This window comes from Kribbella sp. NPDC023972, assembly GCF_040639075.1.
Taxonomy (GTDB): domain Bacteria; phylum Actinomycetota; class Actinomycetes; order Propionibacteriales; family Kribbellaceae; genus Kribbella.
Map to the genome: position 1 here is coordinate 112,114 of NZ_JBEZZH010000013.1, position 84,357 is coordinate 196,470.

Annotated in this window: 73 protein-coding genes (1 of these 73 only partly in view); 28 read left to right on the top strand and 45 right to left on the bottom strand. The window is 68.9% G+C overall.

All coding sequences use genetic code 11. The features are described 5' to 3' along the window. A protein-coding gene (locus AB0F43_RS34880) for a hypothetical protein (RefSeq protein WP_360486988.1) crosses the window boundary here: on the top strand, positions 1 to 142 show its final stretch. 272 nt of this gene lie to the left of the window's left edge; 142 of the gene's 414 nt are visible here — the last part of the coding sequence; its start codon lies beyond the left edge, outside the window; its stop codon occupies positions 140 to 142. Positions 143 to 191: 49 nt separating this feature from the next. Here the strand turns inward: AB0F43_RS34880 and AB0F43_RS34885 are convergent, their stop codons facing one another. Further along, positions 192 to 1,298, bottom strand: a complete 1,107-nt coding sequence (locus AB0F43_RS34885; protein ID WP_360486991.1) for an Rv2578c family radical SAM protein — start codon at positions 1,296 to 1,298, stop codon at positions 192 to 194. Between the two features lie 100 nt (positions 1,299 to 1,398). Between AB0F43_RS34885 and AB0F43_RS34890 the strand changes: the two genes are divergently transcribed. Then, positions 1,399 to 2,238 (top strand): NmrA family NAD(P)-binding protein, encoded by an 840-nt coding sequence (locus tag AB0F43_RS34890; protein WP_360486994.1) that lies wholly within the window; start codon positions 1,399 to 1,401, stop codon positions 2,236 to 2,238. Between the two features lie 20 nt (positions 2,239 to 2,258). After that, entirely contained in the window at positions 2,259 to 3,035 is a 777-nt protein-coding gene (locus AB0F43_RS34895) for a TetR/AcrR family transcriptional regulator (RefSeq protein WP_360486997.1), read from the top strand. Between the two features lie 18 nt (positions 3,036 to 3,053). On the opposite strand, the gene AB0F43_RS34900 is transcribed toward AB0F43_RS34895, so the two are convergent. Continuing rightward, entirely contained in the window at positions 3,054 to 4,016 is a 963-nt protein-coding gene (locus AB0F43_RS34900; RefSeq protein ID WP_360487000.1) for an endonuclease/exonuclease/phosphatase family protein, read from the bottom strand. A 114-nt stretch (positions 4,017 to 4,130) separates the two neighbouring features. Between AB0F43_RS34900 and AB0F43_RS34905 the strand changes: the two genes are divergently transcribed. Beyond that, complete coding sequence (locus AB0F43_RS34905; RefSeq protein ID WP_360487003.1) at positions 4,131 to 5,891, top strand: HSP90 family protein; 1,761 nt, start codon at positions 4,131 to 4,133, stop codon at positions 5,889 to 5,891. A gap of 39 nt (positions 5,892 to 5,930) precedes the next feature. Here AB0F43_RS34905 and AB0F43_RS34910 read toward each other — a convergent pair whose 3' ends face one another. After that, positions 5,931 to 7,112, bottom strand: coding sequence for a transposase (locus AB0F43_RS34910; protein ID WP_360487006.1), 1,182 nt, complete (start codon positions 7,110 to 7,112; stop codon positions 5,931 to 5,933). A gap of 98 nt (positions 7,113 to 7,210) precedes the next feature. Here AB0F43_RS34910 and AB0F43_RS34915 point away from each other — a divergent pair, with 98 nt between their 5' ends. After that, positions 7,211 to 9,928, top strand: coding sequence for a hypothetical protein (locus AB0F43_RS34915; protein WP_360487009.1), 2,718 nt, complete (start codon positions 7,211 to 7,213; stop codon positions 9,926 to 9,928). On the opposite strand, the gene guaA is transcribed toward AB0F43_RS34915, so the two are convergent. From guaA to AB0F43_RS34945, 6 genes are read right to left on the bottom strand one after another with little or no spacing between them, the layout of a single operon-like run. After that, on the bottom strand, positions 9,929 to 11,479 hold the full coding sequence (gene guaA, locus AB0F43_RS34920) for a glutamine-hydrolyzing GMP synthase (RefSeq protein WP_360487199.1): 1,551 nt from the start codon (positions 11,477 to 11,479) through the stop codon (positions 9,929 to 9,931). 21 nt (positions 11,480 to 11,500) lie between these two features. Next, positions 11,501 to 11,686: a hypothetical protein gene (locus AB0F43_RS34925; protein WP_360487012.1), complete on the bottom strand. Its 186-nt coding sequence runs from the start codon at positions 11,684 to 11,686 to the stop codon at positions 11,501 to 11,503. A gap of 35 nt (positions 11,687 to 11,721) precedes the next feature. Further along, positions 11,722 to 12,786: a hypothetical protein gene (locus AB0F43_RS34930; protein WP_360487015.1), complete on the bottom strand. Its 1,065-nt coding sequence runs from the start codon at positions 12,784 to 12,786 to the stop codon at positions 11,722 to 11,724. After that, positions 12,783 to 13,439: a dethiobiotin synthase gene (bioD, locus tag AB0F43_RS34935; RefSeq protein WP_360487019.1), complete on the bottom strand. Its 657-nt coding sequence runs from the start codon at positions 13,437 to 13,439 to the stop codon at positions 12,783 to 12,785. Before bioD ends, AB0F43_RS34930 begins: the two co-directional genes overlap by 4 nt. Continuing rightward, positions 13,436 to 14,557, bottom strand: coding sequence for an 8-amino-7-oxononanoate synthase (locus AB0F43_RS34940; protein ID WP_360487021.1), 1,122 nt, complete (start codon positions 14,555 to 14,557; stop codon positions 13,436 to 13,438). The genes bioD and AB0F43_RS34940 overlap by 4 nt, the downstream gene beginning before the upstream one ends. Further along, a complete protein-coding gene (locus tag AB0F43_RS34945; protein WP_360487024.1) occupies positions 14,557 to 15,870 on the bottom strand; it encodes an adenosylmethionine--8-amino-7-oxononanoate transaminase in 1,314 nt (437 codons plus the stop codon). Before AB0F43_RS34945 ends, AB0F43_RS34940 begins: the two co-directional genes overlap by 1 nt. 192 nt (positions 15,871 to 16,062) lie before the next feature. Here AB0F43_RS34945 and AB0F43_RS34950 point away from each other — a divergent pair, with 192 nt between their 5' ends. Beyond that, positions 16,063 to 17,499 (top strand): S8 family serine peptidase, encoded by a 1,437-nt coding sequence (locus AB0F43_RS34950; RefSeq protein WP_360487027.1) that lies wholly within the window; start codon positions 16,063 to 16,065, stop codon positions 17,497 to 17,499. Here the strand turns inward: AB0F43_RS34950 and AB0F43_RS34955 are convergent. From AB0F43_RS34955 to AB0F43_RS34970, 4 genes are all read right to left on the bottom strand, one after another. Continuing rightward, positions 17,496 to 17,681 (bottom strand): hypothetical protein, encoded by a 186-nt coding sequence (locus tag AB0F43_RS34955; RefSeq protein ID WP_360487030.1) that lies wholly within the window; start codon positions 17,679 to 17,681, stop codon positions 17,496 to 17,498. The two genes, AB0F43_RS34950 and AB0F43_RS34955, sit on opposite strands and share 4 nt — an antisense overlap. Beyond that, positions 17,678 to 18,673, bottom strand: coding sequence for a biotin synthase BioB (bioB, locus tag AB0F43_RS34960; protein ID WP_360487033.1), 996 nt, complete (start codon positions 18,671 to 18,673; stop codon positions 17,678 to 17,680). Before bioB ends, AB0F43_RS34955 begins: the two co-directional genes overlap by 4 nt. Positions 18,674 to 19,364: 691 nt before the next feature. After that, positions 19,365 to 21,074, bottom strand: a complete 1,710-nt coding sequence (locus AB0F43_RS34965; protein ID WP_360487036.1) for a GMC family oxidoreductase — start codon at positions 21,072 to 21,074, stop codon at positions 19,365 to 19,367. Positions 21,075 to 21,150: 76 nt separating this feature from the next. After that, the gene (locus AB0F43_RS34970; RefSeq protein WP_360487039.1) at positions 21,151 to 22,743 is read right to left on the bottom strand and encodes a succinic semialdehyde dehydrogenase; all 1,593 of its coding nucleotides are present in this window, start codon (positions 22,741 to 22,743) and stop codon (positions 21,151 to 21,153) included. 125 nt (positions 22,744 to 22,868) lie between these two features. On the opposite strand from AB0F43_RS34970, the gene AB0F43_RS34975 reads away from it, so the two are divergent. Both AB0F43_RS34975 and AB0F43_RS34980 read left to right on the top strand, forming a co-directional pair. Further along, positions 22,869 to 24,320 carry a hypothetical protein gene (locus AB0F43_RS34975; RefSeq protein WP_360487041.1) on the top strand — a complete coding sequence of 484 codons (1,452 nt, stop codon included), beginning with the start codon at positions 22,869 to 22,871 and terminating at the stop codon, positions 24,318 to 24,320. Positions 24,321 to 24,367: 47 nt separating this feature from the next. Continuing rightward, positions 24,368 to 25,276, top strand: a complete 909-nt coding sequence (locus AB0F43_RS34980; protein ID WP_360487044.1) for a TIGR03086 family metal-binding protein — start codon at positions 24,368 to 24,370, stop codon at positions 25,274 to 25,276. On the opposite strand, the gene AB0F43_RS34985 is transcribed toward AB0F43_RS34980, so the two are convergent. The 9 genes from AB0F43_RS34985 to groES all read right to left on the bottom strand — a co-directional run bounded on the left by AB0F43_RS34985 (position 25,273) and on the right by groES (position 33,967). After that, the gene (locus AB0F43_RS34985; protein ID WP_360487047.1) at positions 25,273 to 25,674 is read right to left on the bottom strand and encodes a hypothetical protein; all 402 of its coding nucleotides are present in this window, start codon (positions 25,672 to 25,674) and stop codon (positions 25,273 to 25,275) included. The two genes, AB0F43_RS34980 and AB0F43_RS34985, sit on opposite strands and share 4 nt — an antisense overlap. A gap of 56 nt (positions 25,675 to 25,730) precedes the next feature. Then, on the bottom strand, positions 25,731 to 26,468 hold the full coding sequence (locus tag AB0F43_RS34990; RefSeq protein WP_360487050.1) for an acyl-CoA thioester hydrolase/BAAT C-terminal domain-containing protein: 738 nt from the start codon (positions 26,466 to 26,468) through the stop codon (positions 25,731 to 25,733). A gap of 10 nt (positions 26,469 to 26,478) precedes the next feature. Then, positions 26,479 to 27,585 carry a GuaB3 family IMP dehydrogenase-related protein gene (locus tag AB0F43_RS34995; protein ID WP_360487053.1) on the bottom strand — a complete coding sequence of 369 codons (1,107 nt, stop codon included), beginning with the start codon at positions 27,583 to 27,585 and terminating at the stop codon, positions 26,479 to 26,481. Positions 27,586 to 27,697: 112 nt separating this feature from the next. Next, positions 27,698 to 29,212: an IMP dehydrogenase gene (guaB, locus tag AB0F43_RS35000; protein WP_360487056.1), complete on the bottom strand. Its 1,515-nt coding sequence runs from the start codon at positions 29,210 to 29,212 to the stop codon at positions 27,698 to 27,700. 147 nt (positions 29,213 to 29,359) lie between these two features. After that, positions 29,360 to 30,745 carry a hypothetical protein gene (locus AB0F43_RS35005; protein WP_360487059.1) on the bottom strand — a complete coding sequence of 462 codons (1,386 nt, stop codon included), beginning with the start codon at positions 30,743 to 30,745 and terminating at the stop codon, positions 29,360 to 29,362. After that, the gene (shbA, locus tag AB0F43_RS35010; protein ID WP_360487062.1) at positions 30,738 to 31,358 is read right to left on the bottom strand and encodes an RNA polymerase sigma factor ShbA; all 621 of its coding nucleotides are present in this window, start codon (positions 31,356 to 31,358) and stop codon (positions 30,738 to 30,740) included. Before shbA ends, AB0F43_RS35005 begins: the two co-directional genes overlap by 8 nt. A gap of 149 nt (positions 31,359 to 31,507) precedes the next feature. Beyond that, complete coding sequence (locus tag AB0F43_RS35015) at positions 31,508 to 31,642, bottom strand: hypothetical protein (RefSeq protein ID WP_360487064.1); 135 nt, start codon at positions 31,640 to 31,642, stop codon at positions 31,508 to 31,510. An 86-nt stretch (positions 31,643 to 31,728) separates the two neighbouring features. Further along, positions 31,729 to 33,348, bottom strand: coding sequence for a chaperonin GroEL (gene groL / locus AB0F43_RS35020; RefSeq protein ID WP_360487067.1), 1,620 nt, complete (start codon positions 33,346 to 33,348; stop codon positions 31,729 to 31,731). Between the two features lie 322 nt (positions 33,349 to 33,670). Continuing rightward, entirely contained in the window at positions 33,671 to 33,967 is a 297-nt protein-coding gene (groES, locus tag AB0F43_RS35025; protein ID WP_130384566.1) for a co-chaperone GroES, read from the bottom strand. A 334-nt stretch (positions 33,968 to 34,301) separates the two neighbouring features. On the opposite strand from groES, the gene AB0F43_RS35030 reads away from it, so the two are divergent. Both AB0F43_RS35030 and AB0F43_RS35035 read left to right on the top strand, forming a co-directional pair. Then, positions 34,302 to 34,895, top strand: a complete 594-nt coding sequence (locus AB0F43_RS35030) for a peptidoglycan-binding domain-containing protein (protein ID WP_360487070.1) — start codon at positions 34,302 to 34,304, stop codon at positions 34,893 to 34,895. 9 nt (positions 34,896 to 34,904) lie between these two features. Next, positions 34,905 to 36,059, top strand: coding sequence for a methyltransferase domain-containing protein (locus tag AB0F43_RS35035; RefSeq protein ID WP_360487073.1), 1,155 nt, complete (start codon positions 34,905 to 34,907; stop codon positions 36,057 to 36,059). A gap of 321 nt (positions 36,060 to 36,380) precedes the next feature. Here AB0F43_RS35035 and AB0F43_RS35040 read toward each other — a convergent pair whose 3' ends face one another. Beyond that, a complete protein-coding gene (locus AB0F43_RS35040; protein WP_360487076.1) occupies positions 36,381 to 36,833 on the bottom strand; it encodes a GNAT family N-acetyltransferase in 453 nt (150 codons plus the stop codon). Between the two features lie 313 nt (positions 36,834 to 37,146). Here AB0F43_RS35040 and AB0F43_RS35045 point away from each other — a divergent pair, with 313 nt between their 5' ends. The 3 genes from AB0F43_RS35045 to AB0F43_RS35055 all read left to right on the top strand — a co-directional run bounded on the left by AB0F43_RS35045 (position 37,147) and on the right by AB0F43_RS35055 (position 40,129). Beyond that, positions 37,147 to 37,530, top strand: coding sequence for a hypothetical protein (locus tag AB0F43_RS35045; RefSeq protein ID WP_360487079.1), 384 nt, complete (start codon positions 37,147 to 37,149; stop codon positions 37,528 to 37,530). Beyond that, on the top strand, positions 37,527 to 38,888 hold the full coding sequence (locus tag AB0F43_RS35050) for a glycosyltransferase family 2 protein (RefSeq protein WP_360487082.1): 1,362 nt from the start codon (positions 37,527 to 37,529) through the stop codon (positions 38,886 to 38,888). The genes AB0F43_RS35045 and AB0F43_RS35050 overlap by 4 nt, the downstream gene beginning before the upstream one ends. A gap of 248 nt (positions 38,889 to 39,136) precedes the next feature. Continuing rightward, positions 39,137 to 40,129: a peptidoglycan-binding domain-containing protein gene (locus tag AB0F43_RS35055; protein WP_360487084.1), complete on the top strand. Its 993-nt coding sequence runs from the start codon at positions 39,137 to 39,139 to the stop codon at positions 40,127 to 40,129. A gap of 166 nt (positions 40,130 to 40,295) precedes the next feature. Here the strand turns inward: AB0F43_RS35055 and AB0F43_RS35060 are convergent, their stop codons facing one another. The 4 genes from AB0F43_RS35060 to AB0F43_RS35075 all read right to left on the bottom strand — a co-directional run bounded on the left by AB0F43_RS35060 (position 40,296) and on the right by AB0F43_RS35075 (position 44,438). Further along, positions 40,296 to 41,033, bottom strand: coding sequence for a FliA/WhiG family RNA polymerase sigma factor (locus AB0F43_RS35060; protein ID WP_360487087.1), 738 nt, complete (start codon positions 41,031 to 41,033; stop codon positions 40,296 to 40,298). Between the two features lie 118 nt (positions 41,034 to 41,151). Next, on the bottom strand, positions 41,152 to 43,263 hold the full coding sequence (locus AB0F43_RS35065; RefSeq protein ID WP_360487090.1) for a peptidoglycan DD-metalloendopeptidase family protein: 2,112 nt from the start codon (positions 43,261 to 43,263) through the stop codon (positions 41,152 to 41,154). A gap of 103 nt (positions 43,264 to 43,366) precedes the next feature. Continuing rightward, a complete protein-coding gene (locus tag AB0F43_RS35070) occupies positions 43,367 to 43,765 on the bottom strand; it encodes a hypothetical protein (protein ID WP_360487093.1) in 399 nt (132 codons plus the stop codon). Between the two features lie 229 nt (positions 43,766 to 43,994). After that, positions 43,995 to 44,438, bottom strand: a complete 444-nt coding sequence (locus AB0F43_RS35075; protein WP_360487096.1) for a prepilin-type N-terminal cleavage/methylation domain-containing protein — start codon at positions 44,436 to 44,438, stop codon at positions 43,995 to 43,997. Between the two features lie 252 nt (positions 44,439 to 44,690). Between AB0F43_RS35075 and AB0F43_RS35080 the strand changes: the two genes are divergently transcribed. The 5 genes from AB0F43_RS35080 to AB0F43_RS35100 all read left to right on the top strand — a co-directional run bounded on the left by AB0F43_RS35080 (position 44,691) and on the right by AB0F43_RS35100 (position 49,603). Beyond that, positions 44,691 to 45,188, top strand: a complete 498-nt coding sequence (locus tag AB0F43_RS35080) for a GspH/FimT family pseudopilin (protein ID WP_360487099.1) — start codon at positions 44,691 to 44,693, stop codon at positions 45,186 to 45,188. Continuing rightward, on the top strand, positions 45,172 to 46,911 hold the full coding sequence (locus tag AB0F43_RS35085) for a prepilin-type N-terminal cleavage/methylation domain-containing protein (protein WP_360487102.1): 1,740 nt from the start codon (positions 45,172 to 45,174) through the stop codon (positions 46,909 to 46,911). The genes AB0F43_RS35080 and AB0F43_RS35085 overlap by 17 nt, the downstream gene beginning before the upstream one ends. Positions 46,912 to 46,964: 53 nt before the next feature. Next, positions 46,965 to 47,564, top strand: coding sequence for a hypothetical protein (locus tag AB0F43_RS35090; RefSeq protein ID WP_360487105.1), 600 nt, complete (start codon positions 46,965 to 46,967; stop codon positions 47,562 to 47,564). After that, positions 47,564 to 48,991 carry a pilus assembly PilX N-terminal domain-containing protein gene (locus tag AB0F43_RS35095; protein WP_360487108.1) on the top strand — a complete coding sequence of 476 codons (1,428 nt, stop codon included), beginning with the start codon at positions 47,564 to 47,566 and terminating at the stop codon, positions 48,989 to 48,991. Before AB0F43_RS35090 ends, AB0F43_RS35095 begins: the two co-directional genes overlap by 1 nt. A gap of 210 nt (positions 48,992 to 49,201) precedes the next feature. After that, positions 49,202 to 49,603 (top strand): VOC family protein, encoded by a 402-nt coding sequence (locus tag AB0F43_RS35100; RefSeq protein ID WP_360487111.1) that lies wholly within the window; start codon positions 49,202 to 49,204, stop codon positions 49,601 to 49,603. 320 nt (positions 49,604 to 49,923) lie between these two features. Here AB0F43_RS35100 and AB0F43_RS35105 read toward each other — a convergent pair whose 3' ends face one another. From AB0F43_RS35105 to AB0F43_RS35130, 6 genes are all read right to left on the bottom strand, one after another. Then, a complete protein-coding gene (locus tag AB0F43_RS35105) occupies positions 49,924 to 51,144 on the bottom strand; it encodes a SpoIID/LytB domain-containing protein (protein WP_360487113.1) in 1,221 nt (406 codons plus the stop codon). Between the two features lie 225 nt (positions 51,145 to 51,369). After that, positions 51,370 to 52,587, bottom strand: a complete 1,218-nt coding sequence (locus tag AB0F43_RS35110) for a type II secretion system F family protein (RefSeq protein WP_360487115.1) — start codon at positions 52,585 to 52,587, stop codon at positions 51,370 to 51,372. 20 nt (positions 52,588 to 52,607) lie between these two features. Next, positions 52,608 to 53,879, bottom strand: a complete 1,272-nt coding sequence (locus AB0F43_RS35115; protein ID WP_360487118.1) for a type IV pilus twitching motility protein PilT — start codon at positions 53,877 to 53,879, stop codon at positions 52,608 to 52,610. A gap of 90 nt (positions 53,880 to 53,969) precedes the next feature. Next, a complete protein-coding gene (locus tag AB0F43_RS35120) occupies positions 53,970 to 55,676 on the bottom strand; it encodes an ATPase, T2SS/T4P/T4SS family (protein ID WP_360487121.1) in 1,707 nt (568 codons plus the stop codon). 115 nt (positions 55,677 to 55,791) lie between these two features. After that, positions 55,792 to 56,313 (bottom strand): hypothetical protein, encoded by a 522-nt coding sequence (locus AB0F43_RS35125; RefSeq protein WP_360487124.1) that lies wholly within the window; start codon positions 56,311 to 56,313, stop codon positions 55,792 to 55,794. A 10-nt stretch (positions 56,314 to 56,323) separates the two neighbouring features. Beyond that, positions 56,324 to 57,430, bottom strand: a complete 1,107-nt coding sequence (locus AB0F43_RS35130) for a type IV pilus twitching motility protein PilT (protein WP_360487127.1) — start codon at positions 57,428 to 57,430, stop codon at positions 56,324 to 56,326. 212 nt (positions 57,431 to 57,642) lie between these two features. Here AB0F43_RS35130 and pilM point away from each other — a divergent pair, with 212 nt between their 5' ends. From pilM to AB0F43_RS35165, 7 genes are all read left to right on the top strand, one after another. Then, the gene (gene pilM, locus AB0F43_RS35135) at positions 57,643 to 58,725 is read left to right on the top strand and encodes a type IV pilus assembly protein PilM (protein ID WP_360487130.1); all 1,083 of its coding nucleotides are present in this window, start codon (positions 57,643 to 57,645) and stop codon (positions 58,723 to 58,725) included. After that, positions 58,722 to 59,441, top strand: coding sequence for a hypothetical protein (locus AB0F43_RS35140; protein ID WP_360487133.1), 720 nt, complete (start codon positions 58,722 to 58,724; stop codon positions 59,439 to 59,441). Before pilM ends, AB0F43_RS35140 begins: the two co-directional genes overlap by 4 nt. Positions 59,442 to 59,446: 5 nt before the next feature. Beyond that, on the top strand, positions 59,447 to 60,064 hold the full coding sequence (locus AB0F43_RS35145) for a hypothetical protein (RefSeq protein WP_360487136.1): 618 nt from the start codon (positions 59,447 to 59,449) through the stop codon (positions 60,062 to 60,064). A 4-nt stretch (positions 60,065 to 60,068) separates the two neighbouring features. Continuing rightward, the gene (locus tag AB0F43_RS35150; RefSeq protein WP_360487139.1) at positions 60,069 to 60,866 is read left to right on the top strand and encodes a prepilin peptidase; all 798 of its coding nucleotides are present in this window, start codon (positions 60,069 to 60,071) and stop codon (positions 60,864 to 60,866) included. A 175-nt stretch (positions 60,867 to 61,041) separates the two neighbouring features. Beyond that, a complete protein-coding gene (locus tag AB0F43_RS35155) occupies positions 61,042 to 63,372 on the top strand; it encodes an ATP-binding protein (RefSeq protein ID WP_360487142.1) in 2,331 nt (776 codons plus the stop codon). After that, complete coding sequence (locus tag AB0F43_RS35160) at positions 63,369 to 63,821, top strand: response regulator (RefSeq protein ID WP_360487145.1); 453 nt, start codon at positions 63,369 to 63,371, stop codon at positions 63,819 to 63,821. The genes AB0F43_RS35155 and AB0F43_RS35160 overlap by 4 nt, the downstream gene beginning before the upstream one ends. Beyond that, positions 63,814 to 65,178, top strand: coding sequence for a bifunctional diguanylate cyclase/phosphodiesterase (locus AB0F43_RS35165; protein WP_360487148.1), 1,365 nt, complete (start codon positions 63,814 to 63,816; stop codon positions 65,176 to 65,178). Before AB0F43_RS35160 ends, AB0F43_RS35165 begins: the two co-directional genes overlap by 8 nt. Before the next feature lie 143 nt (positions 65,179 to 65,321). Here the strand turns inward: AB0F43_RS35165 and tsaD are convergent, their stop codons facing one another. Next, positions 65,322 to 66,374: a tRNA (adenosine(37)-N6)-threonylcarbamoyltransferase complex transferase subunit TsaD gene (gene tsaD, locus AB0F43_RS35170; protein ID WP_360487151.1), complete on the bottom strand. Its 1,053-nt coding sequence runs from the start codon at positions 66,372 to 66,374 to the stop codon at positions 65,322 to 65,324. Further along, positions 66,371 to 66,820, bottom strand: coding sequence for a GNAT family N-acetyltransferase (locus AB0F43_RS35175; protein WP_360487154.1), 450 nt, complete (start codon positions 66,818 to 66,820; stop codon positions 66,371 to 66,373). Before AB0F43_RS35175 ends, tsaD begins: the two co-directional genes overlap by 4 nt. A gap of 78 nt (positions 66,821 to 66,898) precedes the next feature. On the opposite strand from AB0F43_RS35175, the gene AB0F43_RS35180 reads away from it, so the two are divergent. Then, entirely contained in the window at positions 66,899 to 68,095 is a 1,197-nt protein-coding gene (locus AB0F43_RS35180) for a transposase (protein ID WP_360487157.1), read from the top strand. Between the two features lie 37 nt (positions 68,096 to 68,132). Here AB0F43_RS35180 and tsaB read toward each other — a convergent pair whose 3' ends face one another. The 6 genes from tsaB to AB0F43_RS35210 all read right to left on the bottom strand — a co-directional run bounded on the left by tsaB (position 68,133) and on the right by AB0F43_RS35210 (position 74,054). Then, entirely contained in the window at positions 68,133 to 68,801 is a 669-nt protein-coding gene (gene tsaB, locus AB0F43_RS35185; protein WP_360487160.1) for a tRNA (adenosine(37)-N6)-threonylcarbamoyltransferase complex dimerization subunit type 1 TsaB, read from the bottom strand. After that, positions 68,801 to 69,745: a tRNA (adenosine(37)-N6)-threonylcarbamoyltransferase complex ATPase subunit type 1 TsaE gene (gene tsaE / locus AB0F43_RS35190; protein ID WP_360487163.1), complete on the bottom strand. Its 945-nt coding sequence runs from the start codon at positions 69,743 to 69,745 to the stop codon at positions 68,801 to 68,803. Before tsaE ends, tsaB begins: the two co-directional genes overlap by 1 nt. A 58-nt stretch (positions 69,746 to 69,803) precedes the next feature. Next, positions 69,804 to 70,925: an alpha/beta hydrolase gene (locus tag AB0F43_RS35195; protein WP_360487166.1), complete on the bottom strand. Its 1,122-nt coding sequence runs from the start codon at positions 70,923 to 70,925 to the stop codon at positions 69,804 to 69,806. 3 nt (positions 70,926 to 70,928) lie between these two features. Beyond that, positions 70,929 to 72,086, bottom strand: a complete 1,158-nt coding sequence (gene alr / locus AB0F43_RS35200; protein WP_360487169.1) for an alanine racemase — start codon at positions 72,084 to 72,086, stop codon at positions 70,929 to 70,931. A gap of 15 nt (positions 72,087 to 72,101) precedes the next feature. Next, on the bottom strand, positions 72,102 to 72,743 hold the full coding sequence (locus tag AB0F43_RS35205) for an HAD family phosphatase (protein ID WP_360487172.1): 642 nt from the start codon (positions 72,741 to 72,743) through the stop codon (positions 72,102 to 72,104). A 78-nt stretch (positions 72,744 to 72,821) separates the two neighbouring features. Next, positions 72,822 to 74,054, bottom strand: a complete 1,233-nt coding sequence (locus AB0F43_RS35210) for a hypothetical protein (protein WP_360487175.1) — start codon at positions 74,052 to 74,054, stop codon at positions 72,822 to 72,824. A gap of 362 nt (positions 74,055 to 74,416) precedes the next feature. Here AB0F43_RS35210 and AB0F43_RS35215 point away from each other — a divergent pair, with 362 nt between their 5' ends. After that, on the top strand, positions 74,417 to 75,181 hold the full coding sequence (locus AB0F43_RS35215) for an META domain-containing protein (RefSeq protein ID WP_360487178.1): 765 nt from the start codon (positions 74,417 to 74,419) through the stop codon (positions 75,179 to 75,181). A 35-nt stretch (positions 75,182 to 75,216) separates the two neighbouring features. On the opposite strand, the gene AB0F43_RS35220 is transcribed toward AB0F43_RS35215, so the two are convergent. The 4 genes from AB0F43_RS35220 to AB0F43_RS35235 form a co-directional block, all read right to left on the bottom strand. Beyond that, complete coding sequence (locus tag AB0F43_RS35220; protein ID WP_360487181.1) at positions 75,217 to 78,150, bottom strand: PIG-L family deacetylase; 2,934 nt, start codon at positions 78,148 to 78,150, stop codon at positions 75,217 to 75,219. Positions 78,151 to 78,232: 82 nt separating this feature from the next. Further along, a complete protein-coding gene (locus AB0F43_RS35225) occupies positions 78,233 to 79,630 on the bottom strand; it encodes an NAD(P)H-hydrate dehydratase (protein ID WP_360487184.1) in 1,398 nt (465 codons plus the stop codon). Next, positions 79,630 to 79,980 (bottom strand): holo-ACP synthase, encoded by a 351-nt coding sequence (locus AB0F43_RS35230; protein WP_360487187.1) that lies wholly within the window; start codon positions 79,978 to 79,980, stop codon positions 79,630 to 79,632. The genes AB0F43_RS35225 and AB0F43_RS35230 overlap by 1 nt, the downstream gene beginning before the upstream one ends. Positions 79,981 to 80,107: 127 nt before the next feature. Beyond that, positions 80,108 to 81,100, bottom strand: a complete 993-nt coding sequence (locus AB0F43_RS35235) for a LacI family DNA-binding transcriptional regulator (RefSeq protein WP_360487190.1) — start codon at positions 81,098 to 81,100, stop codon at positions 80,108 to 80,110. Positions 81,101 to 81,210: 110 nt separating this feature from the next. Between AB0F43_RS35235 and AB0F43_RS35240 the strand changes: the two genes are divergently transcribed. Continuing rightward, the gene (locus AB0F43_RS35240) at positions 81,211 to 83,499 is read left to right on the top strand and encodes a glycoside hydrolase family 3 N-terminal domain-containing protein (protein WP_360487193.1); all 2,289 of its coding nucleotides are present in this window, start codon (positions 81,211 to 81,213) and stop codon (positions 83,497 to 83,499) included. The last annotated feature ends 858 nt before the right edge of the window (positions 83,500 to 84,357 follow it).

The following is an 84,357-nucleotide window of genomic DNA, read 5'->3' on the forward strand; positions in this document are numbered from 1 at the left end:
GGCGGTCGATGCGGCCCCTTGGCTGCTCGGGGAGGCCGATCCCCAGAAGGCGACCTCGCCCGACAAGTTGTACAAGACGCTCAAACCCTTCAAAGAGAAGGTGGCCGAAGACATCAAGCAGAGCGACGACGAGGGCACCTAGCCAGACTCTGCAGTGCCGTCTTCGCGGCGTTCAGGCGCCCCACACCAGCTCAGAAGAGGGTCTGTTGGTTGAGGTCGGGGGTTGCGGGTGGGAGCGGGGCCGGGTGGCGGGTGCCTCGGGGGTGGCGGACTGGGTTGCGGTGGCGGGGGGTGCGGACGCGGGCGGGGGTGGAGTTTGAGCCGGCGATGGGGTCGGAGCGGTGGTGAGAGCCTCGGCCGAAGCCGTGTTTGTCGAGGAGGGGGCGGACCTTGGCTTCGAAGGCGGTTTGGTAGCTGGGGGCGGCGTAGACGCCGTGCGCGTAGAGGGATTGATAGCGGGAGACCAGGTCCGGGCGGGTCTGGGCCAGCCAACTCATGAACCACTCTTTGACGCCAGGCCTCAAGTGCAGCACGAGGGTGGTGACTCCGGTGGCGCCGGCGGCGGCCAGTTCGCCGAGGAGGTGGTCGAGCTGCTCGACCGAGTCGGTGAGCCACGGCAGGACTGGGGCGACCATGACGCCGCACGGGAGACCTGCTTCGCGGATGGAACGGATCAGGTCGAGGCGGCCGCGGACCGAGGGGACACCGGGCTCGACCAGGGTGCGGAGCTCCTCGTCCGCCAGGGCAAGGGAGACGCCGAGGCCGACCGGGACCTCGGCGGCGGCCGCGACCAGCAGGTCCAGGTCGCGGCGTAGCAGGGTGCCTTTGGTCAGCACGGACAACGGCGTCCCCGAGCCCGCCAGCGCTTCGATGATTCCCGGCATCAGCCGGTAGCGCCCTTCGGCCCGCTGGTACGGATCGGTATTGGTGCCCAAGGCAACCTGTTCCCCAGTCCAGGACGGCCTGGCCAGCTCGCGCCGGAGGACCTCCACCACGTTCGTCTTCACCACGATCTGCTGGTCGAAGTCGGCCCCCTGGTCGAGCTCGAGGTAGCGGTGCGTCGGACGGGCGAAGCAGTACCGGCAGGCGTGGGTGCAGCCGCGGTACGGGTTGATCGTCCAGTTGAACGGCAGCGACGTCCCGGGCACCGAGTTGAGCGCGGAGCGGGCCAGCACCTCATGGAAGGTGATGCCGCGGAACTCCGGCGTGGTCACCGACCGGACCAGGCCCGCGATCGACCCGAGCCCCGGCAACGTCCCCGGGGTCTCCGCGTCGACCTGCTGACCAGCCCATCTCATGCACCACAGTCGAACACATGTTCGCCAGATCTTCAAGTCCGCTCATGTGCACCCGAGTCGATTCCCGTATACCCTACGGAAATAACCGAAGGGAGATCCCATGACAATCCTGGTGACCGGCGCGACCGGCAGCGTCGGACGACTGCTCGTGGACGAGCTGGTGGCAGCGAAAGCACCGGTCCGGGCACTCACCAACAACCCGAAGAAGGCCGCGCTCCCCGCCGGCGTCGAGGTCGCGAAGGGCTATCTCGGCAAACCCGAGACGCTCCCCGCCGCGCTGCGCGACATCGACACGGTCTACCTCGCTCCGCTTCCGGCGTACGTCGACGACTTCGTCACCTGCGCACAGGAGGCCGGCGTACGGCGGGTCGTCGTACTGTCCGGTGAACCCGCCGAGTACGAGGCGCAAGGTGATCCGGCCGAGTGGCACTACTACAAGGTCGAGCGGGCGATCGAGCAAGCCGGGTTCGCGTGGACGCACCTGCGGCCGGGTCAGTTCATGAACAACACTCTCGACTGGGCGCCCTCGATCAGGGCCGAGAGCATCGTCCGCGCGCCCCACCCCGCGGGTGTCCAGACCCCGATCGACCTGGCCGACATCGCGGCCGTGGCGAAGGTCGTCCTGCTCGACGAAGAGGAGAGGTTCACCGGCCAGAAGCTCACCATGAGCGGCCCAGAAGGGCTGACCGCTCCACAGCAGGTCGAGTACATCGCCCAGGCCATCGGACGTGAGCTCAAGTTCGAGGAGCAGTCACCCGAGCAGTACATGTCCGTCTGGACGCCGTTCCTTGGCGCCGAGACCGCACAGTGGCTGCTCGACGGCTTCCGGATGATGGCCGAGCACCCGATGACCCCCGAGCCGACAGTGCCGGCTCTCACCGGCCGCCCGGCCACGACCTACCGCGACTGGGCCATAGCCAACGCCGACGCCTTCCGGTGACGCATGGCACGCTGTGCACTGTGACAGTGCGGCACAGCGGCGGAGGTCAACCGGAGCGCACCCTCGCTCTGCTCTGGCGAAACACCCGACAGCAGGTACGACGCAGCGCCGGCAGACGGCCCTCACTGGATGTAGACGACGTCGTACGCACCGGCATCCAGTTGGCCGACGAGCGTGGACTCGACGCAGCCTCCATGGGTGGGGTAGCCAAGGCACTCGGTGTAGGCACTATGACGCTCTACACCTACGTGCCATCAAAGGAGGAACTGCTCGACCTCATGGTCGACGAGGTGCTGGCGGAGCGGCAGCTGCCCGGCCCTGGCGAGCCCAGGCCGGCGGACTGGCGAGAGCAGGTCGAGCTGTACTCCGAACAGACCCGGGCGATGTTCCAGCGCCACCCATGGCTCGCCCGGGTCTCCACCGTCCGCCCACCCGTCGGCCCCGGCATGCTGGCCGGCCGCGAGTACCTGCTGGCCACTCTCCTCCCCCTCAACCTCAGCCCGCGCGACACGAACACGGCCGCTCTCGCCATCACGACGTACGTCGACTCCGCCGCCGGACTGGAGGCCGAGAACCTGCTGGTCGAACGCGCGACCGGGCAGAGCAACGAGGCGTGGTGGTACGAGCGCAACGACCTCTGGGAAACGTACTTCGACGTCGAAAGACATCCCGCGATGACGGCGATCTGGCACGCGAACGGGTATCAGGACAGCGTGGCCGAGGCCGCCGCCGACACGTACCGCTACGGCCTCGACCGCCTCCTGGACGGGATCCAGGCCCAGGCGGAAACCCTGTAAATCAAAGGGATCCAGCCGCTACAGATCAAGGGAGATCCAGGCCGGGTCGTGATCGGTACCGTCCCGCTCGAGCTTCCGCCGCCGGCCGATGAACGCCTCGCGCAGTCGCGGCGCCAACGCCGGTGACAGCCAGATCTGGTCGATCAGGTCGAACGTCCGCAGCTGCCCGGCCTCCTTGAACGTCGACGTCCAGGCCGGGGTCGCCGGCAGGTCGACAGTCGTCGTCACCGTGCCGATCTCCGTCGGCGTGAGCAGCGCGTTGACCAGACCGGCCTTCTGGTACGCCGTCAGCGCGGGCGAGTCCGGGGTGTCGTTCATGTCCCCGCACAGCAGGAACCGCTGCCGCGTGCTCGTCCGCTGGGCGATGATCCGCATGATCGTGTCCGCCTGCCGCGTCCGCAACAGTTGCGCGGCCTCGAACGCCGCCACCGGATCCTCGACGGTGAAGTCGACGAACTTCGACTTCAGATGCGTCCCGAACACGGTCAGCACCTTGCGGCCGCGCGCGTCCAGGATCTCCGCCTCGACCAGGTCGCGGGAGAAGATCGGCCGGTCCGGAACCTCGGGGTGGAACGTCCGCTGGTAGCTGGTCACGCCACCGAGCGGCCGCCGCGACAGGATGCCGATGTCGATGAACCGGGTCGAGTCGTTGCCGTCGATCACCATCACGTGCTCGTACCCGCCGCTCAGGTGCTCGCGGTTGAACTCACGCAGGACGTCGGCGTTCTCCACCTCCTGCACCACCCACACGTCGACGTCCGCCGCGAGCAGCCGCTCGGCGACGCGGTTGGTGTCCTCAGGCTTCTTGGCCACCAGCAGCTTGCCCCGGCTGTCCAGCTGCAGCCGGCGGCGGTGCTCGTCGTCGAAGGTGTACGTCGCCGGAACCGAACTCGTCCCGCGTGCGAGCACGTCCACCGCACCCGCGAAGTTCCACCGGTCGAACAGGTTGTTCAGATTGAAGGTCCCCACTGTCAGCGTCATGTCCCCACCCCTCCCTAGTGACGAAAGTACGCCGTTCACCACCGCCCGTCACCAACCCGAAGCGAACAGTTGCCAACTTCGGAGTGCGGACCTGGAATGCCGTAGGTTGCCCAGGTGAGTGAGAACTTTCAGGTCGATCTGCAGGGGATCGTCGATCTGCTGAGCAACCATCTCTACAGCAGCCCGCGGGTGTACCTGCGCGAGCTGCTGCAGAACGCCGTCGACGCGATCACCGCCCGGCAGGCCAAGGATCCCCAGGCGCCGCGGCGGATCGACGTACGGACGGCGGACGACGTCCTGAGCATCAGCGACACCGGGATCGGGCTCGGGCCGGACGAGGTCCGGGAGCTGCTGGCGACGATCGGGCGCAGCTCGAAGCGGGACGAGATCGGGTTCGCCCGGACCGAGTTCCTCGGCCAGTTCGGCATCGGCCTGCTGTCCGCCTTCATGGTCGCCGACGAGATCGAGGTCGTCACCCAGCCCGCCGGCGGTCCGGCGACCCGCTGGATCGGTACGGCGGACGGCCGCTACCTGATCGCGGAGACCGCGGACCGGTCCGAGGTCGGTACGACAGTCACGCTCAAGGCCCGGCGTGGTGCGGAGCAGTGGTACAAGCAGGCCACGGTGGTCGAACTGATCCGGCTGTTCGGAGCGCTGCTGCCGATCGAGATCCGGGTCGACGGCGAGCAGGTCACGGACGGCAAGGCGCCCTGGGAGGGAGCGGGACTGGCCGACCTGGTCGGCTACGCGCAGGACAAGCTCGGGTTCACGCCGTTCGACGTGATCCACCTGAACAACCCGGCCGCCGGGCTCACCGGTGTCGCGTTCGTGTTGCCGTTCGCGGCCAACCCCGCCGAGCGCGCGACGCACCGCGTCTACCTGAAGCGGATGCTGCTCGCGGAGAACGTCGAAGGCCTGCTGCCCGACTGGGCGTTCTTCGTCCGCGCGGTCATCGACACCTCCGAGCTGCGGCCGACCGCGAGCCGCGAGGCGCTCTTCGACGACGGCAACCTCGAGGCCACCCGGGACGCGCTCGGTGCGCAGCTGCGCGGCTGGCTGGTCCGGCTCGGCAGTACGGACCCGGCCAAGCTCGACAAGTTCCTCGGCATCCATCAACTCGGGGTGAAGGCCCTGGCGTTGCACGACGACGAGATGCTCCGGCTGGTCCACCGCTGGCTACGTTTCGAGACGAACCACGGCCGGATGACGACCGCCGAGCTGCAGGAGCGCACCGGCGAGATCCGGTACGTCGCCACCATCGAGGAGTTCCGCCAGCTGGCGGCGGTCGCCGCCGCACAGCAGATCACGGTGGTGAACGGCGGCTACACCTACGACAGTGAGCTGCTCGAACGGCTGCCGGACGTGGTGCCGGGCCTCGTCACCACCCGGTTCGACCCGACCGAGCTGAGCACCAGCTTCGACAGTCTTGACCCGGACACCGAGTTGCAGCTCCGCCCGTTCGTCCAGCTGGCGCAGGACGCACTGGACCCGGTCGGCTGCGAGGTAGTGGTCCGTGCCTTCGAGCCGGCCAGCCTGCCGGCGCTCTACCTGGTCGACCGGTCCGCCCAGTTCGCCAGTGAGCTCAGAGCCACCAAGGACCGCGCCGACGCGCTCTGGTCGGAGGTGCTCGGTGCACTCGACACCCACGACGACAGCCGCCCACAGCTCGTGCTCAACCACCGCAGTCCGCTGGTACGACGGATGGCGTCGCTGAACGACCGTGAGCTCGCACAGCTCGCGGTAGAAGGCCTGTACGGGCACGCATTGATGCTCGGCTACCACCCGATCAGCCCGGCCGACTCCGCGCTGGTGAACCGCTCTTTCCTCGGTCTGCTTGACCAAGCCGTGCCGACCCAGGAGGACCCGACCCGTTGACGTCCTCCCCGGCCTTGAAGGACGGGGATTTCCACTCATCTACGCGGAGGTAGCGAGTTGAGGTTCACGCTTCAACGCCGACGGAATTGCATCGGCTCCACGCGCTGTCACGGCACGTCCTGCCGCGATGTTGATAGCTGCGTTCACGTCGGCGTTCGCGGTGTAGCCGCAGGGCAGGCACAAGAAGACGGCTTGGCTCTCGCGCGCCTTCTTGTCCACGATCCCGCAGCACGAACACGTCTGCGATGTGTAGGCCGCCGGGACCTTCTCGACCCGGCCGGCAGCCTTGTGCTCCAGTCGCTCGACCAATCGTCCCCAGCCGTTCGCAAGGATCCCGCGATTCAGGCCTGCCTTCTGGCGCACGTTCCTCCCCGGCGCGGCGACCGTCCCCCTGGCGGAGCGAGTCATGTTCGGGATCTTCAGATCCTCGACCCGGATCACGTCGAAGCGACGCGCCAGGTCGGTGGAGGTCTGCTCGACCCAGTTCTTCCGCCGGTCCACTTCCCGCGCCTTCAGCTTGGCGATCGCCGTCTTGGTCTTGACGCGCCGGTTCGAGCCGCGTTGAGCCCGGGCGAGACGGCGCTGCAACCGGAGGAGACGGATCTTCTCACCTGGAGTGAGTCCAGGGCAGGACAAGAGTTCCCCGGTCGACAGCGCAGCCGACACAGTCACGCCACGGTCCACGCCGACAACCTCCCCGGTACCTGGTGCCGGGATCGGGTCCGGGACCACCGCGAAAGCGATATGCCACCTACCGACGGAATCGCGCGTCACCCGATACGACTGGGCCTCCGGCAACTGGCGGGACAGCCGGAACTTGATCCAGCCGACCTTCGGGACGAGAATCCGGCCCCACTTCCGCGACAGCTTCTCCGTTCGGGACGCCTGCGGGCCGACGACCCGGAAGCCTTCGTGCTGACCGGCCTTGCGCCACGTCGGGCGTCGGTGAGTGCCGGCGAAGAACCGAGCCACGGCCTGATCGAAATCCCGCAACGCCTGCTGCTGCACCATCTGCGACCCAGCGCGCAACCAATCGTTGTCGGCGCGGGCTTCGGTGAGTTGGCGTGCCTGCTCTACGAACCGGGGAGCGTAGGAACGGCGACCGGGCCGCCACATCGACCACTGCTCGAGCGCAAGGTTCCACACGAACCTGGCGTGCGCACACTGCTCCAGCAACGCCGCATCCTGAGCAGGTGTCGGAGCGAGGCGGTATCGGGACACACACAGAACCCAACCAGTCCACACCGACACTTCCCGAAGGGAGGGAGATGGCGTTCCTCCCCCGCCGTCAAAGACGGGGCTTCCACGCCATCACTCCGATGAACCAGGACCTGATCGACCGGCTCCAGCGCGCGGAGAGCACGCCGTACGGGAAAGCACGCTCGGCTCTGCTGGAGGACGTCGTACGGCGGGCTGACGCCGAGGGTGCGGACGACCTGGCGTTCTACAGTCGTCTGGCGCTGGTGACGGCGTACGTGATGGGTGGTGAGCCGCGGAAGTCGCTGGTGCCGTTCGCACGGTGTGTGGCCGATTGGGACGCGGACCCGGGCAAGTACCAGGAGTACTCGCACCTGTTCCACTGGTGCTTCAAGTACGCCCCGAGCACGTTGACCAAGTTCCCCGAGGTCCCACTGGACCGGGCGTACGCCGTGCTGGACGACATGGAACGGCGGTGGCGCGTCAGCGGCCACAGCATGCACGCCGTCCATCAGCACCGGTGGCTGGTCGCGCACCACATCGGCGACGTGGAGACGGCGGCCGAGCAGTTCCGGCTGTGGTCGACCGCGCCACGCGACGACCTGTCCGACTGTGTCGGCTGTGACCCCACGTCGAAGGTCCACCACCTGACCAGCGTCGGGCGTACGGCGGACGCCGTCGCGCTGGCCATGAACGTACTGGACGGGCAGCTGACCTGCGCCGAGCAACCGCAGCAGATGCTGACCGCGTTGCTGCCGGCGTACGTTGCCGAGCGCATGTATTCCGAGGCGGTGGACGCGCACCGGAAGGGGTACCGGATCCTGCGCGGCCGGGTCGGTGAGCTGAGTGAGCACGCGGACCACGTCGCGTTCCTGGCCCGCACCGGCAACGAGCTGAAGGCCGTGGAGCTGATCGAGCGGCACCTGCCCGAGTTCGACGACCCGCCGTCGCCGTACGCGGAGATGACGTTCGCCGCGGCGGCCGCGCACGCGCTCGGCCGGGTGGACGGATTGATGATCCGGCTGCCGAAGACCGAGGCGATGCCGGCTGCGGTGCTGAGTGAGCAGTTGGCCGGGCGTGCGCTGGAGTTGGCTGCGCAGTTCGATGCGCGAAACGGGACGACACATCGCAGTGCGACGATCCAGGCGATGCTGACGGCCGAGCCGTGGGTGGAGTACCTGCCGCTGTCGGAGACCGCGCGGCGGGCGCAGCTGCGCAAGCAAGAAGCCCGCCCGCAGCCTACGGACGCGCTAGAGGGTGCAGGAAGCGCGGGAGACGGACCGACTGCGGGAGACGCGGCAGGCGGGGACGCGGCTGCTGGCCGGCAGCCGTCTGGGCGTGAGTGGCTGGATCGGGCGGAGGAGGCGTGGCAGCAGGCGCGGCCGGACGAGGCGACCGCTGCTTGGGAGGCCTTCGAGCGGGAGGTGCCGGCGGACGAGTGGACGGCGGTGGACCGGGCGCGGGTACTGGATGGTCGTGGGCTGGTGGCGCACGACCAGCCGGACGTGGCACTCGAGGCTTGGCGCGAGGCACTCGCGTTGTACGCCGAGGCGGGCGAGGAGGTCCGCGTACTGCGCGACCGCGGACGCATCGGCCGGCTGCTGTGTGAGAACGGCCAGATCGACGAGGGCCTGGCGACCGGTGAGGAACCGCTGCGCTGGTTGCTGGCCAACGACGAGCCACAGCGCCGTGGCCATTGGCAGTACTCGCTGGCGACCATGTACGCCCAGGCCGACCGGCCGGAGGACGCCGTACGGGAGCTGGCTGCGCTCCGCCAGCGCACTGACATCGAGGAGGATCTCCGCGCGGGTGCTGCGATCCTGGAGTGCAACCTGCTCGCCCAGCTCGGCCGGTTCGAGGAGGCAGAGGCGGCGGCGACGGTCGGCCTTGGTACGTCGGCCGAGCTGCCCCGCTCGTTCGCGTACAAGCAGCGCGGCCGGCTTCGGCTGGAGCTGGAGCGTCCCGCTGAGGCAGCCGAGGATCTGACCGAAGCGGTCGCACTGGCGGCGGGGATGCCTGGTCTGGAGGTACACGTCGCGCTGACTCAGCTGGAGCTGGCTCGCGCGTACCTGCTGACCGGACGACCGCTGGAAGCGGCCGAGACGGGTGAGGAGGCGCTGCCGGTGCTGGGCAGCATCGATGAGCTCGGCGATGCGCTTGCCGACACCCGCGGCGTACTGATCGATGCCTACAAGGCTCTAGGCGAGCTGGAGTCCGCGCTGACGAAGGTGCGCGAGCTGCTCGCGTCCGCCCCGCCGGAAGCACATCCCGCCTGGCTCGGCATGGTCCGGCAGGACGAAGGCCTGTTGCTGAGCCAGCTCAACCGCGACGAGGAGGCGGTCGACGTCCTCCTGGCAGCTGCCTCTTGCTACGAGACAGCGGAGCAGCCGGTCGAGCAGGTGCAGGCCCTCCGGCTGGCAGCGCAGTCGGCCCGGCACGCGGGCAACTTCCCGCACGCCCAGGAGCTGGTCGGGCGCACTCGCCCAGTGCTCGACACACTGCCGTCCGCCGACCAGCGGGTGCTGTTCCAGACCGCCGGTGTCCATTGGGACCTGGCCGTGATCGCGCTCCAGCAAGGCGAGACGGACACCGCCGTACAGCAGGCAGTCCAGGCCGCCGAGCACTACGAACGAGGCGGCTTCGAGGACCAGCGCACCAACGCCCGCCTCCTGGTCGCCGAGTACGGCACCACCGACACGCAACTGGTCGAGGAGATCTTCACCGGCCTCCCCACCGGCCACGACCTCTGGTACCGCGCCGGCTGGCTCCTCACCGACCGCCTCCGCAAACAAGGCCGCGACCAGGAGGCCACGACCTTGGAAGCCCGACTCAGCGAGTAGTCATTCCCACTCGATGGTGCCTGGGGGTTTGCTGGTGATGTCCAGGGTTACGCGGTTGATCTCGTCGACCTCGTTGGTGATGCGGGTGGAGATGCGTTCGAGGACGTCGTACGGGAGGCGGGCCCAGTCGGCGGTCATGGCGTCCTCGCTGGTGACCGGGCGCAGGACGACGGGGTGGCCGTAGGTGCGGCCGTCGCCCTGGACGCCGACCGAGCGGACGTCGGCGAGCAGGACCACCGGGAACTGCCAGATGTCGCGGTCCAGGCCGGCCGCGGTCAGCTCGGTGCGGGCGATCAGGTCGGCGGCGCGCAGGATGTCCAGGCGCTCCTTGGTGACCTCGCCGATGATCCGGATGCTCAGGCCGGGGCCCGGGAACGGGTGCCGGTAGACCATGGCCTCGGGCAGGCCGACGGCCAGGCCGAGCTCGCGGACCTCGTCCTTGAACAGCGTCCGCAGCGGCTCGATCAGGCTGAACTGCAGGTCGTCGGGCAGGCCGCCGACATTGTGGTGCGACTTGATGTTCGCCGCGCCGGCCCCGCCGCCGGACTCGACCACGTCCGGGTACAGCGTGCCCTGCACCAGGAACTCGATGTGCCGCTCGGCGTCCACCTTGCGCGCGGTCGCCTCGAAGGTGCGGATGAACTCGCGGCCGACGATCTTCCGCTTCTGCTCCGGGTCCGTCACCCCGGCCAGGGCGCCGAGGAACTGCTCCTCCGCGTCGACCACCTCGAGCCGGATCCCGGTCGCGGCCACGAAGTCCTTCTCGATCTGGTCCGACTCACCGGCGCGCTGCAGGCCGTGGTCGACGTACACACAGGTCAACTGGTCGCCGATCGCCTTGTGCACCAGGGCTGCCGCGACCGCGGAGTCGACGCCGCCGGACAGCGCGCACAACACCTGCTTGTCACCGACCTGCTGCCGGATCAGCTCGACCTGCTCCTCCACGACGTTCGTGGTGGTCCAGTCGCCCTTGCAGCCGGCGATGTCGTACAGGAAGTGCTCGAGCACGGCCTGCCCGGCCTGCGAGTGCAGCACCTCGGGGTGCCACTGCACACCGGCCAGCCGGCGCTCCAGATCCTCGAACGCCGCGACCGGGGCGCCCTCGGAGGCGGCCAGTACGGCGAAGCCGGCCGGCGGGGCGTGGACCGCGTCACCGTGCGACATCCACACGTTCAGGTCCTCGGGGATCCCGGCCAGCAGCGTGCCCGCCGAGCCCACCGTCACCGGTGTCCGGCCGAACTCGCGCAGCCCGGTCCGCCGGACCTCGCCGCCGAGCGTCTGCGCCATCGCCTGGAACCCGTAGCAGATCCCGAACGCCGGCACCCCGGCCTCGAACAGCCCGGACTCGACCCGCGGCGCGCCCTCGGCGTACACCGACTGCGGCCCGCCGGACAGGATGATCGCCTTCGGGTTGCGGGCCAGCATCTCCCCGACCGGCATCGAGTGCGGCACGATCTCGGAGTACACCTTCGCTTCGCGGACCCGGCGCGCGATCAGCTGGGCGTACTGCGCCCCGAAGTCGACGACCAGAACCAGCTCATGCTGCGGAATTTCCTGGGTCACCCGCAAAGCCTATCGGTGCAGGTCAGCCGGGTTGTAATCCGAGGTCCGCAGCGGCTCGTTGGTGATGTGCAGGCCGGGGAAGCGGCGGCGCATGGCGGCTTCGTGGCGGTCGGCGGAGGCCGGGTCGCCGATGTAGTCCGCGAGCAGGTGCCGGCCGAACCACAGCCGCACCCGGCGGCGAGGTGGGAAGCTCACCCGGCGGACGCTATCGCCCGCAGTCGTCGAGGGTGTTACTCCGCGTTACGGCCCGATGAAGTCACCAGCAGCCGCTTCGGCGCCCGGAAGGACAGCAAATCGATCATCGGGGGCTCCTCGGCCAGTCGTACGCCGCTCAGCAGGCCGGCCGCGCACTCGAGAGCAACCCGGGCCTCCAGCCGGGCCAGGCCGGCGCCGAGACAGCGGTGGATGCCGATGCCGAAGGCGAGATCCGCGGGCCCGCCGTGTCCGGTGAGCCCGAGGAGGACCGGGGCATCGGCAGGCAACTCGACCTCACCGACCGGCACGGGCCGCGCGGTGACACGACGCCAGGTCGGTACTGAAGACGCCTCCCGCAGCACGTCCTCCACCACCTGGGCTGAATCAACCGTCTTCCCCAGCGAGCGGTGGAAGGCGGTGGAGATGAGTTGGGTGGTGGTCTCCTGGCCGGCGATCAGCAGGAAGTAACCGACCGCACACACTTCCTCGTCGGTGAGGCCGAGATTGACCAGTACGCCGAACAGGTCGTCACCCGGGTCCTGCCGCGCGCCCGTCGTACGCGAGCGAAGCCAGTCATAGAACTCCGCCGCACTGTGCGCGAGCTCCAGCTGCCGGTCCTCATCCGGCCAGCCCCAGAACAGCTCCAGCGACTCCCGGCTCCACGCCTTCAGCGCGGGTACGTCGACCTCCTGCAACCCGAGCAGGTCGAGTACGACGAGCGCCGGTGGCTCAGCGGCGACGACCTCGACCAGATCCACCGGACCGTGCCGGAGCAACCGCTCGGCCTCGGCTACCCGCGAAGCGGTCAACGACCGGGCAAGCGGCTCGATCGCGGCGACCCGAGCCGGGCTGAAGAACCTGGCGACCGCGGCACGAATCGGCCGATGCGACTCCCCCGCGTTGTTCGCCAGGGTCGGCGGCAACGCGAACCCCACCGCCGACAACACCCGCAACGCCTTCACCGACAACGGCGTGTGCGCCAGTACGGCGTTGTCCGGCCGGAACGTCTCTGGATCCAGCAACACCTCACGGGCCAGCGCGGGGTCGTCGACAACCCAGTACCTGAGCTTCTCGTCGTACCGAGCTGGACAACCGGTCACAGGAACCAACCAGGTGCATCCCTGGCGAAGGTCTCGAGCTGACCGGCTCCGGCCGGGATGCGCGCGATCACGGGTACGCCGGACGTGACCGGCAGATCCTCGAGGTTGCACTGCTCGGCCAGATCGGGCTCCGCCGGCCACGAGCCGATGATCAAGCCCTCGACGGGGAGCTGTCGGCTGCGCAAAGCCTCGATGGTGAGGCCGGTGTGGTTGAGCGTGCCGAGGCCGGAGCGGGTGACCGCGACGAAGGCGCACGGGGTCGTGAGGTGCGCGGCGAGATCGGCGAGGCCGCGACCGTCCTCGTCCAAACCGACCAGCAGGCCGCCGGCACCTTCGACCAGGACGGTGTCCCGAGTCGTCGCCAGGTCGTCGATGAACTTGGCCTGCGCCTCGACCGTCGGCAGCGGAACGCCTTCGCGACGGGCCGCCGTGGTCGGTGCCAGCGGATCGCGGAGCCGGATGCCTTCGTGGAGGTCGGTGATGCCGGTGAGGCGCTGGACTTCGGCCAGGTCACCCGGTTCGTCAGGAGTCACGCCGGTCTGCGCAGGCTTGACGACGGCGACCGAGCCCGCCGCTGCCGCGCGTACGGCGAGCGCCGCGGTCGCGATCGTCTTGCCCACGCCGGTATCGGTGCCGGTGACGATGATGATCATGAGACCTGGCCGATCGCGTCGACGACGACACCGCAGGCGCGGTCCAGGTCATCAGCCGTCAGGCCCGCGTTCGCGGTCAACCGCAACCTGCTGATCCCGTCGGGCACCGAAGGTGGACGGAAGCTGCCGACCCGGACGCCTTGGTCCGAGCAGAGCTCGGCGGCTCGCACCGTCTCACGAGGGCCGGGCATCGGAACGGAGACGACAGGCCCCGACGACGGCGGTACGCCACAAGCCGAGGCGAGCTGTGCTGCCGCCGCGTGGACGGCGAGCGGACGGTCAGGCTCATCCTTCAGCACCTGAAGGGCGGCGAGCGCCGCGGCACAAGCCGCCGGATTGAGCCCGGTGTCGTAGATGAACGAGCGCGCACGATTGACCAGATGCTCACGCAACAACGCGGGCCCCAGTACGACGCCACCCTGGCTGGCCATTGCCTTCGACAACGTCATCGTGACGATCACGTGATCGAGTCCGGCGAGCCCGGCCGCCGCAACCGAACCCCGGCCACCACCGGTGACACCAAGCCCATGAGCCTCGTCCACCAGCAGAACGGCGTCCGCGGCGACAGCAGCCGCCGACAACTCCTGCAGCGGAGCCTCGTCACTCAACACGCTGAAGACCGACTCGGTCAGCACCACCGCATGAGGTTCGTTGCGCTCAGCAAGCACCTTCGAGACCGCTTCGACGTCGTTGTGCGGGACGACTTCCACCCGTGACCGCGACAACCGGCAGGCATCGACCAGCGACGCGTGCACGTGATCGTCCGACACCATCAGCGTCCCCGGCCCGCCCAGCGCCGTCACCACACCGAGGTTGGCCAGGTAGCCCGACGAGAACACCAGCGCCGACTCCTGCCCGACGTACGCCGCCAGCGACGACTCCAGCTCGTCGTGCAGAGCCGTCGTACCGGTGACCAAGCGGGACGCGGTCGACCCGGTCCCCCAGACACGCAACGCCTCAGCCGCGGCCTCGATCAACCGCGGATCGGACGCCAGACCGAGATAGTCGTTGCCGGCCAGGTCGATCGGCCGCTCATCCGCCGCCCGTGCCCGGAGCCGCCGGGTGAGTCCACGCGACTCCAGCGCCGCGGCCTTCGGGGCGAGCCACTCCTCGAGCATCAGCCGACCTCCTGCACAGCACCCGTGATCGCCGTGCAGATGGTCGCGATCTCCTCGTCGGTGCAGACGTACGGCGGCATCGTGTAGACGAGATCGCGGAACGGACGGACCCACACACCTCGCCGCAGCACGGCGTCCGTCATCCGCTGCATGTCCACCGGACCATCCAGTTGTACGACGCCGACCGCGCCGATCACGCGGACGTCCTTGACCCCCGGCATCGAGGCGGCGGGCTCCAAGCCGGCCGACAGACCTGCGGAGATCCGCGCGACCCGGCCGGCCCAGTCCTGGGACAGCAGCAGATCGATCGACGCCAGCGCGACCGCGCAGGCGAGCGGGTTCGCCATGAAGGTCGGGCCGTGCATCAGCGCGCCCCCCGGACCGTTCGACACGGTGTGCGCGACGTCCGTCGTACACAAGGTGGCTGCCATGGAGAGGTAGCCGCCGGTCAGGGCCTTGCCGACACAGAGGATGTCGGGCTCGATCCCCGCGTGCTCGGAGGCGAACAGCGTCCCGGTCCGGCCGAAACCGGTGGCGATCTCGTCCAGGATCAGCAGGAAGCCGTGGCGGTCGGCGAGGTCACGCAGTACGCGCAGGCAGGCCGGGCTGTACGGGTACATCCCGCCCGCACCCTGCAGGATCGGCTCGACGATGATCCCGGCGAGCTCGCCGGCCCGCTCCTCGGCGAGCGCCGAGACGGCCGCGGCCCAGGCCCGGAACTCCGGGTCGACGTCCGGGCGATCGAAACCGGCCGGCGGCTGCGGGCCGAACACCTGTTGCTTCAAGGCGCCGGTGAACAGCGAGTGCATCCCGTTGACGGGGTCGCACACACTCATCGGCGCGAACGTGTCGCCGTGGTAGCCGCCACGGACGGTCAGCATCCGGGTCCGCCCACTGTTGCCTCGGGCAACTTGATACTGGAGCGCGAGCTTGATCGCGACCTCGACCGAGACCGATCCGGAGTCACAGAAGAAGACGTGTTCCAGCCGCGAGGGAGTGATCTCGACCAGCCGGTCGGCGAGCCGGATGGCGGGCTCGTGGGTCAGCCCGCCGAACATCACGTGGCTGAAGTCGTCCACCTGGCTCTTCACGGCCTGGTCCAGCACCGGGTTGCGGTAGCCGTGGATCATGCACCACCAGGACGCCATCGCGTCGATCGCCTCGACCGTACCGCCGGCCCCGTCGTCGAGCCGGAGCCGGACGCCGTCGGCGCCGCGCACCAGGCGGACCGGAGACGGGTCGGTCAGCGACGAGTACGGATGCCACAGACGCTCCGCATCCCGCTGTAACCACTCACCGACCACCGCTGCCACCTTCCGTCCTCTGAGGATCCACACGGTAATCGCTGATCGAGAGGTATGACCGTGCGGGGTGGCCGCGATGTGGGCCACCTCTCCTCAGCCCTTCTCAATCCGTGTCCACCCCCTTACATTGAGCATGCATTTGTTACCGGCCCGTATCCCACGCCCCGCCCGGCGCGCCGTGGCCCTGTGAGGAGAACACACATGCGCAGCTCCAGACCCCTGATCGTCACCGCGGCAGCCTTCCTGCTGACAGCGGCAGTCAGTACGCCGGTCCACGCCGAGCAGACCACCTCGGCACCGATCCAGCCGTTCCTGAGCCGCCACCTCGACAAGCCGCTGCTCCAGCGGACCACGGTCCTCGTCCACGGCACCGACCTCGCGGCCGCGCGGACCGCGGTCAAGTCCAGTGGCCTGCGGCAACTGACGACGTACGACAAGATCGGCGTGGTGGTTGCCGAGGGCACCAAGTCGCAGATCCTCGCCGCCGGCACGAAGCCGGGGGTCACGTATCTCGAGGGCAACCAGCCGATCACGCTGCTGACCTCCACCTCGCACACAGCCACCCGCGGCGCGGAGGCCGGGGCCACCCGGACCGGCGCGGACGGTCAGCCGCTGGACGGGCGTGGCGTCAGTGTCGCGGTGATCGACAGCGGCGTGGACCCGACCCACCCGTTCTTCACGAACGCCAACGGCAGCTCGGCCGTCGTGAAGAACCTGAAGATCGTCTGCGACCCGCTGCTCGAGACGCTCTGCCTGCCGGTCGACGCGGGCTCGCTCGACACCGACCTGCTGTCGGGGGGCGGTCACGGTACACATGTCAACGGGATCGTCGCGGGACGCAATGTCACCCTCGCCGACGGGACCAGGTTGCAGGGTGCGGCCCCGGGCGCATCACTGGTCTCCATCTCGACCGGCGCCGTCCTGCTCATCGTCGGCGCCGACGCAGCGCTCAACTGGGTGCTCGAGAATCATGCCGCACCTTGTGGCGCGGGTGTCCCGGCCAGCACCTGCCCGCCGATCACGGTCACCAACAACTCGTACGGCCCGTCCGGCGGTGGGGCGTTCGACCCGAACTCAGCGACGGTCAAACTGCAGCGCGCGCTCGCGGCCGAAGGTGTCGTCACGGTCTGGGCCGCGGGCAACGACGGCGGCGACGGCAGCGCATCGCTGACCAACCCGCCCGGCCAGGACCCGACCGGCGGCATCCTGTCCGTTGCCTCGTACAACGACCTCGGCACCGGCACCCGGGACGGGCAGGTCTCCGACTTCTCCTCGCGGGGGAAGAACGGCACGGTCTCCACCTACCCGGACATCTCCGCGCCAGGCGAGGACATCACCTCGTCCTGCCGGATCTACCTGCCGATCTGCACCACCGGTCTGGCTCCGCTGGACGGCGGCAACTACAACACGATCAGCGGCACGTCGATGGCCGCGCCACATATCGCGGGGATCGTCGCCCAGTTGTTCCAGGCGAACCCCTCCGCGACCCCTGCCCAGATCGAGAGCGCGCTCATCTCGACGGCACACCAGTACGCCGATGGAGCCGCCTACCAACCGGATCCGCGTGGCGGAAGTACGTCGTACGACAAGGGACACGGCCTGGTCGACGTGGTGGCCGCGTCCGACGCCGTACGTTAGCTGGACAGTTCTCCGTGCGCTGAGCAGCGGGCCGACCAGCCCATCGGGTGGACCTGGACGATCATCCGGCGCCGGCACTCGGTGCAGTAGCGGGGCGGCTCCAGCGCAAGGGCCCGGCGGCAGTCCTCGTGACTGCCGTCGGCCAGCTCCCGGCCACAGCGGCCGCAGTACAGCTCGCTCACAAGGTCTTCTGCAGTTCCTTGACCGGCATCTTGAGCTCGGCCAGCAGATCGAGGTCGGCGGTCGCGGGACGGCCCAGGGTGGTCAGGTAGTTGCCGACGATGACGGCGTTGATACCGCCGAGCAGGCCGTCGCGGGTGCCCAGGTCGCCCAGGGTCAGCTCGCGGCCGCCGGCGTACCGGAGGACCGTCCGCGGCATCGCCAGCCGGAACGCGGCGATGGTCCGCAGCGCGTCCTTGCCGTCCATCACCTCCATGTCGCCGAACGGCGTACCCGGTCGCGGGTTCAGGAAGTTGAGCGGCACTTCGTGCGGATCCAGCTCGGCCAGCTGCGCGGCCAGCTCGGCCCGCTGCTCGAGGGTCTCCCCCATCCCGACCAGGCCACCGCAGCACAGCTCCATGCCGGACTCCTTGACCATCAGGCAGGTGTCCCAGCGCTCCTCGAAGGAGTGCGTGGTGACGACGTCGCCGAAGTACGAGCGGGCCGACTCGAGGTTGTGGTTGTAGCGGTGCACGCCCATCGCCTTGAGCTCGTCCACCTGCTCCTGGGTGAGCATGCCGAGCGAGCAGGCGATGTTGATGTCGACCTCGGCGTTGATGGCCTCGATCCCGGCCTTCACCTGGGACATCAGCCGCTGGTCCGGGCCACGGACGGCGGCGACGATGCAGAACTCGGTCGCACCGGTCTTCGCGGTCTCCTTGGCCGCCTCGACCAGCTCGGGGACGTTCAGCCAGACCGAGCGGACCGGCGAGGTGAACTGACCGGACTGGGAGCAGAAGTGACAGTCCTCCGGGCAGCCACCGGTCTTGAGCGAGATGATCCCCTCGACCTCGACCTCCTCACCACACCACTTCACCCGGACGTCGTGCGCGAGGGCGAGCAGATCGGCCAGTTGGTCGTCGGGCGATTGCAGCACCTCGATCAGCTGCTCCTGGGTCAGGCCGACGCCCTGCTCCAGAACCTGTTCCCGGGCCACCTCGAGGATGTCGCTCATCGTTCTCCTGCCTCATCTGACGGTCGGCCCACAGTAAGTCAGGCGACGGCGATGTCTCTGCGAGGGGCGTCACGTGGAACACCCCGGCCCCGGGTGACTCAGCACTCTCCGCAGCCTCGGGGAAACTTTCTGGATTTTTCCGGAGAAACCTCGTAACCCCCTGTGAGAGGGCTCGTTGATGTGTGCAGAGGCGGTTACCGCAAGGAGACCGCCACCCGTTACGAGGAGCGACGCTGTGTTAATCAGAATCGATACAGCGTCGGACATTACGATCAGCACGCAGAGTGGTCACAACCACTCCGGGCAGGTCGAAACTTCTCGAATCGGATGTACAGTGGGGTACTGAGAGCTCGGGTCGCCAGCCGTGGTTGGTGACCCGATCCCAAAGCGCCGGGCGCCTCACCCCGGCTTGAGTGGGTCCCTCGGGAAACGATTTGGGCGGAAACGTTCCCGAGGGACCTGCTCCCTTTTCTGGCCTCTTTCCAGGCGTTCCAGCCGCTTCAAAAGCGCAGAACCACCTCGGCTCCGTTCAGGAGTTGAGGTTTTTTCAATTTCCCACCAGGTTCCGTGTGCTCAGAAGCCTTGAACACGTTCCGGGGGCCTTCAACAGGTAATGCCCTGTCCAGGGCCCCCAGATCCTGAGTCAATGCCCCGGGAGCATTACGCCGGGAGGTTGAATATCGTGATTGCGTTACGGCCTGGTCACAGGCTGCTTCTGGGTGATCTCGACAATCGGCAGTCGCAGGGCGCCGGGCGCATCGGCCGGTACGACGGGACGCCGCGGCTTGATCGGTGGCACCCGCTGGTACGCCGATCCGAGTGGCGGCCGGACGTCGTCCTCACCCTTGTTCGGCCAGAACGACAGCGCCCGCTCGGCCTGGGCGGTGATCGTCAGCGACGGGTTGACGCCGAGGTTCGCCGAGATCGTCGAGCCGTCCAGGATGTGCAGGCCGTCGTACCCGTAGACCCGGTGGTACGGGTCCACCACGCCGGTCTCGGCCGAGTCGCCGATCGCGCAACCGCCGATGAAGTGAGCCGTCATCGGCACGTTGAACGGCTCGCCGATGGTGCCGCCCGGCGTACCGTTCATCAGCTTCGCCATCCGCCGGACCACCTGGTTGGCGACCGGGATCCAGGACGGGTTCGGCGTCCCGTGACCCTGTTTCGAGGTCAGCCGCCAGCGGCCGAACCGGTCCCGCCTGCCGAAGGTCGTGATCGAGTTGTCCTCGGTCTGCATCACCAGCGCGATCACGGTCCGCTCGGACCAGTGCTTCAGGTCGTACAGCCGGCGGATGTTCTTCCGCTGCAGGCCGAGCTCGCGCAACCAGGTCCGCCACCGCGGCCGGTCGCCGTCGCCGTCGGTGAGTACGGTCTGCAGCAACGACATCGCGTTGCTGCCCTTGCCGTACCGGACCGGCTCGATGTGGGTGATGTCGTCGGGGTGGAACGACGAGGTGATCGCGACACCGCGGCTGTAGTCGACGTCCCGGTCCCTGGCGATTGCCCCGAGCAATGATTCCGAGTTGGTCCGGGTCAGCACGCCGAGCCGGTCGGACAGCCGGGGAAGCTTGCCCTCGTCCCGGAGCCGGTGCAGCAGTTTCGCGGTCCCCAGGGCCGATGCGGCGAAGACCACCTGCTGCGCGGTGAACCGGCGCGTGCTCTTGCGATTCGAGGTGCGTTGGGTGTCCACGGCGTACCCGCCGTTCGGCAGCGGCTCGACCGACGTCACCGTGGTCATCGGGTACACCTCGGCGCCGGCCTTCTCGGCCAGGTAGAGGTAGTTCTTGGTCAGCGTGTTCTTCGCGTTGTGCCGGCAGCCGGTCATGCACTCGCCGCAGTCGATACAGCCGGTACGACGTGGCCCGGCGCCACCGAAGTACGGGTCGTCGACCTCGACACCCGGCTCACCGAAGAAGACGCCCACCGGGGTCGGGTGGAACGTGTCGCCGACACCCATGTCCTCGGCCACCTGCTTCATCACCCGGTCGGCCGGGGTGAAGTGCGGGTACGTGGTGACGCCGAGCATCCGCTTGGCCTGGTCGTAGTACGGCGCGAGCTCGGCCTTCCAGTCGGTGATGTGCGCCCACTGGCGGTCGGTGTAGAAGGCCGGCAGCGGCTCGTAGAGGGTGTTCGCGTAGACCAGGCTGCCGCCGCCGACACCGGCTCCGGACAGGATGATCACGTCCCGCAGCGCGCTGATCCGCTGGATGCCGTACCAGCCGAGCCTCGGCGCGAACAGGAACCGGCTCTTGTCCCACGAGTTCTTCGCGAACCCGGCATCCTCGAACCGGGCCCCCGCCTCCAGGACGGCGACCTTGTACCCCTTCTCGGTCAACCGCAGCGCGCTGACACTACCCCCGAACCCTGACCCGATGATCAGAACGTCGTAGTCGAAACTCATGCACGTCCTCGCTTCGCTCCGGGCGCGCATGAGGCACAAACCGCACTGTGTTGAATGATGACTTCGCTTCGCTCAGTCATGGGCGCCCTAGCTTCTTGAGGACCCGGAGTGCTCCGGTGATCAGTTCGGCGTACGCCTCGTCGGAGATGCCGTGCGAGGCCGCGATCGGCAGGACTCGCTGGGTGGCGATCGCCTGCGGGTCGACGAACCGGCGGATGCCCTCGACACCCTGGCGGCGGCCGAGGCCGGAGGCCCGCATCCCGCCCATCGGGGTGTCGATCGAGCCGAACGTCGCCCCGTACGCCTCGTTCACGTTGACCGTGCCGGCCACCAGCTGGGCCGCGATCGCCCGGCCGCGCCGCCCGTCCCGGGTGTAGACGCTCGCGTTCAGCCCGTACTCCCCCTCGTTCGCGCGCTGGATCGCCTCCGACTCGTCCGAGAACCGGTAGATCGAGACCACCGGCCCGAACGTCTCGTTGTCGAAGCACTCCATCTCCGGCGTCACCCCGGACAGCACGGTCGGCTCGTAGAACAGCGGGCCGATGTCCGGCCGCGCCTTGCCACCGGCCAGTACGACGGCGCCCTTCGACCGGGCGTCCTCGACGTGCCGGGTCACGGTCTCCAGCTGGGCCTTCGAGATCAGCGATCCCATGTCGACGTCCCAGCCGGTCCCGGCGGACAGCCGGAGCTTCTTCACCCGGTCGAGGAACGCCGTGACGAACGCGTCGTACACCTGGTCGGCGACGTACAGCCGTTCCATCGACACGCACAACTGGCCGGCGCTGGAGAAGCACGCCCGGACGGCGCCTTCCGCGGCGCGCTGGATGTCCGCGTCCCGCAGGATCAGCATCGGGTTCTTGCCGCCGAGCTCGAGGCTGCAGCCGATCAGCCGCTCGCCGGCCTGCTTCGCGACCAGCCGGCCGGTCTTGGTCGAGCCGGTGAAGCAGATGTAGTCGGTGTTCTGGATGATCGCGCCGCCGACGGTCGGGCCGTCGCCGTTCACCGGCTGCCACACCTCGCGCGGCAGGCCGGCGTCGTACAGCAGCTCGATCGCCCGCAGCGCGCTCAGCGGGGTCTGGCTGTCCGGCTTGTGTACGACGGCGTTGCCCGCGAGCACGGCCGGGAGCCCGTCGGAGACCGCCATGCTGAGCGGGTAGTTCCAGGGGGAGATGATGCCGACGACACCCTTCGGCACGAACCGCTGCTCGGCCCGGGTGAGGATCGGGAACATGCCCAGCTTGCGCTGCGGCTGGAGCAGCTCAGCGGCCTTGCGCCCGTAGTACCGGGCGGTGAGAGCGACGTGCGCGACCTCTTCGAACGCCTGCTTACGCGCTTTGCCGGACTCGAGGATCACCAGGTCCACGAGCTCGTGCCGGTGGTCCAGGATCAGGTCGTGGTACCGAAGCAGGATCGCCGCACGCTCGGTCAGCGGAACCCGCTTCCAGGTCGGCTGGGTCCTCCGTGCCGAGCGGACGGCCGCGACCACGTCGTCCGGGTTGGACGCGGGCAGCGTCGCGATCGGCTGGCCGGTACAGGGCGCGTAGGTGGTCTTGGCCCCGGCCGACGCCCGCAGCAGGCCCGACAACCGGCGAACGACCGACTGATCGGTCGCGTACGACGCGGTCGGGTCGAGCTCGGGGTCCGCAGGAATCGACGTCTGCTCACTCATTTCTCCAGGCTACCTGCCGGTAATAGCCATGTCAGTACTGGAAATAGCCCGTGTCAGGCCTCCGTGTTCCAGCCGGTGGACCACTAAGCTGATCGGCTGAACCAGCGAAGGGGTGGAACGTCGAGATGGTGGACAGCGGGGGGCTTTGGACGCCTCCTGGGGACGAGCTCGCTGAGGCGCTGCAGACAGCTCAGGTGCTGATCGAGGAGGGCCGGGCCGACGAGGCCGGGCCGTACCAGCAACGTGTCATCGAGCTGGCCCGGGAGCGCGCCGAAGGGCACCCGAATCACTACGAGGCCAAGCACCTGATGGCCGCGACGCAGTACGAGCTGGCCGGCTCGCTGAACGCGTCGGGACGGCACGAGGAAGCGCTTGCTGCTCTGCACGAGGCCCAGCTCGGCTACACCGAGCTGAGCGACGCCGGTGTCCTCGACGCCACTTCGTTCCTGGCCGACGTCCGGGCCCGGCGGGCGATGACCCAGGCCCATCGCGGTCACGGCGCGACCGCCGTACTGGAGATGGACGGCGCGGTGATCGCGTACGGCCAGCTCGTCGGCGGCGAGGACGGGCTGAAGCACCAGCCGGACTTCGCCCGGGTGCTGGCGATGAACGCGCTCATCCTGCGCCGGTACGGCGACCCCGCGCTGGCCGTGGCGTCGGCGGACGCGGCGACCCAGCTGTTCCTGCAACTGGCGGACCAGATCAACGAGAGCCCGCAGTCGCTGTCGTACGCGCGATACCTGTGTACGGCGACCGCCGTATCAGCCGACGTGCATGCTGCCGAAGGCCGGCTCGACCTCGCCCTGGAGGCGGACGAGATCGGGCTGACGACCGCCGACACCCTTGCGGACTCGGAGTCGGCGACCGACCTGCGCACGTTGGTCGCGGCGCTGACCCGCAAGGGCAAGCACCTCGGCATCGTCGGCCGGATCATGGAAGGCGAGACCTGTCTGCAGACCGCGTTCGCCACCGACGCGGAGACGGCCGCGCGAGTCACCGAGGAGCTGGATCGCGGACTGCCGCTGACGCTGGTCGCGGCGCTGGAGAACGCGGAGATCAAGCTCGGGCCGTTCGAGCAGTACCACCGGCTGCTGGCGCTGAGCGAGCCCGCGCCCGGGATGACGCTGGCCACGGTGTCGGGCCGGACCGACCCTGAGTCCGCCGCCGTCCGCGCGACCGAGCTGGCCGAGCTGGTCCGGCCGCTGTTGCTGCAGGATGTGGACACCGCGCTGACGCTCGGCCTGGAGGCGCATTACCTGTTCGCGATCTCGTCCGAGCGGGAGTCGCAGCGGATGCGCTACCAGACGAGCACGTACGCGCCGATCTGGGCCCAGCTGCTGCTCGACATCTCCGAGGCGTACTACCAGGCCGGGCGCACCGACCTCGCGCTGGACCTGGGCGGCTGGTGTGCGGAGGTCGCGACCGCGCTGATCCCGTTCACCGACGACGACGCGGTGATGAAGGACCTGGCCGGCTCCTGCTACCGGCACCACGGCGACCTGCTCGCCGCCACCGGCGACATGTTGGCCTCCCAGCATGCCCACGAGGCCGCGCAGCAGCTCCAGCTGGGGCGTTGACGATCTCCTCGCGCGGGCGGACGCTGGCGCTGAGAGGGGGAATCGTCATGCATGTGGTGGAACTGCACAATCGGACGGTCGACAACTTCGCCAGGTTGGTCAGCCAGGTCGGGCCCGATCAGTGGACGGCTCCGACGCCGTGCACGGACTGGAACGTGCGTGAGCTGGTGAATCACGTCGTCGGCGAGGAACGCTGGACCGTACCGCTGATGGAGGGCAAGACGATCGCGGACGTCGGCGACTCCCTCGACGGCGACCTGCTCGGCGACGATCCGGTGGTCGCCGCCACCGCGGCCGCCCGGAGCGCTCAGGCCGCGGCGGACCAGCCGATCGACAAGGTCCATCTCTCCTACGGCGACGAGGACACGTCCGAGTACCTGCGGCAACTGGCCGCCGACCATCTCGTGCACGGTTGGGACCTGGCCGCGGCGATCGGCGCCGAGCCTCAACTCGATCCCGAACTGGTGGACGAGATCGCGACCTGGTTCGCGCAGCGGGAGGAGATGTACCGCGCCGGCGGCGCGATCGACGACCGGCTCGAGGGCTTCACCGACCCCGCGGACGCGCTGCTCGGCGCCTTCGGCCGCGACCCGCGCTGGTCCACGGCGGATTCCGTCGTCGCCCGCTTCGGTACGGCGTTCAACCGGCAGGACCTCGAGTCCGTGATGGCACTCGTCACCGAGGACTGTGTCTTCGAGTCCACGTCACCCGCGCCGGACGGTGAGCGCTTCGAGGGCGCGGCCGCCGTCCGCGCGGAGTGGGAGAAGCTCTTCGCGAACACCGACGATGCGCGGTTCGAGACCGAGGAGTCCTTCGTGCGGGGTGACCGGGGTGTGGTCCGCTGGACCTACTCCTGGCGGGAGCCGTCCGGGCAGCGCGGCCATGTCCGCGGCGTCGACGTACTGCGGCTACGCGACGGCAAGATCGCCGAGAAGCTGTCCTACGTGAAGGGCTAGGAATCCTGCAGGTCAGGCTTTAGAGCGCCGACGAACAGGCCGGCTTCGACTTCGGTCATGCCGGTCTCGGACACCACCAGGGCAGTCGCCTGGTGCAGCTCACCCTGCGCTTTGAGGGCGCGGGTGCGCTCGGCGAGGTTGGTGCCGGGCCGGCGGACGACTGGTGTGCCGGTGACCGGTGGGACGTACCGGCCGAGCCGGATGTCGTCGACGAGTCCTTTGGCGTGCTTGAGGTCCAGGCCGGTCCGCTCGCGGATCAGCTTGACCGCGCGCACCGCCTTCTTGGTGGTGATCAGGAAACGCACCTGATCGATGTCGTCGGAGGAGAGTCTGGCCCGCGCGGCGGCGAGGGCAACGTTGTCGGCGTCCTGGTCGCTCCGTCGGCTGAACAATCCCATGGCGCCATCCTCCCAGAACCATTCAACCCGCGAGGACCCGACGCACGTCGCCCCGCTCAGCCGCGGAGCACCCGGCGTACGTCGGCCCAGGCCAGCTCGCCGAGCTCTCGATCGGCCGCTTCGGTGCCGCCGCGGGCCATCCGCTGGCCGCCGGTCTTGGGCTGTTCACCGGGGAAGATCAGCCGATGACCGGCCCGCGCCGCGATCACCGTGCGGGTGGGCAACTCCGCACGCGCCAGGGCGATCCGCTCCGCGAACTCCACCGACGGCCAGACGCGGTCATCGCCGCCGGCTATGAGCAAGACCTCGCCGCGGATCCGCTCCACCGGGATCCGCGCGGCCTCGGCCTCGGCGCCGTACCTCTTCAGGCTCTGCCGATACCATCCGGCGAAGCTCGGCGGATCGTCGTCCGGCTTCCACTCCGGGTCGAAGGGCACGAACGGCAGCGGTTCGCCCTGCCAGGTCCAGGCCGACGTCTGCCGGCCGCCCTCGTTCCAGGCCCACACGTAGGCGCTCGGTGCCAACGCGACCACCGCGTCGACCCGGTCGTCCAGGGCACCGAGCAGCAGCGCCGCCTCGGCACCGCGCGACATCCCCATCACCGCGACCCGGTCGTTGCGCTCGGCCAGCTCGTCCAGCGGGAACGACTCCAGCGGGATCTCGCTGATCCGGCCGTCGAACCAGCGCGGCGCGAGTACGTCGTACCCCTGGGCCTCGAGGATCCGCGCCCGATCCAGGTCCGGCGTACCGCTCGATCCGTGCAGAAGCAGGACGCCGCGACGGAGTCGCGGCATCAGTACCGCCTCACCCGACGACGACCTCGACCCGCTGGAACTCCTTGAGCTCCGTGTAACCGGTGGTGGCCATGGCGCGCTTGAGGGCGCCGACCAGGTTCATCGTGCCGTCCGGCACCCAGGACGGGCCGAACAGGATCTGCTCCAGCGTCCCGGTGACGCCGACCTCGACCCGCTCACCACGAGGCAGGTCGGCGTGCCACGCCTCGGCACCCCAGTGGTATCCGCCGCCCGGCGCGTCGCTCGCCCGGGCCAGCGGCGAACCGACCATCACCGCGTCCGCACCGCAGGCGATCGCCTTCGCCACGTCACCGGACCGCCCGACCGAGCCGTCGGCGATCACGTGGACGTACCGGCCGCCGGACTCGTCCATGTAGTCCCGCCGCGCCGCGGCCACGTCGGCCACCGCGGACGCCATCGGCACCGCGACACCGAGCACCTTGCGGGTCGTGTGCGCAGCACCGCCACCGAACCCGACCAGTACGCCGGCCGCACCGGTCCGCATCAGGTGCAGCGCGGCCTGGTGCGTCGCGCACCCACCGACGATCACCGGTACGTCGAGGTCGTAGATGAACTGCTTGAGGTTGAGCGGCTCGGCCTGACCCGACACGTGCTCCGCCGAGACCGTCGTACCGCGGATGACGAACAGGTCGACGCCCGCGTCCACCACGTGCTTGGCGAACTGCTTGGTCCGCTGCGGCGAGAGCGCGCCGGCCACGGTGACGCCGGAGTCGCGGATCTCCTGCACCCGCTGCGAGATCAGCTCGGGCTTGATCGGCGCGGAGTAGATCTCCTGCAGCCGGTGCGTCGCCTGCTCCTTGCTGATCGAGGTGATCTCCTCCAGCAGGCTGGTGGGATCCTCGTACCGGGTCCACAGGCCCTCGAGGTTGAGTACGCCGAGACCGCCGGCCTTGCCGATCGCGATCGCGGTCGCGGGCGACATCACCGAGTCCATCGGCGCGGCCAGGATCGGCAACTCGAACCGGTACGCGTCGATCTGCCAGGCGACCGAGACCTCCTCGGGATCCCGCGTCCGCCGCGACGGCACGATCGCGATGTCATCAAACGCGAACGCCTGCCGCCCCCGCTTCGCCCGCCCGACCTCAATCTCGTTCATGCCGACAATCTACCGATCTCCCCCGCCTCCCCCGACATCGAGTCCAACCGGCGGCATGCCTGTCCCGACGGGCAACACCCCCGCGGGATGCGCGGGGGTGTTGGGGTTGGCGTCAGCGGCCCGAGTAGTTCGGGGCCTCTACTGTCATTTGGATGTCGTGGGGGTGGGATTCCTGGAGGCCGGCTGAGGTGATGCGGACGAAGCGGCCCTTTTCCTGGAGGTCGGGGACGGTGCGGGCGCCGCAGTACCACATGGACTGGCGGAGGCCGCCGATCAACTGGTGGGCGACCGCGGAGAGCGGGCCGCGGTACGGGACCTGGCCCTCGACGCCCTCGGCGATCAGCTTCTCGTCGCTGCCGACGTCGCTCTGGAAGTAGCGATCCTTGGAGTACGACTTGCGCAGCCCGCCGGCCGACGACATCGCGCCGAGTGAACCCATCCCGCGATACGCCTTGAACTGCTTGCCGTTGATGAACACCAGGTCGCCCGGCGACTCCTCGCACCCGGCCAGCAGCGAGCCCAGCATCACCGTGTCCGCGCCGGCGACGAGCGCCTTCGCGATGTCACCGGAGTACTGCAGGCCGCCGTCACCGATCACCGGTACGCCGGCCGGCTTGCAGGCCAGGGACGCCTCGTAGATCGCGGTGACCTGCGGTACGCCGACGCCGGAGACGACGCGCGTCGTACAGATGGACCCCGGCCCGACGCCGACCTTGATACCGTCCGCGCCGGCCTCCACCAGCGCCTGGGCGCCTGCGCGAGTGCCCACGTTGCCGCCGACGATGTCCACGCCGCGGGTGGCCGGGTCGGCCTTGAGCTTGCGGATGATCTCGATCTGGGCCCTCGAGTGACCATGGGCGGTGTCCACGACCAGTACGTCGACACCCGCCTCGACCACTGTCATCGCGCGCTTGTACGCCTCGCCGAAGAAGCCGATCGCGGCGCCGACCATGAGCCGGCCGGTGGCGTCCTTGGTGGACAGCGGGAACTTGTCGCGCTTGACGAAGTCCTTCAGCGTGATCAGGCCGGTCAGCTTGCCCGCGTCGTCGACCAGCGGCAGCTTCTCCACCTTGTGCCGGCTGAGCAGCGCCATCGCGTCGTCGGCGGAGATGCCCTGCTTGCCGGTGATCAGCGGCTGCTTGGTCATCACCTCGCGAACCGGCCGGGACAGGTCGCTCTCGAACCGCATGTCCCGGTTCGTCACGATGCCGACCAGGACGCCGGCGTTGTCGACCACCGGTACGCCGGAGATCCGGTACTGCCCGCAGAGGGCGTCGGCCTCGCCGATGCTCGCGTCCGGGCCGATGGTGATCGGCTGCGCGATCATGCCGGACTCGGAGCGCTTGACCAGGTCGACCTGCTGGGCCTGATCCTCGATCGAGAGGTTGCGGTGCAGGACGCCGAGGCCGCCTTGCCGGGCCATGGCGATCGCCATCCGGGCCTCGGTGACGGTGTCCATCGCGCTGGACAGCAGCGGGATGTTGACCTCGACGTTCCGGCTCACCCGGGACCGGGTGCTGACCTCGGAGGGGATGACGTCGGACTCGTTGGGTTGCAGCAGTACGTCGTCGAACGTGAGACCGAGGGCGGCGAACTTGTCGGGAACTCCAGCGGGTGTGATGTCCATGGGTAAAACAAGCACCTTTACGAGGCGAGAACGGGACACCATCCTATGCCGCCCGCACGCCCGGCCCCGAACCGCCCGTCCACAACCGGCTGGTGCGGGCACCACGACGTACCCGCACGGAAGCAACCGGGCGGGTACGTGGGGTGATCAGCGCGTGGGCGTGTTGACCACGTTCAGGATCGTCAGGACGTCCGGTGACTCGGTGGAGCCGTGGGCGCGGCTGATCGCCGCGTGCTTGCCCTCGGCGTAGTGGCCGGTGGAGTGCTTCCCCTTGGCGTAGGTCTTCTTGACCGAGCCGGTGGACACCTTGCCGTTGGAGTGCTTCGCCTCCGACGTCACACCGCTGCCGAAGACCTCGTTCGCCCCGGGCACATCGACCGGCGAACCGGTCGGCGTCAGCAGCGCACCCGGCAGGACCACCTCGGTCAGCCCGTCCAGGGCCGAGCCGTTGCTCTCCGGCTGCTGCTCAGCGTCGGCCGGCGGCGTGGTGTCGACCACCGGCGGCTTGGTGTCAGCCGGCTGGTCCGTGGCGGCGTCGTCGCCGGACTCACCCGTGTTCGACCCCTGGTCCGGCCCGGTGTCGCCACTCGGCACGGTGGTCGGCGTGGTCGTCGGTGTCGTCCCCGGGTCAGTGTCCCCGGCCTCACTGTTGCCGGTCTGACCGTTGCTCGGCTGCGTCGTCGGCGTCGTACTCGGGTCGGTGGCCGGCGTGTTGGCCGGGTCGGACGAAGGCGTCGTCGTCGGGTCGCTGGACGGAGCAGTCGTCGGGTCGGTCGTCGGAACCGTGGTCGGATCCGTGGTCGGATCCGTGGTCGGGTCCGTCGTCGGCTCGTCGGCCGGCTTCTCCTCGTCCGTCTTCGGGTCGTCGGTCTTGTTGTCGCTGGCCTGCTCCGGCGCCTTGGTCACCTCAGGCTGCTTCGGATCGACCTTCGTCAGGGTCGGGTTCTCCTCGGGCAGGACCCGCTGCAGGACCTCTGGCAGCGCCTGCTGCACAGTGGACGCGGGCGGCATCGGATCCACCTTGCCGGCCGTCTTCTGCTCAGCGGCCTTGCGCTCTTCGGCCTTCTTCTGGAAGTCCTTGGCGACCTTGACGATCTTCGTCCTGTCGACCACCGGCATACCGTCGAGCTGTTCGGTCGGGAAGCTGGTCTGCGGGCGGACCGCGTCGACCATCTTCTCGATGACCTTCTCGTACGGCGACAGCGGATCGCCGGTCACGGCCGCGGCCACGCCGGAGACCGACAGCGCGGCCACCGCGGCGACACCGAGCGCCAGACCACGCGTCGCCATCTTGCGGGCGAACGGGTCCATCCCCGGGTTGAGCGCGGCGCAGCGCGCCAGGAAGCTCTCCGGGTCGTCGATCGTCTCCACCGGGAGCTCGTCCTCGACCTCCACCGCGAGCCGTAGCTCGGCCAGCAGCATCACGGCCGGGTCGTGCTCGCCCGCGGCGCGCGCGGACTCCCCACCAGCGGCCAGCAAGTCGAGCAGTGCGTCATCAGCGTCGATCGCGTCGAGGTCGAAACGGTCAGCCATGATGCCCCTCCCCTGCTCCTCTTTCCAGCTGTGCCTCATGCCCCACAAACCCCCTGAGCGTGTTCAACGCTCGATGTTGTGCGACCCTCACCGCCCCCGGTGTCATCCCCAGTGCCCGGCCGGTCTCCTCGGCTGACATCCCCGCTACCACCCGGAGCCGCAGGATCTCCCGCAACTTCTCCGGCAACTTGTCCAGCAGACCCATGATGTGCTGGACCTCCGAGTGCCGGACCGCGTGCTCCTCCGGCGTCGGTGACTCGTCCGCGCCGTCCGGCAGGTCCGGCGTCGAGACGTCGGCCACCGCGAACGCACGCTGGGCATCGGCGACCTTGCGGGCCGCGATGCCATAGACGAAGGCCTCGAATGGCCTTCCCTCATCACGGTAGCGGCCCAGCGCGCCGAACACCGCGACACAGACTTCCTGTGCGACGTCGTCGACCATGTCGGCGCCGCCGGGATACGTCCAGAGCCGGGACCGCACGTAGCGGTGGGCCACGGCGCGCACCCTTGTCAACAGGTCGTTGAGAGCTGTCCGGTCGCCTTCGCCCGCAAGCGCGGCAAGATCCCTGAGCTCGACCCGGTCGTGGGTGTGCGGTACTCGGACCTCCGTCACCCCTCGCCCCCTCGTGTTGGACCGGTCAGCCTGACAGATGCTACGGCGCTCATCTTTTCTTGCCTAGTGGCAATTCGTGATCACAGCAGGTTTTTCATCACGATCTGTCACTACCCGCCCGTACGAGTCCCGCACCCCCGATCTTGCGGTCAGCTCGGCGGCTCGAAGTGCAGTACGGCGGAAGCCTGGCCGCCACCCCAGTCGATCGGGGAACGACCGGTCTCCCGCCAGCCGGCCCGCCGGTACAGCCCGATCGCGGCATGACAGTTGTCCGCAACCTCCAAGCTGACGTGGCCGTGGGCAGGCAGAAAGAAACCGCCCGGCTGGTCCCAGAGGACCAGCCGGGCGGCGCTTGTGCCTGACCTGAGGATCAGTGGCCGTGGCCGTGGCCGTGACCGGCTGCGGCGGGCTCCTCGTCCTCGGGCTTGTCGACCACCAGGGTCTCGGTGGTCAGCAGCAGCGCGGCGATCGAACCGGCGTTGGCCAGCGCGGACCGGGTCACCTTGACCGGGTCCAGCACGCCCTGCGCCAGCAGGTCGCCGTACTCGCCGGTGGCGGCGTTGAAGCCGCTGCCGACCTCCAGCTCCGCGACCTTGGCGGTCACGACGTAGCCCTCGTAGCCACCGTTCTCGGCGATCCAGCGCAGCGGCTCGACGATCGCCTTGCGGACGATCCGGACACCGGCCAGCTCGTCACCCTCGAGGCCCAGGCCGTTGTCCAGCACGGCGGCCGCGTGCACCAGGGCGGAGCCGCCACCGGCGACGATGCCCTCCTCGATCGCGGCCCGGGTCGCGGACACCGCGTCCTCGATCCGGTGCTTCTTCTCCTTCAGCTCGACCTCGGTGGCCGCGCCGACCTTGATCACGCAGACGCCGCCGGCCAGCTTGGCCAGCCGCTCCTGCAGCTTCTCGCGGTCCCAGTCGGAGTCGGTGCGCTCGATCTCGGCCTTGATCTGGTTGACCCGGGCCTCGATGTCGTCGGCCTTGCCGGCGCCCTCGACGACCGTGGTGTTGTCCTTGGTGACCACGATCCGGCGAGCGGTACCGAGCACCTCCAGACCGACCTGGTCGAGCTTGAGGCCGACCTCGGGGGCGACGACCTGCGCGCCGGTCAGCGCGGCCAGGTCCTCCAGCATCGCCTTGCGGCGGTCACCGAAGCCCGGCGCCTTGACGGCGACGGAGGTGAAGTTGCCGCGGATCTTGTTCACCACCAGGGTGGACAGCGCCTCGGCCTCGACGTCCTCGGCGATGATCAGCAGCGTCTTGCCGGACTGCACGACCTTCTCCAGCAGCGGCAGCAGGTCCGCGATCGCGGAGATCTTGCCCTGGTGGATCAGGATGTACGGGTCCTCCAGCACCGCCTCGCCGGCCTCGGCGTCGGTGATGAAGTACGGCGAGATGAAGCCCTTGTCGAACTGCATGCCCTCGGTGAACTCGAGCTCGGTCCCGAAGGTGTTCGACTCCTCGACGGTGATCACACCGTCCTTGCCGACCTTGTCGAACGCGTCCGCGATCAGGTTGCCGATCTCGGCGTCCCGGGCGGAGATGGTGGCGACGTGGGCCATGTCGCCCTTGTCGTCCACCGGCCGGGCGGTCTCGACCAGCTTGACCGACACGGCCTCGACGGCCGCCTCGATACCCTTCTTCAGGCCCATCGGGTTGACCCCGGCCGCGACGGCCCGCAGGCCCTCGTGCACCAGCGCCTGCGCCAGCACCGTCGCGGTGGTGGTGCCGTCACCGGCGATGTCGTTGGTCTTGGTGGCGACCTCCTTGGTCAGCTGCGCACCAAGGTTCTCGAACGGGTCGTCCAACTCGACCTCACGGGCGACGGTGACACCGTCGTTGGTGATGGTCGGAGCGCCCCACTTCTTGTCCAGGACGACGTAGCGGCCCTTCGGCCCCAGCGTCACCTTCACCGTGTTCGCGAGCTTGTCGACGCCGCGCTCCAGCGCGCGCCGCGCGTTCTCGTCGAACTCGAGGATCTTCGGCATGGAAAAACCAGTCCCTCTCTGAATGTTTCTTCGTTGCAGTCAGCCGGTTCGGGTCCACCGCCTGTCCCTGGCCGTACCACCGGCGCGAGTACTTTCCCTGGCCGCGCGGGGGGATCCCCACAGCGGCCGGTCAGGCACTCACCGGCCCCAGCCGGCGCGCACGCCGTCCGGGTGTCGGGTGGCACTCTCGCCACCCACTCCCGGCCGGCCCGAACACCTGCCGGACCCGGTCGCTCCGGATCATCCCGGGTGCCGGATCGACTCCGCCCCGGCGCCGGTGGGCGGCACCGGGGCGGTGTCAGTCAGGAACAGCGGGGGATCGTCACTTGCTGACGACTGCGAGGATGTCGCGGGCGCCCAGGATCAGGTAGTCCTGGCCGTCGTACTTGACCTCGGTGCCGCCGTACTTGGAGTAGATGACCTTGTCACCGACGGCGACGTCCAGCGGGACGCGGTTGCCGTTGTCGTCGATCCGGCCCGGACCGACGGCGAGGATCTCGCCCTCCTGCGGCTTCTCCTTGGCGGTGTCCGGGATCACCAGGCCGGACTTCGTGGTCTGCTCGGCTTCGAGCGGCGCGACGAGGACGCGGTCCTCGAGCGGCTTGATCGTGACCGACACTTGCTGACCTCCACGGTCGATTCGCTTGTCTGTGCTTCAGGGTGGTCGCGCTCCCCTGCCGTCGCGGGGGTCAGAGGGCCGGACCGCTGGCACCCTCCACCGGAGAGTGCCAACACCGAATCTAGGCCGCGATTAGCACTCGGTCAACTCGAGTGCCAAGGTTTCGCCCGCCGGCCTCGACGACCGCCACGGCGGCGACCGGCTCAGGCCGGGCGCAGGGTGACCAGGCAAGCGCGGATTGTGGTCAAACACTGGGCCTATCCGGGGCCGACATGGGACCGTTCTGGATGTACGGCGTCCCGGCCGCCCGGGACCGGGTGCCCGAGGAGAGACCATGGCCTTCAGCTTTCCCTCTTTGCCCACACTGTCCGGCCGCACCGTCGCGGTCCTGGCCGCAGCCGGCGCGCTCGCGGTAGGAGCGATCGCCGCAGGTGCCGCCAAGGACGAGCCCGCCACCACTCCGACTGCGGACGCACCAGCCGTTGCGCCTCCGCCGCAGGCCGCAACCGCGGACATCGTCAGCGCGAGGACTGCCACTGGGGCCGCGGCTCTACCGCAGTGTCGGTCGGCCATGCTCGTGCCGGTCAACCGGACCTGGGGCATCCCGATGCCGTCCGTGTACGGCAGCGCCACCACCTACTGCAACCTGATGTACGGCGACGACCCGCACCGCGGCTCCACGGTCTACGGCGACCCGGACACCGCCATCCGCGTCCTCCAGCGGAACCTCAACTTCTGCTACGGCACCAAGCTCGCAATCGACGGCGTCTACGGCAGCAACACCCGCGCGGTCGTCAGGATGGTCCAGCGCAGGCACAAGCTCGTGGCGGACGGCGTCTACGGCCCGAAGACCCGCTCAGCCATGAACTGGCGGCTCTACTCGATGGCCACCCGAAGCTGGAGCAAGGGCTGCTCCAGTCCCCTCTAAAGTGGCGGGGTGACAGTCACCGGCTTGCTGGACGGCCCTGGCGCGGACCTTCTCGCCAATGCCTGCGCGAACTACCAGCCGGGCCAGGAACTCCAGTTGGTCGAGAAGCTTCGCCGCCAGTACGACGCCGCACTCGTGACCGCTGCGGTCACCCAGGCGTCACTGCGCCACCGGGCCGTCGCCAAGTTCGGTCCGGACGCGGCCCGGATGTACTTCACGCCGGACGGCTTGGAGCAGGCGACCCGAAGTACTGTCGGCTCGCACCGCGCGCAGCGGATCGCAGCAACGCTGCCAGGCGGCAGTGTGGTCGATCTGGGTTGCGGCATCGGCGGCGACCTCATCAGCGCCGCACGCGCCGGCCTGCGGGTGACGGGTGTCGAACGCGACCCAGCCACCGCTGACGCGGCCCGGGCCAACCTGGCTGCACTCGACCTGCCGGGTGAGGTCGTCGTCGGCGACGCCGAGTCCTTCGACCTCACACCGTACGACGTCGTATTCGCGGATCCGGCGCGGCGGGCGGATGGTCGGCGCGTGTTCGACCACAACGCTTACTCGCCGCCGTGGTCCTTCGTCACCGACCTCTTGAACCGGACTGCCTGTGTGAAGGTCGCGCCGGGCATCCCGCACGACGCCGTACCGGATGGCGTGGAGGCTGAGTGGGTCAGCGACGCGGGCGAGGTGAAGGAGGCCGCTCTGTGGTCTGGACGCCTGTCCTCCGGCACCGTGCGGCGGGCGACGCTGCTGCCTAGTGGTGTGACCGTGACCGAGGCACCAGAAGCTGAGACCGGGCCGGTGGAGCAGTACATCTACGAGCCGGATGGTGCCGTGGTGCGGGCTGGTCTGGTGACCGCAGTAGCTGTCGCGGTCGACGGTTGGTTGCTGGATCCGCGGATCGCGTACGTCACCGCACCGAAGCTGGTGCCGACTCCACTCGCCTCGGCGTACGAGGTGGTCGAGGAACTGCAGTACAAGGAGAAGGCGCTGCGCTCCTGGGTGCGCAGTCAGCACATCGGCGCGCTGGAGATCAAGAAGCGCGGCGTCGATCTCGACCCTGCCCAACTGCGCAGGAAGCTCTCCCCCAAGGGCTCAGCGAGCGCCACGCTGATCATCACGCGGATCGGCCGGGACGCGGTCGCCTACTCCTGCCGTCGAGTCTCCGCCTGAGCCGAACCACCGGATGGAGTTGCGTTCTGAGCACAGTCGAACATATGATCGATCTTGCGTGCGGGTCCTCGGGAGACTTGCCGGTGGGCGAGGTGCTGCGTCCGCTGCCGCACTCTCCCGGGGGCCCGCCACTAAGCCGACGTACGGACTGAGGAGGCTGTACGTCGACTGACCGTCACGCGGCCGCAGTCACCCGTTCACCTGGCTGGGGCAGTGTGCCGTGCAGAACCGGTTTGCCGCTGGCCGTTGCACCTGGGGATCGAGCGGCGCACCAACCCCCAGGTCTCTGCCCGCTGCCGCGCCCTTCCCCGCGCCGCAGCCTCAGCGACCGCCGTACAGCTCGGCGGCGTCCCTGCGGATGACCATCGTGGTGCTCGTGGGGTCGGCGATTTCGGCGAAGCCGTAGCTGCGGTAGAGCTCCTGCGCGTCCTTGGTCGACAGCATGAAGCGCCGCACGCCCTTCAACTCCGGGTGCTCCAGCAGCGTGGAGACGACGAACTTCCCCAGCCCGTGGCCACGCCGCTCGGGCACCACGAACACGTCCGCGATCCAGGCGAACGTCGCCCGGTCCGTCACCGCCCGCGCGAACGCGACCATCGAGCCGTCCGCGGCGTACACACCCAGGTTGAGACTGCCCTCGATCGACCGCGCCACGACCTCCCGCGGGATCCCCGGCGCCCAGTACGACGTACTCAGGAAGCCGTGCACCAGGTCGACATCGACCCGGTCCACGGAGTCATCGGCCTCGTAGCCGTCAGGTCCGGTCCACCTCACTTGTTCAGCACCTCCGTGATCGGCATCGACGAATCAGCCGGCAACCCCAGCCGGCGACGGCACGAGACCGTACCCCACGCCTCCCACCCGAGGCACACCCCGTCCAACGGACCAGCGGGCAGATCGTCCGCCGTCGCCGACCATCGACGACGGTGCGTTCGACCGAGTCAGTCGCCTCGCCCGGGTCACGGACGAGGCCGAAGCCGAGCGTTCTCGGCACTCCTCGACATCCTGCGACGCCGCCCTCAAGTTCTGCCCCCGAATGGCCGAAGGAAGAGATGTCTTGATGGCATACCTCTCTGGGGCGGTTCTCATGGGTGCACGATCCCCGCGCCGGCGGCCTGCGGCTGGCTGGCTGCGGTGGCCGGTCGGCTTGGTCGTCTGGTCGGTGTTCGGCTTTGCCTGGTGGTTGGTCATTCACCGCCATGGCCAGGTCGGCCCCTCAGTCCTCGTCGGCCTGGGGGCGACGGCAGTCCTGGTGCTGCTGATCACACTGCTGTGGGTACGACGGAACCGCCGGATCTTCCGGGCCAAGGGCCCACGCCGCCAGGTCGCGGTGACATCCGGACCGGCCCTGACCGACCGGCTCGGCCGCCAACTGGTGATCGAACCGTCGATCGGACCGGCCCGCGAGGTGGTTCTGCGGGTGACCAAGGACGGACGAAAGACCTATGAGCCCGCCGGTGTGGACCTGTGAGGCACGCCATCGAGTTTGCCGGCGACGCCTTCGCGTTCACGCTGCTGCTGGCGTTCGTCGCCATCTACCCGCTGTTGACGGCGGCGGTCTGGAGCGTCACGTCGCTCATCTACGCCGCACGGCGTGAACGCCGTGGCAACGACAGCTTCTATGCCATCGGGAACGAGGATCTCCCGAGAATCACCCTGCTCGTCCCCGCGTACCGCGAGGCGGCCTCCCTGGACGGGACGCTGTCGGCCCTGCACGACCTCGACTACCCCGACTACGAGGTGCTCGTCATCGACGACGGATCGCCGGACTCGACCGCGGAGATCGCGCGCCGGCACGTCCGCCGCGACATCCGCTTCCGGCTCCTGCGCAAGGAGGTCAACGAGGGCAAGGCGATGGCGATGAACGACGCCATCCCGCTCGCGACCGGCGAGATCGTGGTGGTGGTGGACGCCGACGCACGGCTGCACAGGCCGGCGCTGCGCTACATCGCCGCGCACTTCGTCCGGCTGCCCCGGGTTGCCGCGGTGACGGGCAACCCTAGGGTCGCCAACTGCACGACGCTGCTCGCGGGGCTGCAGACGCTCGAGTTCACCTCCATCATCTCCGTGCTCCGACGGGCCCAGGTCGTCTGGGGCCGGATGCTCACCGTGTCGGGTGTGATCAGCGCCTTCCGCAAGTCCGCTCTCACCGACATCGGGATGTTCGACCCCGCCATGGTGACCGAGGACATCGACGTGACTTGGCGGCTGCAGCGCCGCTTCTACGACGTGCGCTACGAACCGCGGGCACTCGTCGACATGACGGTTCCCACCACGCTCAGGGGCCTGTGGCGCCAGCGCCGTCGCTGGGCGACCGGGCTCACCCAGGTGCTGCGCTACCACCGCGGACTCCTCGGCAGCTGGCAGTCACGCCGCCAGTGGCCGATTTTGATCGAGGCGGCCCTGTCGATCGTCTGGGCGCACGCCTTCGTCTTCCTGCTCGCGTTCTGGATGCTGTCCGTGATCGCAGGGGTCCCGCCGGTCGGCGCGGACCCGTTCCCCAACGGTTGGGGCATGCTCATCGCGACGGCCTGCCTGGTCCAGCTCGGAGTTGGCGTCTCGCTGGATCGGCGCTACGACCGGTCGGTGACCCGATCGCTGCTGATCGCACCGCTCTACCCGCTCCTCTATTGGTTGCTGATGGCAGTGGTCACCGTTCGCAGCACCATCCCCGCCCTGTTCGCCCGGCGAACGAACGCGGTCGCGCGCTGGTCCACGCCACGCGAGAACGACGCAACCGCCGATCCCGCGGCTCACACACTTCCAGATCCCCATCCGACCGTTACGAGGATCGCTGCCGATTCCGCGGCCATGAAGCAGTCCGACTGAGGAGAGGCAATGCCGCCACGACGTTGTCACGACACCTGATCTTCCGCCGACGCGCGCGCCGGGGACTGCAGGCAGCAGCCACCAGGCCCCTCGCCGCGCTCTCCGGCGTGCTCTTCCTTGCCCTGGCCGGCCCGCCGCTCGCCCCTGCGGACGCCGTGCCGAGCACATCATCCGGCTCACGCGCCACCGGCGCCGTTCCCACCGGGGCACAACTGGCCGACCGCCTTCGACCCTGAGAGACCACAACCATGTCTGCTGACCCCCGGAAATCACGGCTGCGCCGCCTCGGCTCCGCCGGCGTCCTCCTCGCGGCCTTCGCCGCCACCATCGTCACCGCACCCGCCCCCGCGGCGGCTGCGCCGGCGCCGTCCACCCCAAGACGTCTGCCGGCCGCCATCGAGCCGCTGGCCTCTTACGTCCCGGTCACGTCGTGCGACCCCAGGGCCAAACCGGGAACCACCGCCCTCGGTCGGAAGCTGGTCGCCACCTACCCAGGGACCAGCTACGGCATCGACCGCACCTGCGGCACGAGCCCGACCAGCGAGCACAACGAGGGCCGCGCCATCGACTGGATGGTGTCCGTCCGTAATCCGACCCGGCGGGCGCAGGCCGTCGCGACGTTGAACTGGCTGTTCGCCAAGGACGGGTTCGGCCGGCCGTACGCAAACGCCCGTCGCCTCGGCGTCATGTACATCATCTGGAACAACAAGATGTGGCGTGCGTACAACCCGAGCGCCGGGTGGACCGAGTACAAGGGCTGCAGCACGCGTCCGGCAACGTCGGCCGACACCACCTGCCACCGCGACCACATCCACATCTCGCTCTCGTGGGAGGGTGCGATGGCTCGTACCTCCTTCTGGACCAAGCAAGTGGCCGCGCGCGACTACGGACCCTGCCGCTCACGCGACCTCAACTGGGCGGCGCCGTACGCGGCACCGAACCGGACTCGTTGTACGACGTACGCGCGGGTGGTCGCGCCGGCCGGCGCGTCGACACTGCTGCGGAGCCTGACCGCCTATTCGGGCCAGGTACTGCGCACCGGCTCCAGCGGCGGCGCAGTCAAGGCCGTTCAGCAGGCCGTGCGCACCACCGTGGATGGCCGCTACGGCGCGGGCACCGCCCGGGCGGTCGCCACTTGGCAGCGTGCTCACGGCCTGACCGCTAGCGGTGTCGTCCGCGCCGACTCCTGGCGCGCCCTGCTACGGGCGTACAAGCCGACAACCACCACCGTCAGGCGGTGAACTCGCTGACGCCGGACAAGACCGTCATACTGCGCTACGGTTCTCGCGGTCCGGCCGTGGTCGATTCCCGGACCTGGAACGTGCTCGGCGTCTGATACCCACGGATCGAGGAAAGGCCTGGACCAGCTGGTCCAGGCCTTTCGCCCTGTCCGGGTGACGAGCCGACTCAGATCACCGCCATCGCTTCCAGCTTGGCCCGGAGCGCGAGCGTGGCGCGGGTGTGCAGCTGACTGACCCTCGACTCGGTGACCTGCAGCACCGACCCGATCTCGGCCAGCGTGAGACCCTCGTAGTAGTACAGGGCGACGATGATCCTGTCCCGCTCGGCCAGACCCCGCACGCATCTCATCAGGGCCGCCCGGGTCTCGTCGTCCTCCAGCGCATCGGTCGCCGTCGGCGCCAGCTGGTCGAGCACGCCAAGCTCGTCCACGGTGGCGAGGCTGGTGAACGTGACCCGCGCGTAGATCTGCCGCAGCTCGCGCAGCGGGATCCCCAGCTCGTCCGCGATCTCACTGTCGCTCGCGGACCGGCCGAGCCGGCTCTCGAGTGCGACCTGCGCGCGCTCGACGTCGCGAAGCTTGTCCCGCACCGACCGCGGCACCCAGTCCACTGCCCGTAGCCCGTCGATGATCGCGCCACGGATGCGCGGTACGGCGTACGTCTGGAACTTCAGTCCGCGTTCGGGCTCGAACTTCTCGATCGCGTCCATCAGCCCGATGACGCCCTCGGACACCAGATCCGCCTGGTCAACGCTCTCCGGCAGGCCCGACCGGATCCGGCCGGCGACGTACTTGACCAGCGGTGCGTACTGCAGGATCAGCCGGTCCCGCACCTCGGGAGCACCCTTCGCCTTGTACTCCAGCCAGATCTCGTCGAGATCGGTCTCGGATGATCGCCTGCCCATCGCGTTCACCCCCCATGGTCGAGAACGATACTCCTCTACCATGGCGTGCTCCGGTGGCGACTTCCAGTCGTCAGAGCGTTGCGGGTGGCAACAGACCGCGAAATGAGGCCGTCAGAGCTCAGGAAAAACGGCCGAACTCGAAGTGCCACGGCTCGGGGCGGCTGCCTCCCCGACGCGCCCACGCCGGGTGCTGCCAGCCGAAGCGCGGCGCGTTCGCGGCCATCCACTGGTGCTCGGCCGTCCCGAACTTCTCCACGCCGGCGGCCAGGTCGACAGCCAGTCCCCAACCATGGTTCGAGGTTCCCGGTACCGCGGCCAGGTTCGGCTTCACAGCGAACAGTGCCTGCTGCTCGGCCAGCGAGCGGTAGGAGTCGGAGACGGACAGCGGCCGGCCGAACCGCGCACTGAACGCCGAGTTCAGGAAGCGGAACGCGACAGCCGCGTCGCAGCGGAGGTGCAGCTCGCCGCCGGGCACCGGCGCACACAGGGCGGTGGCCGGGATCAACCCGTTGCGGTAGCCGCCCCAGCGGGCCTGCGATGTTGACGGAACCAGCAACGGCAGCGGATCCACCGGCTCGCCGTCGACGCGGATCTCGAAGTGCAGATGTGGACCGGTGCTGTTCCCCTCGTTGCCCACCGCACCGATGACCGTGCCGGCGTCCACCCACTGACCCGGTACGACGGTGGCCGCGGACAGATGTGCGTACCAGGACTGGAGCCCGTTGCCGTGGTTGATCCGAACCAGGTTGCCCGCCCACGCCGGGTGCTCCACCGTGACCACGCCACCGAGGGCGGCGCGGACCGGCGTACCGAGCTTGACGGCGAAGTCCTGACCGGTGTGCCGGCCGTTGCTCCAGAGGTTGCCGACAGCACCGAACTCCGCGGAGAGCTGGTACGAGCCCTTGGCAACGGGCATCGTCCAGGCCGAGGCGGAGGTGCTCAGGGTGCCGGCCAGGTCCACCGTCGTGTCGGTGGTGCCGGTGATGCCGCCCTGAGGCGTCACCGGTATCTTGACCTCACCGCAGCCGATCTTGGTGTAGTTGGGCAACGGTTTGGGGGCCGGTGTCCGCTCGGCCGGCTTCGGCAGGGTGACCCGGCGAATGCCGTACACGGACGCTTGCGGCAACCTTTCCACCACCACGGCACCGGTGTTGGGCCGCACCGCGATCCACAGCCCGCCGCCGAGGTTGACGCCGGAACGATGGGTGCCGTAGTAGCGGTCGCCGATGTACACCAGGTCGCCGACCTGGAGGTGCTTGCGTTGGACTTTCGCCAGCGTCTCCCACTGACTGACCGACCCGCGGGGCAGGCTGTACAACGACCGCCAGACGTCGCGAGTGAAGCCACCACAGGCGTACGCGTCGGGGCCTGAGGCGTCGGCTGCATCCGGCCGGCCGACGCGGGAGAAGGCCTTCGACACGGCGCGGATCGTCTCCGCCGGCAGCACGACCAGCGGGTCGTCCCCGATGCGCGACACCTGGGCGACACCCGGGATCGGATCCCCTGCCTTGTCGAGCACGGGCCGCAGCGGCGCGGGCAGCGCATCGGGGTCGGACAGCCGGCTCGCGGTGGGCGGGATGATCCGCGCGTCGCCGAGCGCGGTCAGGTACGTGCGCCAGTTCTCCAGTGCGGCCCGGTTGCGCAGGTCCTGCACCCGGATGGGCACCTCGTACGACGAATGGAAGGTGGCCAGGCGCAACGATTTCTCCGCCTGGCTCTGGGCCCGGATGCGAATGTCCAGCTCTGCCGCCTGCGAGGCTGTGTAGGTCCAGGCGGTCTTGGCGCGTGCCGAGGCCAGGTCAGCTGCCTGGCTGGCCTTCTTGGCTTCCTCGGCGGCCTTCATCGCCGCGTCCTGAGCCTTCGCGGCCGCGACCGCATCGTCCAGCTCGGGGTCACCTCGAAGCATGACGTCCAGCAACAGGCCTGCGCCGGGAATCGGGGAGCGCCCGGACAGCTCGCTGTGCAGCCCGTCGGCGTACCGCACGGCCTTGTCGGCCGCCGCGGCGGCACGGGCGTCCTCCGCAAGCAGCTTGGCGGCGTGAGCCCGCGCCTGCTGATAGGCGGCGGAGGTCTCGAGCACCCGATGCCTCAGCTCCACGGCGCGCTGCTGGAGCAGGTCGACGGTGGCCGCGACAGGCTCGATCGACGGCGTGATGGGTAGCTGGGCGGTGCCGGGCCTGTCGGGAGCGTTGGCGCCCGCGGTCGGCGCAGCGGTAGCGACGGCGAGCATACTGCCGAGCACCGCGGCTGTGCCGCGGAGCGCGGTAGCAGTCGACCTGTGGCTCCGGTCGCGACCCTTCATCGGTGGCATCGGGCGGATCTCTCTGTAGGCTTCAGGAATACCGCGACGGCTCGACCGTCACGGTGACGGAGATGTCGGTCTTGTCGCGCAGGAATGGGAGCTGGTCGAAGATGAGCGTCGGCGCTGTGCGCTCCATGGTGAGCGTCACCTGCCCGTCGCGGTGGACGGTGAAGTCCTTCTTGGCGACAGTTGCGCCGAGTCTGCGCGCGGTCACGTCAGCCTCTTCGTAGGCGGTCAGTGCGGTCTGCTGGGTGAGGGGTTGCCCGCGGACGGCGTCGGCGGCCGCACGGGCCACGACCTTCGCGTCGTCCTCGGTCGCCAGACGCGCGTACCCGACGACCCCGGTGTCGATGACACCGAGCAGGGGAACGGCCGTGATCACCACGAGGACGAATGCCCTGGTGGCGCCCCGCAGGGAGATGATCCGCATGTCGGCCGCCTTGGAAACCACATCACCTGGTGACGTGGGTCGAGTGATGTCCGCCTAGGTATCGGAACCGCGCGCCCTGTAGTTGAGGGCTCTGTCGCAAGGACGTCAGGGGCGGTACGCGAGTCGCGTACCGCCCCGGACCGTCGGACGGGCTGTGCAGAGCCGTACCCGTCACCCTGCTCCTCAGACCCCGACCGCATCGCGACTGGGGCCCCAGCACAATCGGTGCTCAGCAGGCGCCTGGGCCACCCGGGGTGAGCCCGCCGGTGGTCGAGTTGTATACGAAGAACTTGCCTACTGAGCCGTCAGCCGTGCCTTTGGGGTTGGAACCGCAGATCTTGTACCCGGTGGTGCCGATCACTGCATAGGTCAGAATGTTCCCCTCGGACACCATGACCTTCTCGGTTCCGACGTCGATGGAAGGGCTGGTGGTTCCCCCGATGTCAGCGGCCACCGGATACTTCTGGCTGTCCGTGTAGAAGGTCTCCACCTGGGTGGCGTAGTTCTTGACGTCGGACTTGATCGACGCGTCCACGCCTTTCTTCCGCTGGTTCAGGAAGATCGGGATGGCGATCGCGGCGAGGATGCCGATGATGATGATGACGACCAGGAGCTCGATGAGCGTGAAGCCATGGTCCTTCTTGTTCATCGCCTTCGTGAGACGAGCCAGCATGGGTGTTCTCCTACGGTTGAGAAACAGTGATGGTGCGCTGTTTTCCCTTCGACGTAGGAGAGGCTTTCAGCGCGTTGACGTCTTCATCTTCGGTATCGCCCCACCCCCGCTTTAGGCCCGATGGCTCGGGTACTTCCGGGAGCTGGCTCACACCTCGCCACCCGCGACTCAAGTCGGACCCCCGGCGTACCGACTCTTCAGCCGACGGACACGACAGCGCATACGCCGGGACACCCGAGAAGCAGGACTGCCATGCCACCACGCTCCCGCGACGCGGGCTTCACCATGATCGAGGTCATGGTGACGATCGTGCTGCTCAGCATCATGATGACGATCGCGGTGGGCAGCTATTGGCGTTGGGCGCGCGCGAACGAGCAGTCCGGTACCGCCCGCACCCTGCAGACAGTGCTGCGCCATAGCCAACAGCGCGCCGTCACCGAGGGCCGCTCCGTCTGCGTCGAGTTCAACACCGCGGCGAACACCTACACCGTCTATCGCGCGAGCACGCCAACCCTGCCCGCTTGCAGCGACCCGGCCAAAGTCAGCGTCCGCGGCCCGGTCAAGACTGCCGGCAAGTCGGTTCGCCTCGCGACAGCCACCTTCGTCTCCCCGGCCGGTGCGGTGGCCAAGGTGAGCTTCACCCCGCACGGCTCGGCGTGGGCCGGCGAAGTGACGGTGAGCCGCGACGGCAGCAGCAAGGTCTACACACTGACCGTGGAAGGACTGACCGGCCGTGTCTCAATTGCGTGAACCGTCCTCCAAGAGCGCCCCGGCAAGCGGGGACAACGGTTTCACATTGGTCGAGATCATCGTCGCGCTGGGTGTGATGCTGACCGTGATGGTCGCGGTTCTGCCGCAACTCGTCGTCGGGCTGAAGTCTGCCGGCACCGCCAAACTGGTCACCCAGGCCAAAGGGGTCGCCCAGGGCGAACTGGAGCGGATGCGCGGCATGCCGTACAACGTCGGTCCGTCTGCCGGCCCGTACGTCGACGTGCTCGACATCTACTACCCCGATCTCACTCCTCCCGCGGCGACACCCGCCTGTGGCACGAGCGACGCGGTCAACCGGCCGCAGGCCAGCTGGACCGGCTACGTCCCGCCGGGCGGCACCCGGTGCTCGTACGAGCCCCAGAACGGCGCCCTCTACCGCAGCGTGCGTCCCGCGGTGAGCGCGCCAGGGCTCGGCCCGTTCGTCGTCGTCACCGCCACTCAGTTCCTTTCCGCTGCCGTGCCGCCGGTTGCGGCGACACCACCGGCCGGGTACAACACCCTGCACGACGCCACGGACGTTCCGCCGGAAGCCCAGATCGGGGTAACTATCACAGTCCTGCGGTCCGAGCATGGAACGCTGCGCCCGATCACGACCTACACCCAGATCCACCGCCGCGATTCCAACGTGGAGCGCCTGCACGTGGAGGCCAACCTGAAGGCGGTCGAGGTGAGGTCGGTCACCGCGGATGGCGGGCCGCTGGCCTTCGCTGCAGGGCAGTTGAACCTGGTCGGCAGCCTGTCGAACGCCGTGACCGTGAGCGCGAACCTGACCGCGACCTCGGCGAGCCGGTCCTCCGGTGTCCAACAGTCGGGCGCCACCGCCGCTGTGGTGGCACCACCATCGGCAACTCTCGCGACGGCCAACGGTGCTGCGGGGTCACTGGGTGGAGGGTGTACTTACGCGTGCTGGGGTAACACGATGCTCGGCCCGATCGCGGTGACGGCAAAGGACGGATACCCGACTGCCGGCAGCCGAATCGCGCCGCTGCAAACGATGGTCACGGGCCCGACCAACTCCGGTTTCTCAGTCGGCAACAGTGAGCAGAGCGAGTACTTGTCCAAACTCGAACTGCTCCCCAATGCGCAGCCGGTCAGCGTCGACACCACCACCCAAAGACCGAGCGGCCTGAGCCCGACCACCTGCGCCGCCGGTTCCGGCGGCACGCAAGACTCGTACGTCACCGCCAGCGGCTATCTGCAGACCCAGGCCGCTTCCGTCGAGTCCTGCGCGGTCGCACGAACTTCCACGATCGCCTTGTTCCCGACGAACTCCGCGCCCAAAGGTGTGGTCCGCATCGAGCTCCAGAACGCATCAGCCAACTGCCGCCTCGACAGCAAGGTGGCGAGCTCGAGCTTCGGCTACGCGGCCACAGTGCAGTACTGGAACGACACCATCGGGCGGTACGAATCGGTCCCCATCATCAAGGGCGCGCTGGATCCGCTGGCGCTCGTACCCCTGAGCACGCAGGTCGGCGGAGGTCGTAGCTTAGGTGACTACATCGAGAGCTGGTCCTCGCTCACTGCCGCGCAGGTCACGAGTGTCAAGACCGCCGGTGAAGTGAGCGTCACGCTGCCCTCCGTCGTGTCCATCACAACCAAGCCGGTTCGCACAGACACCACCGCCCCGGACGGGGTCGACCCCTCGTCCGCCCTCTCGCTAAGCATCGGGGCAACAAGCTGCAGTGCGAAGGACTCCCGGTGAACTCCACCGATCCTGTGCGCGGCGACTCGGGCGTGTCCCTGGTCGAGGTTCTCGTGGCGATCGGGCTCTTCGGGCTCTTGAGCAGCCTCCTGCTCGGCTTCGCGCTCGGGACGAGCCGGGTCACCCAGGACACCAAGCAGTTCGCGAATGTGAGCGAAGACGCCCGCCTGGTGATGGAGCGGCTCTCCCGGGAGCTGCGACAGGCCAACGAGGTCACCGCCGTAGAGCTGACGACGCCGAGCTCGACCGACGCCAAAGAGATAACCATCTGGATCGACTTCGATGGCAAAGGCGACAAGGACGAAGATGCCGCCGACCCAGAGGTCCTGACCTACCGGTGGGAGCCGTCGGAAAAGAAACTGACGCTGACCGCCAACCAAGGCGGTGGCGACGTCACCCGACCGCTGCTGTCCTCTATCGTCTCCGAGTTCCACATCGACCTGTACAGCAGCTCGTGGTCGTACGACACCAACGGAGATGGCCGGACAAGCTGGAGGGAGCTCGATTCAGCACCGGTCGGCAACGGAAACGGACTGCCCGACAAGGAGCTCGCTCGTATCGATGTCGTGGCGATCTCCTTGACCGTTCTCGACGGCCCGCACAAGCAGGTCTACACAACGCAGGTGGACCTGCGGAATCGGAACTTGAACTGATGGAGAACACTGTGCGCAGGCAGGCTCGCCGGACCGACGAAGGCTCGGCCCTGATCATCACCCTGATGGTGCTGGCGGTCGTCATGGCGCTGTCGGCAACGGTCGCGGCTGTCACCATCGACAACCTGGGCTCATCGGTGAAGGCTCAGCAAGCAGGTTCCGCCCTGAATGCCGCCGATGCCGGCGTCGCCCACGCGATGACTAATCTGCGTACGTCTGGGCTTGGCGGGCTCAACAAGTGCCCCGCCGGGGCCACCGCCGGCATCTGCACTGACGACCCGTGGGGCAACAAGAACGCACCTCGCACCGCAACCATTCCCGGCATCGCCGGTCAGACATACCAGGTGTGGATCGAGCCGATCGCCAAGTATCCGGGGAGCAATCCAGGCGTCTACCGGATCCACTCGACCGGGATGGCGAATGGTTCCGCCGCCCGCGCGGTCGATGTCGACATCCAGGTCACCAAGGCGAGCGTCCCGCTGGGTGTCGTCGCCAGTAAGGTCTCCGGTGGCGGAGACTTCTCGCTGACCAGGGAGAGCTTGTTCTCCACCGGCTGCGTCTACAACCGGAGCAAGATCAAGACGGTCCCAGGCGACATCGATGCGGTGTATGGGATCCCCACCGGAGTGCACTCCTCACAGATCATCAGCGATGCACAAGGGAGTAGCGAGTTCTGCCCGGGCGTGTCCAAGCCGATTCACACCGCGGCCGAACCGTGCGGCCCGATCGTGAAAGGGATCGTTCTCTACCCTGGCGACCAGGACAAGCTCGGCGGCAGCCTGATCGGCACCCCCTGCGAATCCACACAGACGAACCACAAGGCGTACTACGAACCCTTGGACATCGACGGGGACAACCTCAAGGACGTCGACGGCTCGTTCGTGAAGAGCCAGGCAGTCCTTCAGGCGCTGTACGGCTTCAAGAAGCCACCGCTGAGCCAGGTCGAGCTCGAGAGCCTACGGGCGACCGCCGTGGCGCAGGGGAACCTGTTCACCAAAGCAAGCGAGCTGACACCCGGGAGAAGCCCGAAGCAGCGCCAAGCGGTGATGTACTTCGACCTCACCACGACCGACCCCGGCGGCACAGTCGTCCTCAATGACATCGTCGGTTTCGGGCGACCCCTGAGCCCAAGCCTGTCGGCGGACGACCCAAATTGCACCGACAAGTCACTCATCATCGTCATCGACGGTGGCAATGCCCGCATGAACGCGGGCCTGTCGCTCGTCGCGTCGGTCTTCCTCACGGCCGCCGATCCCCACGGCCAGCTGACCGCCAATGGAGGGGCAAGCCTCATCGGCACGGTCTACGCCGAGACCCTCAACCTGTCGGGTACCTCCAACTTTGCCATGGACGAGTGCTTCGTGAGCAACCTTTCCACGGGGCTGATGAGCCTGACGCAGACGTCGTACCGCGAACTGGACCGCTGATCGCCTGCAACCACCCGACCCGGGCGAGGGCCCTGCGAGCACAACGCTCGCAGGGCCCTCTATCCATTCCAGCGAGCTGCAGATCACCCAGACCGCCTACCGCGAGCTCGACCGCTGACCCTGCAGGGCGCTGTCTTGTCGGCGCCTATGGGCCGGCGTACCGTCCGAATCGGGGGAAATCATTTCGAGCGGTGAACAGGGGTGGTGACGGTGGCGGGGAATCTTCAAGGTGTCGGGCACATCGCATTGACGGTTACGGACGTCAAGCGGAGTACGGACTTCTATCAACGGCTCTTCGACACGGAGATTCTCTTCGCCGGTGAGGACACTGTCGGCCCGATCACGATCTGCGCATCACCGGCCATCATGTTCGGATTCCGCACCCACGGGTCCACCGGCACCGAAGACCGGTTCGACCCGGCCCGAGTGGGTCTCGACCACGTCGGGTTCCACGTCGAGGACCGCGACCAGCTGGAGTCGTGGCGGGCACGCCTGGACGATCAGGGCGTGACGAACTCCGGGATCGTCGAGGACCCGTACGGGCTGCATCTCAGCTTCAAGGATCCCGACAATATCGCGCTGGAGTTCTTCTGCACGCCGTCTCACGCCTGAGCTGGCCGGCCGGGCACCGGAGCCGGGCAAGCCGACGGGCTGGAGTCGCCGGGGTCCGGGTGGCGGATAGGGCTGATGTTCGCTTGGTGAAATGGGCGGGCCGCTGGCGGTCCGTGCGCGGCGATTCGGGCTGGACGCTGGCGGGTCATGTCACCGCTGATCGGTTACAACGCGCCAGCGATGAGATAACCCGTCAGCGGCCCTGGCGGGTGCGAGTCTCCCCCGTCCGAATCGGGGAATGACCCGCACCAGCCAGCGGCCGAAGGGTCCGCGCAGGACGCGCCGCCGATCGGACGTCAGCGCTTGATCATCGCCGAGTTCTAGAAGCTGTACCAGTTCGACTTCAGGCCGAGCTTCCTGCGCACCTGGTCGCCGGTGTAGGTTTTCGAGCCGGTTGAGCCGATCACGGTCAGGCTCAGCACCCGGCCGCCCCATTGGCCCAGTCCGGTCCGTTTGGTGACCACGATGGACTTCAGGGTGCCGACGCCCAGTGCCCGCTCGGCGGCCGCCCGGCTGATCGTCTTCGTCCAGGTGTGGTTCCCGTTCCGGTTGCCGGAGTAGCCGTCGTACGGGTCGGCTTTGGCGATCTGGTACGCAACCGGCCCGGCCGCCGTGTAACCACCGTTCGACGAAGAGTACTCGGCAAGGATCGGCTTGCCCCGGTACGTGCGGATCTTGCCGGCGGTGACTGCCACTGCGGTGTTGGTGGACGGCACCTCAGCGGAATAGCCGCCGTACACCTGACAGCTGGTCGTGTCGCACAGGTCGTAGTCACGCCTGGTTGCGGCGCTCCGCTTGGCGACGCTGTAGGTGCGCGCGGCAACGGCCTGCGCCTGCAGCGCCGCCGGTCGCCAGGACGCGATCGCTTCACGCGGCACCACGCCACGGACGTAGTCGTCCAGGCGCACCACGTTGATCGTGTCAAGGGAGGCGCCGGTACGGTCCGCCGAGCGCAACGCGCCCCGGTACAGCCTGGGGCTGCCATTCGGCATGATCAGCGCCTTCGGGGCCGAACCCTCGAACTGCGCCATGCCCTTGAAGACGCCGCGTCCGCTGAACGCGATCCAGCGCTTCGACGGTGCGTGGAAGTACATCAGCCGGGTGCGGTGCTCGCCGTACGGTTCGATCGACCACTGGGTGACCGACGCCGAGACCGGCAGTGTCCAAACGGCTTTGTCGCCGAGGTCGCGGACGCTCAGCCCGCTCGAGGGCTTCACCCTGAGGTTCGACGTGGTATCCCCGCTGATCCACACCCGCATGGACCCTGAGACAGCGGTCGTCGTCGTGCCTGGGTAGTAGAAGTTCAAGATCGACGTTGCGGTCCGGCCGGCCAGCGCGGCGCCCTGTGCGCCGTACTGCGACATGCCGCGGCCGTGGCCGAAGCCATGGCCGAAGACCTTCAGGTCACCGGTCGGCGGGACCCGGTAGGACTGGGCCGCCGATGCCGGAGGTGCCATGATCGTTGCCAGGCTGGCGGACGACAGTGACACCGCGGCTGCGGCGGCGATGAGCAGGCGGACTCTTCCCCGTTGTGTTTTCATTCCCCGTACTTCGTTCGTAGATGGCGGAGGAACCCGCCAGGACCCGGTGTTCCGGTCGGGCTCGACGGTGGCGGCTATCCGAGTTCAGGCTTCCCTTCCCGACCCGGCAGCTTGCCGTTCCATTGCTCACTTCTCGGCGGCTCGACCGGCCCACTTGAGAACCCGAAGGGCCAGAGAAACGGGGTGCTGCCCACCCCCGTAGCGGGCAGCACCCCAGCCTGGGTGTCAGCCGATCAGGTCGAAGACCTTGAAGATCGGCATGTACAGGGCGATGATCATCGACCCGACCACAGCGCCGAGGAACGCGATCATCAGCGGCTCGATCAGCGCGGTCAGAGCCTCGGTCGTCGCCTCGACCTCCTGGTCGTAGAACTCGGCGATCTTGCTCAGCATCTGGTCGACCGCGCCGGTCTCCTCACCGGAGGAGATCATCTGGACCACCATCGGCGGGAACACCGCGTGCTCGGACAACGGGCCGGCCACGCTGTCGCCACGTCGTACGGACTCCTGCACGTCCTTCAGCGCCCGGGCGATGACGACGGAGCCGGTGGTCTCGGAGACCACGTCCAGTGCCACCAGGATGGGTACGCCGGACGACAGCAGCGTGCCGAGGTTGCGGGCGAAGCGGGCCAGGGCGATCTTCGCGAACAGCTTGCCGAAGACCGGCAGTTTCAGCTTGACCGGATCGACCACCGACTGGACGCGCTCGGTCCTGCCGAACTTGCGCCAGCCGATGACGAAGGCCACGGTCAGCACCACGAGCACCGGCATGACGAACTTCATGCCCTTCGACATCGCCACCAGGATCTGCGTCGGCAGCGGCAGTTCACCGCCGAGATCAGCGAACATCGATTCGAAGACGGGGACGATGAACAGCAGCATGCCGATGCACATCAGGATCGCCATGACGAACACCACGACCGGGTAGGTCATCGCCGACTTGATCTTGCCCCGCAGCCGGACCTCGGCCTCGAAGTTGTCCGCGATCTGCCGCATGGCCGAATCCAGGAAGCCGCCGGTCTCGCCCGCCCGGACCATGTTCACCATCAGCGCCGGGAACACCCGCGGCAGCTTGGCGAACGACGACGACAGGCTCGAGCCGGCCTCGACGTCCTGCTTGACCTGGCGCAGCACCCGGCGCAGCTCAGGGTTCTCCGACTGCTCGGAAAGGATGCTGAGCGCGCGCAGCATGGTGAGACCGGCGTCGACCATGGTCGCGAACTGGCGGGAGAACACCGCCAGGTCCTTGAGCTTCACCCGCTTCGGCAGTCCGATGCTGAGCTCGCGTCCCATGCCGGAGTTCGCCGGCCGTACGTCGAGAGCCACGTAGCCCATCGACTTGAGCTTCTCGGCGACGGCGGCCTCGGAGGCGGCCTCGACCTTACCCTCGACGAACTTGCCGTTGGCGCTCTTGACCTTGTAGGCGTACTTGGTGGTCGTCATGGGATCTCTCCGGGCCTGCCTCAGTGCCAGCTCTGCGCCGACGGGCGCCGGGCGCCGGAGCCGACCAGGGTGTCGAAGTCGGCACGGTTCGAGCAGTTGTCCAGGCCGGTCTCGTAGCTGATCCGGCCGGCCTTGACGAGCTGGGCGAGATGCGCGTTGAGGGTCTGCATGCCGTCCTTGGCGCCGGCCTGCAGGGTCCCCTGGATCTGCTGCAGCTTGTCGTCGCGGATCATCGCCCGGATACCGGCGTTGCAGATCATGATCTCAACGGCGGCGACCCGGCTGGTGCCGTCGATCGTCTTGCACAGCGTCTGGCAGACCACTGCCTGCAAGGTCGCCGCGAGCTGCGTGCGGACCTGCTGCTGCTGCTCCGCGGGGAACACGTCGACGATGCGGGTGATGGTGTCCTGCGCGGACTGGGTGTGCAGGGTGGCGAACACCAGGTGGCCGGTCTCAGCTGCGGTCAGCGCGACGGAGATGGTGTCCAGGTCGCGCAGTTCACCGACCAGGATGACGTCCGGGTCCTGCCGCAGTACGTGCTTGAGCGCGGCGCGGAAGGAGTGCGTGTCGGACCCGACCTCGCGCTGATTCACCAGCGAGCTCTGGTGCCCGTGGAGGAATTCGATCGGGTCTTCGATGGTCATGATGTGACCGCTGCGCATGCGGTTCGCCTGGTCGATGATCGCGGCGAGCGTGGTCGACTTGCCGGAGCCGGTCGGACCGGTGACGAGCACCAGGCCACGCTTCAGGCCGGCGAAGGTCCCCATCACCGACGGCATGCCGAGCGACTCCAGCGGCTTGATCTCCCACGGGATCAGCCGCATCACGGCACCGAGGGACTCCCGCTGCTGGAACACGTTGACGCGGAACCGCGCTTTCCCCGGTACGGCGTACGCGAAGTCCAGCTCGAGGTTCTCCTCGAACACCTTGCGCTGCCGCTCGGTCATCACGCCGTACAGCGCCGACTGCAGCTGCTCCGGGGTGAGCTCGTCGTAGCCCTCGACCTGCACCATCGAGCCGCGCACCCGCACGGTGGGCGGCGCGCCCGATGTGAGGTGCAGGTCCGAACCGCCGGAAGACACCACATGCATCAGCAGGTCGTCCAGAACCAGCCGCGGCACCGCCGCCGGGGCAGCGACCGGCCGCTCAGCCGGCCTGTCGGCCGTCCGCATCGGCGCGTCGGCGCGTCCGGCCGCGGGTCGTGCGGCGGCGGGGGCGGGGGCGGGGGCGGCAACAGCCGGTACGGCGACGGCGGGCGCCAAGCCGACGGTCAGGTTGCTGGTTTCGGTCACGTGGTCTCCTCGGATCGACAGGCCGACAGCTCGCCCACCTGAGGTGTCGGCATCCGGCCGAGCAGACTTGAGGGCCCCGCCCCGATCCACTCAGACGACGACCCGGAGGATCTCTTCGATCGACGTGAGACCCCGGGTGGCCTTCAGCCATCCGTCGTGGCGCAGGCTGTCCATCCCTTGCGACCGTGCGAGCCGGCCGATGTCGTCCGTCGTGGCCCGGGCGACCGCGAGCCGCTCGATGTCCTCGTTGACCGACATCACCTCGTGCAACGCCATCCGGCCTCGGTACCCGGTGTTCGCGCAGGCAGAGCAGCCGGCCGCCCGGTACAGGGTCGGCAACGGCTCGTCCTGGCGCCACGGGAAGCCGGCGTCGAGCAGCTCATGCAACTGGGGCTGGTACGGCACCTTGCACCGCTCGCACAGCAGCCGGCAAAGTCGCTGTGCGACCACGGCGTCGAGCGCAGACCCGACGAGGAACGGCTCGATCCCCATCTCCACGAGGCGCGTGACCGCCGATGGTGCGTCGTTGGTGTGCAGCGTGGAGAGCACGAGGTGACCGGTGAGCGCCGCCTCGACGGCGATCTGTGCCGTCTCGTGGTCGCGGATCTCACCGATCAGGACGATGTCGGGGTCCGCCCGCAGGATCGACCGCAAGGCTGACGCGAAGGTGAGTCCGGCCCGGACGTTGGTCTGCACCTGGTTGATTCCGGGTAGCCGGTACTCGACCGGGTCCTCGACGGTGATGATGTTCACCTCCGGCCGGTTGAGCAGGTTCAGCGTCGCGTAGAGGGTGGTCGATTTCCCGGAGCCGGTCGGCCCGGTGGCGAGGATCATGCCGTAAGGCTTGCTGTACGCCGACCGGTAGCGGGCGTAGTTGGCATCGCTGAAGCCGAGGTCGTCCAGGTCGAGCTGGGTGTGGCCGGTGTCCAGGATCCGGGCGACGACCTTCTCGCCCCAGACCGTCGGCAGCGTCGCCACCCGCAGGTCCACCTTGCGGCCCTGGTGGTTCACCGACATGCGCCCGTCCTGAGGAAGGCGCCGCTCGGCGATGTTCATGTCGGCCATGATCTTCAGCCGCGAGATCACGCCGTTCTGGATGTTCTTCGGCGAGCGGTGCGCATCGTGCAGTACGCCGTCGATGCGGTAGCGGACCCGCAGTTCGCGCTCGCCCGGCTCGATGTGGATGTCCGAGGCGCGGTCGGCGATCGCCTGCGAGATCAACAGGTTGACGAACCGGATCACCGGTGCCTCGGCCGACACCTCGGTGAAGTTCGCGAGATCCTCGGCCGCCGGATCGTCCACCCCCAGCAGGTCGGAGCTGAGGTCGTCCAGCTCACCCTCCGCGCGGTACACCTGGCCGATCTTGGCCTCGATGTCCGCATGGCGAGCCACCACGAACCGGGTCCGGTGCCTGGTGATCCGGGTCAGGTCGTCCTTGAGTTCGATGTTGCCGGCCTGCCGGATGGTGACCGCGACGAGCAGGGCGCCGTCGTCCCAGCCCACCGGCAACACCGCCGCCCGCCGGGCGAAATCGGCCGGCAGCAGCGCCGCGGCGGAGGCGTCCACGCCGTACTCGGCGAGCTCGACAAACTCCAGACCCGCGGCCGTCGCCGCCGTACGGATCGCGTCGGCGGTGCTGACGGCGCCGGTGTCGATCAGCACCTGCAGTGGCGTGAGGGCCTGGTCGTTCGCGGTACGAACGGCGTCCTCGACCTGCGCCGGCGAGACCAGCCGGGCCCCGAGCAGTGCCTGAACGGTCTCGCCCACGGGCAGGTCGAGCACGGCAGTGTCGAGCATGCGAAGCCTTTCACGAATCGAACCTGACTCGTCTGTCACCAGCCTCATCGGCTGCAGGGGGCCGCCGCTTGAGCGTTTGACCGTCTCGATCGGGACGCGAAGTACCCGGCCGCGCTCAGCCGGGCAGCACGCTGAGCGCCAGCGAGGGATCCAGCCGGTAGCGGCCGATCAGGTCCCCGGTGGCCTCGTCGAGCCGCTGGTGCAACGCCTTGCGGTACCCGGTGAGCTTGACCTCTGCCGCCCGCAACCGTTCCATCGCGTCCTTGATCGCGTCGGCGTCGTGCGGGTCGATCCCGGTCACCCACATCTCCGCGAGCACGGGGAGTTCGGGCAGCGGATCCGCCGGCCGGATCCTGGCCAGCGCGGTGCGCGTCCTGCCGGCGCCGGTATCGCCGAGGACCTGGATGAGCTTGTCCACGCTGAGCGTGCCGCTGTTGCGAATCTCGGCGTCGAGCACGTCGAGCCGGGCGTGCACCAGCCGCCGCCAGTACGAGACCCTGTCCTCTTCATCCATCAACTGCTGCCGGTAGGCCCGCAGCTCGGACAGGCTCAGCCCGGCGAGCTGCGGAGACAGCTCCGGATCGGTCAGGGTACTGCGACCGCTTCCCTGCGCGCGGGTCTTCTTGTTGTCGGCCACGAGAGACACCTCAGACGGCGATAGCTGCGTCGATCAGAGTCGGGTCCAGCCCGGCACGCTTCAGCATGACCGAAAAGTCGTGTGAATTCGAGGCGGCCAGCGCCGCGTCGGAGATTTCCACGGTGCCGTCGAGCACCAGTTGGAGCAGGTTCTGGTCGAAGGTCTGCATGCCGGAGTAGGCGCCGGCGGCAACGATGTCCGGGATCTGCTCGGTCCGGTCCGGGTCGGCGATCGCCTCCTGCAACCGTGGGGTGTTGATCGCGATCTCCAACGCGCAGGCGCGGCCGGCTCCGTCCGACTTCGGCAGTAGCCGCTGGCAGACGATGCCCTTCAGCGCTGCCGCGAGCGACAGCCGGACCTGCTTCTGCTCGTGCGGTGGGAAGAAGTCGATGATCCGGTTGACGGTCTCCGCGGCATCCGTGGTGTGCAGGGTGGACATCACGAAATGGCCCGTCTCTGCCGCGGACAGCGCCGCCTTCACGGTGTCGGCGTCCCGCATCTCACCGATCAGGATCACATCGGGGTCCTGCCGCATCGCCGCCCGCAGTGCCGGCGCCCAGCCTGCGGTATCCATGCCGAGTTCGCGCTGGTTGATACTGGCCACCTTGTCCCGGTGCATCACCTCGATCGGGTCCTCGATCGTCAGCACGTGAACGGGGCGGGCCTCGTTCACCGCATCCACCATCGCCGCCAGCGTGGTGGTCTTGCCCGAGCCGGTCGGCCCGGTCACCAGGACCAGTCCCCGGGGCTCGAGCGCGAGCCGCCGCAGCACATCGGGCAGCCCGAGGTCGGTGAGTGTCAGCGGTTCGTCCCCGACCAGTCGCAGCACACAGGCGACGGAACCCCGGGCCCGGAAGGCGTTCACCCGGAACCGCCCGGTGCCAGGCACAGACAAGGCGTAGTCCGCCTCGTTGATGGCGGTGAACCGCTCCTCGACGTCGGGTGTCATGGTCTCGCGGACGATCTCCCACACCCGCTCGGCCGTCAACGGCTCGACCTCGAGCGGGAGCAGCGAGCCCGAGATCCGGATCTTCGGTGGACTACCGGCCTTGAGGTGGAGGTCGGACGCCTGGTTGGCGACCACCGCGGACAGGAACGGTGCGATCTGGAGGTCCATCAGGGGGCACGCCTTCGGGGGTGAGGGACACGGCGGACATCTGTGTCTCGGCGTACCGACGGACCGACTGAACCCCCGCGGCAGATCGGGGTCAAGTGGCTCCGTGCCCGGTCCGATACCCCTGGTGCGAGCAGCGATAGCGCCGTACGGCCCCTTCCTGGTGTCGTCGCTGCTCGCACTGACCAGCCCCCGACGTACCTAAGGACTCACCCGTGGGACGCACCGTCGTCGGCCTGGACATCGGCAGTGCCGGTGTCCGCGCCGCAGAAATGGACCTCAGCAGGCGGCGACTGCCGTCCCTGCGTGCGTTCGCCGCCGTTCCGTTGCCGGAGGGTGCGGTGCGTGCCGGTGTCGTGATCGATCCGGACGCCGTCACCGAGGCGCTGAGGGAGCTGTGGAAACAGGGCGACTTCTCCACCAGGGAGGTCACCTTCGGGCTGGCGAACGAGGGAGTGCTGGTGCGCCAACTGGATCTGGACTGGATGCCTCCCGCCGACTTCCGCAAGGCGATCCGCTACCAGGTCGCCGACACCCTGCCGGTCCCGGTGGAGGAGGCGAACCTCGACTACCACGTCCTCGAGGAACTGGAGCTGCCCGGCGAGAAGCCCGGCGAGACCCGCCGGGTGGTGCGCATCCTGCTGGTCGCGGCCACCCGTGACGTCGTCGACGGGTTCGTCGCGGCGATCCGGGCCGCGGGCCTGCGGCCGGTGCGGGCCGACTTGCGGCCGTTCGCGCTGATCCGGCTGACCAACGCTCACCTGGACCCGGACGCGCCCACCGAGGCGATCATCGACATCGGCGCCGACACCGTCGCGGTGACAGTCCACTCCGGCGGCCGGCCCCAGTTCGTGCGGATGATCCCCGGCGTCGGCAGTGGCGTCATCACCCGAGCCCTGCAGGACCGGTTCGGCTGGAGCCCGGAGGATGCCGACAGCACCAAGATCGCCCTCGGCCTGCCGGCCGTGGAGGGCCAGCTGGAGCACCCGGCGCAGGACCTGATCGTCAAGCAGGTCACGACGTTGATTTCCGAGGTCCGCGCGACCCTCGACTACTTCCGTTCCGCCGGCACGGAGTCCGGCGCCGAGCCGGCGCAGCTCGCGCGGGTGCTGCTGACCGGCGCGGGGTCGCGGCTCGGCGGGCTGGCCGAGCGCCTGGCCGACGAGCTCGGCGTCGCTGTCGAGCCCCTGTCACCGCTGGCCGGGATGCGCAAGCGCCGCCGGCTGCGGCTGGACCCGGACGAGGTCACCGCGCTCGCCGCGCCCGCCGGACTGTGCATGGGGGTACCGTCACGATGATCAATTCTCTGAAGAAGCAGCACTTCCCGATCGGGCTGCCCGCCGTCAACCTCCTGTCGCCGAGCGTCTTCGAGGCGATGGCGGCCCGCATGATGCGGCGCCGGTTCGTCGCGGCGGCCGTCGTCCTCGCGCTGCTTGTCGGCGGTGGCTGGGGTTTCCAGCACCTCCGGTCCGTGCAGGCCGAGAAATTGCTCACCGTCGAGCAGGCCGAGACGTCCAGGCTCACCGCGGACACCAAGGAACTCGCGCCCGTCAGCGCCTTTGTCGCTGAGGTGGCGAAGCAGAAGGCCATGGTGAAGAAGGCCATGGCGAACGAGGCGCTGACGTCCCGGGTGCTCGACGACCTGCGCGCCGCCACGCCCACCGGCGTACGGATCGAGACCGCCAACGCGACCATCGACGGCGCTCAGCCGGCCGGCAAGGCAGGCCAGACGAGTACGCCGGCGAACGTCTGCCCGGCACCGAACCCCTTCGTGCGGCAGGGCGCGGTCGGCTGCGTCACCCTCACCGGTACGGCGACCAGCCGTGCCGTGGTCGGCCAGTTCGTCGTCAAGCTCGGCGCCGGCGGCGTCTTCGTCGCGCCGTACGTGACGACCACGTCGACGGCCGACGGCAAGCGGGTCACCTTCAGCGGCTCCGTCTCGGTGTCGAAGCGTGTCTACAGCAACCGATACGCCGACATCGACGCGCTGCTCGCCGCGACCGGAGGCCGATGATGAACATGAGGTCCGCTACCGCCACGAAGACCCTGGGCGGTGTCGCGCTGCTGGCCATAACGGCAGCCGGGTGGCTTCTCGTGCTGAGCCCGCAGACCAGCGAGCTGGCCGATGTCCGCACCCGGATCGAAACGACCAGAGGGCAAAACGAGACGCTCCGGCAGCAACTCGCCAAGCTCGAGGTGCAGCGCAAGCAGCTGCCCGCCACTCGGGCGACAGCACGCGCTCTTGCGTCGCTGTTCCCGCCGACCGCCGACCAGCCCACCCTGTTCAGGGCCATCACCGCGGCCGCCACGCAGGCGGGCATCCCGGCCGACGATGTCACCGAACTCAGCGCCGAGGCCCCCGTAGCCGGTACGTCGGGCGGCTCGGACAAGGCACAGCTGCCGGGTGAGTCGACTGACACTGACCTGGCGGGCCAGACGGTGACAGTCACCGTGCAGGGCGACTTCGACGAGATCCAGCGTCTGGCCGAGAACCTCGAGGTTCTACCGCGTGCATACCTGGTGTCGTCGCTGACCCTCGGCACCGGCGCCGTCGCGGGCACCTACACGGCCACCATCACCGGGCAGATGTTCGTCATGCCGGCGGCGCCCGATCCGTCAACGGTCAGGCGGCGGTGACCCAGTGGCGACCGCCGTACCCCTGGCGGCGCTGCCGGTCCTGGGCTGCCTCGGCCTGCTGGTCGGTTCGTTCCTCAACGTCGTCGTCCACCGAGTCCCGGCTGGGCGGTCGCTGGTCCGGCCCCGGTCGTCCTGCCCGGCGTGCGAACACGCGATCCGTGCGTACGACAACGTGCCGGTCCTGTCCTGGCTCGTCCTGCGCGGACGGTGCCGGGACTGTTCGACCCCGATCCCCTGGCGCTACCCGGCCGTGGAGGGTTCGGCCGGGCTGGTGTTCCTGGCGATCGGTTTCCGGCTGGGGCTGTCGTGGTACCTCGCTGCGGTGCTCGTGCTGGCCGCCGCGAGTATCGCGCTGGCTGTGATCGACCTGGCCCACCAGCGGCTGCCCTTCGTGGTGACCGGTGTGACCGCCGGACTGACGGCCGCGCTGCTGACCGCGGACGCGGTGAGCCGGGGGCCCGGGCCGATTCCGGTGGCGCTCGCGTCGGCGGGAGTCTGGCTCGCGGTGTACGGCGGGGTGTGGCTGGCAACCACCGGTCGCGGCATGGGGCTGGGCGACGTTGCACTGGCCCCGTTGCTCGGCCTGGCGCTGGGCTGGACCGGATGGGGCTCCAGCGTAACGGGCCTGCTGGCCGGGTTCGTCGTCGGAGCGGTCGTCGGCATCGCCCTGCTCGCGATCGGCGTCGTTGGACGGCGGTCGCGGGTCCCGCACGGCCCGTTCATGCTGGCCGGTGCCTCCATCGGGCTGTTCGCCGGTCCGCAGCTGTGGAGTTCGTACCTGGCACTCACCGGCCTGGCCTGACACCGCGGCTCCCCCGCGGCGTTTGATGCCGTCCGCAGCCTGAGCGTGATCGGATCGCCACAAACGCACATTTGTGGTCACCTGGCGTTAGCATGCACTGAGAGCCACGGGTCCGTGACCATCCGAAGGTACGCGCTGCTGGGAGGCGGACCCACTCGACGGGGATTGGTGAACGATGACGGCAGCGAGCACGCACCAGCCTGCGTTCTGGGCCCGCCGCTCCCTGCGGGCAAAGCTGCTGATGACAGTCGCCGTACCGATCATCGCGCTGCTGATCGCGATCGCGGCCATCTTCACCACCCGGCAGATCGGCATCCGTGCGACCGACGACGCCGTACGAGCCATGGAGACGCAACTCGCACTGGACCAGGTCCTTCTGCTGACCGTCGAGGCCGAGTCGGCGACACGTGGCTACCTCGCCACCGGACGCAGCGAGTTCCTCGACCTCCGCGCCCAAGCCATCCGCCGGCTTCGCCCCGCACGCACCGAGCTCGATCTGCTGATCGCGGACCAGGGTGGGCAGGGGGATCGCCTGCGCCGGATGGACAGGGCGGTCGCCAAGGAGATCGCGACACTCCACGCCCTGGACGACGTCCCGGACCGCTCGCCGCAGCGGACCGAGGCACTGCTCGCCAGCAAGAACACGATGGACGAGCTGCGGGCGGTGGTCGCGGAGATCGCCCAGTACGAACAGGCCGAGGAGCAGGACAAGGCGGCCGCCGCGGTGCGGCTCCGCAGCACCGTCACGACGATCGCGCTCGCGGCGGGGGGACTCGGGCTGATCGGCGGCCTGGCCGCGATGGTTGTGCTCTCGACCGGTCTCACCCGCCGCCTGCTGCTCGTGCGCGAGAACGCCCGCCGGCTCGCCGAGTCGCGGCCGCTGCTCCCGATGTCGACCGGCGAGGACGAGCTCAGCGAGCTGGGAACGACGATGACGAGGACCGCGGAGCTGATCGCGGACAAGCAGGCGATGCTCGAGCTCACGCTCAGCACCGGCGGACTGATCCTGTTCGAGTTCCATGCCGACGGCTACGTCCGGACCCGCGGCGACCCACGGCTGATCGCCGACCTTGGGCTCAGCACCGACCGGCCGATGGAGCTCGGGTGGCTACGCAGGAAGCTTCGCCTCGACAGTCCGCCGGACACGCGGGAGGGGCAGCTCGACGATGTCGGCGCATCCCGGGCCGATCTCACCGTGCCGGCCGTCGACGGCCAGGAACGGCGGCTCGCGGTCCGCTGGCGCGAGGTGGCCGGTGACGATCACCAGCCTGCCGGCCTGATCGTCGGTGTGGCCAGCGACGTCACTGATCAACTGCGCGCCCAGCGTGCGATCGAGCTGGCCAGGGACGCGGCAGAGCGGGCCAACCGAGCCAAGGACGAGTTCCTCTCCCGGATGAGCCACGAGCTGCGGACCCCGTTGAACGCGGTCCTCGGGTTCGCCCAGCTCCTGGCCATGGACGGGCTCGACGAGGAGCAGCGCGACAGCGTCGATCACATCCTGCGGGGTGGCCGGCACCTGCTCGCGCTGGTCAACGAGGTGCTCGACCTGGCCCGGGTCGAGTCGGGGTCGTTCGCACTCTCGATCGAGGCGATCGAGCTGTCGACGGTGGTGGTGGAGGCGGTGCGGTTGATGCGACCGATCGCGGTCGACGCCGGCGTCACGGTGGAGATCGACCCCGCCAGTACGACGGAGGTCTACGTCTCGGCCGACCACCAGCGACTGAAGCAGGTGCTGATCAACCTGATCTCGAACGGCATCAAGTACAACCGCCCCGGCGGCACCGTGACGCTCGGGTGGGTGCACGACCAGCCCGGCCAGGTCGCGCTTCAGGTGCGCGACACGGGTCCCGGAATCTCGCCCCGGAAGCTCCAGAACCTGTTCATGCCGTTCGAGCGCCTCGGCGCCGAGCAGACCGTGGTCGAGGGCACCGGGCTCGGGCTGGCCCTCTCCCATCGGCTGGTCCAGGTCATGGGCGGCAGTCTCACCCTCGAGTCGACCGGGCCGGACGGTAGCACGTTCACCGCCCACCTGCTCGAGACTGACCGTCCGGGCAGGCAGGCAATGGCACCGGCGGAGGCGGACCGGGCCGACTCCGTCGGCGAGCCCCTGCCCGATCTGCGCGACGTGACCGTGCTGTGCGTCGAGGACAATCTCGCGAACTTCAGCCTGGTGGAGGAGCTCTTGCGCCGTGCGCAGGCTCCGGCGCCGCTCGGCGCCGTACAGGGCCGGCTCGGGCTCGAGCTGGCCGTCGTCCACCAACCCGATCTCATCCTGCTCGACCGGCATCTGCCGGACATGCCCGGTGAGGAAGTCCTCGACCAGTTGCGTGCCGACCCGCGGACGGCAGGCATCCCGGTGATCGTGATCTCCGCCGATGTGATGCCCGGCCGGGGTTCTGCGCTTCGGGACGCCGGCGCCGTCGCGTTCCTGACCAAACCGATCGACGTCGAGGCCTTCTGGGATGCCCTCAGGACCGCGCTCAGCGTACAGAGAGGAACGGCATGACCACGCATCCGCCAGTACTGCTGGCAGAGGACGATGAGAGTCACGTCCACCTGGTCCGGCGATTTCTCGCCAAGGGCGGGTTGGTGAACCCGATCCACGCGGTGCGTGACGGGGCCGAGGCAGTCGCCTACCTCAACGGCGACGGCCGCTACGCGGACCGCGCCGAGTACTCGCTGCCTGCGGTCGTGATCACCGACCTCCACCTGGCAGACACCGGCGGCCTGGACATCCTGCGCGCCGTGCGGAGTGACCCAGAGCTGATGGACACGCCGGTCGTGGTGATGAGCGGCTCCATCGAGGACAAGGACATCGCCGCCGTGCACCAGCTCGGTGCGTCGGCGTACCTGATCAAGCCGGTCGCGTTCGAGGCACTCCTCGACGTCATCCGCCGGCTCGGCATGCCGTGGGCGCTGCAACGCCGCCCTGACCGCGGACAGCCCGATGAGTGACGAGGATCGGCTGGCCACGGTCGAGGCCGAGCTCGCCGCGCTGCGGCAGCAGGTCGCGCAGCAGGTCACCCGTGACACGCTCACCGGCCTGCCGAACCGGGCGGGGTTGCTCGAACGGCTGACCGAGACACTGGCCGGGACCCGTCGTGGTGTGGCCGGGCCGGCGGTGCTGGTGATCTCGATCGACAACTTCCGCGCGGTCAACGGCAGCCTCGGCCACCAAACCGGCGATCAGGTGCTGATCGAAGTCGGCCGGCGGTTGGAGGAGCTCACCGGGCCGGATGACCTGGTGTCGCGGCTACGAGGCGACGAATTCGCGGTCCTGCTCCGGGCGAGCGACCGGGAGGGCGCGCTGCGGTTCGGGCAGCAGGTCGAGCAGGCGATCCGCCGCCGCTCATCCAACGTGCAGGGCGTGATCTGGCTCTCGGCGAGCATCGGCATCTGCCTGCCGCACGCGGGCGCATCGGCAACGACCTATCTGCGGGACGCCGACACCGCCATGCAGGTCGCGAGGTCGCGCGGTGCCGGCCTGGTCGAGGTGTTCCAACCGGACATGCGCGTCTCGATCGTCGACCGGTTCGAGACGACCGCGGCACTCGCCGATGCACTGGCGACCGGAACGGGCCTGCTGCTGCACTTCCAGCCGGTGCTCGACCTCCACACCGGGACCGTGGTCGGCGCCGAGGCACTGGTGCGCTGGCAGCATCCGACCCGGGGCATGGTGCCGCCCGACCAGTTCGTCGGCGTCGCCGAGGAGAGCGGCCTGATCGCCGATCTTGGCCGCTGGGTGCTCGAAACCGCCGTCCGCCAGCTGGCCGAGTGGGAGAAGCTGACCGGCGACCACCAGTTCCGCGTTCACGTCAATCTGTCCCCGGTCGAGTTCCGGCATCCGGGGCTGGTCGAGGGCGTCATGGACATCGTGGACCGGTACGCCGTGAACCCGGCCGGCCTGCTGCTGGAGATCACCGAGACCGGCCTGATGACGAACGGCCACGAGGCGATCGACCTGTTGCGCAAGTTGCGCGACGCCGGGTTCGGGCTGGGCATCGACGACTTCGGCACCGGCTACTCGTCCATCAGCTACCTGGGCCGGCTCCCTGTCGACACGGTGAAGCTCGACCGGGCTCTGATCGCCGGCATCGCGTCGTCGCCGTACGAGTACGGCCTCGCGCGGGCGATCCTCGAGATGATGGACTCCGCCGGACTGCGAGTTGTGGCCGAAGGCGTCGAAACCGAGGCGCAGGTGGCGCATCTGCGAGCTTTGAGCTGTCGCTATGGCCAGGGCTATCACCTGGCCCGGCCGGCCCTGCCCGAAGTGACCACCGCCTTGCTCACCAGCGGCATGCAGAACCGCTAGCGGCACCTGCGGCCGAGGCTTGATCGAGTACGCCGACCGACCGGGAGTGCCCGAGATCCTGACGATCGTCTACCGCACGATGCCGACCAGGTCAGCGCTGGCCCGCTACTGGCGGGCGACCGAGCCATCAGGTCCGGTCCACCTCACTTGTTCAGCACCTCCGTGATCGGCATCGATGAATCGGCCGGCAGTTCCAACGGCGACGGCGCCTTCCCGGCCCGGACGAGTTCGGAGCCGAGCGCCGCCACCATCGCGCCGTTGTCGGTGCACAACCCGGGCCGCGGCACCCGTACGGCGATGCCGGCCTGAGCGCAACGCTCTTCCGCCATCGCGCGCAGCCGCGAGTTCGCCGCGACACCGCCGCCGATCAGCAGGTGCTCGAAGCCACGGTCCTTGCACGCGTCGATCGCCTTGCGGGTGAGGACGTCGCACACCGCCTCCTGGAAGGCCGCGGCCACGTGGTTCACCGGCACGTCCTCGCCGTCGCGGCGGCGAGCCTCGACCCACCGGGCGACGGCCGTCTTCAGACCGGAGAAGGAGAAGTCGAACCGGTGCCGCTCGAGATCCCGTTGCGACGTCAGCCCGCGCGGGAAGGTGACGTACAGCCGGTCGCCACCGTCACGAGCCGCTTTGTCGATATATGGACCACCCGGGAACGGCAGCCCCAGCACCCGGGCGACCTTGTCGAACGCCTCACCCGCGGCGTCGTCGATGGTGCTGCCCATCGGCTCGACGCCCTCGGTGATGTCCTCGACCGCGAGCAACGACGAGTGCCCGCCGGACACCAGCATCGCGACGCAGCCCTTCGGCAGATCACCGTGCTCCAACGTGTCGACGGCGACATGGGCGGCGAGGTGGTTCACGCCGTACAACGGTTTGCCGAGTGACAGCGCGAGTCCCTTGGCCGCGGCGACACCGACCAGCAGTGCGCCGGCCAGCCCGGGACCGCTGGTGACCGCGACCGCGTCGACGTCGGTCGGCTTGATCCCGGCCGTCTCGCAGGCGCGCCGGATCGTCGGGACCATTGCCTCCAGGTGCGCGCGGCTGGCGACCTCCGGTACGACGCCGCCGAACCGGGCATGCTCCTCGACGCTGGACGCGATCGCGTCGGCGAGCAGCGTCTGCCCGCGGACGATCCCGACGCCGGTCTCGTCACACGATGTCTCGATCCCCAGGATCAGGGGCTCCACCTTCACTCTTCCTCCCGCCACCGCATGATCACCGCATCCTCGCCGCCCGCGTAGTACCCGCGCCGCCGGCTGATCTCCTCGAAACCGAAGGCCCGGTAGAGACCAGTCGCCGACTCGTTGCCTGCAGCAACTTCCAGCAACACCGTCCGGCCGGAGCACTTCGACAGCGCCGCCGTCATCAACTGGCCGCCGATCCCGGTCCGCCGCTCGGCCGGGGTCACCGCGATCCGCAACAACTCGACCACGTCCAACGAGACCGGTGGCACCAACAGTACGACGTACCCGACGACCGCACCTTCGTCCGCGACCAGGATCACCCGGTCCTCGGACAACCGGTCGAACTCGGCCGACCATGAGACCGCACTCCATGCGTCGGACCCGAAGCAGACCTCGTCCAGCGCGACCAGAGCGGGCAAGTCGTCCGCGCTCGCCGATCGAATAACGGGTCTCACTTGAGTTGTCGCGGGGAAACCACGACTGCCCCCTTCGGAGATCGGGGACTGTCGGTCCCGGCTGATTGGATAGTTGGCATGTCCCGGTTCCGAATGTGCCCGACTCCCGCGCAGCAGGCTGCGTTGCTGGAGCTGTGCAGGCATGCCCGGTACGTGTGGAACCTGGCACTTGAGCAGTGGACGATGTGGACCCCTGACAAAGGCCCGACGCCGGGCTTCGCCGAGCAGTGCCGGCAACTGACCCAGGCACGAGCCGCGGTTGGCTGGCTGCGGGCGGGGTCGCAGACCGTCCAGCAACAGGCGCTGCGGGACTTCGCCCAGGCCGTCAAGAACTTCTACGCAGGCACCCACAGGCGCCCGACCTGGCGCAAAGCCGAGCTGCACGAGGGATTCCGCATCGTCGGCTCCCAGGCGACCCGGATCACGAAGCTGAACCGGAAATGGGCCAAGGTCAACGTACCGAAGGTCGGCTGGGTCCGGATCCGGCTGTCCCAACCCCTTCCGGAGGCGAAGTCGTACCGGGTCACCTGTGACCGGGCGGGTCGCTGGCACCTCGCCTTCGCCGTCATCCCGAAGCCGATTCCCGCACCCGGGACCGGTGAGATCGTCGGCGTGGACCGCGGAGTCACCGTCTCGGCGGCCCTGTCCACCGGCGAACTCCTGACCTGTCCGGGCCTGTCGGAACGCGAGCAGGAACGGCTCAAGCACCTGCAACGCCGCTTGCCCCACTGCCGTCGCGGCTCCAGCCGGCGTCGGCGGTTGAAGGCCGCGATCGCCAAGCTGCAGGCCCGCGCCGGCGACCGCCGCAAGGACTGGGTGGAGAAGGTCAGCACCGAGCTTGCCCGACGCTTCGACGTCATCCGGGTCGAAGACCTGCGGATCGCCCAGCTGACCAGGCGACCCAGGCCCAAACCCGACCCCGAACGACCAGGTACGTATCTGCCGAACCGTCGCCGCGCCAAAGCCGGACTGAACCGCGGCATCCTGGCCAACGGCTGGGGACTGCTGATCCAGCGACTGGAGCACAAGGCGCCGGTACGAGTCGAGAAAGTCAATCCCGCGTACACGTCGCAGACCTGTAGCGTCTGCGGGCACCGTGCACCGGGAAACCGCGAGAACCAAGCGGTCTTCCGGTGCGTCGCCTGCGGGCACCAGGCCAACGCAGACGTGAACGCGGCCATCAACATCGCGGCCGGACGGGCCGTCAGCGCACGCCGAGAGACGCCACCACGGGTCTCGCCGAAGCGTGAACCTCAACACGCTACCTCCGCGTAGTAGTTGGAATCCCCGACCTTCACGGGCGGGGAGGACGTCAATTCGGCAACACGCTCTTCGGGCCACCCGACAGGGTCACGTCCGGGCGGCGCAGGTACAGGGGCTCCGGCGCGACTACCTCGAGGGTCCCGGTCGCCACTCCCGTCGCCAGCACCTCAGCCGAGGGGTACTCCACGACGTCAGCTGCCTTCGCACCCAGCACGTCGCCGTACAGCGCGGCACCGCGTCCGATCACTGGCAGCCCGGACAGGACGTGCGCGACCTCGGCCGGCCGATCCACCGCCGGCCCTTCCAGGCGACGACGGCTTCCGTCCGCGGCCGGGCCGTCGTACAGCGCCCAGTAGATCTCCTTGCGCCGTGCGTCAGTCGCGACGGCGACCGGGAGCGCGAGCTCGGTCTGCCGCGCCAGGACGTCCAGGCTGCACACGCCGGCGACCTCGATCCCGAGGACGTCACCCATGGTCCGCGCGGTCACCAGCCCGACCCGTAGCCCGGTGAACGGGCCGGGCCCGACACCGACCGCGATCCGGGTCAGCTGGCGCGGCGTGATCCCGGCGGTCTCCAACGCCGCGGCGATGGCCGGCGCGAGCAACTCGCCGTGCCGCAGTGCGTCGACGGTCGTCGACGACGCCAGGATCTCCCCACTGGCCGGATCCGCCAGCGCGACCGTGACCGCCGCGCTCGAAGTGTCGAAAGCAAGCAACATCAGTGATTCTCCAAAGCAGCCGGGATGCCGGCGGCGGACACGCGGACGCCGGAGGCCGCCCAGCGCGGACCGACCGGCGTGATCCGGATCTCGCGGGTCTCGTCGGTGTCGTCGTCGCCGCGGGTGATCACGATGTCGAGCCGGTCCGGGGCCAGCGACTCGGCCAGCCCGTGACCCCACTCCACCACCGTGACGGCGTCGTCCAGGCTCGCGTCCAGGTCGAGATCGTCCAGCTCGGCGATGCCGCCCAGCCGATACGCGTCGACATGGACCAGCGCCGGACCACCGGCCAGCGACGGATGCACCCGGGAGATCACGAACGTGGGCGACGTGATGTCACCACGGACCTTCAGCCCGGCCCCAAGTCCCTGCGTGAACGTCGTCTTGCCCGCACCCAGATCACCAGACAGCACGAGTACGTCGCCCGCCCGCAACTGCCCGGCGAGCTCCTCACCGATCGCCCGCATGTCCTCGGCCGTCGGCACGGTCAGCTCGACCGGCATCGCCTTCGCATAGATCAGGTTGTGGTCCTGCTGCTCGACGACGGAGTACCCGCGCCGACTCCAGAACTCCACCGTGTCCGGCAACTCCACCCGCGCGATCAGCCGGACCCGGCTCAGGCCACGCCGTACGGCGACCTCCTCGGCGCAACCGACCATCGCCGAGGCGACACCGCGCGCCTGGTGTCGCGGATCCACCGAGACCCGGCGGAGGTTCAGGACGTCACCCGACTCCTCGAACAGCACCGCGCCGGCCGGGGAGCCGTCGATCCGGACCAGCAGGCCACCATGCTTGGTCACCGCGTCGGCGACGGTGGCCGGGTTCTCGGACAGGGCGGTGGACGGCGGGTCGAGCACGCGCCGGGCCGAGAACGCGTGGTGAATCACCGCGACGATCTCGTCCGCGTGCTCGGCGGTCGCGTCCACCACATGGAGGTCGGTCATAGGGCCTCCCGGCCTGGACTTGCCGGCGCCGAAGGCCCGGCCAAAAAGCACAGCAGTCTCATCTGTGTCCCAAGGATTGTTCGGCTCGCTCGATCATGCCGAGGAGCGCGGCCGTGAACTCACGGTGGTGCTCGATCAGGCCCAGGTGCCCACAGTTCTTCACCTCGACCAGCTCCGCCCCGGGCACGTGCCGGGCGATCTCCTCGGCGTGCACGAACGGGGTCAGGTGGTCCTTGTCACCACCGATCACGACGCACTCCACCTTCTGCAGCGGCTCCAGGGCGTCGTACTTGTCGTGCAGCGCGAAGATCGGGTAGAACTCCGCGATCACCGAGATCGGCGTCGCCGCGATCATCTCGTTGACGAACTCGGTGAAGGCCGGCGGCACCTCGGAGCCGAACGAGTACTTCCGGGTCAGCAGGTAGCTGATGTCGGTGCCGGCCTTGCGGCTGCGCTCGACCACGTCCGGGATGCGGGCCAGGGCGGCGACCGTCGGCGTCGCCAGCGCGCGGGCCAGCATGCCGACCTTGCCGGGGAACACGATCGGGACCCGGTCGAGAGCGCCCGCGCTGGTCGAGCACAGGCCGACGCCGATGATCCGGTCACCGAAGAGCTCCGGGTGCTGCTCGGCCATCGCCATGATCGCCATGCCGCCCATCGAGTGGCCGATCAGGATCACCGGGCCGGTCGGCGCGAACTCCTGCACGATCCCGTAGAGGTCGCGGCCGAGCTGGTCGATGCTGACGTTCTCCTTCGGCGACCGGCCGGACCGCCCGTGCGAGCGCTGGTCGTAGAAGACCATCGTGCCGATCCCGGCCAGGTCGCGGCGCTCGAAGTGCCAGCAGTCCATGTTCAGGCCGTAGCCGTGCGCGAAGACCAGGGTGAGGTCCTCGGGTGGGAGCGGAAGCTGTTTGCCGAACCTCCGCTTCGGCGGCGGCGCCGGCCGGCGGGATCGCTTCAGCTCGTCCACTTCGACGTACAGCTCGACGCCGTCGTCGGCGGTGAACACGTGCGGCGTGCCGCGCAGCGAGCCGAACGGCTCGGCTTCGAGCTGCGCGCGCTGACTCGACCGGCGGCCGATCACCTGCCGCTCGACCGCGACCCCGGCCGCCGCTCCCGCGGCCAGCACCCCGACCGCGGCTCCGATCAGACCGGCGGTCCGCCCTGCCTTGGAAACCACGGTCTACCTTTCGCTGTCGACGTACCGGCGGGGGATCCGCACGCCCAGCCGGGTGACGATCTCGTAGTTGATGGTCCCGGCGGCATCGGCCCAGTCGTCCGCGGTCGGCTCGCCGGCGGTCCCGGGACCGAACAGCACCACCTCGTCACCCGCGGCCGCCTGGTCGTCCTCGAGGTTGACCACGCACTGATCCATGCAGATCCGGCCAACGATGGTACGACGTACGCCGCCGGCCTGCACCGGGCCGCCGTTCGACGCGTGCCGGGGCAGGCCGTCGCCGTACCCGAGCGGGATCAGGCCGAGGGTCGACGGCCGCGGCGCGGTCCAGGTCAGGCCGTAGGAGACGCCGATGCCGGCCGGGACGCGTTTCACCATCGCGAGCCGGGCCTTCAGCGTCATCGCCGGAATCAGGCCCAGCTCGGCCGACGGCAGCGCGTGCCCGAACGGCGAGAGCCCGTACGTCGCGACACCGGGCCGGACCAGGTTGAAATGAGTCTCGGGCAGCGCGAGGGTGGCGCCCGAGTTCGCCAGGTGCTTGAACTCGGGGTCGACACCGAACGAGGCCGCCACGTCGAGGGCCTCGGTGAACCTGGCCAGCTGGGCCTCGTTGGCCTCGCTCTTCGGCTCGTCCGACGACGCCAGGTGGGACCAGATGCCCTTGATCTCGATCCGCCCGGTCTTCACCTCCCGGAGCGCGGACCGGATCAGCGCCGGCCACTCCTCCGGTACGGCGCCGCCGCGGCTCATGCCGGTGTCGATCTTGAGGTGGACCCGGGCCGGCCGGTCGGTCACCCCGGCGGCGAGCTCGTCGATCTCCCAGGGCGCGCCGGCGGACAGGTCGATGCCGGCGGTGATCGCGTCCTCGAGCGGCTCGCCGGGGGTGGTCAGCCAGCAGAAGATCGGGCCGGTGTCGCCGGCCTCGCGCAACGCGAGCGCCTCCTCGAGCACGGCCGCGCCGATCCAGTCGGCACCGGCCGCACGGGCGGCCTGGGCGATCGGGATCATGCCGTGGCCGTAGGCGTCGGCCTTGACCACGGTCATCAGCTGCGCACCCTCGGCGCGGGCACGCAGTGTGGTGACGTTGTGGCGGATCGCGGCCAGGTCGACGACCGCTTCGGCGCGGACCGGGCGCTCACTGCCAGGTGACTGGAGGGTAGACATAGCCCCTCCAGTGTCTCAGGCCCCGTCGATCAGGTCGGTCAGGGCAGCCATGTTGTGGAAAACCGCGTCGGCCGATGACAGCTTCGCGGGGTCCGTCATCCCGGCGTACCCGAAGACCTTCATCCCGGCCGCGTTGGCGGCCGCGACGCCGAGCGGGCTGTCCTCGACGACCACGCAGTCGACGGGTTTCACACCCATCGAGCTCGCCGCGTGCAGGAACAGATCGGGTGCGGGCTTGCCGTGGGCAACGTCCTCCGCACTGAAGATCCTGCCCTCGAACCGCTCCCGGAAACCGACCGCGGTCAACGCCGTCCGGATCCTGCGGTGGGTTCCGGACGACGCCAGGCAGTACGTGACTCCTTGGGCGTCCAGGTGGTCGAGCACCGCGTCGACGCCGGCGACCGCCCGCAACTGAGCGAATCCGTCGAACAACCGCTGGTGGTAGCGGTCCTCCAGGTCGGCAGGTAACGGTCCGCCGAGCCGGGCCTCCGCCTTCTGCCGCATCGAGGCCATGCTCCCGCCCATGAAGTCGCTGACGGCTTCGTCGAACGTGTACGGCAGCCCCGCGTCGGTGAGCAGCTCGGCCAGAATCGTGTTGGCCAGCCGCTCGGAGTCCACCAGTACGCCGTCGTTGTCGAAGATCACCAGACCGGTCACGCCTGCACCCTATGCAATACGCGGCCGCCGTGACGTCGGGTGTCACGGCGGCCGCGGAGTTCGCGAGAGCGAGAGGGGTCAGTTCTCCTGGATGGAGAAGTCGGTGAAGTTGAAGCGCTGCTTGGTGTTTCCGGTGGACACGACCTCGACGCCGTAGTCGACCTGCCAGGTCGTGGCCTTCGAGACCCAGCCGCGCTTCACCATGTCGTTGAAGAAGCTGGCCAGCGGCATCGTGCCGGACTTCTGCGTCACCTGGGACACGTACGCCGTGTAGCCGTCCCGGTGCCACACGTCGTACGTGAAGCCGCCGAACGTCACGGTGCCCACCTTCTGTCCGGCCGGGACCTGGCCCTTGTTGTCGGTCCAGATCATCAGCTCGTTGTTCAGGCCGTCACCGATCCACGCGTCGAACGCGACGTTGTAGATGCAGGCGCTGCAGTTGGCCGGCGTGGTCGCGGCGAACTTGGCCGACTGGATCTTCGACAGCGGGACGTCGGCGTAGTCCTTGTGCACGTTCGGGTAGGCCTGGACGCCCTTGTCACCCGGCAGCGGCTGGGTGACGTCGACGTACCAGTTGTCGTAGTTGCAGGCGCCCAGGCTGTAGGTGCCGTTGTGGTTGTTCCACATGTTGTTGTGGACGTAGTACGCGCCGAAGGTCCGGCCCTCGCCCTGGTTGCTGGACGACGTGGTGGTCCAGACCGGGTTGGTGCAGCTCTTCACCGGACTGCTCGTCGACGTCGGGGTCGACGTCGCGGTGGGAGTCGACGTGGGCGTGGTGGTGGTCGGGCTCGACGTCGGGGTCTGTGTCGGGGTGGAAGTCGGAGTGGACGTCGGGGTCGGGCTGCTCGTCGGCGTCGCGGTCGGCGTCGACGTGGCCGTCGGGGTCGGGGTCGTGGGCTGCGGTGAAGCCGCCGCGAAGTCGTAGTGCGCGGTGTAGCGCACCTTCGTGCCGGCGCGGTACTTCTCGCCGTCCTTCTGCAGCGCCCGTAGGCGGTAGGTCTTGTCGGTGGTGAGACTCGGGTCGATCGACAGGATCGCCGGCCCGGCGGAGGTCACCGTGATGGCGGTCGGTTTGACGCCGAAGCCGTGCGCCACGGTGCAACCGGAATACTCGTCCAAGACGCAGCGTTCGACGCGTCCGACGCTCGGGAGGGTCGAAGCCGTGCTGTCCGTGGCGGCGCTGGTCGTGGTCGCAGCGACAGGGGACTCCTTGGCCGCCTGAACGGCGATCGGCGCAGCGACGAGCGCACCGAGGGCAAGGAACACCGCTGGGATGACGACGCGGCTTCGGGCAGTTCGGATGGGGGGCATGGAAAAACTTTCCTCGTCTGCTCGACGGGCCGCGACTGCTTGCCCCAGCACTGCAGCGCGGCCCACAACTGTTCTGTTCAATCCCCAGTGAGGCCAGGACAGCCGGCGTTCCCCGTAGCACCGAATCGGTCCGGGCAGACCGGTCGAAAAGGCTCGCCGGCCGTGTCCTTCACGTTCGCTCTCGCGTGTACGGCGGCTGACGTTATCCAACCGTGATCTGAAAAGCCAACTCGGGGTCTCAATTTCACGCAGCGTGTTCGCTCTCTGAGGCCAGGACGCGCGTGTCGCGATCACCCAGAGCCACGGATCATCCGGTGCAACGTCCGGCGCCGCAGGGGCGTCCGTAGAGCGTGAGGAAACGGATGATCGCCGTTGCCGCTGCCGGCTTGCTGCTGGCCCTGACCGGGTGCGGGAACGAGTCGACTGCGGGCGGATCACTGAAGGGCAAGTCGTACCTGTCCACGGCGGTGACAGAGGACGGGAAGCCGAAGCAACTCGTCCCCAACAGCCGCGTCCGGTTGCAGTTCACCGACGACGGCCGGCTGATCGCGGACGCCGGCTGTAACTCGATACAGTCACCGGTGGACACCGGCGACGGCAAGCTGTCGCTGGACGACCAGCTCGCGGTCACCGCGATGGGCTGCGACCAGCCGCGGCACGCACAGGACGGCTGGCTGACGAAGATCCTGCTGTCCGAGCCGGCCTGGAAGCTGGCGGGCGACCGGCTCAGCATCACCTCCGGCGGTACGACGATCTCGCTGACCGATCGCCGGACCGTCGAACCCGACCTCGCCCTCGCCGGCACCAAGTGGTCCCTTGATACGGTGATCAGCGGCGAGTCCGCCACGCACCAGGCCGGCTCGGAGCAGGCCTGGATCACGCTGAACGGCGAACGCGTCACCGGGTCCACCGGCTGCAACGAGCTCCAGGGCACGGTGGCTCGGGCGGCCGGCACGCTCACCTTCGGCGAGATCGCCACCACCCGCCGGGCCTGCCCCGGCGACGCGGGCAAGCTCGAGCAGTCGCTCCTGAACGGCCTCAAGGGCGACGTCAGCTACGAGATCGACGCCAACCGCCTGAACCTGCGCGCCGGCGAAAACGGCCTCGACTTCATCGCCACCCGCTGAGCTTCCGGAAACACCCGCGGAGCTTTCCAGAGACCTCACCCCAGCCGGATGTCGAAGGCCTGCACCTTGTTGTCCGAGGTCTCGTAGGAGACCAGCAGGCGGCCGTCGGCGGCCAGCTTGGCGCGTTGGGCAGGGGTAAGCGGGATCGACCAGCGTTGGGTGCCGCGAGTGATCTGTTGGCTGGACTGTTTGACGACATGACCGCTCATGTCCGGCGACCACGGTGGGGTGGCGCCGTCGGTGACTGCGCACGGGGTCAGGCCGTAGTCGGGTGGCGGGTCGGCCGCCGGTGAGCAGCTCGTCGTCCAGACCGGGATGGCGTCGATCGCGCCGGTGGTCAGGAAGGCCCGTGCGGTACCGGCGCCTGCGGAGCGCGTATACACTTCGACGGTCGATCGGCCGAGAGCGGCGTACAGGATGCTCAGGTCGGTCGTCGGGGTGCGGCCGGAGATCGGTACGCCGTTACGCGCGGACTGGGCGATCGTCTGTGGTGAGAGTGCACCGTTGAGGTTCGGGTTGGAGACGTTCGGCGGTGCCGGTGTGGTCGGGCGGTCCGCGGGCGGGGTGTAGCCCGGCAGTGTCGCCAGGCCCCAGCGGTACGGATCCGACTGCACTGAGCCGAGTGCGGACCAGCCGAGTCGCGTGCTCTGGTCGATGTGCCGCAGAGTCGTCGTACCAGGCGCCGACGTGTCGTCGTTGTCGTACGGCGTGATGTTCAAGCCGAGCCTGGCCGGGTCAACGGCCGCGGGCAGCGTGGCGAGCGGGATCTTCACCTCGAGGTCGTAGCCACCACCGGCGTACGCATGCGGCACCGTCGTCTCGTTGCTGCCCACCCACCGAGCCGTCGAGGCGACCTGCACACCGGGTGCGTTGCCGGTGTCGAGCTCACCGCTCGAGTAGCCCTGGTGGTTGTCCGCGTCCCTCGACCAGCAAGGCCCTCCGCTCTGACTGAACGGGAAGATGCCGAGCTTGAACGTGTTGGCCGTGTCCATCAGCGCCTGCGACGCGGTCCCACGCGGATCGAGCAGGATCTCGACGGAGTCGGCCTGCCAGTGGCCGACACACTCGGCCGGCGTGACGGCGTACGACTGGTAGTCGTCGCGCACGTGGATGAAGAAGTACAGCGCGTCGTCCGACCAGCTCACCTTCGCCGTATTGCCTTCACCCGTTGACGAAACGCCACAGTCGTCCACACCGGTGCAGTTGCTCGCGCCCTGCCAGATCCGGCCGAGGTCGAGGGTCGGGCCCGGGTACTCGCCCGGCTCCGCCTTGCCGTCGACGACCGGTTGGGCCTGCGGGATCGTTGTCGCCGGCACCAAAGTCAGGGTCAGCGTCTCGCTCCCGCTCGCGGTTCGGATCGGGATGGAGAAGTTCTGGGTCGCGGGCAGGGAGGTGTTTGTGTTGGTCAGCTTGAAGGTGACTGTGGTCTCAGCACCGGGTGGAAGCTCGTAGGGCTTGGACGCCGCGTCCACCGTGAAGTTCGGGGGCAGCTCGAGCGACACGGCGCCACTCTGTGGCTGCGCCGACCAGTTGTGGACGGCGACGGGTACGTCGATCGTGCTGCCGACCGCCATCGACTGGATCGCCTGGGACCGGCCGAGACGGCTGGCCTGCGGCGCGGTCGTCTCCAGCCATTCGTCGTACTCCTGCCAGTTGCCCCAACGCTGGAACCTACCCTCGGCGGCCGACACGATCCGTACGACGTTGTCGGTGTAGCCGGACGCTTTCGCGGTGGTGTAGACGGCCGAGATCTTGGCGTTCCGGTCCACCGGCGCGGTCGCCGATGGTGTGACGGTGAAGGTGACGTCCACTGCGGCCCGTGCGGGGACCGGCTTCGGGCCGTCGACGGCCCAGCCGGGCGGGACGGTCAGCTTGATATGGCCGGGGGCAAGTTTTCCACCCGGCGCCTTCAGGTGCACGGTCGCTTGGAAGGGTTCGCCGGCCACGTTGTAGAAGCGGCTGAACGTCAAGTACTGCAGCGTTCCCAGCGGCAGACCACCGGGATCGGGCTTCGTCGCACCGAAGAGGATCGCTTCGTCCAGCCCGGCCTGTGGGCTGGTGTTCGGCTGGAACGGTACGAACGACTGCGTCATCGCGAACCGCGGGCACGCCGGGACCGACGTTCCCTTGAACATGACCCGGCTCTGCGTCGGGTACGCCGCCCGGCCCTCGTCCGCGACCTGCTGCCAGATCTTCGCCGAACCGGCCGGCCGGCCTTGCAGGTTCCCCGCCGGCCACTTGTACGGCGACTCGTACCCGGTCCAGACGCCCGCGACCGTGTCCAGCCCGCTGGGCGTGAAGCCGGTGGTGCAGTTCGGGGCGGACGTCGTACCGCCGCTGCCCGCCGTACTGCCGCCGGAGAAGACCTTCTTCACCTGCCAGGTGCTGAGTGCGTGCGGCCCTTCTAGCTGCTCGGGGAACCTGGTCGGGTCGGCGGCCGCGAGCACGCCCTCCCAGATCAGCCGGCCCGCCTGCTGATGGTTGCCGTGCCCGGCCGCGAGGGTCGGTGTGAACCCGATGTAGATCTCCGGCTGCGTCTCCCGGATCACCCGGGTGACCCGGCGCAGTGTCTCCTCCTCGTCCCAGAAGTACTGCGTCAGCGGTGCGCTCTGGTTGTAGAAGAAGTCGATCCGGTCCAGGTTGAAGATGTCGACGGTGCCAGAGCGGTAGTGCGCCACCCGGTCTTCGTTCTCCCGCCGCAGTCCCAGGTCCGGGCCCAGTTCGGTCCCGACGGCGTTCCCGCCACCTTCACCTCGCGTCACCATGATCACGCCGCACTTCACGCCGTACCGCTGATGCCACACCCCGCACGGCCCGATGATGCTCGTGTCATCGTCCGGATGGGCCCACTCCCCCATCACATGGATCTTCGTCGCCGGATCAGCCACATACGGCTCGGCGGCAGCTTGAGCAGGGATTGGCAACGCAGCAAGGACCACGAGTACGACGAAGACCACGAATCGCTTCACGTGCACACTCCCAGGGCGGCGGGGGCACCAGCAACCTCAGTCCTATCCAGCGCTCACCCGACTCGCAACCGCAGGGGGCGTGTTATCCGAGCAAAAGCTGGCGGGTTGCCGCCGGAAGGGCGGCGGCGACGGAGAGGGCAGTCATGGGGCCGGAGGCGGAGGCCAGGTTGGCGGCTGCGGCGTGGAGGTAGGCGCCGACGCTGGCCGCGTCCAGGGCAGTGAGGCCTGCTGCCAGGAGAGAGCCACACAGGCCGGCCAGTACGTCGCCTGCGCCGGCGGTGGCCAGCCAGGGCGTCGCGTTGGTGTTGACGCGGACACGACCGTCGGGGGCGGCGATGACGGTGGTGGAGCCCTTCAGCAGGACCGTGGCGTCGAAGCGTTCGGCGGCCAGACAGGCGTACCTCAGTCGCTCGGCCTCGACCGTGGAGCGGTCGACACCGAGCAGACGGGCCAGCTCACCCGCGTGCGGTGTCGCCAGTACGCCGGTGTGGTCGCCCGAGTCCTCCAGCGCCCGGAGGCCGTCCGCATCGAGGACGATCGGCTCCTCGGCATCGAGCAGGTCGCGTACCCGGCGGACATCCCAGTCGTCGCCGAGCCCGGAGCCGACGGCCCAGGCCTGCACGCGTCCCTCGCCGGCAACGATCTCCGGGTGGGCCGAGCGGACTTCGGCCGCCACCGCGTCCGGACCGACGTACCGCACCATGCCGAGCGGACCGCCGAGCGCACCAGCGGTGGCGATGACCGCGGCTCCCGGGTACTGCGCTGAGCCGGCCATCAGTCCGAGTACGCCGCGGGAGTACTTGTCGGACTCGCCATGCGGAACTGGGTACAAGTCGCGTACGTCGGATGCCTGCAACGACTCGACCGGGGCGGGTGGGAGGTCGAGTCCGATGTCGACCAGGTGGACCGGGCCGCACGCGGTGGCGGCGGGGTCGATGAAGTGGCAGATCTTGTGGGTGCCGAAGGTGACGGTGAAGGCGGCGCGAACGTGCGGCTCGGGGGTCTCGCCGGTGTCGACGTCGACGCCGGACGGCGTGTCGACGGCGACGATCGGGATGCCTTTCTGAGTCGCCAGCTCGACGGCGGCGAGCGCGTCCTCGCGGAGACCAGGGCGGCCACCGATGCCGACGATGCCGTCCACGACCACGTCGGCGTCGGCGATGTCCTCGGCCGCCCCCACGCGTCCACCGACGGCGAGCAGAGCCTCGAGTCCGGCGGCGTGCGCTTTGTCCGACAGCGGTACGGCGGTCACCCGCGCACCGCGCCGGGCCAGCCGGACCCCGGCGTACAGGGCGTCGCCGCCGTTGTCGCCGGAGCCGACCAGCAGGACGACGCGAGCGCCGTACGTGTGACCAAGGAAGTTGCTGATGGCAACCGCGAGGCCGGTCGCGGCGCGTTGCATCAGGGTGCCCTCGGGCAGGCGCGCCATCAGGTCGGCCTCGGCCGCCCGGACCTGCTCGACGGTGTGTGCGCGACGCATCAGCCCTCCAGGATGACGACGGCGGAGGCGATCCCGGCGTCGTGGCTCAGGGACAGGTGGAGGTTCTGGACGCCGAGGCGTCCGGCCTGGTCGGCGACCGTACCGGTGATCTCCAGCCAGGGGCGGCCGGTCTCGTCGGTCTGCACCTCGGCGTCGTGCCAGTGCATCCCGGCCGGCGCGCCGAGCGCCTTGGCCAGCGCTTCCTTGGCGGCAAAGCGGGCCGCCAGCGAGGCCGGGGGTTTGGCCGCCTCGGACGGTGTGAAGACGCGGTCCCGCAGACCGGGCGTGCGCTCGAGAGTCTTCATGAACCGCTCCACGTCGACCACATCAATACCCACGCCGACGATCATGCTCCTCACCCTAACTGGCCCCCCGCAAGCACCAGGACGAACACGCGCCACAGGGATTCAGACGACCCGCGCTCCCCACCCCACCTGCCCGCTTGGAGGGTCCGCGAGGAGCACGCGCGGCGGAGATTCAGGAGGGCGGCTCCGCGGTGGATTGACGGACGCGCATGTCGACGGCGAGGTCCATCCGGAGTGCCGACGGCGTGACGCCGCGGGCCAGGTCGAGGACCATCCGGGCGGCCAGCTCGGCCATCTGGCGCAGCGGCTGGTGGACGGTGGTCAGCGTCGGCGAGACCCATTGCGCGACCGGCAGGTCGTCGTACCCGACCACTGACAGATCGCGCGGGATCTCCAGCCCGAGCTCACGCGCCGCCTGGTACACCCCCATCGCCTGCAGGTCGCTGCCCGCGAAGATCGCCGTCGGCCGCTCCGGCAGGCTGAGTAGCCTCAGCGCCTCCCGATGCCCGCTGCTCACCTCGAACTCCGCCGCCCGGATCAACGACGGGTCGATCTCGACCCCGGTCGACCGCAGCGCGTCGGTGTACCCGTCGACGCGCTGACGCGAGCACAGCGTCTCCACCGGACCGCCGATCATCCCGATCCGGGTGTGCCCGAGCTTGCGCAGATGCAGGGTCGCCATCCGGCCGCCGTTCCAGTTGGCCGAGCCGATGGACGGTACGTCGTCGCCCTCGTCGCCGACCGGGTCGACCACCACGAACGGGATCCGCCGCGCCTCCAACTGCGCCCGCTGGTCGGCGTCCAGGTCGGAGAACACCATGATCACGCCGAGCGGACGGCGAAGCAGGACCGACTCGATCCACTCCTGCCGCGGCCGCCGGGCACCCCCGCACTCGGACAGCACCAGCTCGACACCCTCGGCGCGGACCACTTCCTCGACACCGCGGATCAGCTCGACCGCCCACGCCCCGCCGATCTCGTGGAACACCAGGTCGATCATCGGGCTGCTCGCCGTACTGGTGGCGCGGCGCCGGTAGCCGTGCTCCTGGATGATGCTTTCGACCTTCGCCCGGGTCTCCTCGGCGACGTCGGCGCGCCCGTTCAGCACCTTGGACACGGTGGGCACGGACACCCCCGCCTGCTCCGCAATTTTCGAGATGGTCATCCGCTGACCCACGACGTACCTCCACCAGGCTCGAGGCTGTGCAAGCAGCACAATACAAGCTAACCTCCTCGCAGGTATCGTTACTAACTTCGAAACTTTCGAGGAGCTCGATGGGTGCCTGGCGCGACACCACCGCGGATCCGGACGACCGGGTCGGGGCCTTGCTCGCCGAGCTGACCCTGCGGGAGAAGGTCTCCCAACTGGCCGGCCTCTGGGTCGGCGCGGGTGACAGCGGCGAGGACGTCGCGCCGTACCAGCACGACATGAGCAGCGACCCGCCGGTCTGGGCCGAGGTGATCCAGGACGGCCTCGGCCAGCTCACCCGCCCGTTCGGGACCCGGCCGGTCGATCCCACCACCGGCGCCCGGTCCCTGGCGTCGGCGCAGCGGCAGATCATGGCCGCCAACCGGTTCGGCATCCCGGCCGTCGCGCACGACGAGTGCCTCACCGGCTTCGCGGCATACGGCGCCACCATCTACCCGACCCCGCTGGCCTGGGGCGCCACCTTCGATCCGGGGCTGGTCCAGCAGATGGCGGAGCGGATCGGCGGCGACATGCGATCGGCCGGTACGCACCTCGGGCTCGCTCCGGTCCTCGACGTCACCCGCGACTACCGCTGGGGCCGGACCGAGGAGACGATCGGCGAGGATCCGTACCTGGTCGGCACGATCGGTACGGCGTACGTCCGCGGACTCCAGGACGGCGGCGTCCACGCCACCCTGAAGCACTTCGCCGGGTACTCCGCCTCCCGCGCCGGCCGTAACCTCGCGCCGGTGTCGATGGGCCGGCAGGAGCTCACCGACGTGATCCTCCCGCCGTTCGAGATGGCGGTCGTCGAGGGCGGCGCTCGTACGGTGATGAACTCGTACGCCGAGATCGACGGCGTACCGGTCGCCGCCGACCGGGAGTTGCTGACCACGCTGCTGCGGGACCAGTGGGGCTTCGACGGCACGGTTGTCGCGGACTACTTCGCCATCGCGTTCCTGCGCACTCTGCACCAGGTCGCGGGCACTGACGGCGAGGCGGCCGCGCTGGCGCTGAGGGCCGGCATCGACGTTGAGCTGCCGACCGTGCACACCTACGCCGACGCCCTCATCGCCGAGGTCGAGGAGGGCCGGCTCGACATCTCGTACGTCGATCAGGCCGTGCGCCGGGTGTTGCGGCAGAAGTGCGATCTCGGGCTGCTCGACCCTGAGCTCCAACTGGAGCCGACCGGCCCGATCGGGCTCGACAGTCCCGCCAACCGGGAGATCGCGGCGAAGCTGGCCGAGGAGTCGATCGTGCTGGTCGCGAACGACGGCGTACTGCCTGTTGCCCCGGGCAAGAAGGTGGCGCTGGTCGGCCCACGGGGCATGGACCCGCACGCAATGCTCGGCTGCTACACCTTCCCGATCCACATCGCGCCCCGCTACCCCGGCACCGACGACGGCGTACCGATCCTCACCCTGGCCGAGGCGCTGGTTGCTCAGGGCATCGATCTGAAGACCGCCGAGGGATGCGGTGTCGACGACGACTCCGACGACGGTTTCCAGGAGGCTGTCACGGCGGCCTCCGAAGCCGACGTCGCGATCGTCGCCCTCGGCGACCGGGCCGGCCTGTTCGGCCGCGGCACCTCCGGCGAAGGCTGCGACGTCGAGACCCTCACGTTGCCTGGCCGCCAAGCGGATCTGCTCGCCGCGGTCCTCGACACCGGTACGCCGGTGGTCCTCGTACTGCTGTCCGGTCGCCCGTACGCCCTCGGCCGATTCGCGGAGCGTACGGCCGCGATCGTGCAAGCATTCTTCCCCGGCCAGGAGGGTGGACCGGCGCTGGCGCGCGTCCTCACCGGCGCCGTCAACCCGTCCGGCCGGCTCCCGGTCAGCCTCCCGCGGAGCGAAGGCGGGCAGCCGGGGACCTACCTGCACCAACCGCTCGGCGGACTCAACAAGGTCTCATCGGTCGACCCGACCCCACTCTTTCCGTTCGGCCACGGCACGTCGTACACGACCTTCGAATGGACCGACGCAGCCGCGGACCGCGACACCATGCCCACCGACGGGACCGTCAACCTCCAGGTGACCGTTCACAACACCGGCACCACCGACGGCACCGAGATCATCCAGCTCTACCTGGGCGACCCAGTCGCCCGCGTGACCCGCCCAGTCACCCGCCTGATCGGCTACCACCGCGTCAACATCCCCGCCGGCGAATCCCGCACCATCACCTTCACCGTCCACGCCGACCTCACCTCCTTCGCCGACCGCGACGGCACCCGCATAGTCGAGCCAGGCCTGATCAACCTCCGCCTGGCAAAATCCAGCACCAACATCCAATCCACCCACCCCCTGACCCTCACCGGCCAAGTCCGCCAGGTAGACCACACCCGAACCCTCCACTGCACCTCGCAACTCCAGCCCTAACCAGCTACCGGGGTGCGGGAGTACTTGCGTGCCGGGGTGCCGGGTTCTGTGGGTGGCTGAGGCGCGGGGTTTGTTTTTGGGTTAGGCGTGGGTGTGGTTCCGCGGGCTCCGCTGCGTGATGGTGCTAGTCGGTGCGGTGTGCGTCAAGGGCGCCTTCGGAGTCCCTGCGGGATCTTCGACCCTTGACACACACCACACCGACCAGGGAAGGACGCAGCTACGCGGATCCCGCGGGAGGTTTAGCCCGAGTGGGCTGGATGACTTCTTGCGAACCTGGTTGCCGGGTGACCGTGGACCCGGCGGGGTGTGGTGGGGTCGAGGCGGGGCCGTGATGCATCGAGTCGCGGATTTTGGTCCGGGACACGGCGATTCTTCGACCACGATTGACGACTCGGGCGATCGAACCCAGGTTGGAACCCGGAAATCCCGCCATACGGACGAGAACGGCCACATGCCGAAACCAGCCCCTCAGATCGAGGGCCACTAGCGGGTTATGTCACCGATGGCCTGCTACAACCCGCCATCGGTGACACAAGCCGCCAGCTACCCCCAAACCAACCGCGACCCTTTGCCCCCACCCCAAACCAAACGAGATCCACCGAAGCCCCACCCGAACCATCCGCATCCGCATCCACATCTGGACGCGACCACCCCCACTCCCGACCCCACACCGCATCCACCCCCAACTGCGACCACTCGGGTGAGCAGCTCCGGGATAGCTGCGCCCTCCTGGTCGTGGCGGTGTGGGTCAAGGGTCGAAGATCCCGCAGGGACGCCGAAGGCGTCCTTGACGCACACCGCCACCCACAGCACCCTCACCCAGCCCCGAGCCGCGACACCCCACCCGCCCGTCCCCCG

Excerpts from the sequence above, each read along its gene's own strand:
- AB0F43_RS34885 (WP_360486991.1), bottom strand. The coding sequence starts at position 1,298 with ATGAGATGGGCTGGTCAGCAGGTCGACGCGGAGACCCCGGGGACGTTG.
- AB0F43_RS34890 (WP_360486994.1), top strand. The coding sequence starts at position 1,399 with ATGACAATCCTGGTGACCGGCGCGACCGGCAGCGTCGGACGACTGCTC.
- AB0F43_RS34900 (WP_360487000.1), bottom strand. The coding sequence starts at position 4,016 with ATGACGCTGACAGTGGGGACCTTCAATCTGAACAACCTGTTCGACCGG.
- AB0F43_RS34915 (WP_360487009.1), top strand. The coding sequence starts at position 7,211 with ATGAACCAGGACCTGATCGACCGGCTCCAGCGCGCGGAGAGCACGCCG.
- bioD (WP_360487019.1), bottom strand. The coding sequence starts at position 13,439 with ATGATCATCATCGTCACCGGCACCGATACCGGCGTGGGCAAGACGATC.
- AB0F43_RS34940 (WP_360487021.1), bottom strand. The coding sequence starts at position 14,557 with ATGCTCGAGGAGTGGCTCGCCCCGAAGGCCGCGGCGCTGGAGTCGCGT.
- AB0F43_RS34950 (WP_360487027.1), top strand. The coding sequence starts at position 16,063 with ATGCGCAGCTCCAGACCCCTGATCGTCACCGCGGCAGCCTTCCTGCTG.
- bioB (WP_360487033.1), bottom strand. The coding sequence starts at position 18,673 with ATGAGCGACATCCTCGAGGTGGCCCGGGAACAGGTTCTGGAGCAGGGC.
- AB0F43_RS34965 (WP_360487036.1), bottom strand. The coding sequence starts at position 21,074 with ATGAGTTTCGACTACGACGTTCTGATCATCGGGTCAGGGTTCGGGGGT.
- AB0F43_RS34970 (WP_360487039.1), bottom strand. The coding sequence starts at position 22,743 with ATGAGTGAGCAGACGTCGATTCCTGCGGACCCCGAGCTCGACCCGACC.
- AB0F43_RS34975 (WP_360487041.1), top strand. The coding sequence starts at position 22,869 with ATGGTGGACAGCGGGGGGCTTTGGACGCCTCCTGGGGACGAGCTCGCT.
- AB0F43_RS34980 (WP_360487044.1), top strand. The coding sequence starts at position 24,368 with ATGCATGTGGTGGAACTGCACAATCGGACGGTCGACAACTTCGCCAGG.
- AB0F43_RS34985 (WP_360487047.1), bottom strand. The coding sequence starts at position 25,674 with ATGGGATTGTTCAGCCGACGGAGCGACCAGGACGCCGACAACGTTGCC.
- AB0F43_RS34990 (WP_360487050.1), bottom strand. The coding sequence starts at position 26,468 with ATGCCGCGACTCCGTCGCGGCGTCCTGCTTCTGCACGGATCGAGCGGT.
- AB0F43_RS34995 (WP_360487053.1), bottom strand. The coding sequence starts at position 27,585 with ATGAACGAGATTGAGGTCGGGCGGGCGAAGCGGGGGCGGCAGGCGTTC.
- guaB (WP_360487056.1), bottom strand. The coding sequence starts at position 29,212 with ATGGACATCACACCCGCTGGAGTTCCCGACAAGTTCGCCGCCCTCGGT.
- AB0F43_RS35005 (WP_360487059.1), bottom strand. The coding sequence starts at position 30,745 with ATGGCTGACCGTTTCGACCTCGACGCGATCGACGCTGATGACGCACTG.
- groL (WP_360487067.1), bottom strand. The coding sequence starts at position 33,348 with ATGCCGAAGATCCTCGAGTTCGACGAGAACGCGCGGCGCGCGCTGGAG.
- AB0F43_RS35030 (WP_360487070.1), top strand. The coding sequence starts at position 34,302 with ATGGCCTTCAGCTTTCCCTCTTTGCCCACACTGTCCGGCCGCACCGTC.
- AB0F43_RS35045 (WP_360487079.1), top strand. The coding sequence starts at position 37,147 with ATGGGTGCACGATCCCCGCGCCGGCGGCCTGCGGCTGGCTGGCTGCGG.
- AB0F43_RS35055 (WP_360487084.1), top strand. The coding sequence starts at position 39,137 with ATGTCTGCTGACCCCCGGAAATCACGGCTGCGCCGCCTCGGCTCCGCC.
- AB0F43_RS35060 (WP_360487087.1), bottom strand. The coding sequence starts at position 41,033 with ATGGGCAGGCGATCATCCGAGACCGATCTCGACGAGATCTGGCTGGAG.
- AB0F43_RS35065 (WP_360487090.1), bottom strand. The coding sequence starts at position 43,263 with ATGCTCGCCGTCGCTACCGCTGCGCCGACCGCGGGCGCCAACGCTCCC.
- AB0F43_RS35070 (WP_360487093.1), bottom strand. The coding sequence starts at position 43,765 with ATGCGGATCATCTCCCTGCGGGGCGCCACCAGGGCATTCGTCCTCGTG.
- AB0F43_RS35075 (WP_360487096.1), bottom strand. The coding sequence starts at position 44,438 with ATGCTGGCTCGTCTCACGAAGGCGATGAACAAGAAGGACCATGGCTTC.
- AB0F43_RS35080 (WP_360487099.1), top strand. The coding sequence starts at position 44,691 with ATGCCACCACGCTCCCGCGACGCGGGCTTCACCATGATCGAGGTCATG.
- AB0F43_RS35095 (WP_360487108.1), top strand. The coding sequence starts at position 47,564 with ATGGAGAACACTGTGCGCAGGCAGGCTCGCCGGACCGACGAAGGCTCG.
- AB0F43_RS35105 (WP_360487113.1), bottom strand. The coding sequence starts at position 51,144 with ATGAAAACACAACGGGGAAGAGTCCGCCTGCTCATCGCCGCCGCAGCC.
- AB0F43_RS35110 (WP_360487115.1), bottom strand. The coding sequence starts at position 52,587 with ATGACGACCACCAAGTACGCCTACAAGGTCAAGAGCGCCAACGGCAAG.
- AB0F43_RS35120 (WP_360487121.1), bottom strand. The coding sequence starts at position 55,676 with ATGCTCGACACTGCCGTGCTCGACCTGCCCGTGGGCGAGACCGTTCAG.
- AB0F43_RS35130 (WP_360487127.1), bottom strand. The coding sequence starts at position 57,430 with ATGGACCTCCAGATCGCACCGTTCCTGTCCGCGGTGGTCGCCAACCAG.
- AB0F43_RS35140 (WP_360487133.1), top strand. The coding sequence starts at position 58,722 with ATGATCAATTCTCTGAAGAAGCAGCACTTCCCGATCGGGCTGCCCGCC.
- AB0F43_RS35145 (WP_360487136.1), top strand. The coding sequence starts at position 59,447 with ATGAGGTCCGCTACCGCCACGAAGACCCTGGGCGGTGTCGCGCTGCTG.
- AB0F43_RS35155 (WP_360487142.1), top strand. The coding sequence starts at position 61,042 with ATGACGGCAGCGAGCACGCACCAGCCTGCGTTCTGGGCCCGCCGCTCC.
- AB0F43_RS35160 (WP_360487145.1), top strand. The coding sequence starts at position 63,369 with ATGACCACGCATCCGCCAGTACTGCTGGCAGAGGACGATGAGAGTCAC.
- AB0F43_RS35165 (WP_360487148.1), top strand. The coding sequence starts at position 63,814 with ATGAGTGACGAGGATCGGCTGGCCACGGTCGAGGCCGAGCTCGCCGCG.
- AB0F43_RS35180 (WP_360487157.1), top strand. The coding sequence starts at position 66,899 with ATGTCCCGGTTCCGAATGTGCCCGACTCCCGCGCAGCAGGCTGCGTTG.
- tsaB (WP_360487160.1), bottom strand. The coding sequence starts at position 68,801 with ATGTTGCTTGCTTTCGACACTTCGAGCGCGGCGGTCACGGTCGCGCTG.
- tsaE (WP_360487163.1), bottom strand. The coding sequence starts at position 69,745 with ATGACCGACCTCCATGTGGTGGACGCGACCGCCGAGCACGCGGACGAG.
- alr (WP_360487169.1), bottom strand. The coding sequence starts at position 72,086 with ATGTCTACCCTCCAGTCACCTGGCAGTGAGCGCCCGGTCCGCGCCGAA.
- AB0F43_RS35210 (WP_360487175.1), bottom strand. The coding sequence starts at position 74,054 with ATGCCCCCCATCCGAACTGCCCGAAGCCGCGTCGTCATCCCAGCGGTG.
- AB0F43_RS35215 (WP_360487178.1), top strand. The coding sequence starts at position 74,417 with ATGATCGCCGTTGCCGCTGCCGGCTTGCTGCTGGCCCTGACCGGGTGC.
- AB0F43_RS35225 (WP_360487184.1), bottom strand. The coding sequence starts at position 79,630 with ATGCGTCGCGCACACACCGTCGAGCAGGTCCGGGCGGCCGAGGCCGAC.
- AB0F43_RS35230 (WP_360487187.1), bottom strand. The coding sequence starts at position 79,980 with ATGATCGTCGGCGTGGGTATTGATGTGGTCGACGTGGAGCGGTTCATG.
- AB0F43_RS35235 (WP_360487190.1), bottom strand. The coding sequence starts at position 81,100 with ATGACCATCTCGAAAATTGCGGAGCAGGCGGGGGTGTCCGTGCCCACC.
- AB0F43_RS35240 (WP_360487193.1), top strand. The coding sequence starts at position 81,211 with ATGGGTGCCTGGCGCGACACCACCGCGGATCCGGACGACCGGGTCGGG.